General features: G+C 37.3%; 101 protein-coding genes and 2 tRNA genes (2 of these 103 only partly in view). 35 read left to right on the top strand and 68 right to left on the bottom strand.

Features of this window, described 5'->3' with window-relative positions:
• The 3 genes in view from OQ268_RS10075 to OQ268_RS10065 are tightly spaced (at most 26 nt apart) and all read left to right on the top strand, a layout consistent with a single transcriptional unit that may run on beyond the window.
• Nucleotides 1-533: the 3' end of an MOP flippase family protein gene (locus OQ268_RS10075; RefSeq protein WP_265855995.1), read on the top strand. 907 nt of this gene lie to the left of the window's left edge; only the last 533 of its 1440 coding nucleotides appear in the window; its start codon lies beyond the left edge, outside the window; its stop codon occupies nt 531-533.
• A gap of 26 nt (nt 534-559) precedes the next feature.
• Complete coding sequence (locus OQ268_RS10070; protein ID WP_265855994.1) at nt 560-1420, top strand: glycosyltransferase family 2 protein; 861 nt, start codon at nt 560-562, stop codon at nt 1418-1420.
• A gap of 22 nt (nt 1421-1442) precedes the next feature.
• On the top strand, nt 1443-2222 hold the full coding sequence (locus OQ268_RS10065; protein WP_265855993.1) for a glycosyltransferase: 780 nt from the start codon (nt 1443-1445) through the stop codon (nt 2220-2222).
• A gap of 59 nt (nt 2223-2281) precedes the next feature.
• Here the strand turns inward: OQ268_RS10065 and OQ268_RS10060 are convergent, their stop codons facing one another.
• The 11 genes from OQ268_RS10060 to OQ268_RS10010 form a co-directional block, all read right to left on the bottom strand.
• The gene (locus tag OQ268_RS10060) at nt 2282-3172 is read right to left on the bottom strand and encodes a beta-1,6-N-acetylglucosaminyltransferase (protein WP_265855992.1); all 891 of its coding nucleotides are present in this window, start codon (nt 3170-3172) and stop codon (nt 2282-2284) included.
• Entirely contained in the window at nt 3169-4356 is a 1188-nt protein-coding gene (locus OQ268_RS10055; RefSeq protein ID WP_265855991.1) for a glycosyltransferase, read from the bottom strand. Before OQ268_RS10055 ends, OQ268_RS10060 begins: the two co-directional genes overlap by 4 nt.
• Nucleotides 4353-5546, bottom strand: a complete 1194-nt coding sequence (locus OQ268_RS10050) for a glycosyltransferase (RefSeq protein ID WP_265855990.1) — start codon at nt 5544-5546, stop codon at nt 4353-4355. Before OQ268_RS10050 ends, OQ268_RS10055 begins: the two co-directional genes overlap by 4 nt.
• Before the next feature lie 100 nt (nt 5547-5646).
• Nucleotides 5647-6903 carry an O-antigen ligase family protein gene (locus OQ268_RS10045; protein WP_265855989.1) on the bottom strand — a complete coding sequence of 419 codons (1257 nt, stop codon included), beginning with the start codon at nt 6901-6903 and terminating at the stop codon, nt 5647-5649.
• Nucleotides 6904-6929: 26 nt separating this feature from the next.
• Nucleotides 6930-9068 (bottom strand): exopolysaccharide transport family protein, encoded by a 2139-nt coding sequence (locus OQ268_RS10040; protein WP_265855988.1) that lies wholly within the window; start codon nt 9066-9068, stop codon nt 6930-6932.
• 10 nt (nt 9069-9078) lie between these two features.
• Nucleotides 9079-9759 carry a TolC family protein gene (locus tag OQ268_RS10035; protein WP_265855987.1) on the bottom strand — a complete coding sequence of 227 codons (681 nt, stop codon included), beginning with the start codon at nt 9757-9759 and terminating at the stop codon, nt 9079-9081.
• Between the two features lie 27 nt (nt 9760-9786).
• Nucleotides 9787-10860 carry a sugar transferase gene (locus OQ268_RS10030; protein WP_265855986.1) on the bottom strand — a complete coding sequence of 358 codons (1074 nt, stop codon included), beginning with the start codon at nt 10858-10860 and terminating at the stop codon, nt 9787-9789.
• Nucleotides 10860-11264: a response regulator gene (locus OQ268_RS10025; RefSeq protein ID WP_265855985.1), complete on the bottom strand. Its 405-nt coding sequence runs from the start codon at nt 11262-11264 to the stop codon at nt 10860-10862. Before OQ268_RS10025 ends, OQ268_RS10030 begins: the two co-directional genes overlap by 1 nt.
• A gap of 245 nt (nt 11265-11509) precedes the next feature.
• Complete coding sequence (locus OQ268_RS10020) at nt 11510-12052, bottom strand: serine O-acetyltransferase (RefSeq protein WP_265855984.1); 543 nt, start codon at nt 12050-12052, stop codon at nt 11510-11512.
• A 208-nt stretch (nt 12053-12260) separates the two neighbouring features.
• Nucleotides 12261-13853, bottom strand: a complete 1593-nt coding sequence (locus tag OQ268_RS10015) for a hypothetical protein (RefSeq protein ID WP_265855983.1) — start codon at nt 13851-13853, stop codon at nt 12261-12263.
• A gap of 531 nt (nt 13854-14384) precedes the next feature.
• Nucleotides 14385-15020, bottom strand: a complete 636-nt coding sequence (locus tag OQ268_RS10010; RefSeq protein ID WP_265855982.1) for a response regulator transcription factor — start codon at nt 15018-15020, stop codon at nt 14385-14387.
• A gap of 423 nt (nt 15021-15443) precedes the next feature.
• Between OQ268_RS10010 and OQ268_RS10005 the strand changes: the two genes are divergently transcribed.
• Nucleotides 15444-16136, top strand: coding sequence for a sensor histidine kinase (locus OQ268_RS10005; RefSeq protein ID WP_265855981.1), 693 nt, complete (start codon nt 15444-15446; stop codon nt 16134-16136).
• A 257-nt stretch (nt 16137-16393) separates the two neighbouring features.
• On the opposite strand, the gene OQ268_RS10000 is transcribed toward OQ268_RS10005, so the two are convergent.
• Both OQ268_RS10000 and OQ268_RS09995 read right to left on the bottom strand, forming a co-directional pair.
• The gene (locus tag OQ268_RS10000) at nt 16394-16630 is read right to left on the bottom strand and encodes a hypothetical protein (RefSeq protein WP_265855980.1); all 237 of its coding nucleotides are present in this window, start codon (nt 16628-16630) and stop codon (nt 16394-16396) included.
• Nucleotides 16631-16791: 161 nt separating this feature from the next.
• On the bottom strand, nt 16792-18999 hold the full coding sequence (locus OQ268_RS09995) for a TonB-dependent receptor (RefSeq protein ID WP_265855979.1): 2208 nt from the start codon (nt 18997-18999) through the stop codon (nt 16792-16794).
• 235 nt (nt 19000-19234) lie between these two features.
• On the opposite strand from OQ268_RS09995, the gene OQ268_RS09990 reads away from it, so the two are divergent.
• Nucleotides 19235-20380 carry an acyltransferase family protein gene (locus OQ268_RS09990; protein ID WP_265855978.1) on the top strand — a complete coding sequence of 382 codons (1146 nt, stop codon included), beginning with the start codon at nt 19235-19237 and terminating at the stop codon, nt 20378-20380.
• Nucleotides 20381-20592: 212 nt separating this feature from the next.
• A complete protein-coding gene (locus OQ268_RS09985; protein ID WP_265855977.1) occupies nt 20593-20847 on the top strand; it encodes a DUF3072 domain-containing protein in 255 nt (84 codons plus the stop codon).
• 282 nt (nt 20848-21129) lie between these two features.
• Here OQ268_RS09985 and OQ268_RS09980 read toward each other — a convergent pair whose 3' ends face one another.
• The 3 genes from OQ268_RS09980 to OQ268_RS09970 form a co-directional block, all read right to left on the bottom strand.
• A complete protein-coding gene (locus tag OQ268_RS09980) occupies nt 21130-21666 on the bottom strand; it encodes a DoxX family membrane protein (RefSeq protein ID WP_265855976.1) in 537 nt (178 codons plus the stop codon).
• Nucleotides 21667-22290: 624 nt separating this feature from the next.
• Nucleotides 22291-22848 carry a superinfection exclusion B family protein gene (locus OQ268_RS09975; protein ID WP_265855975.1) on the bottom strand — a complete coding sequence of 186 codons (558 nt, stop codon included), beginning with the start codon at nt 22846-22848 and terminating at the stop codon, nt 22291-22293.
• 76 nt (nt 22849-22924) lie between these two features.
• Entirely contained in the window at nt 22925-23707 is a 783-nt protein-coding gene (locus OQ268_RS09970; protein ID WP_265855974.1) for a hypothetical protein, read from the bottom strand.
• 181 nt (nt 23708-23888) lie between these two features.
• Here OQ268_RS09970 and OQ268_RS09965 point away from each other — a divergent pair, with 181 nt between their 5' ends.
• Complete coding sequence (locus OQ268_RS09965) at nt 23889-24164, top strand: hypothetical protein (protein ID WP_265855973.1); 276 nt, start codon at nt 23889-23891, stop codon at nt 24162-24164.
• A gap of 316 nt (nt 24165-24480) precedes the next feature.
• Here OQ268_RS09965 and OQ268_RS09960 read toward each other — a convergent pair.
• The 5 genes from OQ268_RS09960 to OQ268_RS09940 form a co-directional block, all read right to left on the bottom strand.
• Nucleotides 24481-24564: transfer RNA gene (locus tag OQ268_RS09960), tRNA-Leu, on the bottom strand.
• 43 nt (nt 24565-24607) lie between these two features.
• A complete protein-coding gene (locus tag OQ268_RS09955; protein WP_265855972.1) occupies nt 24608-25372 on the bottom strand; it encodes an MBL fold metallo-hydrolase in 765 nt (254 codons plus the stop codon).
• A gap of 49 nt (nt 25373-25421) precedes the next feature.
• Nucleotides 25422-25694: a hypothetical protein gene (locus OQ268_RS09950; RefSeq protein WP_265855971.1), complete on the bottom strand. Its 273-nt coding sequence runs from the start codon at nt 25692-25694 to the stop codon at nt 25422-25424.
• Between the two features lie 159 nt (nt 25695-25853).
• Nucleotides 25854-26504, bottom strand: a complete 651-nt coding sequence (locus tag OQ268_RS09945) for a LolA family protein (RefSeq protein ID WP_265855970.1) — start codon at nt 26502-26504, stop codon at nt 25854-25856.
• A 64-nt stretch (nt 26505-26568) separates the two neighbouring features.
• Nucleotides 26569-29160 carry an FtsK/SpoIIIE family DNA translocase gene (locus OQ268_RS09940; protein ID WP_265855969.1) on the bottom strand — a complete coding sequence of 864 codons (2592 nt, stop codon included), beginning with the start codon at nt 29158-29160 and terminating at the stop codon, nt 26569-26571.
• A 435-nt stretch (nt 29161-29595) separates the two neighbouring features.
• Here OQ268_RS09940 and OQ268_RS09935 point away from each other — a divergent pair, with 435 nt between their 5' ends.
• Nucleotides 29596-30252, top strand: a complete 657-nt coding sequence (locus OQ268_RS09935; protein WP_265855968.1) for an ankyrin repeat domain-containing protein — start codon at nt 29596-29598, stop codon at nt 30250-30252.
• Between the two features lie 30 nt (nt 30253-30282).
• Here the strand turns inward: OQ268_RS09935 and OQ268_RS09930 are convergent, their stop codons facing one another.
• From OQ268_RS09930 to pyrF, 5 genes are all read right to left on the bottom strand, one after another.
• Nucleotides 30283-30501 carry a PspC domain-containing protein gene (locus tag OQ268_RS09930; protein WP_265855967.1) on the bottom strand — a complete coding sequence of 73 codons (219 nt, stop codon included), beginning with the start codon at nt 30499-30501 and terminating at the stop codon, nt 30283-30285.
• A gap of 120 nt (nt 30502-30621) precedes the next feature.
• Nucleotides 30622-30837, bottom strand: a complete 216-nt coding sequence (locus tag OQ268_RS09925; protein WP_265855966.1) for a hypothetical protein — start codon at nt 30835-30837, stop codon at nt 30622-30624.
• 43 nt (nt 30838-30880) lie between these two features.
• A complete protein-coding gene (locus OQ268_RS09920) occupies nt 30881-32164 on the bottom strand; it encodes a DUF2851 family protein (protein ID WP_265855965.1) in 1284 nt (427 codons plus the stop codon).
• A gap of 64 nt (nt 32165-32228) precedes the next feature.
• Nucleotides 32229-33137, bottom strand: coding sequence for a DMT family transporter (locus OQ268_RS09915; protein ID WP_265855964.1), 909 nt, complete (start codon nt 33135-33137; stop codon nt 32229-32231).
• Between the two features lie 63 nt (nt 33138-33200).
• Entirely contained in the window at nt 33201-34031 is an 831-nt protein-coding gene (gene pyrF, locus OQ268_RS09910; protein ID WP_265855963.1) for an orotidine-5'-phosphate decarboxylase, read from the bottom strand.
• 419 nt (nt 34032-34450) lie between these two features.
• On the opposite strand from pyrF, the gene rho reads away from it, so the two are divergent.
• Entirely contained in the window at nt 34451-36169 is a 1719-nt protein-coding gene (rho, locus tag OQ268_RS09905; RefSeq protein WP_265855962.1) for a transcription termination factor Rho, read from the top strand.
• Nucleotides 36170-36264: 95 nt separating this feature from the next.
• Nucleotides 36265-36957: a CDP-diacylglycerol--serine O-phosphatidyltransferase gene (pssA, locus tag OQ268_RS09900; RefSeq protein WP_265855961.1), complete on the top strand. Its 693-nt coding sequence runs from the start codon at nt 36265-36267 to the stop codon at nt 36955-36957.
• Nucleotides 36958-37111: 154 nt separating this feature from the next.
• On the opposite strand, the gene OQ268_RS09895 is transcribed toward pssA, so the two are convergent.
• Complete coding sequence (locus tag OQ268_RS09895) at nt 37112-37486, bottom strand: Hpt domain-containing protein (RefSeq protein ID WP_265855960.1); 375 nt, start codon at nt 37484-37486, stop codon at nt 37112-37114.
• A gap of 17 nt (nt 37487-37503) precedes the next feature.
• Nucleotides 37504-38007 carry a 2-amino-4-hydroxy-6-hydroxymethyldihydropteridine diphosphokinase gene (gene folK, locus OQ268_RS09890; protein ID WP_265855959.1) on the bottom strand — a complete coding sequence of 168 codons (504 nt, stop codon included), beginning with the start codon at nt 38005-38007 and terminating at the stop codon, nt 37504-37506.
• 42 nt (nt 38008-38049) lie between these two features.
• On the opposite strand from folK, the gene sppA reads away from it, so the two are divergent.
• Nucleotides 38050-39816, top strand: coding sequence for a signal peptide peptidase SppA (gene sppA / locus OQ268_RS09885; protein WP_265855958.1), 1767 nt, complete (start codon nt 38050-38052; stop codon nt 39814-39816).
• Between the two features lie 71 nt (nt 39817-39887).
• On the opposite strand, the gene OQ268_RS09880 is transcribed toward sppA, so the two are convergent.
• Nucleotides 39888-40514: a hypothetical protein gene (locus OQ268_RS09880; RefSeq protein ID WP_265855957.1), complete on the bottom strand. Its 627-nt coding sequence runs from the start codon at nt 40512-40514 to the stop codon at nt 39888-39890.
• 87 nt (nt 40515-40601) lie between these two features.
• On the opposite strand from OQ268_RS09880, the gene OQ268_RS09875 reads away from it, so the two are divergent.
• The 7 genes from OQ268_RS09875 (at nt 40602) to murA (ending at nt 47072) form a co-directional block, all read left to right on the top strand.
• Nucleotides 40602-42287, top strand: a complete 1686-nt coding sequence (locus OQ268_RS09875) for a DNA polymerase/3'-5' exonuclease PolX (RefSeq protein ID WP_265855956.1) — start codon at nt 40602-40604, stop codon at nt 42285-42287.
• Between the two features lie 147 nt (nt 42288-42434).
• Nucleotides 42435-43037: a DUF4254 domain-containing protein gene (locus tag OQ268_RS09870; protein ID WP_265855955.1), complete on the top strand. Its 603-nt coding sequence runs from the start codon at nt 42435-42437 to the stop codon at nt 43035-43037.
• A gap of 31 nt (nt 43038-43068) precedes the next feature.
• On the top strand, nt 43069-44097 hold the full coding sequence (locus tag OQ268_RS09865) for a glycosyltransferase family 9 protein (RefSeq protein ID WP_265855954.1): 1029 nt from the start codon (nt 43069-43071) through the stop codon (nt 44095-44097).
• Nucleotides 44090-44587 (top strand): SixA phosphatase family protein, encoded by a 498-nt coding sequence (locus tag OQ268_RS09860; RefSeq protein ID WP_265855953.1) that lies wholly within the window; start codon nt 44090-44092, stop codon nt 44585-44587. Before OQ268_RS09865 ends, OQ268_RS09860 begins: the two co-directional genes overlap by 8 nt.
• 79 nt (nt 44588-44666) lie before the next feature.
• The gene (locus OQ268_RS09855; RefSeq protein WP_265855952.1) at nt 44667-44912 is read left to right on the top strand and encodes a hypothetical protein; all 246 of its coding nucleotides are present in this window, start codon (nt 44667-44669) and stop codon (nt 44910-44912) included.
• 66 nt (nt 44913-44978) lie between these two features.
• Nucleotides 44979-45662 carry a DUF4290 domain-containing protein gene (locus OQ268_RS09850; RefSeq protein WP_265855951.1) on the top strand — a complete coding sequence of 228 codons (684 nt, stop codon included), beginning with the start codon at nt 44979-44981 and terminating at the stop codon, nt 45660-45662.
• 84 nt (nt 45663-45746) lie between these two features.
• A complete protein-coding gene (gene murA / locus OQ268_RS09845; RefSeq protein ID WP_265855950.1) occupies nt 45747-47072 on the top strand; it encodes a UDP-N-acetylglucosamine 1-carboxyvinyltransferase in 1326 nt (441 codons plus the stop codon).
• A gap of 256 nt (nt 47073-47328) precedes the next feature.
• Here murA and OQ268_RS09840 read toward each other — a convergent pair whose 3' ends face one another.
• From OQ268_RS09840 to OQ268_RS09810, 7 genes are all read right to left on the bottom strand, one after another.
• Complete coding sequence (locus tag OQ268_RS09840; protein ID WP_265855949.1) at nt 47329-48690, bottom strand: pyridoxal-phosphate dependent enzyme; 1362 nt, start codon at nt 48688-48690, stop codon at nt 47329-47331.
• Nucleotides 48691-48903: 213 nt separating this feature from the next.
• Nucleotides 48904-49998: a DNA-processing protein DprA gene (dprA, locus tag OQ268_RS09835; protein WP_265855948.1), complete on the bottom strand. Its 1095-nt coding sequence runs from the start codon at nt 49996-49998 to the stop codon at nt 48904-48906.
• Nucleotides 49999-50056: 58 nt separating this feature from the next.
• The gene (locus tag OQ268_RS09830; RefSeq protein ID WP_265855947.1) at nt 50057-50323 is read right to left on the bottom strand and encodes a hypothetical protein; all 267 of its coding nucleotides are present in this window, start codon (nt 50321-50323) and stop codon (nt 50057-50059) included.
• Nucleotides 50324-50458: 135 nt separating this feature from the next.
• Complete coding sequence (locus OQ268_RS09825; RefSeq protein ID WP_265855946.1) at nt 50459-51970, bottom strand: S41 family peptidase; 1512 nt, start codon at nt 51968-51970, stop codon at nt 50459-50461.
• Between the two features lie 3 nt (nt 51971-51973).
• The gene (locus tag OQ268_RS09820) at nt 51974-52582 is read right to left on the bottom strand and encodes an HAD family hydrolase (protein ID WP_265855945.1); all 609 of its coding nucleotides are present in this window, start codon (nt 52580-52582) and stop codon (nt 51974-51976) included.
• 1 nt (nt 52583) lies between these two features.
• Nucleotides 52584-53063 carry an ATP-grasp domain-containing protein gene (locus OQ268_RS09815; RefSeq protein ID WP_265855944.1) on the bottom strand — a complete coding sequence of 160 codons (480 nt, stop codon included), beginning with the start codon at nt 53061-53063 and terminating at the stop codon, nt 52584-52586.
• A 67-nt stretch (nt 53064-53130) separates the two neighbouring features.
• Entirely contained in the window at nt 53131-53784 is a 654-nt protein-coding gene (locus OQ268_RS09810; RefSeq protein WP_265855943.1) for an ABC transporter ATP-binding protein, read from the bottom strand.
• A 176-nt stretch (nt 53785-53960) separates the two neighbouring features.
• Between OQ268_RS09810 and OQ268_RS09805 the strand changes: the two genes are divergently transcribed.
• The 7 genes from OQ268_RS09805 (at nt 53961) to sucC (ending at nt 61721) form a co-directional block, all read left to right on the top strand.
• Nucleotides 53961-54596 carry a hypothetical protein gene (locus OQ268_RS09805; protein ID WP_265855942.1) on the top strand — a complete coding sequence of 212 codons (636 nt, stop codon included), beginning with the start codon at nt 53961-53963 and terminating at the stop codon, nt 54594-54596.
• A 2-nt stretch (nt 54597-54598) separates the two neighbouring features.
• A complete protein-coding gene (locus tag OQ268_RS09800; protein WP_265855941.1) occupies nt 54599-54895 on the top strand; it encodes a winged helix-turn-helix domain-containing protein in 297 nt (98 codons plus the stop codon).
• A gap of 52 nt (nt 54896-54947) precedes the next feature.
• Nucleotides 54948-56516, top strand: a complete 1569-nt coding sequence (locus OQ268_RS09795) for a DUF4153 domain-containing protein (RefSeq protein ID WP_265855940.1) — start codon at nt 54948-54950, stop codon at nt 56514-56516.
• Between the two features lie 4 nt (nt 56517-56520).
• Complete coding sequence (xrtK, locus tag OQ268_RS17955) at nt 56521-57030, top strand: exosortase K (RefSeq protein ID WP_407673997.1); 510 nt, start codon at nt 56521-56523, stop codon at nt 57028-57030.
• 1 nt (nt 57031) lies between these two features.
• Complete coding sequence (locus OQ268_RS09790; RefSeq protein WP_265855939.1) at nt 57032-59860, top strand: MSEP-CTERM sorting domain-containing protein; 2829 nt, start codon at nt 57032-57034, stop codon at nt 59858-59860.
• A gap of 83 nt (nt 59861-59943) precedes the next feature.
• A complete protein-coding gene (locus tag OQ268_RS09785) occupies nt 59944-60249 on the top strand; it encodes a hypothetical protein (RefSeq protein WP_265855938.1) in 306 nt (101 codons plus the stop codon).
• A gap of 272 nt (nt 60250-60521) precedes the next feature.
• Nucleotides 60522-61721, top strand: a complete 1200-nt coding sequence (gene sucC / locus OQ268_RS09780; protein WP_265855937.1) for an ADP-forming succinate--CoA ligase subunit beta — start codon at nt 60522-60524, stop codon at nt 61719-61721.
• A gap of 453 nt (nt 61722-62174) precedes the next feature.
• On the opposite strand, the gene OQ268_RS09775 is transcribed toward sucC, so the two are convergent.
• From OQ268_RS09775 to OQ268_RS09760, 4 genes are all read right to left on the bottom strand, one after another.
• Nucleotides 62175-62384, bottom strand: a complete 210-nt coding sequence (locus tag OQ268_RS09775; RefSeq protein WP_265855936.1) for a helix-turn-helix domain-containing protein — start codon at nt 62382-62384, stop codon at nt 62175-62177.
• A 6-nt stretch (nt 62385-62390) separates the two neighbouring features.
• Nucleotides 62391-62882, bottom strand: coding sequence for a DUF2975 domain-containing protein (locus tag OQ268_RS09770; protein WP_265855935.1), 492 nt, complete (start codon nt 62880-62882; stop codon nt 62391-62393).
• Between the two features lie 4 nt (nt 62883-62886).
• Nucleotides 62887-63474 carry a hypothetical protein gene (locus OQ268_RS09765; RefSeq protein WP_265855934.1) on the bottom strand — a complete coding sequence of 196 codons (588 nt, stop codon included), beginning with the start codon at nt 63472-63474 and terminating at the stop codon, nt 62887-62889.
• A gap of 163 nt (nt 63475-63637) precedes the next feature.
• Nucleotides 63638-64270 carry a DUF2975 domain-containing protein gene (locus OQ268_RS09760; protein ID WP_265855933.1) on the bottom strand — a complete coding sequence of 211 codons (633 nt, stop codon included), beginning with the start codon at nt 64268-64270 and terminating at the stop codon, nt 63638-63640.
• Between the two features lie 377 nt (nt 64271-64647).
• Between OQ268_RS09760 and OQ268_RS09755 the strand changes: the two genes are divergently transcribed.
• A complete protein-coding gene (locus tag OQ268_RS09755; protein ID WP_010601359.1) occupies nt 64648-65508 on the top strand; it encodes a sigma-70 family RNA polymerase sigma factor in 861 nt (286 codons plus the stop codon).
• Nucleotides 65509-65675: 167 nt separating this feature from the next.
• Here OQ268_RS09755 and OQ268_RS09750 read toward each other — a convergent pair whose 3' ends face one another.
• From OQ268_RS09750 to OQ268_RS09675, 16 genes are all read right to left on the bottom strand, one after another.
• Complete coding sequence (locus OQ268_RS09750) at nt 65676-66539, bottom strand: AMP nucleosidase (protein WP_265855931.1); 864 nt, start codon at nt 66537-66539, stop codon at nt 65676-65678.
• Nucleotides 66540-66627: 88 nt separating this feature from the next.
• Nucleotides 66628-67866 carry an ATP-dependent Clp protease ATP-binding subunit ClpX gene (gene clpX / locus OQ268_RS09745; RefSeq protein ID WP_265855930.1) on the bottom strand — a complete coding sequence of 413 codons (1239 nt, stop codon included), beginning with the start codon at nt 67864-67866 and terminating at the stop codon, nt 66628-66630.
• The gene (clpP, locus tag OQ268_RS09740; RefSeq protein ID WP_265855929.1) at nt 67850-68557 is read right to left on the bottom strand and encodes an ATP-dependent Clp endopeptidase proteolytic subunit ClpP; all 708 of its coding nucleotides are present in this window, start codon (nt 68555-68557) and stop codon (nt 67850-67852) included. Before clpP ends, clpX begins: the two co-directional genes overlap by 17 nt.
• Nucleotides 68558-68945: 388 nt before the next feature.
• A complete protein-coding gene (gene tig, locus OQ268_RS09735; protein WP_265855928.1) occupies nt 68946-70295 on the bottom strand; it encodes a trigger factor in 1350 nt (449 codons plus the stop codon).
• Between the two features lie 134 nt (nt 70296-70429).
• A tRNA-Leu gene (locus tag OQ268_RS09730) sits at nt 70430-70511 on the bottom strand.
• A gap of 219 nt (nt 70512-70730) precedes the next feature.
• Nucleotides 70731-71036, bottom strand: coding sequence for a hypothetical protein (locus tag OQ268_RS09725; RefSeq protein ID WP_265855927.1), 306 nt, complete (start codon nt 71034-71036; stop codon nt 70731-70733).
• A gap of 47 nt (nt 71037-71083) precedes the next feature.
• Nucleotides 71084-71881, bottom strand: coding sequence for an ABC transporter substrate-binding protein (locus tag OQ268_RS09720; RefSeq protein WP_265855926.1), 798 nt, complete (start codon nt 71879-71881; stop codon nt 71084-71086).
• Between the two features lie 174 nt (nt 71882-72055).
• Nucleotides 72056-74467 (bottom strand): ABC transporter permease, encoded by a 2412-nt coding sequence (locus OQ268_RS09715; RefSeq protein ID WP_265855925.1) that lies wholly within the window; start codon nt 74465-74467, stop codon nt 72056-72058.
• A 59-nt stretch (nt 74468-74526) separates the two neighbouring features.
• Nucleotides 74527-75210 (bottom strand): ABC transporter ATP-binding protein, encoded by a 684-nt coding sequence (locus tag OQ268_RS09710; RefSeq protein WP_265855924.1) that lies wholly within the window; start codon nt 75208-75210, stop codon nt 74527-74529.
• A gap of 79 nt (nt 75211-75289) precedes the next feature.
• The gene (locus OQ268_RS09705) at nt 75290-77680 is read right to left on the bottom strand and encodes an ABC transporter permease (protein WP_265855923.1); all 2391 of its coding nucleotides are present in this window, start codon (nt 77678-77680) and stop codon (nt 75290-75292) included.
• A gap of 414 nt (nt 77681-78094) precedes the next feature.
• Nucleotides 78095-80467: an ABC transporter permease gene (locus OQ268_RS09700; RefSeq protein ID WP_265855922.1), complete on the bottom strand. Its 2373-nt coding sequence runs from the start codon at nt 80465-80467 to the stop codon at nt 78095-78097.
• Between the two features lie 90 nt (nt 80468-80557).
• Complete coding sequence (locus OQ268_RS09695) at nt 80558-82951, bottom strand: ABC transporter permease (RefSeq protein ID WP_265855921.1); 2394 nt, start codon at nt 82949-82951, stop codon at nt 80558-80560.
• A gap of 89 nt (nt 82952-83040) precedes the next feature.
• Nucleotides 83041-85407, bottom strand: coding sequence for an ABC transporter permease (locus OQ268_RS09690; RefSeq protein WP_265855920.1), 2367 nt, complete (start codon nt 85405-85407; stop codon nt 83041-83043).
• Between the two features lie 89 nt (nt 85408-85496).
• Nucleotides 85497-87875 carry an ABC transporter permease gene (locus tag OQ268_RS09685; RefSeq protein WP_265855919.1) on the bottom strand — a complete coding sequence of 793 codons (2379 nt, stop codon included), beginning with the start codon at nt 87873-87875 and terminating at the stop codon, nt 85497-85499.
• Between the two features lie 176 nt (nt 87876-88051).
• Nucleotides 88052-88750: an ABC transporter ATP-binding protein gene (locus OQ268_RS09680; protein ID WP_265855918.1), complete on the bottom strand. Its 699-nt coding sequence runs from the start codon at nt 88748-88750 to the stop codon at nt 88052-88054.
• Between the two features lie 228 nt (nt 88751-88978).
• Nucleotides 88979-90223 (bottom strand): efflux RND transporter periplasmic adaptor subunit, encoded by a 1245-nt coding sequence (locus OQ268_RS09675; RefSeq protein ID WP_265855917.1) that lies wholly within the window; start codon nt 90221-90223, stop codon nt 88979-88981.
• Between the two features lie 349 nt (nt 90224-90572).
• On the opposite strand from OQ268_RS09675, the gene OQ268_RS09670 reads away from it, so the two are divergent.
• The 6 genes from OQ268_RS09670 (at nt 90573) to OQ268_RS09645 (ending at nt 97409) form a co-directional block, all read left to right on the top strand.
• Nucleotides 90573-90965: an endonuclease domain-containing protein gene (locus tag OQ268_RS09670; protein ID WP_265855916.1), complete on the top strand. Its 393-nt coding sequence runs from the start codon at nt 90573-90575 to the stop codon at nt 90963-90965.
• 168 nt (nt 90966-91133) lie between these two features.
• Entirely contained in the window at nt 91134-91526 is a 393-nt protein-coding gene (locus OQ268_RS09665) for an endonuclease domain-containing protein (protein ID WP_265855915.1), read from the top strand.
• A 168-nt stretch (nt 91527-91694) separates the two neighbouring features.
• Nucleotides 91695-92087, top strand: coding sequence for an endonuclease domain-containing protein (locus tag OQ268_RS09660; protein WP_265855914.1), 393 nt, complete (start codon nt 91695-91697; stop codon nt 92085-92087).
• Nucleotides 92088-92324: 237 nt separating this feature from the next.
• Complete coding sequence (locus tag OQ268_RS09655; RefSeq protein ID WP_265855913.1) at nt 92325-93695, top strand: sigma-54-dependent transcriptional regulator; 1371 nt, start codon at nt 92325-92327, stop codon at nt 93693-93695.
• A gap of 11 nt (nt 93696-93706) precedes the next feature.
• Nucleotides 93707-95065 (top strand): sensor histidine kinase, encoded by a 1359-nt coding sequence (locus tag OQ268_RS09650; RefSeq protein WP_265855912.1) that lies wholly within the window; start codon nt 93707-93709, stop codon nt 95063-95065.
• A 154-nt stretch (nt 95066-95219) separates the two neighbouring features.
• Entirely contained in the window at nt 95220-97409 is a 2190-nt protein-coding gene (locus tag OQ268_RS09645; RefSeq protein WP_265855911.1) for a bifunctional alpha,alpha-trehalose-phosphate synthase (UDP-forming)/trehalose-phosphatase, read from the top strand.
• A gap of 217 nt (nt 97410-97626) precedes the next feature.
• On the opposite strand, the gene OQ268_RS09640 is transcribed toward OQ268_RS09645, so the two are convergent.
• The 3 genes from OQ268_RS09640 to OQ268_RS09630 all read right to left on the bottom strand — a co-directional run bounded on the left by OQ268_RS09640 (nt 97627) and on the right by OQ268_RS09630 (nt 102316).
• Nucleotides 97627-99411, bottom strand: coding sequence for a glycoside hydrolase family 15 protein (locus OQ268_RS09640; protein ID WP_265855910.1), 1785 nt, complete (start codon nt 99409-99411; stop codon nt 97627-97629).
• Nucleotides 99412-99626: 215 nt separating this feature from the next.
• On the bottom strand, nt 99627-100895 hold the full coding sequence (locus OQ268_RS09635) for a glucose-1-phosphate adenylyltransferase (RefSeq protein WP_265855909.1): 1269 nt from the start codon (nt 100893-100895) through the stop codon (nt 99627-99629).
• An 8-nt stretch (nt 100896-100903) separates the two neighbouring features.
• Nucleotides 100904-102316: a glycogen synthase gene (locus tag OQ268_RS09630; protein WP_265855908.1), complete on the bottom strand. Its 1413-nt coding sequence runs from the start codon at nt 102314-102316 to the stop codon at nt 100904-100906.
• A gap of 421 nt (nt 102317-102737) precedes the next feature.
• On the opposite strand from OQ268_RS09630, the gene OQ268_RS09625 reads away from it, so the two are divergent.
• Together OQ268_RS09625 and OQ268_RS09620 are read left to right on the top strand one after the other, a co-directional pair.
• Entirely contained in the window at nt 102738-103562 is an 825-nt protein-coding gene (locus OQ268_RS09625; RefSeq protein ID WP_265855907.1) for an alpha/beta fold hydrolase, read from the top strand.
• Nucleotides 103559-104209 (top strand): 1-acyl-sn-glycerol-3-phosphate acyltransferase, encoded by a 651-nt coding sequence (locus tag OQ268_RS09620; RefSeq protein WP_265855906.1) that lies wholly within the window; start codon nt 103559-103561, stop codon nt 104207-104209. The genes OQ268_RS09625 and OQ268_RS09620 overlap by 4 nt, the downstream gene beginning before the upstream one ends.
• A gap of 79 nt (nt 104210-104288) precedes the next feature.
• Here OQ268_RS09620 and cobA (OQ268_RS09615) read toward each other — a convergent pair whose 3' ends face one another.
• The 9 genes from cobA (OQ268_RS09615) to OQ268_RS09575 form a co-directional block, all read right to left on the bottom strand.
• On the bottom strand, nt 104289-105080 hold the full coding sequence (gene cobA, locus OQ268_RS09615) for a uroporphyrinogen-III C-methyltransferase (RefSeq protein WP_265855905.1): 792 nt from the start codon (nt 105078-105080) through the stop codon (nt 104289-104291).
• Nucleotides 105081-105243: 163 nt separating this feature from the next.
• On the bottom strand, nt 105244-105708 hold the full coding sequence (locus OQ268_RS09610) for a hypothetical protein (protein ID WP_265855904.1): 465 nt from the start codon (nt 105706-105708) through the stop codon (nt 105244-105246).
• Nucleotides 105709-106013: 305 nt separating this feature from the next.
• On the bottom strand, nt 106014-107264 hold the full coding sequence (locus OQ268_RS09605; protein ID WP_265855903.1) for a sulfate adenylyltransferase subunit 1: 1251 nt from the start codon (nt 107262-107264) through the stop codon (nt 106014-106016).
• Between the two features lie 129 nt (nt 107265-107393).
• On the bottom strand, nt 107394-108299 hold the full coding sequence (cysD, locus tag OQ268_RS09600; protein ID WP_265855902.1) for a sulfate adenylyltransferase subunit CysD: 906 nt from the start codon (nt 108297-108299) through the stop codon (nt 107394-107396).
• Nucleotides 108300-108497: 198 nt separating this feature from the next.
• Nucleotides 108498-109220, bottom strand: a complete 723-nt coding sequence (locus OQ268_RS09595; RefSeq protein ID WP_265855901.1) for a phosphoadenylyl-sulfate reductase — start codon at nt 109218-109220, stop codon at nt 108498-108500.
• A 2-nt stretch (nt 109221-109222) separates the two neighbouring features.
• Entirely contained in the window at nt 109223-110731 is a 1509-nt protein-coding gene (locus tag OQ268_RS09590) for a TSUP family transporter (protein ID WP_265855900.1), read from the bottom strand.
• Complete coding sequence (gene cobA, locus OQ268_RS09585; RefSeq protein ID WP_265855899.1) at nt 110715-111485, bottom strand: uroporphyrinogen-III C-methyltransferase; 771 nt, start codon at nt 111483-111485, stop codon at nt 110715-110717. Before cobA (OQ268_RS09585) ends, OQ268_RS09590 begins: the two co-directional genes overlap by 17 nt.
• A gap of 87 nt (nt 111486-111572) precedes the next feature.
• On the bottom strand, nt 111573-113657 hold the full coding sequence (locus tag OQ268_RS09580) for a nitrite reductase (RefSeq protein WP_265855898.1): 2085 nt from the start codon (nt 113655-113657) through the stop codon (nt 111573-111575).
• 343 nt (nt 113658-114000) lie between these two features.
• On the bottom strand, nt 114001-114450 hold the full coding sequence (locus OQ268_RS09575) for an RrF2 family transcriptional regulator (RefSeq protein WP_265855897.1): 450 nt from the start codon (nt 114448-114450) through the stop codon (nt 114001-114003).
• A gap of 112 nt (nt 114451-114562) precedes the next feature.
• Between OQ268_RS09575 and OQ268_RS09570 the strand changes: the two genes are divergently transcribed.
• On the top strand, nt 114563-115343 hold the 5' portion of the coding sequence (locus OQ268_RS09570; protein ID WP_265855896.1) for an ATP-binding protein. It continues 1001 nt past the right edge of the window; 781 of the gene's 1782 nt are visible here — the first part of the coding sequence; its start codon is at nt 114563-114565; its stop codon lies beyond the right edge, outside the window.

Genomic DNA, 115343 nt, shown 5'->3' with positions numbered 1-115343 from the left:
GTTTATTCATGTTGGCAGGAAATGTAATTCCCTATATTTATGGAAGTGGATGGGAACCCACAGTTCCACTAGTACATATTTTTGTATTCATGGGCCTTTTTACCAGCATGGTATATCCGCTTTCTACCTTGGTATATTCTACCGGGCAACCAAAACTATTGTTTTACCTGAATTTGTTTACATTGTTAATTAAGTTTCCATTGGTATACTTTCTCGGTAGATTTTACGGTGTCACCGGCATCGCTTATGGCATCTTGGCAACCAGTTTCTTTGCCATGTTGGGCAACTTTTACATCATTAAAATTATTGCCGGTAATTTCATGGAGACACTTTTTTACAATACCGCAAAGCCTATATTCTTTAGTGTGGTAATGGCCGCTGGTATTTTAGCCTACAAGTTGCTGGTTGGCAATACCGGGGTAGTGCACATGATATTGCAGATTTTACTGGGTGGATTAATTTACTTAGCCTTTACCCTACAATACAAATTTTCACTTAAGGATTTAAAGAATCTGAGAACAGCTATTAGCTAATACTGATCAGCTTAAAATTTAATAATATGTACATAACAAATACGCCAAACTGGATAGCCAATTACAAATTTGACTACGAACGCATCCAAGATGTGCCGCAACAGGTTTTTGATGACATTAATTCTAAACTTAGTAAGCTAACTAAAGGCGAACCTGAAGTAAGTATTGTAATTGGTGCTTGGAATGAAGAAATAAACATCCTTAAAAATGTAGCCAGTCTAGCCGATCTGCAATCTAAATATTCCATCGAAATCATTGTAATTAATAACAACTCTACAGATGGCACGCAAACTACACTTGATAAGTTAAATATCGTTAACCATTTTCAGCCTATCCAGGGTTGGGGCCCTGCCAGGCAGATGGGGCTGGAACGGGCAAAAGGCAAATATATTTTTCTTGCTGATGCAGATTGCATCTACCCGAGCTGCTGGATAGACGAAATGATGAAGGAATTGGCAAAGCCTGATGTTTCATGTGTTTATGGCAGATATTCATTTATACCGGAGAAAGGATATCCCAGATGGAAATTGTTTCTTTTAGAACGTCTTAAAGATATCATCTCGGAAATCAGACACATCAAACGCCCTTACCTAAATGCCTATGGCATTAGCATGGGGTACGTGAGAGAGTACGGCTTAAAAATCGGTCATATCATGACTATGTTTAGGGGTGATGATGGAAAAATGTGTTTCGACTTGATGAAATACGGAAAAGTGAAGCAGGTTAAGGCAGATAAAGCAAGAGCCTGGACAGGTCCACGTACACTGCAAAGAGACGGAAGTTTTTCTAAGGCATTATGGTCTAGAATTGTAATTGAATCACGCAAAATGACCTCGTTCTTTTCGGCCCACAAACCTCACGATACCAAAAATGTAGCTGGAGAATAAGCCACTACAAAAATATTTAAACATGTATACATTCCCTACAGTTAGCCTGCTGATTACCCATTACAACAGAAGTGAATCGCTGGCAAATTTGCTGCTTTCTTTTAGAAATTTGAATTGCCAATTCGGCGAAATTGTGGTATCAGATGACGGGAGCAAAACCGAACATCTCGAAAAAATAAAAGTCCTCCAAAAAGAATACGACTTCAATTTGGTTACTACACCGGCAAACCGTGGTTTGGGGCACAATATTAATAAGGGACAGGATGCGGTAACAAAGAATTATACGCTTTACATCCAGGAAGATTTCGAGCCTGCAACTGTGTTTGCAGAGAAATTTACGGAAGCATTGCGGCTGATGGATGAAAAGCAGGATTTAGATATTGTAAAGTTCTATGCTTACTATGCTTATCCCTATCTAAAGCCTTTCAATGCTGATTATGATGAAATGTATCTCCCTCCATTCGGCACGGATTATACCAAAATCTATTTCTACACTGATCACCCTCATCTCCGGAGAACCACTTTCTTTCAAAAATTTGGCCGGTATCCTGAAGGCTTAAAAGGCGATTTAACAGAATACAAAATGTGCATCTCTTTTCTCCAGCAAAAAGGAAAGGGCTTGTTCTACAAAGATTTTGCAAATTTATTTTTACAGAAAAATTCTGAAGATGAGCCAAGTACAATGACTAGGCAAAGCTGGAAGGCCAAGAATTCAAGCGTAATTAAGGTAGTCCGCTATGTATATCGCCAAGTTAAATACAATTACGACATCTTATATCAAAAGTCACTCAAGCGGGTTTAGCCAAAACTAAACCCAATCTCACATTCTACTTTCAAGAAAAATAATGAGCAATTTTTCCGCTAGCTCATCATCATCAAAGCCAGCGTTGTTTTAACCAATGTAGTCAAATTGTTAATATCATCCAAGATGATACTGTCGACATTTACATCGAACTTCCTGGCGAAAAACTTTTCGGAGTTACTAATGAGCTCAAGGTCCTTTTGGGTAAAAATTATCGGATTAGATGCACCCTCTTCCCAATTGATGAGCCTTAAGTTATCATTTACAATATTGTGCCTGTGCGGCGAATTCATCAAGATTGTGGCGTAAAAGAATTCATCGGCACCCCAGGTAAAGCGCATAAAACGGCCGAGTTTCTTTTCACTCTGAGCAAACTGAACCAGGTAACGTGCACATGGAGCATGCAATGTCCACCAGCTAGAGATGGAACTTCCATAGAGTTGAATAGGTAGTGGAAATTTGCGTTTAGGCATAACTGCATTCACAATACGCTGCAACAAGTACCGTCCTTTAAACCTGAAATCGGTAAAATGAAATTTTTCATACCTCGATACCGCATGGCTCCACCAGTCGGTTTTATCGGGTGTATCAAAAGAAACATAACTCTTGCCTTCATTTTTCTTCAAGAATGCCAAAATCTGATTAACAGGCTTAATGGGATAGTCTTGTCCACTCATCAGATTATAGTAGTCGAAAACCTGGTGGCCATCTAAAACTTCACTAAGTGAATTTATAACAGCCTTTACAAATGAGAAGCCTCCCCAGTTGCACACGGAGCGATTTCTGATGAAACTAACGTTTTTAATGGTCTGGAGATATCGGAAAGGCGCTATTGAAATCTTTTTGTCTAAATGGATAAAGAAATGAAAATCTGGGTGGTCCATAGCCCTAATCATTCGCTCAATTTGTTGTGGCGATTTGTATGCCATTATGATGTGTGCAACCTTCATTTCTTAACTGTATTTTCGAGTGCGTTATAAATTTCGTTTACCGATGTTGCCCAACTGTGGGTTCGGGCATATGCTTTGCGTTGCTGCTGCATCGTTTCGTTATCAGTGTCTATCAGTTCTTTTATCCCCTGAACATACGCAGATGCATTGCTGGCAAGTAAAACGTATGGCTTAAACAACTGCATAGTTGGTGTATCTGTTGCAATAGTTGGCTTGCCTAAAACCAGGTATTCATCAATTTTACGTGGATAATTGCCAATCGTAAGCTCGTTTACAACCTGAGGGTTAAAGCAAACATCGAAACCATCAATATATTTCGGAAGATCTTCGGTGTCTTGAGGCCCAAGGAACTTAACATTATCAAGGCCATGTAGCTCACTCTTTCTGAAATCATCATCTTCTGGCCCAACCAATTCAATTATCCATCCCGGCATCTGCCTGGCGATATCGGCTATTAATGCTATATCTAATCTAGCCGATGTAAGCACGCCAACATATCCAATCACCGGACGTTGGTTCTTTCGTCTAGGAGATTTTTTTGCAAGATATGCGTCGAAAAGCGCAAAATCACACCCCTGCCCTACATAATGGGAGTTACTATTATATTTTCCGCAATAATCGCTAAGATAAGATGAATTGGCCACACACAGATCGTTTTTTGCAATTAGTAAAGGTTCAAAGACAGTGCCATGCTTTTTATAATATTCGGTAGCGAGCATATTATCTCTCGAATAATAAATTGAGGCAATTGGTTGCAGCAGCTCGATAAGGTAAAAACTTCTAAAAATATCGCTATCGTTAAACAGAACGGCATCGGTAAATCCTAAATCTGATATCGTAGCCTTTATGGCATTAAAAAATCTTTTGTTGTTGATCTTGTTCACCGCATTAAACAGGAAACTGCCGGGCAACCAATTGATCGACTCGATAAGACAATCAGGATATAAAGTAAATAGATTGGGTGTAATTTCTTCGAGCCCGGAATTTTTACCCGATATGATGTCCAGTCGCTTTAATACTTTAGGATCGTTTCGCCCACGCATTTTAGAAATACGATCTAAAGGTGGATTGATGTAAAGAACCCTATTTTGCTTGGAAAATTCAAGCGCAATGTTTTTACAGTTGCTACCGATTTCAGTATCCCAGGCTTGCTGGCCAACAATAATGATATTACGATTTTTCAAGATATTTTGTTTTTAAAATGATTTCCGCGATCAACATTGCTTACCACGTGCCTGGTAGCAACAGACCTTTTATTTGCATTGCGAATTTTCATTAATGAACATACCTGCAGATACATGAAAGATGGAATGTTTTTTAAAGCACTATAAATTCTTTCATCGGCTTTTCCATGTTTCAAAGCCAAAAAGAAACTAACAACAAAAGCCAGTAAAGCCAATAGCCAGATAGCAGCGGCTAAGCCACTAACAAATACATTTACGAGAAGGCAAAACAATGATAAAAGGATAAACAGAAAAAGCGGTGGACGAAGTAATATGACTCCAAATAGCAATTGGTTCTTGCTCATATTCTTTACACCACTGGCTAAAATAGAGAAGCCAAAACCCACATATTTAAACCAGGTATTAATCCAACGCGAACGCTGATGAACGAGCTGGGTAGAGTTGGCAGTTTTTTCATCAAAAACAACAGCGTGTTTTGCAAAGGCAATCCGTTTATCCCGCATTAAAATCTTCGCCTGTAATACTTTATCGAAACCTGCCCCATCCATATCATGAGTTCTGAAACATTCATTATATAAGGCAGTTGTAAAAGCCATACCAGAACCCGCTAAAGTGGCAGATGAACCCAATTCGAATAACACTTCGCCATCAAAAAAGTGGTAATATAGATCTCTCGCAGCATCCATTGAGGCAATGTTAGTGGCATAGGCTTTAGCCTTGCGTACACCTTGCACCGCTTCGAAACCATTGTCGAAATATATATTCAGCACGTTTAGGTACTCAGGATCCACTAAATTATCGCTATCGATAATGGTGAGAAGTTCGTGTGGACGTGTAAAATTATCTATGGCATACAAGTGAGATCTGGTGTTGCTTGCTAGAGTTTCAGGCGGTCTCAAAAGCACTACGCGGTCATCATCAAAATTTAACGAAGAGATATCACATTTATCAGCTACGATATAAATCAGATAATTGGTGTAGTTCAATTTCAATAACGAATTTACCACGGCTGGTAATAATTCCGTCTGCTCGTAAGCGGTTACAATAATGCCATAATCTCGTTCCTCAACCGAGTTATCGAAGTATTTCTTCGGGCTGGATATTTTATGTAGACCATAAAGTATCAGCGGCAAAACCAGGTTATAGCCAACCAGGATTTGAAAAATAATCCATAATATTTGAACAATCATTCTTGTTCCTCCCGCATCCGATTAGTCATATATGCCTTATAAAAAGCATAACCAAAACATAAAACACCTGGAAGGATAAAAATTTCAAACGGCATATTTCCTAGTTTAAGAGTGAGTTGGCAGTTGTAAAGTGACGGCTTTTATATATGAATACCCACGAGAGGTAAACTACTATCGATGTTGGCATTAAATTAATTACTTCATTACCATAGCTGCAGAAAAGAATGCCCGCGGCTCCAGCAGTTAGCGCAATCATTTTAGTTTTTACCACCTTATCTTGGATGTTCCAAACCATGCCACAACAACTGCCGATAATGTACATCATAATGCAGAACCAGATGGTTAGGCCTACCACGCCATACATCATCCAAATCTTAACGAAATAGCTATCTGGCGGAACAGTTGAGAGATATTTGTCGGCATTATAAACACCACCGTAGTAACCTGTAACCCCAGGGCCGCCCCCAAAAGGTAAATCGGCCATGTAAATTTTTAGATTCTGTTGGTTGATGAAGCGGGCATTTAAAGAAGCATCTGCAGGGTTTAATGCCGATCTCAATCGATAAATCTGGTAGTTGCTATCGCCGATATGTGTAAACTTTAAAACACTTAAAATCATTATAGCCATTAAGCCGCCTACAAAAAGTGCTTTGAAGTTTTTACTTAAAATAATCGCAACTAAACCGCCAATCACAATGGCGAACAAGGCACCTCTGGTACCAGAAATGAGCATGCCATAAATATTAATTGCGCCGCAGAGGCCAAGTAAGATACGCTTCCATTTTTTGATGGGTGCAAGCGCCATAATTAAAGCCATTAACCCAATATGCGCTTGCGAGGCGCCAAACTGACCTGCATCACTATAAAAAGAGAAAACCCTTAGCCTGCCCCATAGCAAATGGGTATTTGCGTTATCTCTTAGAAAAGCCTGTTCTCCGGGGGTTAAGCCGATGTAAAGTTGTTTAAAACCATTAATCGACGCAAGCGTAGAAAGCCCTACCACGATGATGATAAAAAGATCTAAATCGCGGTTTTGCTTAAAAACTAAAAGGCCTAGCATTACTGCGAAAAAGGGATAAATAGCGGTACTGCGTATTTCGTTTATCCATCCCTCTGTGCTCGACCCAGGATTAAATCCCTCTAGCAAGCTTACCACAAGCCAAATCAGAAGTAGGTAAAAAATATCAACATTTAGCGATCTCCAGTCTGCCTTGGTTGATGTAAACAATGCCGCAACCAGTAGGATTAAGAAAAGGCTATCTATAAATAATCCAACAGGCAAGCCCCCAATCTCTCTCGCAATTAGAAAAAATAGGAAGCAGTAAGCAATTAAAAAATAATATAAAAATCGCGACATTAATGAGATATAAGTAAGCTGTATCGCTAATTTTTGTAGGTTACCTTATTCAAAATCCAACCCATAAAGCCTGGTTGCGTTTTGATATATCTAATTAAACTATGCTCATTCTCTTTGATGGAGTGCCCATATTCGAAAACAGCGATATTTTTCTCAGTAAATAGTAACCACTCTTTAGATATGTTTACATCAGCTAAACTGTTTACATCAATAATAATGTAATCAAATTCTTTACGCAATACATCAAATCCATTCCTTAAACTCGTTACATTCTGAATTTCGAGCAAAGAATTTCTTTCGCTGCTCTTATTCATAACGGTGATTAAATCTTCGGTATGAAACTCTTTTTTCATTAAAAATGATTGGAAACTCTGGCTGGTGGTTAAAGTTTTTTCCTCACTGGCCTGATAAGGCAAATCATCTGCAATAAGCAAAACTTTTTTCCCTGTAAGCGCAAATGCATAAGCCAGGCTGTAGCAAATAAACGTTTTGCCGGCACCTAAGCCTAAACTGGTTATTCCGAGAATCTTATATTTATCGGCATCCATCTGATTAAAAATTTCGAACCTGATAGACCGGATTTGCTCTTTATAAACTGCGTACTTTTTGTTGTCGCTTTTATCATGCCAAATGTTGCGGATGTTTCTTTCTTTGCCGCCCAAAAGATTTAGGCTACCAATTGCAAAAGATTTGGTGGCATGCTCGAGTTCTTTAACATCTTTAATCGAATAGTCAACAATTACCATCAGGAAAATAAAGCCTAAACAAAGGGCCATACTTCCTAGCCCCGAACCGGCAAGATAAAGCACCTTTTTGGATGGTTTTGGATTTCCAGGCAAACCAAGTTGTTCTATTTCCAGGTTGAGGCCAAACTTTTGGTTGGTTTTGCTCTGGTTAAAACGATCTAAGGCTGCCATATAATCTTTAGTAGCCAATTCGGCATCACGTTCATAATTGGCAATATCTGCATCGTAAGGAACCATTCCACCGTATCTTGCTCTTAATACCTGCAATTGCGAATCGATGGAACGAATGCTGCTACGTGCTTGCTGCAAGGCAATCTCTAATCCAAGTTTCTGCTGTACCAATTCTTGTTTCGAAGCTCTTGGATCGATAATGTTCTCATCAATATTTGTTGCACTTTTAGATGCTAAAAGACGATTTAGTGAATCAATTTTTCTTTGATCGGAGGCTTTAAATCCACCATCTATAAAAGCATTATTAGCCAACTGCAATTGCCTTTTTAAATCAATAAGTGCCCTGTTATCAACCTGGCTACTTCCGTTGATAAATTTATCGCTCCCCCGAAGTTTACTTACGATGGTTGCAATTGCCCCGGTATTAGATTGGATTACCCGTAATGCTTCAGCACGCTGTGCCTCGTACACCGAAATTTGGTTATAAACTGTAGCCGATTGTTCATTTAAATTAAGTACACCTTTGGTTTTTTTAAATGTAGAAAGCTGGGCATTTTTAAGGTCCATAACATTGCGTTTACCAAGCAGCAGTGAATCTAAAATTTTGGCAGATGAATTTTGGTTCAAAGAGACATCATTACTATAGTTACTTATAAATTCGGTAGAAAGTGTATTAACAACATAAGCCGAAAGGTCTGGATTTTCTGAAACATAGCTTACCGTAATTAAATCACTTGTACCTGCGTGGTTTACTTCGAGATTCTTGGTAAGTGTTTCTTCATCATAGCCCATTTTATTTGCAATGGTATAAAGTTTATATTTCCCTTCATCATCATCCAAAGTGAGAAGCGACTTATTTAACAATTTCTTCCTGAATGCATCTGCTATTGCTTTCTTGTCTGTGCTGCTCCAAGATTCTGAAACCTCTGGCAAGCGTTTAAAAGCATTCTGAGGATTATCCAGGTCGTGAAGAACCAGATTGTATGATAGAATGTTCACCATTTTTTTCATGGTGAGTTTCTCAACAAGGTTAGCAAACTGCTGGTTTACGGCGAAAAAATCTACCGTTTCATTACTAATTACCTTTTTCGAGGGATCTAGCAAACCTGTTGAAATTCTAGCTTCGGAGATATACTGCTTCGGAAGTCTCCTTACCAAAAGAAAGGTTACAATCAAAGCGATTATGGGAAGCAAAATAAGCAGCCACTTGTATTTAAGCACCTGGCCTAAAAATAATTTAAAATTCATTACTTTGTTTTTATTTCCCTTGAGGGAGTTTCTGCCCGATTATTTCCTGTAACAAATCACGCACCTTCAGGTAATTTGTTTCTGCATTAATTTTGAGCGTTAATGCATTGGCTTGGGTAATTCGCGATTGGTTGTAAACATCGAGTGTAACTGCCCCTTTTTCGAATTTGCTTCGCAAACTTTCTGCTACGCCTTTGCTATCAACCGCACTTTGGGTTAAAATTTTTAACTGTGCTTTCTGTTCGATGTAATCGTAATATCTTTTCTTAACTTCAACAACAAGTTGATTATCAAAATCCAAAGCCTCTAATTGCGCCACTTTGTAATCGGCTTTAGCTTTTTTTACCTGATATGGTTTTTGAAATAGAGCGCCAATATTCACATTAACCCCTAATTGAAAACCATTTACGTTATATGGATTAACTGGATCTACAACAGTTTTGCCCTCAGGCCTGTAAATGTAAGATGCATTGAATATATCGAGATATGATGCCTTTGAAATGGCTACACCAGTTTTTACACTTTCTGTCATGGCCAGCTGCACTTTGCGTTTGGCATAATTTTGTTTCGCTAATGCGATATAAGACTCAATATCGGCAGCATTCACATCGCCAAGTATCGATTCTTGTGAGAATGCATTGCTGCAGGCTATCATTACCAGGATCAAAACTACATTAAGGGACTTTTTCATATACTATTTAACTATTTTATACTTGTGTTATACCTCTTCTTTTTGGATAAGTGCAGGTATGGTTTTTAAAATTATTTTGAAATCGAGGAATATGGAATAATGGTTGGCGTAGTAGTTATCAAGCTCCTTGCGTTCGCTTTCAGACATATCCTTCTTGCCACGCCTGCTAATTTGCCATAGGCCAGTTAAACCTGCCGGACCATTGAAACGCGACGACCATTTATTGGTAGTAAGCTGTTCTGCTTCATATAAAGGAAGCGGCCTGTTGCCTACCAGAGACATATCGCCGATAAAAACATTTATCAATTGTGGTAGCTCATCTACGCTTGTTTTACGCAAAATTTTGCCCAGGCGGGTAATTCTCGGATCGTTGGCGAATTTCACAAATGCCGACTTGCCATTCTTATTACCTTCGTTTGCATACTGATTGAGTGATGAAAGTTCACCAATCATTTTGTCGGCATCGCTTCGCATTGAACGAAACTTATAAAAATCGAATATCTGGTATCCAGCGCCAACACGTTTACTTTTATAAACGATTGGGCCTTTAGATTCTAATTTGATCAGGATCCCGATCAGGATAAAAATTGGAGAAAGAAAAAACAATGCTGTCCCTGAAGCGATAATATCGAAGAGACGCTTACTCAAGGGCATTTTGTACCGCTCTTCCAACTCCATAGATAAATCCATGATGTTTGGATGGATGGCTTTGAATTTAATCAGAAAACCAATCCGCGAAATAAAATCTGTTTTCGGAAAAGGATGAACGTAGTAATCGTTTACACGCAGTTGCAAGGCTCTCTCCCGCCATTTTGCATTCTCGGTAGTGCCAATTAACACAATTACCAAATGTTTAAGAATTGGATGGTGTCTGATAAACGCTACCTGTTCTGCCCAATCTGGATTTTCATCCACGGCTATCAATACTAAATCAGGCAGACTAAGAAAGGTTTGCTGTTGTATGTAAGAATGAAAGTCGTCGATAAAAATAACTTCTTTGGTAGTAGTTGCCAGACTTTCGTGTATAAAGTCTCTTAAAATTCTACCAATATAAACAGATCGAATATTAGCGATTGTATTTTCAATGCTCGAGCCGTTCATTATGCAATCAACATGTTAATTTTAACCTTTAAAGCAATTGGATTGAAAGGTTTTTCCATGTAGCTATCAATCTTAAACGCCATTTGTTGCACCTTTTCAGCTAAATTTTCTTCCCCAGAAAGAATCATCACGGGTGTGTTGCGGTAAAACCCACTACAACGCAAATTTTGAATAAACGTTCCGCCATCAAAATAAGGCATTCTCAAACTAGAGATGATCAAATCAGGGTCGTTTCCTTCCTCTAACCAACTTAACGCATTTATACCATTTGTCTTAATTGTTAATTTATAATCTGGAGATAGGATAAAGTGTAGCAGCTTGCCGATATTTAAGCCACCGTCTACCAATAGGATGTGCTTTTTCTTGACCTTGCTCATGCTGTTTCTTAGGATAGGACTTTTCATGTTGGGGATAATTTTATTTTAGCTTAAGTTGTATGACCTTCTCTCGGGATAGATCAGGTTTCTTAAATCGTTGTAAAGGTCTATTAATTGGTGAATTTCGGCAATAGCCCGATAGGGCTAAATCCATTTTGTACCAAGATAAAACTGCGTTTAAAACACAGGAAATCAATTATTAATCAAAATATTAAATGAAACAGAAACGATTTCGGGAATGCTTGTGCGGGTAGTAAAAACAAAGGAGGAAGCTATGCACCTTCTACGGCAATTATGTACTTTTTCTTAAGTAACACGGCTGCACCTCCAACCATTACGCAGTTGTCTTCTACGTCTTTGGTTATAACAGATCCGGCACCAATTGTTACATTGTTTCCAATGCGTACGGCACCGAGTATAACTACATTTATACCAATATCTACATTGTTGCCAATAACCGGTGCTTCGGTGCAACTACCATTTTCTTTAATTTTTGAACTAATACTGGTGAGTTGCCGGATGCAGCAATTGTCGCCGATGATGGTGTTGTGGCCGATTACGGTACCAAATCCATATTGAATTTTAAGACCTTTACCAATGCTGGCGCTGCTGTTGATACCAACATTCATTAACCAGCCAATGGCGAATTTGTAGATTAACAGGTACCAAAAAAATAGATATCTCAAAACCTTATACCGGTAAACAACGGAGGAGATTCTGTAGAAGACCATAATGAGCCTGGCCTTGAAGTTTCCTCTGTTGTTGTTCCAATCTTGAAAGATAGAGAGCGAGGGCTTCTGCTGATCAGCGAACATTATTATGTGTTTTTATTTTCATTGTATAAAGGATACTTGCGTTAGAAGCCTACAGGTAAAGCTTGGCCTCGAGAATTTTGCATTCACAAAGCTATTGCTTACTTGTGCTATGCTCAATAGCCCTTAAGTATCAATACATAAAAACATGAAATGTTTTGAGCCAAAATCCCCCTCCAGGTAGTTTCTAGTGGGTGTGTTGTTAGGCCTGCTACTTCGGACGAACAAAAATTGGCGTTTCTGTAACGGCTATTTCTAATAAGCCATTTTTTGTAGTCAACGTTTTGCTTTCCATCTCATTTTTGCCAAAAGCAGGACTAAAAATCTCAGCTTCTTTATGCGTTCCAAGATTAAGCGTGTGCAGTTTCGATCGGCCGACCTGATCGGGTATAGTTAGCACATAAATTTTCTCTCCGTTTAAATCATAAACATCTACTAGCGGATCAGAATTTATGGTAGACTGAAAGTGATAAGCACCCAATAGGTTATTTACCTGACTAACATAATCGGCCGATGGTCTTTTTGAAAAATCTGGGTTAATAAACCCCGAAGAGGTATATTGTGTCCAGCTGTTTACATCAACATTGTCTAGCATATAAAAAATACATTTCGAAAGTCCCGATCGGGAATAGAGCAAGGCAGTTCTTAAATTCCAGTCGGCCTGAGTTTGCTGCGCACTCTTATTGCCGATGCTTATGGCTCTTTGCGAGGTATGTTCGCCTACATCAAATCCGGTTTCCGTAATCCATACGGGTAAGCCACCATTAACCGTTTTTGCATATTTAACAAAAGCGGCAGCAACTTCTGCAAGATTAGATTGTTCAGGAGCCACACCAACGGTTGCATTTCCATTGTTGCGGTATGCGTCATTTGAGTAATGGTGATAGTTAATGATGTCGAAACAAAGGTCTATTTGCCCGTTTGCTTTCATTCCCCTATTCTTGGCACACCACTCTACCATTTTACGTACAAAGTCGGGCTTTGCCTCTGCTATTCCGCCCATCACTACGAGCATATTCGGATCAGCAGTTTTTACCCCAATACCTTTACCAAGCTTGCCTTTGTGTCCATCGTAAAATGCTGAAAGGTTCGCTGCATATTCTTCTGGAGATTGCTGCGCTAACGGACCCTTCCACCACTTATCACGCTCGTTGTCGCACTCAATATAAGTAATCAAATTTAAGCCTGTCTTCGCAATGTTTTGAGGATCATCTCTCCATCGCGTGCTTCCATCAATAAGTAAAAGCGCCTTATCTATGTCTTTATTGCTGCCATAACGTGCCGCAAGCTGAAAACCTGCCCGGGCTTGCTTTATATAGCTTGCCGGATCGCTCCTATCTAAACCATAAGGAGCAGGAACGTTTTCAGCATCCCTTTTATCAGCAGGATAACTCGCCAGTAGCCAGTTAGGACAACCTTTTAAATCAAGAAGCACAAATTTGCCAGCAGCTTTCATTTGCTGATAAATCTTATCGTAATCCCAATCGCCATGGTGTGATGGGCTAAAAGTGAAAGCACCATCTGAATGCTCTACACGCTCCCAATCCAGGTAATGACGAACGCCTGAGAACGACTTAATAACCTGAAATTTTCGCTCATCTATTACGCCGCGATAAGGATCGCTGGTAAAATCCCATTCAAATACGTTTACACCTAAGAAATCTCTAAATGGTATTTCGTTAGCGACCAAAGTTGCAGAAACCTTTTCTTCATGAGCTACAGCTGCCTTGTTACAGGAGTTAAAAGGGATAGCTAAGAAAACAAAAAAGATGGGTATTAATTTTTTGTAATAGCGCTTCATCATCAATAGGGAATTTGATTGCAAAATAGCAATTAATATTCCGCGAACGAATACTATACAATAAAAAAAATATTTTTAATAAGAAAACTCCATGAAGCAGCTAAAAACCTAAGATCTAAGCAGATGCGCTTATAATAAAAACGGTTTGGCGGCTATCCAAAACGAAGATAAACTCTGTAAAATCAGTTTTTAATTTCTTTGTGATTTTGACTACTCTTCCTTTCGAATCGTATTCATCAACAATGTTGTCTCCGATTTTAATTTTGTGGAGTTTTGAGAGAGGGGTACTATACGCTAATTTAATCATACTGAATGAGGCTATACATGTAACAAATTGATTCTAATAAAAAACAATTAACACTAATAAAATTGATGTTTGTTTTTAGACGAAACACATCAACTGATATAAAGTTTTACTTTTCTTAATTTAGTTTTAAACATTCAAAAATTTAACTGAGAGCGAAAATTGAACATTAAAATTGGCATTATTAAACTTGTTTAGATTGCCAAAATTTAGGTTTGGGAAATCTATAACTAGTTGTAACTATAATCTTTAAACTTATTTAGTGCTTCAATTTTATTCTGCACATGCAATCGTTTGTAAATATTTTTGCAATGATTCTTCACCGTATTTGGACTAATAAAAAGCATTTCAGAAATCTCTTTGTATAATAAGCCCTTACTCAAGAGCGATAAAACTTCAAGTTCACGCTCACTTAATCCCAAATCTACTTTTTCTTTAACCGGCGTACGTCCCTGGATTAAACTTATTACCTTTCTAGCAATGTAAGGACTCATTGGCGAACCACCATTGTAGAGTTCTAATAAGGCTTCATGTATTTCTGTGGATGTAGATCCTTTAATAATGTAACCGGATGCACCCGCTTGTAGGGCGCTAAAAATCTTTTCGTCGTTTTGATAGCCCGTACACATAAGAAAAAGTGTTTTATCCATTTTCGTCTTGCTTTCTACAATAAGATCTATTCCAGATTTATTAGCCAACTGAATATCAACGATTGCAATATCAGGACATTCCTTAGGCAAATTCTGTAAAGCTTCCTCAGCAGATGCATGTACGCCTTTAATTTCAAACGATTTACTTTCCAGGATTGACCCTACCAAACTGTTTCGGTAGTGAAAATGGTCTTCTACAATAGATATTGAGATCATAATTATGGCTTTTTTATGTATTATTGCTAAATATTTTGTCCCAATCCATAAAGATCTGCCTTATTTTACAAGGTATTAAATGCGAAGTTAAGCGAGTATAGACTTAAGAAGCATTATCTGTTCAGAAAGGGCATTATGTACAAGCTAAAATTGACATTACAAACCTAAGCAAACATAAAGTTTTAATCATGCCCTTTAATATCTTATAGTTAACAATAGAAATCCGACTTTTTTTCTTAAATCGATACTACACTAAATCGCCAAATCAGTAATACGAACACAGACTAGAAATAATACTTTAGGTATTATTAAAACTACGAAATATGAGATAAATGTGCTTTTCTGATCCAAAATCTGCCCCCTAATATGACACTCCTAAATTTAAACCTGCCCAACTTATCATCAAATTTTTTATTGATTTTGATGTTATTTATTTTTATTTTTCTCACAATAAGATTTTATCGCCTGGCAAATCGGTATAAGAAAAGGTTCATAAATCAAAATAAATTAATAAAAGCTGAACGTGATCGAATTAGCAGTGAAATACACGATGAAATTGGCTCTGGTTTGACTGGATTAAAGCTTTATTCGGAAATTTCTGCCAGATTACGACCAGAAATAGGAGAATTGAAAACAATTGATACCATGATCAGGGAAATTTCTTTAAAAATTAAAGAAATTATTTGGAGTTCCAACGCAAATAGTGACTATTTGGAAAGCTTGATTTATTTCATTGAAGAACAGGTGAGGAAATTATTTGAACATACACCTATAAAATTCAGGGCTGAACTTCCCGAAATTATTCCACACCTGGAGTTAGAAAGTCAAAGTAGAAGAGACTGCTACCTTATTGCTAAGGAAATTGCGCACAATGTAGTGAAGCATGCGCAGGCCACGGAAGTCTTATTACTTATCGAAATTGAAAAAGAACAATTAATTCTTTCTATAAAAGATAATGGAATAGGCTTCGATCCGGCGAACGTTAAATCATCTGGAATGGGAATTAATAACATCAAAACGCGTACAGAGCGATTAAAAGCAGGTTTAATTATCGAAAATTATAAGGGAACAAGGATGAGAATTAATATCCCAATGAAACACAATTTACCTTATTAATAACAAGATACGGTTAGCTCAAAAATAGAAACATCATTCTCCATCCAAAGAATGATGTTCTAAAAATTGTCCCATGATTGATCATGACTACAAAAGTAACTGAAAGCTTTTCAGCATCATATAGCCTTTTTGAGCCATTTTCTAATCAAAAAAAATTTATAAATGTCTTTGCGGAATGTGCTATTCAGCATGCAAAATTACTGATTAGAGAGAAAAAAGATGTTAATGATTTCTATTTAATCCTTGAAAACAGGAAATTAGATGGTAGAAATTCCCTGTGAAGGAATAACACTCCGGTTTACCACTCGCACAAGGTCCCAAGACCATTTTCCTTTGCCATCGCGAACGCCCATAACACGAACTTCGTAAGATTTTCCCAAATAGCTGGTGGATATTTCGACAAAATCGACCGTAATATCCATGATTTTTAAAATTGGTTTAAGCCGCTTAAGTGTAATTTTTTTAAAATTATCAAATTCGGTATTATTAAACATTAGAGACATCTGTTAGTTTTATAGAAGGTTGCATACTTAACAGCACTTTAACAAAATTTGTTTGGTGTTAGTGATTACCCATCGCTAAGCATTTAATGATGGACTGTTTTTAGCGTTAAACTTATACATACAATACGAACGAATATTTTGTTTATTACACTCTAAAATTTAATTGACAAAACTGCCCTAATGTTAAAAGGCGTACCTGGTGTAAAATGGATTTCATCAACAGGATTGGCCTCATTAAGTAGCCTGGATTCGGTTGCAAATTGGGTCTCATTCCATTCCCTATCGAAAATATTCTCTGTAATTAAACCTATCGAAAACCTTTTCCAACTGTAGTTAACGTTTGCATCAGTAATAAAATAACCTTTTGCTACAATCGAATTATCTTCATTCGCTGGTCTCGATGCCAGGTAACGAGACTTTAGGCTTCCAGAAAAACCTTTAAAGTCTTTAACATTTAAACCGCCTGTAAATGTAAATGGTGGCGCTAAAGGGATGTAGTTCTCAGCTATTGGTTCATCTAAAGCCCTGCCGTGATTATATGTAATGTCGCCATTTAAAAACAGCCAGTTATTCAGTTGATACCTAAGGCCAAAATCAATTCCCTTTCTGGCAGTCCTTCCGCTCGGCTCAACAACTCCTTCATCTCCCACATACACAAATTCTTGCTGCAGGTAAAGGTACCATGCAGCAGCATTTAATATTAAACGAGGTGCCGGTTTCCAACTTAGACCAAGATCTGCACCATAGGCCGCCGGTAGAATTGTGTTTGTGCGTTGTGCTAGAACTACTCTCGAATCGTTACTATGAAAACCCTTTCCCAACTTTAAAAAAAACTGCAGATTTGGATTCTCATTGTACAGAAAATTTAGTTTTGGGCTTACCGCAGCTTTCCTGGTTGATGAAAATAGATTGTTATTAAGATGATCAGTATAACCAAAACGAAAATAATCTACCCTAAGGGCGGGATTAATCAATAGTTTGCCAAAATCGATATCAGCATTTATAAAGGCGTAACCGTTCCACTCATTTACATCGCCAAACTGGATTTGCTCCAGCACTGTGGTTCTATCCAGCGTGTGCGAAAGCTCAATATCATTTATGAGGTCTCCACGAACGCCGGCACCAGCCTTAATGCTGAAATCTATGTCTTTAGCAAAGTATCTTTTCTCAAGTACAGATTCCAGACCTACGATATTCCTCCCTTCTTTTTGCCTGATCTGGTCGCCGTTAACCGGATCGTTTAAAAAGAATGTGAAGTTGCTGTACAGTTCAAAGTTGTATCTGCTATAAAAAGCACTTGTTTTTAGGCTGGTTGCTTCGTTTATAAATGCATCGTATTTAAGGTTAACATTTGTACGACTTGTTTTGCCACCTTCATTTGGATCAATGGCACCGAAGCGGCTAATTAATCCATTATCTACAGCTCGCTGAGGAATTTGCCCCGAAGCCAGCCAAGAGCTACTAAAATGCATAGCGCTAATTGATAAGCGGTCAGCATCGTTAAAATTGCGGGTGTATTTCCCCATCAGATTAAGTCTCTTAAAATCCTGACTAGCTTCGAATGGACCATCTGTTTCAATATAACTTCCGGCAATGTAAGCAGATTGCCTATCGTTATTGAGCAGGCTAAATTGACCAAGACCTTTGAAGGTGTTGAACTTCCCGCCCTCAAACGTTAAAGAATTATGTTCTAGGCGTTCTTTCGTTTCGAAAGCAACATACCCGGCAGTAGCCAAATTACCTTTATCTGCATGGTATGGACCTTTATCGAAGTCTATACTTGAAACCAATTCTGGAATAAGAAAATGGAGGTCGGCATAACCCTGTCCGTGTGCATGGCTAACCATGTTTACTGGCATACCATCTACACTGATATTAATGTCTGTACCATGATCGAGATCGAAGCCACGAAGAAAAAGCTGTTCTGCTTTACCCCCGCCTGCATGTTGGCCAATAAACAAGCCTGGCACTTTCCGTAATAGTTCCTGCGCAGAATTTACGGGGTTTGTAGCAATATCAACAGCAGCAACAGATGAAAGGTGATTTACCCCTTCAGATACCACCACCTCATCTAGCTGGAAGTTAGATTGTGAAAGTTGGATATCTTGTTCGTTTGAGGAGACGGTTATTAATTTAGGCTGATAGCCGACCAAAGTAACTCTTATCGAATCGCCTATTTTAACATCCCTTAATTTGAAAAGACCTAGCCTATCGGTGTGTGCATGGCGTTTATTGCTTAAGTTTTGTAAATAAACATCTTCCAACGGTAAGCGGTCTGATGAAGTGACCTTTCCTTGAAATTGCTGAGCGAAAACGGAAGATAAAGAAAGACTTAGTGCGATAGTATACAGTAGTTTCATTGACCGCGAAAATACGCAAATCGTCATGTTCAGATTTAGTAGAACAAACTTTTTACACATTTAATCAAGCGATCAGAACTTGCCCGAAATCAGTTAGCATACATCTTTAAAGTGGATGGTAATCAAAAGCGTATCGATCAATGCTTTCTTAAAACCTTACTTATAATATCAATTGCCATAAAACATGGTATTATTTGGTTGTTCGGATTAGACCTTTTTCTTATTTTGCACAGATATGTATGCTAATCCCGATGCGCAAGCTTTATCTAAACCTCATTATCCAATTCTAGATGGCCTTCGGGGAATTGCTGCAATCATTGTTGTCACATTTCATTTAGCCGAACCATTCTCTACAAGTAACATAGATAAATTTGTAAATCATGGCTATTTAGCGGTAGACTTTTTCTTTTTACTCTCTGGTTTCGTAATTGGCTATGCTTATGATGATCGTTGGAAACAGATAAATGTAGGTACATTTTTTAAACGCCGCATTGCAAGACTTCAACCAATGGTTATTTTAGGAATGACACTTGGAGCGATAGGTTTTTATTTCACAGACTCTACAATATGGCCACTAATCCATACCATACCCTTATGGAAAATGCTTCTGGTGATGTTGATTGGTTACACCATTCTTCCGGTTCCATTATCACTTGATATCAGGGGTTGGCAAGAGATGCATCCACTTAACAGTGTGGGATGGTCTCTTTTTTTTGAATATATTGCCAACATTCTTTATGCGGTTTGGATTAGAAAATTTTCGAAAATTGCACTTGGGGTATTGGTGGCAATAGCTGCTGTAGCCCTTGCCCACCTGGCCATTAGCAATGGCGATGTTAGCGGAGGGTGGACTTTAAATGTAGAACAGGTACGCATAGGTTTTACTAGAACCGTGTATCCTTTTTTTGCAGGTCTTCTCCTCTCTAGGATTGCCAAACCTACAAAAATTAAAAATGCTTTTTTGTGGTGTAGTGTTGCCATTGCCGTTATTCTTTACATGCCTCGTATTGGTGGGGATGCAGATAAATGGATGAATGGAATTTACGATTCGCTTAGTATCATTATCATTTTCCCACTAATTGTTTATGTTGGTGCAAGCGGAACAATCAAGAGTGAAACAGAAAAGAAAATCTGTAAATTTCTGGGGGATATATCTTACCCATTGTACATGGTTCACTATCCCATCGTTTATTTTTATGTGGCCTGGATTAGCAACCACAAAGAAATTACCCCGTTAATGGCCTTGCCTTATGCACTGGGAATCTTATTCGGCGCAATCATTCTGGCGTACATGGCTTTAAAATATTATGATGAGCCACTAAGGAAATGGTTACGACACAGAGCAGTTAAAGATGATGCCCATGTACTTGAAGCTAAATAACGGATGGATCATCAAGATTAAATTTTCCTGATTTTTCAGATAACATCTTTTCTTGATCTTTCTATTCCTTATAATTTCCACAAGGGTGATGAATAACTTCACGGTTTATGGCTATTCGTAGCTCAATTCTAACCTTTTTTCCTTCATCTGTTTATTGCTAAAACTTTTAGTAATTTTTGATGTTTATATGATTAAATAATAATCTTCTAATCATGAATAAACAACAAGAAAACAATAATCCTTTATCAGGTAACGATAATGCATTAAAGGGTGATAATACCGTCAAAAATCCCGATGATTGGACAACCGGCAATGAACCCATGACTGGAGCACAACATTCTTACCTTAAAACATTATCTGATGAAGCTGGCGAGGAAATGGATGAGACATTGTCCAAATCCGAAGCATCGAAGAAAATAGATGATCTTCAGCAGAAAACCGGACGTGGATTAGATTCTAATCCGTAGCCTGTAAGATTTACTTGCCTAACGCTGCAACATTCTGAACCTCGAAAACAGGATAATGATAACCGTCTGGTAGCGTTTAAAAGCATTTTTTGTAGGTAAGCACTTACAGGGAATGCTTTTTTTAATTTAAGCAAATTAGCCTAATTAGAAATCGTGATATCGCCGCAAGAGTACTTTTGTTTTTTTAATCTGTCGGTTAATGGCAGCGAGATAAGGCTGCAATAATTGGTAAAGGAATTAAGCTGATGGTTGTTAGCTAGCGCTCAAAATATTCAATCATTACTAACCAAAACGCAATAGTCTTTTAACTCGTCCAAAACGCTTCTCCAGTCTGGCAGCTCTATCTTCACTAGTTGGAGCAACGGTTAATTTTCCACCTCTGATAGTGGCACCGATAACAATCCCTCCGGAGATTAGGACAAAATTCTTGATGATATACTGTCCTAGCAGTGTTGGAACCAACAATGAATGGTTAAATGTCTCATGTGGAAAAAAGATTAACGGCAGGAATGTGCCTGCCATCTGCAGATATAATAGAATAAGGGTTAACCTAAGCCAGGCTTTAGAGATTAAACCAATTCCGATGATGCATTCCCAAACTGCAAGCATTGGCATTGAGAAGGCAGGCTTTACCCAACCGAATGTTAACTTTAGTATTGTTCTGCCGGCAATTTCCTCAGCAGAACTCAAACCAGGAAAGAACTTTAACATGCCAAACCATATAAAGATAATTCCTAAGCATACCCTAAGGATGTTCATGCCGTTCCTGGCCTTCCAAGCCACGATTCTCGTTTCTGTCAAACTTTTGATTCCAAGCATAACTATTGGGTTTAAACTACTAGATATACGAGACAAAATACATGACAGTTTAGTCCTCAAAGGGGTAATGCGTTAATTCTCTGATTTGTGTAGTAAATACACCTAAGTGTACGGACTGCAAAGTAGCACCTCCATAAAAATAAGGTTTCCGTCCATTAAGGTTCTGGGTTATTTTATTTTGACAATGGTTCGCAGGATTTTATTTTTTGGATAAACATTTTGTATTTTAAATGCAGAGGATGCAAAGAATGATGATGCGTTCGGCATATTGGTGCATATACTAACTTACAGCAAAACTTATGAATTTGATTTACGAAGGCAAGTTACTATAACGGAAGATTATAGGCTTTATAATGGGGTAGAATGGAGAAATATACCTAAATCTAATGAACGAGGAGCAACTACCAACTGGATTACTAAGGAGGAACTAGACTTAAAAAGAGAGTATTTTTACACCGTAGTTAAATCTCCAGCACTTGTAGATCTATTATTCACTAAGATTATGACTATTCAGCAAACAAGTGAAGACTTCTGGTATACTCGTCTTAGGCGTATAAAACAGTAGCCTGCTATTTGCTTAAAAAGCTATTTTTAAATTTAACATACGGTTTAACGTGCTATTAACTACCACCTAAACCTATTATTTTCTATAAGCTTTATATTTGCCTCGGTTTGTTCTTTTGGTAGCATTATGTTTTCATTCGTAAGATATTTTTTTGCTATCTCACTTACCGCATAACTCATGCATGCTTCATAATTCACCATAGTTCCAACGGTACCAATTTGCACTAAAATTCTTTTTGAAATGAGGCCTAAAACCGTTGGGTTGTATATTGGTAGTGGTAATGTATCTCGTCCATTAATATAAAACTCTCTCAACAGTGCTTTTTCATCGTTGGCAAGGCTATTAACAAAGTCATTAACATACTTATCTATCTTTTTATTTCTTGTTGAGCTTGAAATGCCTTTTGAAACGCTTAAAACGATATCTGTTAGTATAAGAACAACCGAAAGAAGAAATGCGATGCCAAAATATTTGGAATAATCTTCAGAAACTTTGTCAATCGAAAGTTTTGCTTTCCAATCATCCGGCAAAAAAAGAAAACAAGCAGAAACTACTGCAATTGGAAAAAGAAATCTTAACGATACTTTTCCATTTTCAACAAAAGAAGCCCATGTCATAATGAGATATTAATTTAGTACCCAAGATAGTACCGATATACAACAATGTCAAATAATTGATTTATAAATTTAATAACTATTTAGACCTTAGCATAGGCACTAAATTTGGATCGTTTACATGCAATTTGATTGCATATCTATATTTAAACTTGGATGGATCAGCTTTCTCCTTTCGTTTAAGAAGCGTGATTATACCTTTGCTATTTATATGTGCATTTACTCCGAAGAAATATGAACTCACATCTTCGATTAAATCAAGTGTTGAATAATAATAATTAATTATCTGCTCGAATATATTTTCTTCATAGTATATCGGTTCTATGATCTTAATCTCCTTTAAATCATTTACATAAATTTTAAAATCAGGAATATTCTTCCCATAATCATGCTCTATTCTATTTCTCCTAAACATAAAATTTGCCAAAAACTTTTTTTGAGCCTCAAATGCAATATTTGCAATTTTGGTGTAACCAGATTTATATTTGAATTTTGATGATTGTTTTCTGATATATTTTTCAATGACTTCTGGTTTAGAAAGCAAAAAATCTTTTGCTTCAAATTCACCGTCAGAGATTAAATTTGACAAACAAAAATTATTTAAGAGCTGTTTACCTGAAATAAAAAAATCTACAATCTTTCTCCTTATTACTATTTCAGGACTGATATCAGAAGTAATTTCGTTTTCTCCAGAAACGCTAAAGTATTTTCCCGTTAAGATGCCATCAATATACTCGTTCCGCAAATTAATAACTTCATTAAAAACGTCATAGAAGTTTGTGAAGTGATCCTGTGTTTGGTCTACAAAACTTTCAACCAAATTTTTTCTTTCTTTATTGAATGGAAATGCAAATTCCGACATTTCCATGAAATGCAATTGAAATCTAGGTATTATACCTTGAGCAGTTCCATGAGTGGAAACATATTTAACCCATTAAAAAGCTTCATTAATTTAAGAGTGTTAGGTGTACCACCAATATACAACTTATTTGTATTCTCTCGTAACCTCGCCAACTTCCCCACCCCACCACTTACAGGTATTTTTGAGCATCAATAAAAAAACAAGAAGAAAGCATTTTATGCCATTTCAAAAAGGAGTAGCAGGATGCCCGACGGGAAGACCAAAGGGCAAAAAGAAAAAGCCTGTAAAACCACTTTTAGAAAGGCTACTCGAGAGAGCTTTGCTATCAATTGAAGCGAAACTTAATTCAGGTAGCCCGGAAATAAAAAGGGAGTTCTTTACGGATATTATAAAATTAATACCAGCAACAAATATTAATAGAAGCAGAAAAATGGAAGTTATTGAACCAGGTATTTGAATCGCCTGAAAAGCACGAAAAGGCTTTAAAAGTATTTAAGGAAACTTATGAGGGCTTACAACATTTGAACCAATTAAACAACTATTTCCTAATAGTTGGAATGCATAGAAAAGTTATGGCTAAGCACTTCTTGTGCAAAGAATAAAGGTGAAGCAGTTGGAATGTATCAAAAATCTATTGTGTTAAATCCACAAAATTAAGGAGGCAAAAAAAATTGCGAAGTTGATAATAAACCAACTGGCAAAATAAAAGCCACTTATGTCTAAGTGGCTTTTATTTTATTCGTCAATCACCAAAGAGATGTTCAACAATATTGTACTCAAGAGGAGATTCGAACTCCCACACCCGTACGGGCGCCAGCCCCTCAAGCTGGTGCGTCTACCAATTTCGCCACCTGAGTATGTGTTGCAAATATAATTTAATTTTAGATTTTGCGGCAACAATTATAATTCAATTTTTAAGTTGTCGTAGGCCAGCTTAATATTTGGTGGCAATAAGGATTCAACTTCGGCATGTAAACCCAAATTATGGCTAATGTGTGTTAAATAGGTGGTACCAGCACCAACCAACTGCGCAAATGCAATGGCTTCATCTAACGTAAAATGAGAAATGTGCGGCTCTCTTTGTAGTGCATTAATAACCAGTATTTTAGAGCCAGAGATCTTTCTAATACTCTCATCAGAAATGGTTTTTGCATCAGTAATGTAAGTAAAGTCGCCAATTCGGTAACCCAGTATTGGCAGTTTATAATGCATTACTTCGATAGGCGAAATGGTACTGTTGCCAATCGTGAAATCATCGCCACCTACCAATGTATGGAGTTTTATTTGAGGTAAGCCGTGGTATCTGGTATCTGCAAAGATATAATGAAACTCCCTTTTAAGGGCTTCCTGAACGCGAGAGGTGGCATAAACATCGATTACTTTATGCAGCAGGTAATTAAATGGACGGATATCATCCAAGCCAGCGATATGATCTTTATGCTCATGTGTAAATAATACTGCATCAAGATCTTTAACATGTGCCCTAAGGAGCTGAGAACGAAAATCAGGACCACTGTCTATCACAATAGTTTTATCCTCAGTTTCAATTAAAATTGAAGTTCTCAAGCGATTATCACGGTGATCTTCCGATAAGCAAACTTCGCAATTACAAGCAATTACCGGCACTCCCTGCGATGTACCAGTACCTAAAAAAGTAATTTTCATTCTAAACAACTTTCCTTTCTATTCAGGTAATTAAAGATCTGTATCGGCATTAAAATAATTCAGTTTGTTGTAATGAGTGAAAAAAGTGGCGTTGTTTTTCATCTAACATGTTTTCATCAGGATTGCTTTCCTTAACGAGCTTTACCAATCCTACAATCTTTCCCTCTAAATTAGAAAATTTATTTACCACAATGATCTTGTTATGCGCCAGTAAGCAAGAACCAGTTTTAAAGTTTCCCTTTTCATATCGAACTTTGAAACCCATTGCAAGAAGTAACTGTTCTAATTTCTCTAAAGTATGATTTGTAAATGGTAACGACATTAAAACAAACTTAGAGAAATCTAATCAGCATTCCATAAATACAGCGAGGAAAAAAGTTACCCAATCCATTTTTGCCTATTGGTAAAAATGCTAATCAACAAAAAAGGTCCAGTTGTTTCCAACTGAACCGCTCAATAAATCTTTAAAAAGTGATGGTTGTTAACGCAAGTCTACAACTTCAACACCTGGATATTTTTTTGCGTCAAACGCAAAAGTTGTTTCCGGAACATTAACATTTGGTGAAAAGGTTTTCACGTTGTAAGTGTATTTGTTTCCGTTTTTATCAAACAACACCACATTTGCAATTTGTTTAGCCGCTTTATCAATACTTAAACGAACTTTAAAAATCGATTTTTTTGCATCAACCGGCGTTAAGTCAATCATTTGGTAAGTTTTACCTCCAACTTTCTGTTCGCCTGTATACATGTATTTAAACCCTTTTTCGTAAACCGTGAAAATTTTAGCAGGATTAATCGCATCGCTACTGTTATCAACGTTACTCACCTGCACTTCTTTGTCTTTCTTAAGGTAAGTCCATTGGCTTTTCCCATCGCTAAACAATTCCTGGTTAGTCATAGCCACTTTATATTTATTAGAGTTGGCTTTAACGTAAAGCGTTCCTTGCTGCGTTTCTTTAACCTTTGCTTTAGGATTATCTAAAGTAAAACTGAAATCTGTTTTAACAATATTGTACGATTTGTATTTTTTACTCACCTCAGCTAAAATTGCTTTAGCTTTTGCATCTGTTTGTGCATAAGTAGCAGTTGTAAAAGCAACTACAACCATTACTACCGAAAATAATCTCTTCATCTTGTGTTTTAAATTTTATAGTCTAAACGAACTTTAGAGCCGTAATAACCAAAAAGGTTTAAAATTAGCCCTTGTCATCCATGTTATTCAAGAATTGTTCCAAAGAGTACTCATCCGGATACAAAACTTCTCTTGCTTTGCTACCTTCGAATGGGCCAACAATCCCTGCAGCCTCTAACTGGTCGATGATTCTTCCTGCACGGTTATATCCCAATTTTAATTTACGCTGGATAAGCGATGTAGAACCCTGTTGATGCATTACAATAAGCCTGGCTGCATCTTCGAAAAACTTGTCGCGTTCATTCGGATCAAAATCTGCTTTACTTCCTTCCCCTGCTTCATCAATATATTCTGGTAACTGATAGGCATCCGCATAGCCGCGTTGGTTGCCAATAAATTCTGAAATGCGATCGACTTCAGGTGTATCAACAAAAGCACACTGTAGCCTGATTAAGTCGCTACCTGTTGATAACAACATGTCTCCCCTACCAATTAATTGGTCTGCCCCGCCACTATCCAGAATCGTTCTCGAATCAATTTTAGACAACACCCTAAATGCTAGCCTGGCTGGAAAATTTGCTTTGATTGTACCGGTAATAATATTTACTGATGGACGCTGCGTAGCCAACACCAGGTGAATACCAATGGCACGTGCCAATTGAGCTAAACGGGCAATTGGTGCTTCCACTTCCTTTCCTGCTGTCATCATCAAATCGGCAAACTCATCTACCACTAATACAATAAAGGGCAGGAACCGATGTCCGTTATTTGGATTTAGCTTGCGCTTTATAAATTTATCGTTGTATTCTTTTAAATTCCTTACCTGAGCATCTTTTAATAAATCATAGCGTTGATCCATTTCAATACATAAAGAATTTAAAGTGTTCACCACTTTTTTGGTATCGGTTATAATGGCATCGGCCTCTCCAGGCAATTTCGCCAGGAAGTGGCGTTCTATTCGATTGAATAGGGTTAATTCTACTTTTTTTGGATCTACCAACACAAATTTTAATTGTGCGGGATGTTTTTTGAAAAGTAGCGATACTAATATCGCATTGATACCCACCGATTTTCCTTGCCCTGTAGCCCCAGCTACCAGTAAGTGAGGCATTTTGGCTAAATCGGCAATGAAAACCTCGTTGCTTATGGTTTTCCCCAAGGCAATAGGCAAATCCATTGCATTTTGGGTCCATTTTTCCGTGTTTAAAATGCTCCGCATGGGCACCATTTCCGGATGTTGGTTAGGTACTTCGATACCAATAGTTCCTTTTCCAGGCATAGGTGCAATAATCCGGATTCCCAGGGCCGCTAGTGAAAGTGCGATGTCATCTTCGAGGTTTTTAATTTTTGAAATGCGCACGCCTGGTGCCGGGATAATTTCGTAAAGTGTAACCGTGGGACCAATAGTCGCTTTAATTTTATCAATCTCGATATTGTAGTGATTGAGGGTTTCAACAATTTTATTTTTGTTGGCCTCCAATTCCTCTGCATTAACCGAGATTTTATTGGTACCGTAATTCTCAAGTAGATCAACCGTTGGGTATCGGTAGCCAGACAAATCTAACTTCTCATCATAATTACCAAATTGCTCAACTAAATCTTCAGATTTCTTTTCTTCTTCTGTTTTTTCTATAGTGAATGTTGGTTCTTTTTCTTCTGGCACCGCTGGTTCAACAGTTAATGGCAAAGCCGTTGCAGCAGCAGTGGCTAATGGCAAGTTCGTTGCCAAAGGCGAAAGTATAACCGAGGCCGTATCTTCTTCCTGCTCCTTGGTGGCTTCAAATCGATTTGGCTGAAGTACTACGTTTTGCTGTTTGCGTTCGGTTACTGGTTTTTCGCGTACCGGAAATTCGATCGCTTCTGACGGCTCATCCACTTCATCTTTATGAGCAAACTGTGCACGCACTTCATTTACATAATCAGTTGTTTCATTGTCAAGATAAACTTCTTTAGCCTTGCGTTCGGGCAATTTGAAGTCGATATTATACGCAATAATTAGGATGGTTAGGCCAGCAAAGGCAATTAAACCGGCAACACCTGCAGCCCCAATCTGTGCCGCTAAAAGCTTGTTGCTCCAATAGCCAAATTCCCCCTCTACGTAATGGGGAGATTCCGCCCAAAAACTATGAGCGAAACCCAATGTGAGCGAAATAAATAGTAAAAAGAAGAAGCTGTAACCGAGTGTCTTTGAAATGGATAAAATTTTAACCTTAAATAAAAGGCGGTAACCAATAATAAAAAATGCTAAAACGAATAAAAAAGATGCTATACCAAACCACTCATAAATGAATTGATGAGATAATAATGCCCCAAATTTACCTAACCAGTTTTGTACCACCGGGATAGTTACACCCGAATCTTTGAGTTCATCGGCAGTTTTAAATAAATTAGACCACCCACCATTTGCATCTATCACATAGCTCTGATCATCTTGCCAAGTAAATAAATAAGATGTAAATGCAATTAAGAAGTAAAGGGAAAGGATTACAAAAAATAAACCTACAATTTTTATAGCACGACCATCCTGCAAGTCGAATTGTGGCAAATACTCTTTTTTTTCTTTAGGCTGGCGACTAGATGACGCCCTTCCCGATGTATTCTCGGTACCCTTATCTCTAAATGTATTGGTTTTAAACTGGTTTCCCCTTACCGCCATTTCTATTCTTATAAATATTTAACAACAAACTTAGATAAAATTGTTGCTTTTGCGAACAATTTTATCGTTCTCTTCTCGCTAACTCACAAATTAGGTATACCACCACGGTAACGTCCTGTTTATGCGCATCGTAATTTGAAAGCTCCATTTCTGCCGATAAAATAATCGCTTCTGATTAAACCTTTAGAAAAAATTCTTGTCTATTATTTTACAACACACACGTTGAGCGTTTTATCAAATGAAACGGATTTTGTTTTAGGTTTTTCCCGTCTAGCCTGGAGAGGTTAGACGGGATTTTTTTATGAAGATATGAATTTTCTTCAGGCAAAAATGAGCTTACCATCCTTTTCAACCACTCAAATTTTAGTTATTATTTCTCACTATATTTATTTTTTGTTAATTTAAAACGATTATTAAATAGACTAACAAACGAATATGAGTATAACGCAACTCGAAGAACACATCGAGGCAAATGATGCTGATGCAGTAAAAAGCCTTTTGGTTAAACAACCTAATTTGGCAAACACCAATACATCGCACCGCATTTCGCCATTATTGCTTGCTTGCTACTATAAGAAACCAGAAATAGCAGAAATTATTGCTGAGTTTACTGATGACCTAACCATTTTCGAAGCTTGTGCAGTTGGTAAATTTGATAGCGCTACCTTAATCATTTTTCAGCAGCCAGAAATCGTTAACGAATTTTCTGACGATGGCTTTACGCCGCTCGGTCTAGCATGTTATTTTGGGCATGAAGACCTGGCTCGCTTCCTGGTACTGAAAGGTGCTGATGTAAATCTCGCTTCCAAAAATGGTTTCAACGTTTTCCCCATTCATTCTGCGGTTGCAGCGAACAACTTAAATATTACGAAAATGCTTTTAGAAGCCGGGGCATATCCAAATGTTTGTCAGAAGGCAGGCTTGGCGCCGCTACATACGGCAGCACAACTCGGAAATATTGAATTAATTATTTTATTGTTAGAACACGGAGCAGAGGTTTCTTTACGCATGGAGGGCGGAAAGCGTCCGGCAGACTTGGCAGCAGAAAAAGGCTTTAATGAGATTGCAGAAATCTTAAGGGATGATGATTAGCTAAATTGAAGATACTAAGAATGGGTGTACCTATTCCCAAATCCGCAACCGCATTTTTTTCATGTATGTTCTAATATCTAACACAAAAGCAGCCAAAAAATAAAACAGTATTGGGAAACCCACAGCCAGAAAAGATGAATAGATGAAAAACAGACGCACCTTGGCGGTACTCATATTTAAGCGGTTGGCTAAGTAAGTCGACACTCCAAAACTTTGTTGTTCGAAATAGGTGATGATTCTTTGAAACATGTTAAGCTTATTTTAAATTTTTGCCCAGATAAAAATAAAGAAGCGTAATAACCAATCGTTCCTCACCCTAATTTACAGATAAATTTCGAGTAACAACAATAGAAATGAAAATTACATGAATTAAGACAAGGTCAGCTTCTCAAAATCCTGCATGTGCTCATGTTTAATAAATAATGTTTGTTGCTCTTCTAATCCAACGTATTTGGCCTTTAAATCAGCGATAAAGTTTCCAATATCTACGCCTGATTTTAGTATAACGGTTAAAGCATCGGCATTACCCCTAACTTCAACAATTTTATCAGCGTACAATTCTTTTAATTCATGAGGAAATTCCATAATAGCTATTAACCAATAATATAAGTAAAAGTTTTACAGCATTTTAAGCCTGTTTTAGAATTTTGATGCCAATACTACAGGATAGGCACTTTCTCTTATCGCAATACTGTGTTTTCAACTGTAGTACACCTTGCGATTTAAACGCATTATCAAATTTCAACCCTGCGTGTACAAATTTCGTGGTGATGGCATTTTCTTCTGCAGGTAATCCTTCTAATAACTTCAGTGCCCTGTTTATGTAGAATGGGCTTGCTGAGTGTTTACCATAGGCAAATAGAAAAAGTGCTACCGTATTTAGCAAAAGATTATCGATAGATTTTTTGCCTATTTGTGTTGCTACTGAAGTGGTGTTATTCTTAAAATGATAATGATTTTTCCAGTAGTCGTTTACAGGCAATTCCTCAAATAAACTTCGCAAATGGGTTACATCTCTAATATCCATTACTTTAGAAAATAGGTGGTTAGCCTTTATAATTAATGCTGCAAATTGAGCTAAACGGATGGTTGGGAAATTTTGCGGCCGCATTCTCATAAATTTCCAAAGCTGGGGCTGTATAGGTTTAATGCCATATTTTTTCTGTAAAAACTCGAACTCTGCTTTGAGTTTTTTCGGATATGGAGATGTAACAGAACCGCTCAGTAATCCAGATGCTCCAAAAACTAATGCTTCTATTTGAAAGGCGTTATCTTTATGTTTAGCAAATATTTGCTGTGGGATCGCTTCTGCCAGCATTTCAAAAGGAAGCGCATTAACCTTAAAGCCAAAGTTCTTTGCTATAAAACGATAGAAGGTTTCATCCCAATTGCCGTTTAAAGCATTTAACGTTTCTAAAACAGTATTGGTTTTTTGCTCAAAACGCTCAACCAAAACCCTTGAGATAAATGTATCGACAACAAATTGATCTACGGTTTTAATTTGCTCCATACAAGGAAAATCTGTAAGCGTAAGAAACAAATTGGCATATTTATCAATGAGTTCGGATGCTATTCTTTGCTTTAGTACCAAAGTGGGCATCGAAGATCCATCTATCCGTGTAATTTTGGCATCGTCTTCAAAAACCACATGCAAAATAACATTTTCGTAATTCAGATCATTCTGGTGCTGATGCTTTAACCAATCAGATGATCTGATGTGGATTTCTACATTCCCAGCCCATAAAGTTTCGCCAATTTGCATCTTTGCATTGGCAAAATCTGGCCCTGCGTTCTTATTTAGCATCCCTTGATGAATAATTCTCAGGTCCTCTCCATCTGATGTTTTCAGATTTGTATGGGAGAAAGAACGGAACTGCCAAACATAATGAAGAAAATCTTCCGGAAAATTCATTCTTGAAGATAGGAAATTATTCCTTTAGGTTTTAATGTTCACCAACCTATTTTATGTTCTGGCTTCAAATGGCTTTTACAGGCGTTTTCTTTTTGTAATTGGTGATGAAGACACCTGCAATAATTAAACAGGTTGCTATGATGAGATCAGAATTTACGGTTTCGTTTAAAATCAGCCAGCCTAAAAATATAGCTATTATAGTGTTGAAGTATGTTAAAATAGAAACCTCAGAGGCCGACACTTTTTTTAGTGCATAATGATAGCAGAAATAGCCCAGAACGGATCCGAAAACTGCCAGATAGACGGCAGCAAACAAACTTTCTGTTTCCCAAGCGCTTACATCTGCCCGGCCAGAGAAAATTAGTGCCAAACCCAACTGTACTACAGCAGAAAATATAAATTGATAAAACAGATTTAGGAAAATGTATTGCGGCTTGCCGCTATGTTTTTTAGAATATATGGTACCAATCGTCCATCCAGATACGGCGATAACTAATGATAATATTCCATTCCGGTAATCGGGATCAAGTAAATCACCGATCCCATCCCTAAAAATAAAAACAATCCCTAAAAACCCAATAAATACCCCAATAAAGCCTTTTAAACTTGCCTTTTGAATACCAAGAAAAACGCAACCTATAAACACCAATAGTGGAGAGGTAGCATTTATTAGCGAAGTAAGCCCGCTTGGGATGGTTTTCTCCGCCACAGTGGTCATGCCATTAGCGATTACCACCATCAAAATAGAAAGCAAGAGCTGTCTTCTTAAGTTCAACCAGCCAATCCATTTTAATTCATTTTGTTTGATGAGGATGAGCAAGATGATAAGAGATGCGATGCTTTGGCGTATTGCCGTTACATACCAAGCCGGAATGCTTTTCACCGCAACCCGAATACCCAAATACGTTGTACCCCAAATTAACGCTACGCCAATTAATGCGAATATAAGTTTTAAATCGATTTTGGATTTCATTGCGCTGCCGGGCATTAGCTTTAATTACAAAAAATGGAAATAACCTTAATAATTTGCTTCATACTATAAAAGCGATGCATTTTTTAAAATTTGCTCCATCTGCTGTTGCAGTTTTAATGCTTCTTCCCTAGCCTTTTCTGCAAAATCTTCCCCATTACTCGCATATATTATTCCTCTCGAAGAGTTAATTAACAAGCCACATTGAGCGTTCAAGCCATATTTACAAACCTCTTGTAAATCGCCACCCTGTGCACCCACTCCTGGCACTAACAGAAAATGGTTTGGCGCCAGCTTTCTTACATCGGCAAATGCTGCCCCCCTGGTTGCACCAACCACATACATCATCTGCTCTGCGGTTGCCCATTGTTGACTAATGCGCAAAACTTTTTCAAAGAGTTGCTCATCTCCCGCCGGTTGTAATTGAAAATCGGCATGGCCAAGGTTTGAGGTTAAAGCCAGCAGAATAACCCATTTATTTTTATAATTTAAAAATGGTGTTACCGAATCGCTGCCCATATAAGGCGCTACCGTTACAGCGTCGAAACTCATGCCTGAAGATTCTGTATTGAAAAAAGTTTCTGCGTACATGGTAGAGGTATTGCCAATATCACCACGCTTGGCATCTGCAATGGAGAAAATATCCGAGGGGATGTAGTTGCAGGTTTCAACCAGGGTTTCCCAACCTTTTGCGCCATAACATTCATAAAAAGCAGTATTCGGCTTATATGCCACACAAAGATCCTTCGTGGCATCAATGATCTGTTTATTGAATTCCAGAATCGGATTTTTGTATTTTAGTAGATGTGGCGGGATTTTATCTAGCGAGGAATCCAATCCTACGCACAAAAATGAACGTTTTCTTTGGATATGCTCGAAAAGTTGCTGCTTAGTCATAAATAGCCTTATTTGCTGCAAATATGAAGATTTTAAATGTTTTAGCACGATTAAAATATCCCCATTAAAAATATTTTTATAAACATTTTAAACTTTTTCTTGCGGATTACGTTTCAAATACATACAATTGCAACATAATTTCTCAACCGTTTATCTGAATATCCCAGAAAAATTAATCAAGACTTGTTTTTTTTACTTTTTTTGAAAGCGATTTATCGTTCTTGTTCGGCATGTAAACAATTATGAAATATTTTGAGCGTATCTAGTTATTAACTCATTTGGTTTTATAGCCCAAAGAATTTATACACAAAAAATAAAGCAAGGCTTGTGCTTACACAAATAAATAGGCCGATGCAGATTTATAACAGGAAACTTCCGTTATAAACAATGAAAAATTTCTTGAAACATATATATTTAGAATGTTTAGCAAAACAGAATTAAATGATAAGCTTACTCCAGAATTACGTGAGCTTGCAAAATCCTATGGCATTGAAGGTGCCGAATCCCTGAGAAAAATAGACCTTGTTGAAGTATTACTGCACCAGCAAGAAATTATAAGTGCTGCTAAAAGCGTAGCAGACCCATATGCTGAAGCTGAACCTGTTGCAACAGCTCCGGCAGCAAAGAGTAAAGCATCAAAAGCCGAAAAAGCACCAAAAGCAACCGCAGCTGCAACAGCTACAAGTGTTGCCGAAAAGCCGGTAAAGAAACGAGCCCGATTAAGCAAAGATGATTCGAAAGCACCGATAGAGCGAAAAAAAGATTCTGTTACCCTTTTCGATGAACCGCAGCATCAACAGCAGTCTGAAAAACAACCCGATCGAATTTTCGACGGCGAAGAGAGCGTAAAACCTATTTCAGCGTTGATCGAAGAATCTGCAGAGGTTTTGCCCCCGGCACCAAAACAACGCCCGGAGCCTAAAGAAAAACAAGAGAAAACGCAACGCGATGAAAATCGCCAGCAGAAACAACCAGGCGGTGGCAACCACCACAAAAACGAAAACAGTTATTCCAATTTAGATTTCGATAATGTAATCACTAATGAAGGTGTGTTAGAAATTATGCCTGATGGCTATGGTTTCTTGCGCTCTGCAGATTATAATTACCTTACCTCACCCGATGATATTTACGTATCGCAATCGCAGATTAAGCTTTTTGGCTTAAAAACCGGCGATACAGTAAAAGGAAGTATCCGCCCGCCGAAAGAAGGCGAGAAGTATTTTCCTCTTGTTAGGGTAGAAACCATTAACGGCAGAATTCCTGCCGAAGTTCGTGACCGCGTTCCTTTTGATTATTTGACACCGCTTTTTCCGACTGAAAGACTAAATTTATTTACCGATACGAATAACTATTCTACTCGGATAATGGATTTGTTTACACCAATTGGTAAAGGACAACGTGGTTTAATTGTTGCACAACCAAAAACCGGTAAAACCAATCTTCTAAAAGAAGTAGCAAATGCTATTGCTAAAAATCATCCGGAGGTATACCTAATTATCCTGTTAATTGATGAACGTCCGGAGGAGGTTACTGATATGGCTAGAAGTGTACGAGCAGAGGTTATTGCTTCTACTTTCGATGAACCTGCCGAACGCCATGTAAAAATTGCCAATATTGTTCTAGAAAAATCTAAACGATTGGTAGAAAGTGGACATGATGTAGTTATTCTTTTAGATTCTATCACCCGTTTAGCAAGAGCCTACAATACTACCGCACCTGCTTCTGGTAAAATTTTATCTGGTGGTGTTGATGCCAACGCCCTACACAAACCAAAACGTTTCTTTGGTGCTGCCCGTAACATTGAAAACGGGGGGTCACTTACCATTTTGGCCACGGCATTAACAGATACAGGCTCTAAAATGGATGAGGTAATTTTTGAAGAATTTAAAGGAACAGGTAACATGGAGTTACAACTGGATCGTAAATTATCAAACAAACGCATTTTCCCTGCCATTGATATTACCGCATCAAGCACTCGTAGGGATGATTTGTTACATGACAGAGATACGTTGCAACGTGTATGGATTTTACGTAACCACCTTGCCGATATGAACAGTCAGGAAGCAATGGAATTTGTACAAGCACAAATTAAAGGCACAAAAAGTAACGAGGAATTTTTAATTTCTATGAATAGCTAAATAGCGTTTCAAAGTTTAAGGTTTAAAGTTTAGTGCTTTTTTAGAAGAAGATCACAGCTTTAAACCTTAATTTTTATCCTTTCAACTTAATACCGATGAAAAGGCATATTCCTAACGCAATTACTTGTGCGAACCTATTTTCTGGTTGCATTGGCATTGTCTTCGCGTTTAAAGGCGAATTACAAATTGCAGCGTACTTCGTAATTCTATCCGGAATCTTCGATTTTTTTGATGGCATGGCCGCACGCATTCTACATGTTAAATCTGCCATTGGTAAAGATTTGGATTCTTTGGCAGACATGGTAAGTTTTGGTTTTATGCCAGGGGTTATCATGTTCCAATTGTTGAAAAGCAGCGATTACGCTTCGGCTTATTTGCCATACATCGGCTTTTTTATTACAATTTTCTCGGCTTTGCGATTAGCTAAATTTAATAACGATGAGCGCCAAACTGAAGATTTTATTGGATTGAATACGCCAATGAATACCATTTTCATTTGCTCGCTGCCTTTCATTGCTGAAGATTATCCGAAGTTGATTGGCTCTACCATTTTATTAATTGCCATAACTGCAATAACCAGCTACTTGTTGGTTAGCGAAATAAAAATTTTTTCGATGAAGTTGAACAACTTAAGTTGGGCACAAAATAAAATAAAATTTATATTCTTAATTTTATCGGCGGTGCTGATTGGGGTGCTGAAATTCGCTGCAATTCCTTTTGTGTTGGTTCTCTATATTGCACTTTCTGTACTCCATTTTAGAGGACAGGGCGCAGGAAGTAAACCCTAATAGCAACACAACATTTGCAATATAAACCTGATTGCAATGAAAATACTTTTTGTGTTACTGCACGTTCGGCTTAGATCTCCCTTCTGCAAAAAGATTGTAATGAAAAGCAGGCCTGCTGCAGCCCACAAGTCGCCCTGCCCTGCTTTACTAAAAATTAATCTTTTGCTATTAACTCTTTTTTTGCTGCCTCTATCTGCCTGTATATTGCCACGACAGTAATTTTTAGCCGCTCGATATCAGCTGGAAGTTGATCTATGTCGGCTAAATTTCTAGCATTATGCTCTATTTTCTGAACAAAATCTTTAATATCTGCACGACCAACATAGCTAAAGGTTGGTTTAATTTTATGTGCACAGTTACCAACTTTTTCCCAGCTTTTATGCAGCATCGCATCTTCCAACTCGGCCATATAAAAGGGAGTCTGCGCTAAAAAAGTGTCAAAAACTTCGATCATAAATTCTGGATTATGACCAACCATTTGTATGAGATATGATAAATCTAAGGGATGATTATCATTTTTATTCTCCATATCGCAAAGCTAGCTATTTACAACCTCTTAACCTCTAAAATATCGTTTATATTTTCTGCTATCGATAAAATTGTTTTTTGCAGTATAGGGTGGATGACATCGGGAGCGATTTCTGCCAGCGGGATCATTACGAATTTTCGATGCTGCATTTCTGGATGTGGGATTGTGAGTCTATTTTCTATGTTGATGATTTCATTTTCGTAGAGTAAAATATCGATATCGATAAGCCGTTCGCCCCATTTTTCTTTGCGGATGCGCCCTAACACTTTTTCGGCGTTTAAAGCCTGATCTAATACTTCTAGCGGAGACAATGTGGTTCGTACCGCAATTGCCTGATTGAGGAAGGCGGGTTGATCCATTTTGCCCCAGGCGGCAGTTTCGTAGCAGGCGGAGATCTTCTCGATTTCACCGATGCTTTGCCGGATAAGTGAAATGGCTTTCGCCAAATTATCGGCCCGGTTGCCTAAATTTCCACCCAGTAACAAATAAACTGTTCGGTACTCTAAAGCGATATTATGCATTCGTGTATTTTCATATCTTTACACCACAAAATTAGCATTTAAATGAAAGATTTTTTCAAGTATCTATTTGCCTCAATGTTGGGATTTTTCCTTTCAATGGTAATTATTTTCATCATCATCGGCGTTATTATTGTAGGCGCAATTGCGTCTGTAGATAGTGATAAGAGTGTAACTGTTGCCAATAATTCTGTATTGTTTTTAAATTTAGATCAGGCTGTGACCGAACGTACCCCAAAAAATCCGTTTGGAAATTTACCCATTGTTGGTGGAGACGAAAAAGATGGTATTGGATTAAACGACCTTTTAAAATCTTTGAAGCGAGCGAAAACTGACGACAATATTAAATGCTTGTATTTGAGCGTAAGTAGTCCGAATGCGGGTTTTGCAACAATGCGTGAGGTAAGAAATGCGTTGATAGATTTTAAAAAGTCGCACAAGAAAATTATCGCCTACAGCGAGGTATACACTCAGGGCGCCTACTACCTGGCATCAGTTGCCGATAAAATTTACCTCAACCCAGAAGGCGCATTGGAATTTAAAGGTTTTAGTTCGGAGCTTACTTTTTTTAAGGGCACACTTGAAAAAGTTGGCGTGGAGATGCAAGTGATACGTGTAGGTAACTACAAAAGTGCGGTAGAGCCTTTCATTTTAGATAAAATGAGCGATTACAACCGCAAACAAGTTACTGCTTACGTTGGTGGTTTATACAATACTTTTTTAGCAGACATTGCACAAAGTAGAGCGATCCAGAAAGATAGCCTTTATAAAATTGCTGATGATTTTAAAATTCAGCAACCTAAAGATGCATTAAACTACAAAATGGTTGATGGACTAAAATATAAGGATCAGATTTTGGAGGAATTGAAAGGATTATCTGGCAGAACCAGAGGCGAAAATGTACGCACCGTATCGATAAATGATTACGCGATAAACAACACCGAAAGCGGTAGTGGCAGCGATAAAGTGGCCGTAATTTATGCCAATGGCGAAATTAATGGTGGTGAAGGAAACGATAACCAGATTGGATCTGAACGGATTTCGAGAGCCATAAGGAAGGCCCGCTTAGACGATAACATCAAAGCCATCGTAATTCGGGTTAACTCTCCAGGTGGAAGTGCCCTTGCATCTGACGTGATTTGGAGAGAAGTTGTGCTGGCTAAAAAAGAGAAGCCAGTGATAGCTTCTTTTGGAGATGTTGCGGCGTCTGGTGGTTATTACATTGGTTGTGCAGCTGATAGCATTTTCGTACAGCCGAATACCATTACCGGCTCCATCGGTGTTTTCGGAATCATTCCAAACTTTCAAAATTTAATGACCAACAAACTCGGTATTACTTTCGATGGTGTAAAAACAGGAAAGTATGCAGATATTATGGCTACCAATAGACCAATGACACCGGGAGAAAGGTTCATTATCCAGAATGAGCTGAATAGAATTTATGATGGATTTATTACCCGAGTTGCAGATGGAAGAAAGAAAAGCAAAGCATACATTGATAGTGTTGGGGGCGGACATGTATGGATCGGAACTGATGCCGTACAAATTGGTTTGGCAGATAGAATTGGCAGTTTTAATGATGCAATAAGAGCAGCAGCAAAAAAGGCTAAACTGAAAGACTATAAAGTTGTAGAATATCCAGATGTTGTTAATCCATTGAAATCTTTTATGGCTGAAAGCACTGATAAAATTAAAACGTATTATACCAAGCAAGAGTTAGGTGATCAATATTTTCTTTATCAGCAGATGAAAAAAGTTATCTCTAGCTCAGGCATTCAGGCAAGGATGCCGTTCGAGGCAGTAATTAAATAGTGTGAACATTTGACCCCGTTAGGTTGGGAACTACCAGACTAACGAGGTCATTTTTCCTGTACATCGATTTATTATTCAAGAATTTTCCAATCTGGGTGCAAAGTTAAGTAAGTATTATTCACCGATTGGTTGGGCGGATGTATAGTTAAAGCCACGCCTTTTCCACGTAAGAATTCGAATGCTATTCCCTCTTGTTTGGCATCGTAAATTTGTACTGTATCTTTGGTGGCAGTTAAGTAACTGCTGGCAAGCGCCATTCCAGGAAACTTGTTTTTAGTTTCTGAAGTTGTCCGTCCGACAGTAAACCCATCTTGTGTTTTATATTTAGGAGAAGTAATTCTTATCTGCTTAACATCTTTTACATGCATAGTGGTATCCTTGTAAGAGGAGTAGATGGCAATTTCATCTGTATCACCATTTTCCATTTTGCTACCATACCAAATTCCCCATGCTTTTCCCATGGCAGCATCGCCACCATCTGCCTTTCCTAATACCTTGGCAACCTTTTCAATGCTGTCTCCCAGGGAAATTTCACCGATAGACCTTCCAGGAACTATTAAAAATGTTGGATCTACGATTTTACCAGGCCCAGATTCTATGCTTGCAATAGAATCGGCTTTGTGTTGACCGTTTTTTGAGGATTGACAGGCGAACACCATGGTTGTGGCTGCGAATAAAAAAATACTCGATAATTTCATTATGATAGAACACCATATTGCTAAATTCTGTTTGAAATAAATCGTGGCAATGATGATTTAAGCCAATATTTCATAATTTTACACCTTATGGAAAATAAAACCATTGCCCGCACTTTCCGGTTATTATCGCAGCTCATGGAACTACATGAGGTAAACCCTTTCAAAATTAAATCGGTAGCAAATGCATATTTTAAAGTTGATAAACTTCCGTTTGCATTGAAAGACAAGCCTTTTGATGAGTTAGAACAGATTGATGGCATTGGCAAAAGCTTAGCGGCTAAGATAGTTGAGCTCTTGCAAACGGGACAACTTAGCGAGCTGAATGATCTGATTGCTGTAACGCCAGAAGGTGTAGTGGAAATGCTAGGCATTAAAGGAATTGGCCCCAAAAAGATATTTATCATTTGGCGCACGTTAGGTATCGAAAATATTGGCGAATTATATTATGCCTGCAACGAAAACAGGTTGGTAGAAGCCAAAGGATTTGGCCTAAAAACACAGGAAGAAATTAAAAAAGCCATTGAATTTAAACTTGCGGCCAACGGTAGATTTTTATTCGCACAGGTAGAAGAATTCGCCAACACCTTAAGAACGCAACTTGCTGAATGGCTAATTGGCGTAGATAATGATTCAGCCCTAAGCTTCGCAGGAGAATACCGCCGTTGTTGCGAAATTATTGATGAGTTAACACTTGTAATTGGTGCTACCCATGCCGAGAAAGTAATAGACAGTCTGGCGCTTTTTGAACCATTGCCCTTAATTCTAGGCGAAGATGCCTTTATAACTACTACTGAAGCAGGTTTGCGGATCAAGATATATGTTGCAGAGCGAAACGATTTCCACTTAACTTGTTTCAAGCTTACCGGAACGGATGAACATGTGAATAAGGTTTTAGCTTTAGCAGGAGATGGACCATTTAAGACTGAGGAAGAAATATATACCAGCGCTGGGCTTGAATTTGTTGTTCCAGAACTACGGGAAAACTTTGATGAAATTGAATTGGCCAGTGCCCGCAAACTCCCTGTACTGGTTACATATGAAGACTTGAAAGGCAGTTTACATAATCACTCTACCTGGAGCGATGGAGTAAATTCTCTTGAAGAAATGGCATTATATTGTAAAGACACTCTAAACCTACAGTACCTGGGCATTTGTGATCATTCTAAATCTGCAGTTTATGCAAAAGGATTAAATGAACAGCGAATTTTTGGGCAGCACCAGGAAATTGATGTTCTAAACCGAAAATTAGCGCCATTTAAGATTTTTAAAGGAATTGAAAGCGACATTTTAGGCGATGGATCTTTAGATTATGGAGATGATATTCTAAAGACATTCGATTTTGTAGTCGCCTCGGTACATAGTAACTTGAGAATGGAAGAAGAAAAGGCGACTAATCGTCTTATAAAAGCCATCGAGAACCCATACACTACCATTTTGGGTCACCCTACCGGACGTTTGCTTTTGAGCAGAGCAGGCTATCCGATAGATTACAAAAAAGTTATTGATGCCTGCGCTGCAAATCAGGTAGTGATAGAAATTAATTCAAACCCATTACGTTTAGATCTAGACTGGCGATGGCACCGTTACGCCCTAGAAAGAGGCGTATTATTATCAATCAATCCTGATGCTCACCGTACAGAAGGATTTCATGATATGCGTTATGGTGTTTTGGTAGCTAGGAAAGGTGGTTTAAGCGCCCCAAAATGTTTAAACGCTTTTTCTTTGGAGGAAATAACCGATTATTTCGGCAAGAGAGCTTCGGCGTCTAAGTAACTATTTTTAATGGTAAATTTTGGTTTATGGTTAAATCTTCGGAATCTATAGGCCAGTTGAGATTGATGATTGGCTATCACAAATCGATGAGCGAGAAATCTAAAAGCCTAACTCATAAATCTAAAACCAATGTAATATCTTTGCGTCATGATCAGTGAAATTGCCAACCGCATATTTAACCAAGTAATTGTAGATTATCATCAATTCGATGAAATTGACCATCCGGTGAAAAACCCCTATGATGTAGACACATTATCGCATCTATTATACATAAAAAACTGGATTGATACTGCACAGTGGCATATGGAAGATGTTGTACGTAACCCCCAGATCGATCCTGTGGAGGGCTTGAGCTGGAAACGCAGAATAGATGCGCAAAACCAAGTACGTACTGACATGGTTGAGTTTATCGATGGCTATTTTTTAAAGCTTTACAGTAACGTTTCTGCATTGCCTGATGCGAAAATTAATACCGAAAGCCCGGCCTGGGCAATAGATAGGCTATCTATTCTGGCCTTAAAAATTTATCATATGCAAGAAGAGGCCGCCCGGGAAAGTGCCACTGCCGAACACCGCGAGCAATGCCAAACTAAATTGAATGTATTGTTATCGCAACGCGATGACTTATCTACCAGTATTGATGAACTGATAACAGATATTGAGGCGGGTAAAAAATACATGAAAGTATACAAGCAAATGAAGATGTATAACGATCCGAGCTTAAACCCGGTTTTGTACAATAAAGTGTAGATCGAAGTAAATTGAGTCGAAGCCTAAAACCATGTCGTTAGAAAAAATTATTGCTTTGCGTTTTTCTGCAATGGGCGATGTAGCTATGGTGGCATCGGTATTAAAGGAATTTTCTGCACAAAACCCTTCCGTGGAAATTGTAATGGTGAGTCGCAAGGCATTTAAACCATTTTTTGATGGAATAAAAAATGTAACCTTCCACGCTATTGAACCGAAGGGCAAACACAAAGGGCTTGTTGGTTTGTACCGACTTTATCGAGAGCTTCGGCAACATCAACCTATTGCTGTTGCAGATTTGCACGATAATTTACGCAGCAGAATGGTTGCTACATTCTTTAGGTTAAGTGGAATGCGGATAGCCCGAATAGACAAGGGAAGAGCGGAAAAAAAAGCGCTGACAAGATCCAAAAACAAAGTTTTTAAGCCTTTAAAACCAACAGTAGAGCGCTACGCTGAAGTATTTAAGAAACTAGGATTCGATTTAAAGCTTGTGTATCAGCTGATAAAAGACCGCCTGACATTACCTCTTGAATTTGAAAGACTACATGCTAAAACTGATGTAAAGAAAATAGGCATCTCCCCTTTTGCGCAACACATTTATAAAGTTTACCCGCTCGATAAAATGGAAAAGGTAATTGCTTCACTAAGTCATTTAGGCTATGAGATGTATATCTTTGGCGGAGGAGCAAATGAACAAGCTGTTGCCGAAGGTTGGGCGCAAGCCTATAAAAACACCTTTAGCTTAATCGGGAAATTTAACCTTTCAGAAGAACTTGCAATCATATCAAACCTTGAAGTTATGCTTAGTATGGATTCTGCCGGTATGCACATGGCTTCTCTAATGGGGGTTCCGGTAGTTTCAGTGTGGGGGCCAACACATCCCTATGCCGGCTTTCTGGGTTATGGCCAGTTGGAAAGTGATTGTATTCAGGTTGACCATCCCATACGGCCAAATTCTATTTATGGAAACAAACCTTGCTTATGCGGTGTTGAAAGTTGTATGGATTTGATTGATCCAAAAACAATTGTAAATAAAATTAAGGAAAAACTAAATGGCTAAGCAGTTACTATTGGTGCGACATGGAAAATCTGATTGGGGAAATGTTAATTTAAAGGATTTCGACAGGCCATTGAACAAACGTGGGAAAGAAAATGCCCCCGAAATGGCAGAGCGGTTGTTAAATAAAGGCTTTAAGTTTGATTTAATAGTTAGCAGTCCTGCAAAACGAGCAAAATCTACTGCAAAGTATTTCGCCGAGACTTATAAAACTGAGGAAATAAACTACGAAGAATTAATTTATGAAGCCGGCAGCAATACGCTTTTGAAAGTTGTGAATGATTTTGATGATGCCGCCGATACTGTTATCATGTTTGGCCACAACCCCGGATTCACCGATCTTGCTAACCTGCTTGGCGATGGAGATATCTACAATATTCCTACAGCCGGAATGGTATTGCTCTCGTTCCCTTTCGAATCATGGAAAATGGTAAGTGCCGGAACTGGTGAGCAGGTTTTTTTCGATTACCCGAAAAACAGCGATGAGATTTAGGTTGGTATTACCTTTTTAGATCGCATGGAATGTGGTAATTGTATGCAGGGAGTTATCGACAATTCTGACGCGGGCATTTTTGCAGAATTGGGATAATGCCAAAAGCGCTGCACTCTTTACATTAAACCTGATAGAACGTAAAGCCCACAGTGCGAGGAACGAGCCACGAGGACTTGAAGTGATAGCAGGGCTGGAGACAGCCAAGAAAAACTACCGTTGTTTTCCAAAAAAAAAATTAAACGGTAATGCCGAAACAGTAAATTTCATTATCTTTGGTCACATCATAAACGAAAGTCCGGCAATAGACATTTCGGTGAATTCATAACCTTTTCTCTTTTGGTTATTTCATAATTCGTATCGCCGGAAGATTTATCCATTAAATTATCTGTACATGAATTTTGATTATAACACTACACGCAGCCATTTGATATTATCAGAATATGGCCGTAATGTGCAAAATATGGTAAAGTATATTTGCGAATTGCCAACCATAGAAGAGCGCAATAAATATGCCCAGGCGGTGATAGACCTGATGGGTTTTTTACAACCTCACCTGCGGGATGTTGCTGATTTTAAGCACAAACTTTGGGATCATTTACACATTATCTCGAATTACCAGATCGATGTTGAAAGCCCGTATCCGAAGCCTTTGCCAGAAAATGCATTTAAAAAGCCAGACCCACTGCCCTATCCGCAACAGCGAATTACCTACAAGCATTATGGCAAAACGGTTGAGAATTTGATTGAAAAAGCGATGCTTGAAGAAAATCCAGAGCATAAGAAGGCAATGGTGCAGGGAATTGCAAATTTTATGAAAATGTCTTACGTTACATGGAATAAAGACAATGTTAGCGACGATACTATTATTAAAGATCTGAAATATCTGTCTGGAGGATTATTGTCTCTGGATGAGGGCGTAAATTTGGCCAAAGTAGAATTTAGGGCACCCAATCCCCGGCAAAATAACAACAACAATAATAACCGCGGAAGAAATAACAACAACAATGGCAAAAACCGCCAGAATAACAACAATAATAATCGCGGAAGAAATAATAATAATAAACCAAAATACTAAAGGAACAGTAAAACTCGGGGGTTTATGCGGCAACAAACGATTAATTGAATCGGCTGCTTAATACTGGATACTAAATAAGAAGATATGAACGCATTTGAAATAACAGGCGGAATTAAATTAAAAGGCGACATTACACCACAGGGCGCTAAAAACGAAGCTTTACAAATTTTATCGGCGGTATTGCTTACTGAAGAAAAAATTACAATTAGTAATATTCCAGATATAAAAGATGTGAATAAGCTGATTGAGTTATTAGGTGATTTAGGTGTTACGGTGGAGCGGATTAATAAAGATACCTACACTTTTGAAGCAAGAAACATTGATTTAAACTTTTTTGAATCTGATACTTTTAAGGCAAAAGGTGGTGGTTTACGCGGCTCTATCATGATTGTTGGGCCGTTGTTGGCTCGTTTTGGAAAAGCGGCAATTCCTAAACCAGGTGGCGATAAAATTGGACGCAGAAGGTTAGATACACACTTTATTGGTTTCGAAAAATTAGGTGCAAAGTTTGTTTACGACAGTAAGAAGGCATTTTTTAATGTTGATGCTACTAATTTACAAGGCTCTTATATCTTGTTGGATGAAGCATCGGTAACGGGAACTGCAAACATTGTAATGGCAGCGGTTTTAGCAAAAGGAACTACTACAATTTATAATGCCGCCTGCGAACCGTATTTGCAGCAGCTTTGTAAAATGCTTAACCGCATGGGGGCGAAAATTTCTGGCATTGGATCTAACTTACTAACCATTGAAGGTGTTAGGGTATTAGGAGGAACTGAACACCGCATGTTGCCAGATATGATTGAGATTGGTTCGTTTATTGGGATGGCAGCAATGACCGAGTCTGAAATAACCATTAAAAATGTATGTTACGATGAGCTTGGAGTAATTCCTGAAGTTTTTAAAAAATTAGGAATTAAGCTAGAACGGAGGGGCGATGATATTTTTGTGCCATCACAAAAACATTATGAAATTGATACTTTTATTGATGGTTCGATCTTAACCATTGCCGATTCGCCATGGCCAGGCTTTACGCCAGATTTATTGAGCATTGTATTGGTTGTAGCTACACAGGCCAAAGGGAATGTTTTGATACACCAAAAAATGTTTGAAAGTAGGTTGTTTTTCGTTGATAAATTGATTGACATGGGCGCCCAGATCATCCTTTGCGATCCGCACCGTGCTACGGTAAATGGAATTGATAAGAAATATAAACTTCGTGGTATTAGCATGACTTCGCCAGACATTAGAGCCGGCGTGTCACTGCTTATTGCCGCCCTTTCCGCTGAAGGAAAATCTACGATATACAACATTGAGCAGATTGAACGTGGCTACCAGGATATTGATACGCGTTTACGTGCTTTAGGTGCACAAATTAAACGGGTTAATGCCGATGCGCCAAGTCATTAAAGCGGGAGTTTCCACAAAAAAATTCCTGTTTAGTGCTGCAGCTCTAAGATGATAATATCATACAAAAACGCCCGAGTAAAATTTACTCGGGCGTTTTTTTTCTTCTTCGTCATTACGAGGTGCAAAGCAATATCTGTAAGCGTAAGCGCTCAGTTTTTGATTTTTTTGCTGATAAGCCTGAACGCAGTGCTGGCCAAAGCGCCAAATCTTCATCCTATATTAAATTGATATAAGTATGTAGTGAACCCCGGCTTGGCTAGCCAGAAATTGCGTTTATAATATCATATTGGGTAATGATTTCAATTTTTCCAGATTCATCTTCAACCAGAACTGCAGAATTTTCCCTGTTAATTAATGATGAAATTTTATCGATAGAAGTGTTTAAATCTACAAATGGAAACGTGGCAGTCATGATATCCGAGATTGCTGCAGACTTCAAACCGGGGTTTTCCAGCAGTGCAGATAAGATATCACTTTCAGCAACTTTACCAACAATCATACCTTGCTGCGTTACCGGAATCTGTGAAATATTCATCGATTTGATTGTATTAATTGCTTCCAATACAGTTTTCTGAGCATCGAGTGTAACTATTTCAGTGGCTTCTTTTTTAGCAAGGATAGATTTCGCAGTTAATTTTTCATCTTGTAAAAATCCGCGTTCGCGTAACCAATCTTCATTGTACATTTTGCCCATATAACGGCTACCATGGTCGTGAAAAATAACCACAACAACGTCTTCTGGTTTGAGTTTATCTTTTAATTGAATTAGCCCACCTATAGCCGCACCAGCCGAGTTCCCTACAAATATTCCTTCCTTACGGGCAATATCCCGGGTCATTAAAGCTGCATCTTTATCCGTAACTTTTTCGAAAAGATCAATCACATCAAAATTCACGTTGGCAGGAAGAAAGTCTTCGCCAATACCTTCTGTAATGTACGGATAGATCTCATCTTTATCGAAAATTCCGGTTTCCTTGTATTTTTTAAATACTGATCCGTAAGTATCTATCCCCCAGATTTGAATGTTGGGGTTTTTCTCTTTGAGGTATTTGCCTGTTCCAGAAATAGTTCCACCAGTACCTACACCCACTACGAGATGTGTAATTTTCCCTTCAGTCTGCTCCCAAATTTCCGGACCGGTTTGCTCATAGTGAGCCTGAGAATTGGCTAGATTATCGTATTGATTCGGCTTCCAAGAGTTGGGCACTTCACGCTCTAGCCTCGAAGAAACAGAATAGTAAGACCTTGGATCTTCGGGATCGACATTTGTTGGGCACACAATAACCTCTGCACCAAATGCACGTAAGGCATCTACCTTTTCTTTAGATTGCTTATCTGTTGTTGTGAAGATACATTTGTAACCTTTAATAATGGCAGCCATGGCCAATCCCATGCCTGTATTACCAGAAGTTCCTTCAATTATAGTGCCGCCTGGTTTTAATTTTCCGCTCTTCTCAGCATCTTCGATCATTTTTACCGCCATACGGTCTTTAATAGAGTTACCAGGGTTAGTTGTCTCTATTTTTGCCAGAATGGTTCCGGGAACGCTTTTAGTAATTGTATTCAATTTTACCAGGGGCGTATTGCCAATGGTTTCTAAGATATTATTATACCACATGGCACAAAATTAAGCAAAGGCATTTACTATTTTACAATCAATATTTTATTTGAAACATAATTTTGATTATCAGGCATTTATAAAATTTAATTCTATAAACTACAATAATGATAGGCATTATAGATTGATTATTGTGCGAAATGCACTTACCCGTGCTTATGGGAAATTATCCTTTAGGCTCTGGCGATGAGGCTATCTGTTACTACCAAATGACTAAGCAAGTTTATAAACTTTACCAGGCAAAGAAATCAAAATCCCCTGCATCTCTAATGTAAGAATTACGATGGCAAGCTTACTTTGTGGCAGGTTAAGTGAAATACATAGTTCATCGATAGCCATTGAACCATCTTTTAAAGCTGCTACAACTTTTTGCTCATTTGGTGTAAGATTTAACTGTAATGTTGTTTGCGCAGATCTTCTTTGCTCCTTTACCTCATCGTCCCAACCCAGGTAGTAAATTAAATCGTTCGCATTATTAATTAAGCCTGCTCTATTTGTTTTAATAAGGAAGTTACATCCCTCAGAAAAAACATCATTTGTTCGCCCTGGAAACGCATACACATCTTTGTTATAAGAATTTGCAATTTCTGCGGTAATCAGCGCTCCACCTTTAATCGAAGCCTCTACCACAATGGTGGCATCAGCAATGCCTGCAATAATGCGGTTTCTTTTAGGGAAATTTTGCCTATCCGGATTAGTCTGTGTAGGATATTCTGAAAGTAAGCCACCATTTAGAGCCATTTTCTGCGATACAGTTTTGTGCATTGACGGATATAAACGATCTAAGCCATGACCTAATACACCGACAGTGGCAATATTATTGGCAATGCACTCCTTGTGGGCAGATACATCTATTCCATAGGCTAAGCCACTTACAATTAAAACATTATAGGGTGCTAAAAGTTCGCAGAGTTGCTTACATAGCTGCCTGCCATAATCTGTAGCATTCCTGGTACCTACAATACTGATGATTCTAGAATGGTTTAAATCGGCAATTCCTTTAAAATACAATAGAATTGGAGCGTCTACGCAATTTTTCAAGCGTTTAGGGTAGTTTTCATCAGAGAAGAAAAGCACATCTATACCATGTTTTTGTACAAATGCCAGTTCATCGGCCGCACGATCTAAGGCATCTGTTTTAAGAATAGACTCAACTGTTTTTTCGCCAATCCCCGGGATTTGTAGAAGCTGCGATTTTGAGGCCGAAAAAATTTTTTCTGCACTGCCGCAATAGGCCAGTAAATTCTTTGCATTTACCGGGCCAATTGATTTGATGAATGTTAAGGCGATGTTGTGGAGCGTACTCATTGATTTTAGTTGCAAGGTTAAATAAATGCGGGATGATTTATTTCCTTTTAGAATGCACCTAAAAATCGATATCGATTAAACTCTTAAGTGGAATGTGGATATTATTTTTTAATTGTATATATCTTTCGGTAACAGCCCAGACAGTGGTATCTACTCTCTTAGGACCTATGGTAGTGTTGAAGGTGATAACCGCTTTAGACTTGAATTCGTTTCCCAAACGTTGGGCTTCTTCCAACTTTTTTTGAAGATCAGATGTATGATCTTCTTTTGCACTGATGATGTTTAAATATTCAATATGTTCTTTTTCTACAGTTTCAATTGGCATGGCGTCTTTTAACGATTAATGTTAAACAAGCTTATTAAATTTTAACAAGAAAAACAAGCTGGGAGCTGCTTTTGCTTTAAATAAAGCAAAAAAAAATCGGCAATTTGAATTGCCGATTTTAATGCCTTTTATCTATTATTTGAGTTTTAACTTTCGGGTTTCTATCATCCCTTTAAATTCATGATCTAATTGTTCATTGGCCTGATCTATCAATGCCCTAGCGGCACCACTTGTACCGCTGATGGAATTGTCTTTAAGATATGAAGTAAAACTTCCGGAAACAGAATAATTCAATGCCTGTGCAAGTAAGCTTTCTGAAGTATCTCCAAAGTCCTTAGTCAAATCATCAGCTACGTCTTTATCAACAGCCATGCCATCAAAATAGTCACCAAATTCTGCAGAGTTTTTAGTTTGGAACTGTGGAATGTATAAGTCGTTTTTATCAATTCTGATCGCAAAAAAGCCAACGGGTTTACCGTAAGTTCGTTTCCCGATCAATTTAACATCCATTACTGGCTTTAAGTTATTAATTAAAAGTTCACTGGCAGAAGCCGTACCACCTGTAACTAAAAAGTATACCCTTGTAAGCCCATTAAGTGTTCCTCTTTTCTTGAATACCTCTTGATTGCCCGCTGCAGCGATTGGTTTAAACGAATAATCAAACATGCTAATTAATTCCCTGGTTCCATTTGAAAATGTGTACCAAAATTTCTGGTTTTGCAAAATTGTAGCCTGATTATCCTGCATGGTTTTAGTCCAATAGGTGGTGTACATGATTTTACCATTCTGCGATGGAGGAGCAATTAAATTGGTAAAGGCTTCTGAGGTAGCAACTGATCCACCCCCGTTATATCTTAAATCTACCACTAATTCGGTAACCCCATCAGTCGCAAATTGCGCAAATGCGTTTTCTAACAATGGAACAGAATTCGTTGTGAAGCTATTGAAAACAATATAGCCAACTTTCTTAGCCCCAAGCGTATAGGTTTTTGTAAACAAAATTGGATTAATGTTATACGACGCTCTGTTGATAACAAAATCCTGAGCGGCACTGCCTGTTCTATTTATCGATAAAGAAATGCTGGGATTATTTCCAAAAATACCATCGTTTAGGTTATCTATATCTGCCTGACTTGTTCGGTTAGTAGTCCTGCCATTTACCTTGAAAATCTGATCGCCTCGCTTCAAACCGGCCAATGCAGCAGGAGAAGTTGGATAAACATATTTAACACGCAATAGGTTATTCCCATCGTAATTTGCAGAAAAACCATAGTCGCCACTAACACCACTAAGCTGCGTAGCTACAGAACCATCATCAATAAACGAGTACTTATCTCTACCCCCCGTACTTGGCAAGGCTTTTATAGCACTTAACACCTGTTCGTTTGTGCTATACTTACGTGGGTTAAAATTATCGTAAGATGGCATGCCCACATTCCAGAAGTAGGTTTGTTTTGCATACAAGAATATCGAATCTCTTGTTAAAAAAGCCCTGTTACTCGTTGGCGTTTGCAGCGCATTACTTTCTACCTGGTTTGGTGCTGCAGCATCTTCAACAGGATTTTTTTTCTTACAAGATGTGATTAACCCTACCGACACCATTAATAACGACACAAAAGCCGCTTTTGAATTAAACTTTCTAATCATAAATTATCTGTAAATTTCTAGTGACACAATATACGGCAAATTAATTAATGTAGATTGCGCTTTATCAAAATTATTTACACCAACTACCAGCGCTTCTTGCGGTGCTAAATTATTGTCGCTTAGTATCTTCAGGAAGATCTCAGATTTCTGCAGATTAAGTTCATCGGCAAAATAAACAGTTAAATATTCGCCCAATCCATTCCACTCTATTTGCCTAATTTTGTTGAGTTGTTGTTCGGGGTCTCCAGCAGTAACCAGGTAGATTTTGATGCGATCTACAACCAAACTTTGCAAAAATTCCAACATACCCTGGAAAAGCAATAACTTTAAAGGTAAACGAGCGGTTTGATGCAATAAATCGAAGTTATGCTTATACTTTACATCTATACTAAACTTCTCCGCTGTCTTTTCAAACAACTGTGATGTAGCGCCACTTTCAAATTCTACACGCATAAAGTCTAGGATCTCTTGGGCATTTATCTGTTCGGTGTATTCTATAAACTGGGCGAAAAGGTAATATACCTGTAACAGGTAATCTTTTTCTGGATACAATACGTTATCAAGCTCAAATATAACCAGCTTTTTATCTTGAAGTAGTTGAGGTAGATTCATATCAAATTGTAAAAAGTCTTAAATCATCATCTGGATCATTATAACCAAAAACACCGTTTACATCATCAGCTTGTTTGACAAAAATTTCTCCTCCACTACAAAATATGCATTCGCCACCAACAAAAACTGCAAAATGCTTCGTTGAAAATACATCTGAAGTTAAGTATTTGCTCACTGATGCGCCATTGGGTGCCAGCACCTGGATACCATATTCTTCGAATAACACAACAGATTTCGCAAGGGCTTCTGCTTCGTAAGGGTATAATGGAATAATAGAATCGATTGATTCAGTGATGCAAAAATTAAGCAAAATATGGGCGATGCTATCTTTATTGAGTACGCCTAGAGAAGCGAATGCGTATTGCTGTGTTGCAAAACCAGGCACATCTCCATAGTCTGCCAGTAAAACAAAATGGTTTGGAAACGCTTTCATCAACTTCAGCGCCTTGGCATTGTTTCCTCCAGTAATTAATATTTTCAAAGTAATGTTATTTTGATAAATGATATGACCAATTAGCGAAGTTTAAAACGGAAGATAAAACCGATAGTTAAACCACAATCAATCCGTCTTTCATCGTAACAACGCGATCGCTCGTTTTAGCAAGATGTTCGTTGTGCGTTACGATCACAAATGTTTGATTAAAATTATCTCTAAGGCTTACAAAGAGTTGGTGCAATGCCGATGCATTTTCGGAATCGAGATTACCAGAAGGCTCATCAGCAAGAATGATTGATGGATTGTTGATTAATGCCCGGGCAATGGCTACGCGTTGCTGTTCACCACCAGATAGTTGATTGGGTTTGTGCTGAGCCCTATCTTTTAATCCAAATAAATCTAGTAGCTCTAAAGCCCGGACTTCGGCCTGCTTCTTTGGCGTCTTTGCAATAAATGCTGGGATGCAAATGTTTTCGATCGCACTAAATTCAGGTAATAAATGGTGAAACTGGAATACGAAGCCTATGTTTTGATTGCGGAAGGTACTTAGCAATTCTCCACTAAGTTTATTGATGATGGTGCCTTTTAGCTCAACTTCGCCAGCATCTGGTTTGTCTAAGGTACCTAAAATATGTAAAAGCGTACTTTTTCCAGCACCAGATGGCCCAATAATACTCACAATCTCCCCTTTTTGTACCTCAAAATTTACTCCTTTTAAAATTTGTAAATTTCCGTACGCTTTTCTTATTCCAGTGGCTTTTAGCATGCTTCAAATTTAGCAAAAAAGCGGGAAGCACAAAGGGTAAACCTGAAGGCAGGTATGCAAACATTTAAATTTGTCGGTTCCAAATAAAGCCAGAAAGACAGAATAAAAAAAATTAAATAAAAAAATTGGAAATGTCATTAACATAAGTAACTTTGAAAAACAAAGCACTTTCAAAAATGAATACTTCTGAAGAACAACTAAATGCATTGAAAGACATTAGGCAGATGATGGATAGATCATCGCGGTTTATTTCATTAAGTGGCTTATCTGGCGTATTTGCCGGCGGGATAGCATTGATAGGTGCTTTTTTTGCAAACCAGGAAATTGAAAAGTTTTTTGCAAAAAGAGGCTATAGTTATGGAGTTGAGGGAGAAATGGACTTGGAATTTAACTTAATAAAGCTTGGCTTGATTATTTTGGTTGTAGCGCTTGCTGGGGGTGTACTCTTTACCTACCGTAAAAGCCAAAGAAACAACTTGCCCATTTGGGATAAAACTTCTAAATCGTTGCTGATTAATTTAATGACGCCCCTATTCGCCGGGGGATTATTCATTATCGCTTTATTGCTAAATCATCCAAATACCGTAAGCATTATTGCGCCAAGTTGTTTAATTTTTTATGGTTTGGCCCTCATTAATGCCAGCAAATATACCTTTAGCGATATTAAATACTTAGGCTACCTGGAAGTAATACTCGGCTTAGCGTGTATGTTTTTTATCGGCTATGGCCTTATGTTTTGGGCTTTCGGTTTTGGCGTGCTACACATTATATACGGATTACTCATGTATTTTAAATACGAAAGAGGCCAATAGAAATGAAAAACCCGATAGCAGATTTAAATAAGATTTTCGATAGTCGCATTAGGCTTGGGGTAATGTCTGTGCTTGTTGTAAATAATGAGATAGGCTTTAACGACTTAAAACAAATGCTAGAGCTAACAGATGGAAACCTGGCATCGCACTTAAATACTTTAGAACAAGCTTCATTTATTAAGGTTCATAAAGGGTTCATCGGACGCAAAACCAATACCACCTATGCCATCACAGAAATCGGCAAGCAAGCTTTTAAAGCTCATTTAGATGCGCTTGAAAAAATGATCAAGAAATTATAATTTTTTTTTAACCAAACACTTTGAAATACAAAGTACTTTTTAAAAAATAAAAATGAAAACAAAATCTAATTTTTTATTGCTCTCAACCATTGTTGGAGGCATCCTTTTTAACCTTTTATTCTGGTCTGAAAAGTTAGGACTTAACTTATTTATTTACAGTGTATTCGTGCTTATAATTACCTCGGTAAATCGTGACATTGCGAAACATAGAAAATTTATAGTTTATGCAACATTGCACCTGCTGGCTGCACTGCTGGTTATCATTAACAATTCCAATCTATCGCTAGCTGGCTATTACATAAGTTTTGGCCTTTTTATTGGTTTTTCTCATTACCAGCAAATTAGAACAGTGTGGATGGCATTTTTAGCTACGCTATTGCAGATTGTTGGTGTGCCAGTGAGTTTAGTAATCTGCTTATCTGCATTTCGTATTGGCAACTTTAGTCTGCGACCGATATTCAGAATTATTAGATATATTGCTATACCTATAATTATTTTGTTTGTTTTCACAGCAATTTACAGCGGTGCAAATGCCATTTTTGGTAGTTACCTAGATGCAATACTGTCCGGTATGCAGACTGCATTAACAAGTCTCTTTAATTTTATCTTTCAGGATTTAAGCTTTGAACGCTTTATACACATCTGTTTTGGCACTGCGCTATCAGGTGGCTTAATTATTACTTTTTACAACCACATTGTAGAAAAAATTGAATTGACACAGCAAGACGAACTGGAAAGGAAAAAAGCTAAAAGTAAAATTATGGCGCTTTGGGGCGAATTGGTAAGGATTTTTGCCGGCCAGATTACGAGCAAAAAATTAGCACTAAAAACGGAATATATTATTGGATTGATTTCGTTTTCAAGCCTGAACCTATTGATTTTCGTTTTGAATGGAATAGACATTTTGTCGCTTTGGTTTGGCGACGACATTTATACAACAGCTAACTACGCTGCAGAACTCCATGATGGAACAAATGCTTTGATATTTAGCATCGTTTTAGCCATGGCTATCATCATTTATTTCTTCCGTGGTAATTTAAACTTTTATACCAAAAGCCAGCCGATGAAAATATTGGCAATCGTGTGGATGATCCAAAATTTAATTTTGATTATTTCGGTATTGATTAGAGATGCTCACTATGTAACCGTTTATGGGTTGACTTATAAACGCATTGGTGTGGGCATATTCGCATTGCTTTGCATAGTTGGTTTGGTTACCGTTTATGTTAAAGTTGCTCAACGTAAAACAGTCTTTTATTTATTAAGAATTAACGGGAACATCTGGTTTGGGTTATTGATTTTCTTCAGCATATTTAATTGGGACATTTTTATAACCAGATATAACCTAAACCACAGCGAAACGACGCCTGTAGATATGGATTATTTGCTTTCCTTATCTGATAAAACCTTACCCATATTAGATGAAAACAAAAATAGGCTTTGGCCTATCGACTCGAATGAAGCAGTCGAAATACAAGCAAAAAAGAGTTCTGCTAACCCTTATCAAGCACGATTAGATAAACGCATCCAATTTTTCAAGGAAAGATATGCAACAGTAAGCTGGTTGTCTTGGAATTTGCCTGACGCTCGTACCGCTAACTATTTTGGAATTAAAAGATAGTGAGATGAGCGCTAGTTTAAAATTAAGTTATGCAATTGGAATCATTATTTTTCTTGCTGCAAAGTTGGGATATACCTTTCTAACTACAAAAATGTTACTTTTTATACTTGCACCTAGTGATTGTTTGATATCAATTTTTCTCAATTCAGATGGAACATATATTGATAACGTAGGCTATTATCACCAAGACCTAAACATTACTATAGAAAAAGCTTGCTCTGGGTTTAACTTTCTGCTGTTGTGTTTCTTGTGTATATACTTTCTAGGTATCACTCATTTTCAAAGAAAAAAATCATGGCCAATTATATTTTCAACGGCAATTCTTAGCAGTTGGTTCATAACTATTAGTGTGAATACATCTAGAATTATATCTGCTATCTCTTTAAAGAAATTATTTGTGGGGAGTCCAATTCCTCAATCTTTAATACATCAAATAGAAGGAACTTTTTTTTACTTATTCGCCCTGATCGTGATATATACGACTTTAAACCATCTTTTAAACAAGTCCGCGTAATATGAAAACCTTGCTAAACCCGAAATGGATATTATTTATAAATATCTTACCATCGGTCATACTCATTGTTCTTTTTTTTAATCAATATTTATTGATAAAGAACTTATTGCCTTCCGAAAATACTACTTATTGGATACATTTTTTTTGTTATTTGCTGTCTTTGATTTGTTTACAAACAATCTACGTAATACACAATTTATATAGGTATAAGAAGATAGGTGCTATCCATGCCGGATGCACTCTACTTATTTATGCTGCATTTTTATATTACTATGGCTATTTTGCCGAGGCATTAATTCCGCCTTCAATACCCGCATGGATGATCACCGTTGATACCTTCATGTATCCAGGAACTTTCTTGATGCCTACCCTATTTCATTCGTTAATGATTTTAGTAATCTACTCTGTAGAAAAAAGCAAATCAAAAAGAGCATGGCTTAGCTTTTTTTATGCGATGGCTGTTCCTTTATTAAGCTATGTCTTTGTGCTGATAATTTTACCGCTTTGGAAAAAAACGGACAGCAATTTCAGTTTTCATACTATCATTATTGCAGCTATCATTTTATCAATTTTATTTATTTTCTTTTTGTGTAGATGGATCTATATGTTAAGTTGGAGCAATTCCAATCGTATAACTAAATATTCAATTTATTTTAGAATCCTATTATGCATTATTCTCCCAATTATCGCGTTAGGGCTAAACAATGGTTATTTCGGGTTCAGCAATAAAATAGGCTCGGCAGTATTCGGCGATTTTAGTAGTATTTGGTTCTATATTATTGTCATTTTAAATGGTGTGACCATTTGTACCCCAGAATTTAAAAATGCACAATTAAGGTTAACTAAATATCTTATACTTTGGGCAGGCTTACCTTATAGCTTATATTTCTTTTTAGTTTTTGCTCCATTTATTCCTATTTCCGTCGTTGCCATTATCGCCTTTGGTTTTGGATTTCTTTTGCTAGCTCCACTTGGTGTATTTATTATACATATAAACCTCTTGTACAAATTATTTAATCATTTAAAAGAGACCTATCATATCGGAAAGTTGATTGCCACAAGTATCTTATGTTTCGCAATCATTCCCACATCCATCACACTTACCTATTTTAGGGATAAAATCACGCTTAACAACGCACTAGAATATGTGTATAGTCCTGACTATAGTAAAGTTTATGATTTTAATAATGAGGCACTTTCGAATACGCTAAAGATGATAGAAAAGGCTAAACAACGAGGCGACGGTTCCAACAGTTACAACCAGCCCTTTTTAACGCCCTATTATAATTGGTTGGTTCTAGATAATATGGTATTATCGACGAACAAGATCGAAAAGCTATCTTCAATTTTCTTTGGAAATAGGATAACCCAGGCCCATCAAAGTGCAGTTTCACGTAAAGTTAAAATATCTCGGATTATTACCTCAAGCACTTACTCACACCAACATGGACACTGGAAAACATTAGTTAATCTAGAACTACAAAATCGAAGCAACAACGCTTTAGAAGCCTATGAAGCCAAATTCACCCTTCCAACGGGTTGTTGGATAAGCAACTATTACTTAAATATCGGTAATAGAAGAGAATATGGAATTCTTTCAGAAAAAAAAGCTGCAATGTGGGTATTTAATAACATTAAAAACCAAAACAAGGATCCTGGGATACTATATTACTTGAGTGGAAACACCGTAGCCCTAAAGGTTTTCCCATTTGCTGCAAATGAAAACAGGAAAACTGGCCTAGAGGTTATTCACAAAGGGGCTATTATTTTAAACATTGATGGATATAAATTCCAGGTGGGCGCAAAAAGTACTGGAAATCGGCCTGAAAAGAAACTACTAAATGGGATTTACTATATACCGGTTCAAGATAAAAAGAAATTAAAGCTCGTTAAGAGACTGCCCCAATACCACTTTATTATTGACTTGTCGAACCGCCAAACCACATATAAAGAAAATTATTATACCCGGGTACAAACCTTTATAAAAAACAGACAAATAAAACCAGAAGATGTTAAATTACATTTTGTGAATAGCATTTCAGAAGAAATGGATTACCACCCAAACTGGAAGAATGCTTTGCAAACGAAAAAATGTCAGGGGGGATTTTACTTGGAAGGAGCAATTAAAAAAATACTGATAAAACATTATCGTAGACATGAGCGTACATTTCCAGTAATAATCACGGTGACTAATGATTTTGAAAGCAGCATTTTACCAGATGATTATGCAGCGTATAAACTATCTTATCCAGATTGTAGTAATTTCTACGAATTGGATTCAACATTTAAAATATGGAAACACTCGCTCATGGCACAGCCACAAAACAAGCTAGAAGTTGTAAGCAGTTTTCAAAACAATGGCGTACGCCTTTATGAGCCAAAACCAGGTAAAGTTTTCTACTTAAAAAATGACAATGAACCATCTATATGTTTGGACAAGGCAATGTATAATCTGAACAGTACAATGAAGCATGTTTCTGAATGGGACAAGGCTCTTTTAATAGAGGGCATGTGGATAGACCACTCGCTAAATCGATCCCCCACTCAAAAGGACCATCTCCAGATGGTAAAACAAAGTATTGCCAGTATTGTGCTAAGCCCAAACACAGCCTACCTAGTTGTAGAAAATGAGGCTCAGAAGATAGCTTTGAAAAGAAAGCAGCAAGAAATATTGTCGGGAAACAAAGACCTAGATCCTGACGAGGATACCCAAAGAATGGATGAACCGAATTTCTATCTACTACTAGTGTTGGTAGTATCACTTTTCTGTATCTACATATACAAAAAAAGAAATAAGATAACCGATGCTAAAGCTGATTTTCAATCATAATAAGGCTATTTCATAGTCCCTCGGCGAGATTACCAGGACGCCCTATAGCCTTTTTACTAAATGAATATTTAACCTTAAAAACGATGAAAAATCAAACCAAAAATCTCCCAAGGAATAGCATAAAAATTATGCTTGCCATCATCACACTTATTTTATTAGTTCCGTTAGTTGCCATGCAGTTTACCGCAGAGGTAAAATGGACTTTAAGCGATTTTTTTATTGCGGCCTTGTTGCTACTTTCTAGTGGCTTTGCAATTGTGTTTGTGCTAAATAAAGTTAAAACCGGTAAAATGAGAACGATTCTATTAATGATAATTCTATTGGCGCTGTTTTTAATTTGGGCAGAGCTAGCCGTTGGCGTATTTGATTCTCCCCTGGCAGGTAACTAAACCTTAAGTACCCAGACGGTATTTGCTATAAACCACCGACTGCAGTACTTAAACCCGATATAAGCGAAAATACTTTTAAGCCCAAATTCATTGTTGGTAATGGCTGTGCGTAAAACAATAAACAGCTTGCTAACTTTTTGGCTTAAAAGATTGTAGCGTTAGCGGGACTGCTTTTACCGATAAACATTAAACGTTCATTTTCTAGAAAAAATCGGCAATTACTATTTGTTTAAAGCCTTTAGAATTGTAGCTTTGGGCAAATTTTGTAGCAAATGAATATTCACGAATACCAGGGTAAACAAATATTAAAAAGTTTTGGTGTTGCAGTTCAAGAAGGAATTGTTGCCGAAACGCCAGAGCAAGCTGTTGAGGCTGCAAAGAAAATGAAAACCGATTACAACTCTGATTGGGTGGTAATTAAAGCGCAAATCCACGCGGGTGGCCGCGGTAAAGGTGGTGGTGTAAAATTGGCCAAAAACCTTGATGAAGTTAAACAACGTGCTACCGATATTATTGGTATGCAATTGGTTACACCTCAAACCGGACCAGAAGGTAAATTAGTGAGCAAGGTTTTAGTTGCACAGGATGTTTATTACCCTGGCGCATCAGAAACTAAAGAATTTTATATTTCAGTTTTGCTAGATCGTGCTAAAGGCCGCAACATTATTATGTACAGTACCGAAGGTGGTATGGATATCGAAGAAGTTGCAGAACACACACCACACTTAATTTTCAAAGAAGAAATTGATCCAAAGGTAGGTTTACAGGGTTTTCAGGCTCGTAAAATCGCTTTTAACTTAGGTGTTAGTGGTAATGCTTTTAAAGAGATGGTTAAATTTGTGAGCGCATTATACAAAGCTTATGATGCTACAGACTCTTCGATGTTTGAAATTAACCCAGTGCTAAAAACTTCTGATGATAAAGTAATTGCTGTTGATGCTAAGGTGAATTTAGATGAAAACGGCTTATTCCGCCATGCAGAATACGCAGCCATGCGTGATGTTACGGAAGAAGACCCAATGGAAGTTGAAGCAAGCGCAAGCAACCTAAACTTTGTTAACCTTGACGGTAACGTAGGCTGTATGGTAAACGGCGCTGGTTTGGCGATGGCCACTATGGACATCATCAAGTTAGCTGGTGGCGAGCCTGCAAACTTCTTAGATGTGGGTGGAACTGCTAATGCACAAACTGTAAAAGCGGCTTTCAACATCATTTTAAAAGACCCAAATGTTAAAGCTATTTTAATTAATATTTTTGGTGGTATTGTGCGTTGCGACCGCGTTGCGCAAGGTGTTATCGATGCATACCAGGAAATCGGAAACATTCCTGTGCCAATTATATGTCGTTTACAAGGCACAAACGCCGTTGAAGCTAAAAAATTAATTGATGAGTCTGGACTTAAAGTATACTCGGCGATAGCGCTTAAAGAAGCTGCTGATTTAGTAACTAAAGTTTTGGCTGAACAAGCGTAATTGGCATAAAGCAGAAAGTTTAAAGCGGAAAGCCCAGAACTTAAAGCTTAATCTCATAAAAAAGAAAAACCTTTCAGTGCGTACTGGAAGGTTTTTGTTTTTTCGACTATTGGTATAGCGAAGCGCTGCCTATTCATACTTTAGGGAAAGTAATCTTACTCATGATATTGCAAGCGATTTAGGATTGCTTCACCTCGGAACGACGGTTGTTACTATTACTAAACTGATGCACTAGTTTAAGATGTCTAAGGTGATGAAATGTTTGAAAATCAAAGTTCGGTAATTCTTAGGTTGTGAAAGTCCCGCTATCTGTTTCAATCTTTTTGATGAAGCAGTTCTGCTACAATTTTCGCAGCTGATTGGGAAAAAGCTGCGCTGCTATTATTCTAAGCAGCATCCAAAAAGGATTTCCACTGCTATCGGGTTTAATGATTCAGGTTAGTTGCGCTTCTGTTAAATTTCTTGCCGGAACTCTAAGATATCGCCAGGCTGACAATCCAGAACCCTACAGATGGATTCTAAGGTTTCTAATCTAACGGCTTTTGCTTTCCCCGTTTTTAAGATAGACAAGTTTGACATGGTAATGCCTACACGTTCGCTTAGTTCGGTGAGCGACATTTTGCGCCGGGCAAGCATTACATCTAAATTTATAATGATGGGCATAATTTATTATATCGTTAAATCTTGCTCTGCCTTCAATGCTATTCCCATTTTAAAAACACAAGCTATTGTAAATAGTGTTAAACCAAATATTAAGAGCCAAATCTGGAAATCAACATTTTCGATTATGCTAAGTAATAACCCACTTTCTCCCTTAAAATTTTGCATATAAACTGTTGTGTTAAAAGAGAACAGCAAGAACGGTATAACCGTACAATATAACCCCATTCTTTTAAGGAGCTTCAAATTAGCCTCGCTAAATACTTCATCTTTTTCAACCGAATCTATAAAACGATATAATTTAGAAACCACACCCATTCCTAAAATAGTAATCAATAGTACCAAAGATCCTTGTAAAAAGCCCAAAGAACTCTGATTGCTATTGCTACTCCAACCATCGTTAAACCCACGGATAGCATCCTTGAGCGACAACAAACATACGCCTGATAACGTAATAATGTAGCCTGATTTAATCAATTTGATTTGGTTTTTAACTTTCATAATATTATATCGTTAAATCATTTTCCTGTTTGAGTTTCTTAGCGTATTCGATTATACCATAAACAACATTAAAAATGATAATTGCAAGGTAAAAACCGTCATCGAAAAAGGTAGCGTTATCATAATAATCAAACTTATTATGCGTGAGTTGAGCTACATATTGGTCAAGAAGAAAATTAAATAAAAGTTTGGGTAGAATAAACAAAGCCAACCCAATATAAAAGAGTTTCGCTACCTTTTTCTTTGTAATACCTTCCAATTTAATCTCCTTTCCTTTCATCGACCAAATGATGGCTAAACTAGAAAGTAAATAAAACACCATTGTTGCACCGCCATCTTTATTTATATGACCGCTGAGTATAAATGATTGTAGAAATGTAGGTTTCAACTGAATCTCTCCACTTCCGATTGTTTTAAAATGCATTCCATCAATAACTTCTTCAGTTGGCCCACTCGTTTTCTTAACTGTGACATTTATTGAACCCTTATTATAATCAATAACTGAGAAAATTAGTCGCAGGGATAATGAGATTACAATAACAATAATTAATGAGTAAGCTGAATTCCTTATCATTTGAGATACTGTATTCATTTTGGATCGGTAAATTTTATTGTTTCTGATTAATGTCTTTGGATCTTTTCCAGATCATACATGGGGTTTGCTGCCGTTCAATAATGTGATATAAGAAACAATTGCTCTTAAGCCATAAAACAAAATGCTCGGGCAATTCCTTCCAATTTTTTATTGTTCAGCATCAAAAAGTCAAATCATGTTCTTGTTTTAATACTAGACCGTAGGCAAATACTCCAGCAAAAATTAAATATTCCAGTCCATGAATTAGTGTATATAAAAATTCCTGAGTATTAAATACGAAGCTAATGTTTTGGGCAAAAGTATGGCTCATAATAGCCGGCATGATGAAGTGATAAGCCACAGCAATTGGCAAACTGAACAATTCCATCACTCCTATCCTCTTCAACCGATTGATATTTTGCCGGGTAAAAATCTCCCCGTTAATCACATCGCCAATCAGATTTCTAAGCTGCTTCAGTTCGTAGAAAGAAAATATCAAGCTTAATGCAATGAATAAAAAGTAAGTAATCACAAAGGGGCTTAATGCCAGATTCAAATCAAAGTTAGACAATGTTATACTAGCAAAGGCCTTATCATCGTATTGAAATTCAAATGCCTTCTGAACCGAATTAAAGGTTAGATGTGTGGCATCTACTTTAACATTCAAAGGCAATAAGCCTGTTCCTGAAAGTCTTCCAGCCGATATGGCAAGGAATACACTATGAACGGCCCATATAAGGCAAACTAATATCCCAAGGTACCAAGCCGAGTCTACCATAAATTTATTAAATGTTAGAGAACGTATGCTTTTCATATATTTTTAGTTTAATTTTTTCCTAATGTGAGCAGAATATGATGATCTATCCCCTATTTTCTCTATCAATCATCAGCAATGTTAAAAACCTAATCGTCATATTTATTTAAATATTTATCATACAAACATAAATTTATATTTATTAAAAAACAAAATAAATATATTGTTTTACAATAAATATTTTATGATAAACACCTATAACAGGGAAATCTGTAGTTATAGTGCCAAAAACTTTATTGGAATGATTTTTGTTGTAAGTAAAACTGTAAAAAACTTGTGCAAACACCAACATTTTCAGCATTTTATCCTTTCGGATTGCTTTACATTTTCGTAACTTTGCACACTTCAAATAATTAAAGAGCACACAAAACGTATAAATGAGACAACTCAAGATAACGCAATCCATTACTAACCGTGAAAGTCAGTCGTTAGACAAATACCTACACGAAATTGGTAAAGTAGATTTAATAACAGCAGAAGAAGAAGTAATTTTAGCAAGAAAGATTCGGGAAGGCGACCAAGCTGCGTTAGAGCGATTAACTAAAACTAACTTGCGTTTCGTTGTGTCTGTTGCAAAACAATATCAAAATCAAGGTTTAACATTAGGCGACTTAATTAATGAAGGCAACCTGGGCCTGATTAAAGCTGCAAAGCGTTTTGATGAAACGAAAGGCTTTAAGTTTATTTCTTATGCGGTTTGGTGGATTCGTCAATCGATTTTGCAGGCAATTGCAGAACAGAGTCGTATTGTACGTTTACCTTTAAACCAGGTTGGTTCATTAAGTAAAATCAGCAAAGCCTTCTCTAAACTAGAGCAGGAATATGAGCGTGAACCGTCTCCGGAAGAACTGGCAGACATTTTAGAAACTACCGTTGATAAAATTTCTGACACATTAAGCAACTCTGGTCGTCACGTCTCAATGGATGCGCCGTTTGTACAAGGTGAAGAAAATACATTATTAGATGTATTGGAAAACCATGAGCCAAACACGGATAGTTCTTTGATCAATGAGTCTTTATCAGAAGAAATTAAACGTTCTTTATCTACCTTAACCGAAAGAGAAAGAGAAATTATTGTTTTATTTTTTGGCTTAGGCTCTAACCACCCACTTTCATTGGAAGAAATCGGCGAGAAGTTTAACTTAACACGTGAGCGTGTTCGTCAGATTAAAGATAAAGCTTTACAACGTTTACGTCACACTTCGAGAAGTAAGATTTTAAAATCGTATTTAGGCTAGCATAATATTCACACAAATAAAAAAAGACTGGCATTAGCCGGTCTTTTTTGTTTCAAGATTACCTTCTTGTAATCATCGAGCCGAATTGATTTCGGCATCTTCAGAAATCCAGTTTAGATGTTGAACGATTTAAGATGGCACCCTATTATAATTGCGCTGATATAGGCCTAAAACAACAGGTGTTTAACGGTTAATCCATTATTGATCAGTTGCTTTAATGAATCGATACCGATGCGCAAATGCGTTTCTACATATTTTTCAGTAACACTACTATCACTTTCAGCTGTTTTAACGCCTTCTGGAATCATAGGTTGATCTGAAACCAATAGTAATGCCCCAGCAGGAATTTTGTTAGCAAAAGCAGTAGTGAAAATCGTTGCTGTTTCCATATCAACCGCCATCGCTCGCAATGTTTTCAAATACTTTTTGAATTCTTTATCGTGTTCCCAAACCCTTCTGTTGGTCGTATAGCAGGTTCCGGTCCAATAATCTCTGCCATGATCGCGAATGGTAGTAGAAATAGCCTTTTGCAAGGCAAATGCTGGCAACGCCGGAACTTCCGCAGGCAAGTAGTCGTTCGATGTTCCCTCGCCTCTAATGGCAGCAATAGGCAGGATAAGATCGCCCAATTGATTCTTCTTTTTTAAACCGCCGCATTTCCCAAGAAACAATACTGCTTTTGGTTTAATCGCTGTAAGCAAGTCCATCATTGTGGCTGCTAACGGACTTCCCATTCCAAAGTTAATAATGGTGATCCCGTTTGCGGTGACGCTCTGCATCGGCTTATCTAAACCCATAATTGGGGCATTATCATTCCACTCCGAAAACATGCTTACATATTTGCTAAAGTTGGTAAGTAGAATATAATCTCCAAATTGATCTAACGGCCGGCCGGTATAACGCGGAAGCCAGTTTTTCACAATTTCATCTTTAGACTTTAATCCAGATTTAACCGGACTTTCAACTTCTTTAACTTTCTTAGCATTAATTAGATTAGTTTCATCTTTTTTTACATCTTTTTCTTCATTCATAGTCTTTAGTTTATTGTGGATTAATTCCACTGTTAACAAATGCGGTATTAAAAAAAATCCCTCCCGATACTCGGGAGGGATTTGAATTTTATGCAGCTTGCAACTTTTTAAAGTCGGCTTTTTCAAATTTCTCAATCGCGTAATCGAGTGTGATGTGCAACTCCTTTACATCTGTCTGTGTGGGCGTATCAAACATGGCATCGAGCATGATGGCCTCACAAATGGATCGCAAACCACGGGCTCCAAGCTTGTATTCCATCGCCTTATCAACAACAAAATCCAAAACTTCATCTTCGAAAACCAAATTCACATCTTCATAAGCAAAGAGCTTAACATATTGCTTTATCAACGAATTCTTTGGCGCTGTTAAAATGTTTCTTAACGATTCTTTATCTAAAGGATTTAAGTGCGAAAGAACCGGTATACGGCCAATTAATTCTGGAATTAAACCAAATGATTTCAAATCTTGTGGGGTGATGTACTTGTAAAGATTTTTTAGATCTAAAATAGTTTCGTCTTTCTTTACCTTATACCCTACCGCTTGTGTACGTAACCTGTTGGCAATTTTTCGTTCAATACCATCAAAAGCACCACCACAAATAAATAAAATATTATTGGTATTTACCGGAATCATTTTTTGATCTGGATGTTTACGCCCTCCCTGAGGTGGAACATTAACTACGGTACCTTCTAAAATTTTCAAAAGCGCCTGTTGTACCCCTTCACCAGATACATCACGGGTGATAGACGGGTTATCACTTTTGCGGGCAACCTTATCCACCTCATCGATATATACTATACCACGTTCGGCAGCGGCAACATCATAGTCTGCAGCCTGCAACAATCTTGTAAGGATACTTTCTACGTCTTCGCCTACATAACCGGCCTCGGTAAGTACTGTGGCATCGCAAATACAAAAAGGTACATGCAAAATTTTTGCAATGGTTTTAGCCAAAAGCGTTTTCCCTGTACCAGTTTCTCCAACCAACATGATGTTTGATTTTTCAATCTCGATCTCGTCTTTATCAATTTTCTGATTAAGACGTTTGTAGTGATTGTAAACAGCCACCGAAAGCACTTTCTTTGCATCATCTTGTCCAATAACATATTGATCTAAATGCTGCTTAATTTCCAGTGGCTTAAGCAATGAAATTGCAGCCTGGATATTCTTGGTGTTCTTAGTACCTAATTCCTGGGCAAGCAACTGATTGGCCTGGGTTACACACTTATCGCAGATAAATGCATCCATGCCCTCAATTAGCATTAAAGTTTCATGCTTGCCAGAATGGCAGAATGAACAACGGGATTCTTTATTTTGTTTCGCCATCTTTTTTCGCGTTTCTCGACAAAACTTCATCAACCATACCAAATCCTTTTGCCTCGTCGGCAGTCATCCAGTAATCGCGATCTGAAGCTTTCTCTACCCAATCGTATGCCTGGCCAGAGTGCTCTGAAATTATATCGTATAATTCTTTTTTCAATTTCAACATTTCTCTCAAGTTGATCTCCATATCTGAAGCTACACCTTGTGCGCCACCAGATGGTTGGTGAATCATTACCCTTGAGTGTGGTAACGCAGCACGCTTACCTTTAGCGCCTGCAACTAATAATACTGCGCCCATAGAAGCAGCCATACCTGTACATATAGTTGCTACATCTGGCTGTATATATTGCATGGTATCGTAAATGCCTAAACCAGCATATACCGAACCGCCTGGCGAATTGATGTAAATTTGAATATCACGATCGGCATCAGTAGATTGTAAAAACAGCAACTGTGCCTGGATGATATTTGCATTCTGATCGTAAATGGCATCTCCTAAAAAGATAATACGATCCATCATTAACCTAGAGAAAACATCCATTTGAGCAACATTTAACTGGCGTTCCTCAATAATATATGGTGTCATGCTCTGCGGGCTTAAATTAGCTTGAGCAATAAATTTATCTACATGTAAACCACCAATACCTTGATGTTTAACGGCGAATTTTCTAAATTCTTGTGAATCTATATTCATAATCTTTTTTTGCGTTTGAAGTTTGACTTTATTTGCTGGAAGAAGAACAGCCAAACCGGATTATAATTTTAATAAATATTTCTGAAGTAGGTTAATTTCCGTGCCAATTTATCTAATTCTTTTTGATAAAGAAGCACTGCTGTGTCAGAAATATATTTTCCCGTTTTCAATACTACCAAAATATTTGCATTTTTTAAAACGAATTTGAATGCAATATCAAGATAATGAGCATATTGACGAGGTGAATGCGCAAAAGTTTCAATAAAAGTATAGAATATGCTAAGAGCAGCCCATTGAGCTGCTCTGCATAAATTCTGTTCATGATAGACTGACAATCGGTCAGCCAATGTTCGATTTAGCCACTAACGAAACGTTAACTGCCAATACACTATTTTTGTGCTAAAGCGGTAAACTTATCGTAAGCAATGTCTTTTTGATCTAACGTTACGATGGACTTAATTTGCTCGAACGTTTTTAATGCTTTTACTTCTTCGAAAACCCTGTTAGCATTCTCTTTATCTTGAAGAAACTGCACGGCATATTGTGCCAACTGATCTTCTGGAAGCGGACTTGGGCTATACATTCTAAATTGTGCATCTAACTTTGCTTTCGCCGCTTGAACCACATCTTCGTATTTGATTTCGATTTGATTGTCTTTAATGATTTTATTCTCGATTAAAGTCCATTTTAAGTTCTTGGCGAAATCATCATAACCTTCAGCCAATTCTTCATCAGTCAATTTTTCGTTTGTTGCTTTTAACCAGCGACGTAAAAATTCATCAGGTAATTCGAAGGTGTGTTTCTTTAAAAGATCTTCGTAAATATCATTAGATAACTGACGCTCAGCATCTTGTTTAAACATGCCTTCAACCTCTTCAGTTATTTTTGCCCTGAAGCCGGCCTCATCTGTAACTGTTCCTTCACCAAATAACTTATCAAAAAACTCTTGGTTAAGGTCAGACTCCTCTAACCGGTTAACGTTTTTAACTGTTAATTGAAAATCAGATTTTAATTCGGCGGCATCTTCTTCAGAAATATTAAGCGCTTTCGCAACAGCTGCAACATCATCAAAGGCTTTAACGATATCGACAGTTACCACGTCGTCCTTTTTCAAGCCAACTAAAGATTTCAGAATTTTTTTATCCTTTACCAGATCTAAACGCAGCGTTGCGCTATTGGTAATGCCTCCTTCGAATACCGTACCATCTGCAGCAAGTTGTACCAAATCTGCATAAAGTACGTCGCCTTCTTCAGCAACTTCAGGATTGGTCATTTTACCGTAGCTACGACGAATATTTTTGATACGCGTTTCTAGCGTTTCTTCATCAGCCTTAACCACATATTCTGTGTATTTGTCTTTGGAAGAAATATTTACATCAAAGGCTGGCGCTAATCCCAATTCATAATCAAACTCAAACTCGTCGGTGTAATCCCATTTGAATTCGCGTTCGTTATCCATTTGAGGCAATGGTTGACCTAAAATTTCTAATTTCTGCTCTGCAATGTAGTTAGACAAGGTATCGTTTAACAAGTTATTTACTTCCTCAACTAAAATACTTTTGCCGTACATTTTTTTAATGTGTGCAGCAGGAACCATTCCTTTACGGAAACCAGGTAATTGTGCTTTCTTAGCTTGGTCTTTGATAGCCTTTTCTACTTTTGCACTATAATCTGCAGGTGCGATCTTGATTTTTACAACAGCATTTAAGTTGCCGGTTTTTTCCTGTGTAATATTCATTTTTTTGAGATATGAGTATCAAGATGTGTGATTGGAGACAGGTTTTGCGTCTGGATCAACACAGCTCTTTTTATTAATCACTGTTTTTAAAAACAAAACCGTCCCGATTTGCATCAGGACGGCCTTATCTTTTGTGCGGAAGAAGGGACTCGAACCCCCACGCCGTGAAGCGCCAGATCCTAAGTCTGGTGCGGCTACCAATTACGCCACTTCCGCAGTTAGGATGTATTAAGGACTGCAAAGATAGAAACTAGATTGAATAATCAAAAGGTATCTGCTAGTTTTTATCTATTATTTTTCACCTTAAAAGCTAAGTATCTAATTTTGAACGAGAAATATTTTCACTTTATTTCAACTTGTAAATATCTCCTTTCTTCTTATCAGCAAAACAGCGCTTCATTTATACTCCTGAATAACAAACTTAAGGTAGAGTACTTATTTCATAATTACTTCTGTTACCTCAATTAAATCGGGTCCTCCTGATAAAGGATAGCCAGGAACCTTGATGCCCGTTATTGTTACCTGTTTATCAATATAAGTATCTAACAAAACTGCGGCGCTTTTTAGTGCAAATGGTTTTCCATTGGCATTAATCACATGCGTACCATATTGATAGGTGGTAATGCCTAGTTTATTAATTTTACCTGTTAAGCTTATGGTCTCTCCGGTTGAAGAATTGCGCATTATGCCGCATCCAAATGTAACAATCGTAAACATTAGTAATGGTAGTATTTTTTTCATTGTATATAACTTATTAAAGTGGTTGTAAACTGCTTAACATTAAAACCTTAAGAAAGTTCTTTCTGGAATTCGAAAAAATACTGAACAGCTTTCACCAACCGACTGCCGTACCAGCTGAACATCTCACCATCTACCAACATTATTTTGGCATTTGGCAAAGCTGCTTGCATTTCGTCGATATGCTTTTGTTTGAAAGGATAAGGTTCTGAAGATAGAAAAATGAGATTAGGGTTTAGATTTTGTAGTTCAGTGAGCTCGATTTCGGGGTATCTGCTTTGCTGAATAATATTGTTTAAGCCAATTTTCCTTAAAATATCATTAATAAAATTTTGTTTGCCAGCAACCATGTAAGGGTCTTTCCAAATTAAATAAGCAACAGTTTGATTGATATTTTTTTCTACTGCTAAATTTTGTAAATCTTTAAAGCCAGCACTAATCAAATGATTTAAATAGGCTGCTTCTGGAGATCTATCAACCAACTCCCCTATTTGCGTTATGGTTAAAATCGCTTCTTCTAAATTGCTGATATCGCTCATCCACACCGGAAATTCTTGCATCAACAACTCTACTTCGCTTTGCGTATTTTCTTCTTTGTTGCCAATAATTAAATCGGGTTTTAAATCTCTAATTTTTTCGATGAGCAGTTTTTTAGTGCCACCAATTTTGGTTTTTGAGGCAAACTTTTCAATCGGATGGATGCAAAATTTAGTAATGCCAACTACCTCATCGTTTAGACCCAAATCAAACAGCAATTCAGTTTGAGAAGGTACAATAGAGACTATCTTTTTAGGTGGATAATTAATTGTAATTTCATTACCAAGCTGATCTATAAAGGTTTTTTGCATGCACAAAGATAAGGTTTAAGGTTGATGGTGGAAAGGTTGAAGGATGAAGGTCTGGACGATTAAACCTTTCACCTTATTACTCTTTGCATAACCCTCCTATTAAAACATAGAAGGTCGAAACGTGAAGGATTGGCCGCTTGAACCTTCCACCCTATTAGCTTTTGCCTTCCACCCTTATTCGTACTTTAAAGCATCTACAGGATTATTTACCGCAGCTTTTCTCGCTTGTAAACTCACTGTGAAAATAGCAATTGCTACAGATGAAATTGTTGCAATGGCAAATGGCCAAAATGGCATATCAATTCTGTAAGCAAAACCTTCGAGCCACTTTTTGGTAAGGATAAATGCAATTGGCCAACTGATTAAATTTGCAGCGATAACCAATACTAAAAACGATCGGTTTAACATGTTAATAATTTGAAAATCTGATGCTCCTAAAATTTTGCGAATAGCAATTTCTTTAGTCCTTCGCTTTGCCATAAAAGTTGATAAGGCGAATAAGCCCAATAAAGAGAGTACAACCGAAATAATGCTGAATAACACAATAATCTGCATCTGTTTACGAGTAGCTTCCATCGTTTTTTGGAATGCATCCTCAACAGAAGCGTAGATCATTGGAAAATTTGCATAAGTCTTTTTCCATTCGGCTTCAATAGCATTTAATGCCGCCTGATAGTTATCGCTATCAAACTTGATTAATAAATTATTGGTACTAGACATACCACCCAAATGTGTAACTCGATAGACCGTGGGCAAAACGGATTTATCAAAACCTTCATTATTATAATCCTTTATCACTCCAATAACCTGAAATGTATTGTCACGCTCTTTAATCCGTTTGCCAACCATATTCTTTCCGAATAAATTGGCAGCAGACTGATTTAGAACCACAGTATTCACGGTATCTTGCTTGTATGCTGAAGAAAAAATTCTTCCACTTAAGACCTGTACGCCCAGAGCAGATAAAGCATCGATTGTTACCGTAACCGTATTTACATTATGCTTTTCATTTTTGAAAATAAATTCACTTCCCACATTAAAGGTATTACCCATTATCTGTGTTGTGGTAGCAACATATTTTACACCGGTAATTTTTCGTAGTCGGTCGGCAAAGGGATCACCAGTGTTTAGATTGGTAGAAATATTGATCAGTTTATCCCTGGTAAAACCTAAATCTTTATTGGCTATAAAATTGGTTTGTTGATACATTACCCCTATCCCAATGATAAATGTTACAGCAATTATAAACTGTGCAACTACCAAACCATTTCGTAAAGCAATGCCTTTAAAACCACTCTCGTAATTGCCTTTAAGAACCTTTACAGGATTGTATTTAGATAAAATCCAGGCAGGGTAAAAGCCTGCGAGAAGCGTAATGAGTATAAATAAACTTAACAATTGCAAAATAATGCCAAGCAATTGATCACTCCGCCAGAAACTCAGTTTAACATTAAAATGAGTGCTAAATGCGGGCAATAGCACTTCTACCAAAACTACTGCGATAAAGAGTGCCAGCAGGGCTTGTAAGGCGGCTTCTAATAAGAACTGAATAATCAACTGCTTTTTGTAAGCTCCCAAAACTTTTTTAACACCTACCTCTTTTGCTCTCTGTACTGATTGTGCTGTTGCCAGATTAACGAAGTTGATGATAGACACCAATAAGAGAAAAATGGAAAGTGCCACAATGGGTTTTATTTTATCTATCCAGTTTTGATCAATTGAAGGTGTTGCATAAACATCTTGCAAGGGTATAATTTTTAATCCAGGTGTTTTGCCATTTTTATAATAATCTGCATAAGTAATTTTTCTTTTGATGAATGATGCTTTTTTATAATCGACATAAACCTTTTTTAAGGTTTTATTTATTTGGGCAGTATCTAACTGTGCATTTGCCAAAGCATATATTTCGCAATGGTTTGTACTGCTAATTTGCACAGGATCTTTTTCTCGCTCACCAGTATGCATGATGGCATTAAAATGTACGCTTTGAGGTGTTTTTGGATCTGCAACTACACCAGTTACTGTCATTAAAGTTCCGGGATCATCTCGCCACATTAAAATTTTTAAGGATTTACCTAATGCCTTTTCTGTACCAAAAATCTTGGTTGCCAAACTTTGCTTTAAAACAATGGTGTTGGGTTTATTAATGGCTGTTAATCGATCTCCTTGCAGAAATTGGTAAGGAAAAACTTTAAAGAACAGCGAATCTGCATTTCTAACATCATCTACAATTATCGGGTTTCCATTGGCCGGTTTAACGGAAAATCCATCTCCCCAATTTTCATCGATTTTAGTAACATATTTAAATTGCGGTATTTTCTCAGTCACCAATGCCCCAATTCTGGATTCATTAATCTGCATCCAATGTTGCTGATTGTCTGAAGTATAAAAATCATGATATTCTCTTAGTTGATAAACACTTTTTAAATCTGGGCTCCACTTATCGTAATTGGTTTCATGGTTTACAAATAAAAGTAATAATACAAATGCAGTTAAGCCAAGTGCCAATCCGCCAATATTAATTGCAGCGTAAACTTTGTTTTTAAATAAGTTACGCAGAGCGATTTTTAAGTTGAGTTTGAACATTTTGTGAGATGTAAGAAGTGAGATATGAGATGTGAGACCTGGTTGCAGACTGAAAATTATTAACGGCCAACTGCCAAGTCTTCTTTAATCACTCCGTCTTCAATGGTTAGAATTCGATTTCCATATTGCGCATTTTTTTCGGAGTGAGTTACTTGTACAATCGTAATCCCTTCTTCTTCATTGAGCTTTTTAAACAACTCCATAATCTGCTCTGCTTGTGCAGATTGTAAGTTTCCTGTCGGTTCGTCGGCCAAAATAATTGAGGGTTGAGCCACTAAAGCCCTGGCAATGCCCACTAATTGTTGCTGACCTCCAGAAAGCTGATTGGGAAACAAATCTTTTTTAGCTACCATATTAAAGCGATCCAACACATCCGCTATGCGACTTTTACGCTCTGAGCCTGGTATTTTTTTATACAGCAAAGGCGCTTCTATATTTTCGGCAACTGTCATTTCATCAATTAAATGATATGCTTGAAAGACAAAACCGATGTGATTTCGGTACAACTCTATTCTTTGGCGTTCTTTCATGGCGGTTACATCTTCATCCATAAAATGATACTCGCCATAAGTTGGTTCTTCTAGCATGCCCAAAATATTTAACAAAGTTGATTTACCGGCACCGGATGGGCCCATAATAGAGACAAATTCGCCTTGTTTAATTGTTGTGCTTACGTGACGAAGAATGTAACTTTTTACGCCTTTATTAGCGTAGTATTTTTCTATATTTTTTAGTTCGATCATTTTGAGATATGTGTAGTGAGATATGAGATTTAAGACCTTGCTAATGCTTTAGTCTTTGGTCTTTAAACTTTGAGCTTAATTATTCGTATTTCAAGGCATCAACTGTGTTCGCCTTGGCAGCCCTATAGCTTCTGATGGTAACGGTAAAAATGGTGATGGCCAATGATATTATTGCAGCCAATACAAAGGGCCAAATACTCAATTCTATTCGGTACTGAAAACCTGCCAACCATTGTTGAACGAAAATGTAGGCAATTGGCCAAGCTATTAAGTTTGCAATCAATATCATCCACAAAAATGAGCTGTTCAACATTTTGATAAGCTCGATATTTGTAGCACCCAAAACCTTGCGTATGGCAATCTCTTTTGTTCTTTGCGTTGCAACAAAAGAAATTAATCCGAATAGACCAATAAATGAAATAAACACAACCACTCCCGCAAATACTTTAAACAAAGTACCCATTACCCGTTCTGTTTCGTAATAGTTATCTAAACTATCATCGAAAAAATTGTTTCGAAAAACATAATTTGGATACGTAGAATTAAAGGCTTGCGTTATTTTTTTTAGCGCCTCGAACATCTCTTTCTTCTCGAGCTTAACTGCAACTGTTTCATACTGTGTTTTCCGAGAGAAAATAGCAATTGGAGAAATGGCTTCGTGTAAGGAATAGTTATTAAAATCTTTCACAACGCCTACTATTGGGCCTGAAGATCCCCAAAGTTTAATTGTTTTGCCTAGCGCTTCATCGGGCTGTTTTACGTTTAATTTTTTTAATAATGTTTCGTTGACTACAAACTCTTTAATGGTATCGCTTTTACTTAAGCCTCGTCCTGCTACCAGAGATAGTCCGAATGTAGTGAAATATTCGCCATCAGCAGGCTTTACATTTACCTGGAAGTCAGCATCTTTGGAACTATTGTAAGAGAAGTTCGTCTCGTTATTATTGCTAGAAGATGGTGCACTTGTATTAAAACTCACATTCACTACCCCCGGTATTGCAAGTAGCTTTTCTTTGAAGGTGTTTTGTTTGATTAAGCTTACACTATCAATGGGCATGTTAATCAGTGCAATTGCATTCGTATCAAAACCCAAAGATTTACTACGTATGTACTGCATTTGCTTGATGACCACAAGCGTACTTACAATTAAAATTGCTGTAATGGCAAATTGCACCACCACTAGTGTTTTACGCAGACCAACTCCTCCTCCATTCGGCGAGACTTTGTTTTTTATGGCTAAAGCCGGACTAAAACCCGACATGATTAAAGCTGGATAAAGCCCAGCCAGAAAGCTCACCAGAATCAATAAAATAAGTAAGAATAAGAAAATTAACGGATCTCCAAACAGGGTGTAAACTACTTCTCCACCAAATAAACTCTCTACATTTGGCAACGTTAATTCTGCAAATACGCATGCCAGCAGAATTGAAATGGCGGTGATAAGTGCCGTTTCACATAAGAATTGCCAGATTAACTGGTTTCGCCTGCTACCCATTACTTTACGTACACCGACTTCTTTACCTCGACTAAGCGCCTGGGCGGTAGCCAGATTTACAAAATTAATACAAGCGGTTATTAGTAAGAATAAACCAATTACCGCCAAACCAATAATTTGTTTGTATGGTGTAATGTGATTAGAAAAATTGCCATAGTCTTCATTGTGATGGATGTCGCTAAGTGATTGAAAATGATGATTCTCTTTCCCAGGCCCCTTTTCTACGTAATATTTGGCAATAAACTGTTGCAGTGGATTTTGAAGCACAGCTGTACTGATACCTGGTTTAAGCAATACAAAACATTGAGAACTGGAAGACACCGACCCCCATTGCTTCAGGTTTCTATTCGTAAAGCTTGCATAACTAAAGATGATACCTAAGGGAAAGCTGCTATTTTGTGGATTATCCTTAATAACACCTGAAACTTTAAAATCTTTATCAGCATTAAAGTTAAGGGTGTTGCCAATGGCCTTATTCCAATTTCCAAAATATTTATTTGCAAGTTTCTCTGTCAAGACAACGGTATTGGGACTGGTAAGTGCACTTTTTAGATCGCCTGCAAGCCATGAGTAATTAAAAATTTTGAAGAACGATGGTTCAGCATAGTAAACGGTTTCGGAATCCTTGATTTCTGATTTTCCTGATGTGGCATTAACCTTTATAATACCTTCGCTTTGCTGAATGGCTGCAACTTGTTCCAATTCAGAAAAATCATTACGCATTGCAGGAGCCAAGGGTAAAGGCACACCTGAAGATTTGAATTCGTTTCCATCTGCATATTTCCAAGAGGAAACCACTCGGTAAATTCGATCCTCATTGGCATAATCCTGATCGAAACTTAGCTGGTATTTTATAAAAATAAAGATGAGGATACAACTTGCCAAACCGATGGACAGTCCGAAAACATTTATAGCAGTATAGCCTTTGTATTTCCACAGGTTACGCAGGGCGATTTTGAGATTGAGTTTAAACATCTTGTGAGATTTGAGATGTGAGGTTTGAGATATGAGACATAGTTTTTTAGCTTTAGGGTTGAAAGGTAAAAGGCAGGAAGGTTTGGGTGCATAGACCTTCTACCTCACTACATTTTGCCTTCCCGCCATTTGTGATTAATGCCAAATTTGTACCACTCACCAAAAAAATAATAAATCATTAATAAACAGACACTTATCATTAGGTTTAATTAAAAACATGTTCGATAACGGACAAACAAATGTTCGCAATCGAACTATAGTTTAAGGTGGAGGGAAGAAAGGTAGAAGCTGGAAAGTGTATAAACCTTCTACTTTCATACCCTCGGACTTGCTCCTTAATTCATTTATATTTTAAGGTGAAGGGATTGAGCAAATAGAAATTCTGACTTCATAACCCCAAATCTCCACCTTAATTTATTCGTATTTCAACGCATCAACCGGATTTGCTTTCACAGCATTTCTGGCTTGTACAGTAACGGTTATAATGGTTAATAAAATGGTGATCATCGCACTTAATAAGAATGGTAAAACCGGAATATCTATTCTATAAGCAAAGGTTTCTAACCATCTTCTAGTTAAAATATAAGCCAATGGCCAAGAAACTAAATTGGCGATTACTACCATCACTAAGAATGATGTATTAAGCAATTTAAAAATTTGCAGATCATTTGCACCTAATATTTTTCTGACTGCAATTTCTTTTATTCTACTATTGGTGATGTATTTTGCAAAAGCGAATAAGCCTAAAACAGCAATGAAGATGGTAAGAGATGCGGCAGCAAAAAATACAGATTGTAATTGTTCTTGTTTTCTAAAGAGTCTACCATAGAGTTCATCTAAGAACTCATATCTAAAATCCTCACCATCCTTGGGATTGATTTCAGGCCATTTAGATTTCAGTGTTGCCAACACCTCAGCCATTCTGCTTTCTTCAATTTTAACCATAATTTGCGTTTTATAATCTCCACTAGGATCATAAATGGTATAAATGGTTGGTTGAATAGCACTTTCAAAACCTTGCGATTTAAAGTCTTTAATTACACCGACTATTTTATATTCAACCCCGCTTCCCGTAATTGTTTTTCCGATAGGTTCTTTGATCCCGTATTTTGCTACTGTACTTTCATTTATGACAGCAGAATTTATCGTGTCTGTCTTAAATTTTTGAGAGAAAAAACGACCTTCCTTTAGTTTGATATCAAGTGTTTCAAAATAATCAAACTCAACGTTTACAAAATCGATATTAGCCGTAATACCATTTACCGAATAACTGTTAATCCCATTGGTACCACCTGGTATGTAGGTTGCCACCGTTGCCGATTTGATGCCTGGAATGTTTAGCATTTTTTTCCTTAGTGGTTCGAAACTACCTGATCCAAACTTCGAAGGATTATTAAATAGCGTTACGTTTTTTATATAAACTACCTGATTTGGTTTAAAACCTAAATCCTGGTTTCGCATATATTTTAGTTGCGAATTGATAGTTAGCAAGCTAATAATGAAAACAATAGCGATACAAAACTGGAAAACCAAAAGGCTATTCCGCAGCAAATAACTTTGCTTTCTATTAGCATAATTACCTTTTAAAACCAATGCTGGTTTAAAACCCGAGAGCACCATGGCTGGATAAATGCCAGCCACAAACGTAATTACAGATAAAATTAAAGGTAACTGCCAAAATAAGCCATTTTCAAAATGCCAAATAGATAATTGCACTTGAAATAAGTTATTAAAACTAGGCAAAATCAGCTCTGCCAATATTAAAGCTAGTATTACAGCAACCAGACATTGCATAAAAATTTCGACCAGAAACTGAGTTGTAAGCTGATAGCGAAAAGCGCCCATTACTTTTTTAACTCCTACCTCCTTTCCTCTTTTGGCCGCTTGGGCAATGCTTAAATTGGTGAAATTAATACAGGCAATTATCAATATCAAAACACCCAAAGTAGAAAGTGCAATTAATACTTTATAAGGGGCATCGTTACCTGCTTTAGGTCTTAAATGTAAATTAGCTAAAGGATCTAAGAATATGGAAGTACTTTCTACATTGGAAACCTTTTTACTTTTTAGCAATTCTGCCCGGTATAGATTGCTAATTTTTTGTTCTAGAAGTTCAACATTAGTTTCGGGTTTTAACTGTAAATAAATGGCATAATCATTCATTTCATAATTATCATTCTTCCCTAAATGGGCGGCAATAGATACACCGTCATAATTGAAATTAGAATGAATATTATTATTTATAGAACCAGCTATTGTCCCTGTAATACCAGAGTTGCTCGCTCCGAAGCCGACTATTTCAGGCTTATTGTCCTTTTTTTGAGGAAATAGTACTTTCATGCTTTCGGCACTCAAGTAGGTCAATCTTTCATCGCCTTGTGGTTTTACTAAACCGCCAATTGGTTCAATATGGAGTATTTTTGCAGCATCATAGTCAACACCAAGAATTCTTTTAGTAAAAAGAGTATTGTTTCCCTTTTTAATTGTCAGCTCGAAGGAACTTTCTTTTACCAAACCAGCCAATTCAACCTCCGGAAAGCTTTCTTTAATCTGTACGGCAAGCGGAGCAGCAACATAGTTAGTTTTAAACTCCGGATAATTTACTCCAACAACGTAAACATTGCGGTAATTTGGGTTCTTTTTATCATAGCTTGTTTCGTAGTTTGCATACATCACTACCAAAATAAAGGCAGCCAATGCTATAGTCAGGCCACCAACATTGATAAATGTATAGCCCTTGTTTTTCCAAAGGTTACGCAGGGCTATTTTTAGGTTGAGTTTGAACATGGTTTAAGGTTGAAGGATGGAAGGTAAAAGGCATGAAGGTTTGGGTGCCTAGACCTTCTGCCTTCATACCTTCAACCTTCCCCCCTTAATTTATTCGTATTTAAGTGCTTCTACAGGGTTTGAACTTGCTGCTTTTAGCGATTGTAAACTCACAATAAAAATAGTAAGAATAAGCGTTATTGCGCCTGATAGGACATAAGGCATAATTGGCATATCAATCCGGAAAGCAAATTCCTTAAGCCATTGATCTAAAATTAAATACGCAATTGGCCAGGCAATTAAATTCGCAATTAAAACTAAAACAGCAAACCCTTTGTTCAGCAATTTCAAGATATCAAATATTGATGCCCCAAGCACTTTTCTGATGTTAATTTCTTTATTTCTTCTTTGGGTTGTAAAAGCGGCGATTGCAAATAAACCAGTTAAAGCCAATGAAATTGTAACCACAGACAGCATGCCAATTAATTTTCTTAATTGTGACTGATTGGTTAACATGTTTTTAAATGATTTATCTAATAAGGTGTATTTAATTGGGAATTCTGGTTCTAACTTAGTCCACTCTTGCTCTATCTTGTTCAATGCTGTTTCAGCTTGTTTAGGATCTAATTTAACGATTAGATAACGCAATGGATTTCCTTTAATATACTGAAAAACAATAGATTGATAACTTTTTTCTGGACTATAATGATTAAAGTCTTTAACCAATCCTACAATATTTACATCTGTTCCACGAAATCTTAAAGTTTTACCTACCGGATTATCAATTCCAAACGTTTTTGCTGCAGTTTCAGTAAGAATGATCGATTTTGTAGTATCTAATGGATTTGCGGCATTATAATCTCTTCCATCAAGTATTTTCATTCCCATAGCTTCAAAATAACCGACATCTACAGATATAAAATTGCTCGGAAAAGATTTCCCATTAGCTCCGTAACTATTTCCTCCCATATCTTCACCCGGAATATGATCGGCTCTAGAAATAGAATGAACACCAGAAATATCTTTTAAAGCATTTTTAATTTTATGAAAATGCTGCTCGCCCATGTTTTGCATCATATTAATAGCCACAACCTGCTGTGGTTGGTAGCCTAAATCTTTTTGCTGCATGTAATTTAGCTGACTATTGATAATCCAAATGCCCGAAATGAATACCACGGCTATGGTAAACTGCATAACAATTAATGCATTTCTTACCCAATAACCTCTATTGCTGGTGTTAAAGTTTCCTTTAAGCACAACTGCAGGCACAATATTGCTAATCAATAAAGCCGGGTATGCGCCCACTATTAGCGTAATTGAAACCAAAGCAATTGAAATTTGAACAAGAATTTGCCCATAATCACTAAATCTTTCTAATACTATTGAGGTTCCAAGTAAAGTGTTAAATGAGGGTAGTGATAGCTCCACTAAAATTAAGGCCAGAACGAAACTAAACAAACATTGAAGCGCAGTTTCGAGTATAAATTGGATGGCCAATTGCAATTTATGGGCACCAAGCACTTTTCTAACACTGGTTTCTTTCGCTCTTTTTGTTACCATTGTGACCGAAAGATTAGTGAAATTTATGGCAGCAATTATTAGCACAAGAAAAGCAACCACAAGCGTTATGTACATATACTTTCCCACTCCATTATTTGCAAACTCATATTCTACATTGGTGGTAGTTAAATGTATGTCTTTTACTGGTTGGATATAAAGCTGATTATTACTAATAAACTCTCGAAAGCCATTTTGTTCTTCAGCAGTTTGTTTACTTAACTCTACCATGAGCGTTTCTTTTCTTACTGCATTTAAGTTTTTAGCCGCTTGAGCCAAATCGGTGTTTTTTATAAATTTAACATAGGTGTAATAATTATTGCTATAATATTCTGTTGATGCACTTTTGTTAAATCTCCTAATTACGTTAAATTTAAAATGAGATGGATATCGAGCTACATCTACTACAGCTTCTATTAAAAAACCATCTCTATTATCCATCGAAATAATTTCGCCAACGGGATTTATGTTTTCCCCGAACAAAAGCTCGCTATATTCCTTACTAAGAATAATAGATTGAGGTTTATTTAATGATTGCTTAACATCTCCATAAACCGCAGGGTATTGAAAAACCTTAAAAAAATTGCTGTCGACGAATAAAACATCCTTTACATATAAATTTTTGGATTTGGTTTTCACCAGCATATCTCCATTCCAGTAGTCGATAATGCGAGTAGCCGCTTCTACTGTTGGTATGTTTTGCTTACTTATTGTAGCTAAATTACCTGGACTTAATGCCACATCCTCTGCGTCATTTGAAGTATAGTTTACCCTATAAATTTGCTCATAATCCTTATTCCACGCATCATAACTACGCTGGTAATTAGCGTAAAGCATTGCTAAAATAAATATTGTTAAAGCCAAGGCCAAGCCAGCAATGCTGATAAAGGCATAGCTCTTATTTTTCCAAAGGTTACGCAGGGCGATTTTTAAGTTAAGTTTAAACATATTCTTAAAGTTGAGGTTTTAAAGACGGAAGGTTTTGGGTTTAGGCGATTAAACCTTCTACTTTACTACCTTCTACTTTCCACCTTTATTTATTCGTATTTAAGTGCATCTATAGGGTTAGCTTTGGCTACTTTTAACGATTGTGCGCTTACAGTTAGAATTGCAATGATTAAGGAAATCGCGATAGCTAATGCAAATGGTAAAAAGGATATCGCAACGCGGTACTCAAATGCTGAAAGCCATTTATTGATAATGATGTACGCTAATGGAAAGGCAATAATATTGGCAATAGCCACCAATTTTATAAAATCTTTGTTCAATAAGGTGAGAATATCAGCCATGCTCGCCCCCAAAACTTTCCGTATACTGATTTCTTTTTTGCGTTGCTCTGCCATAAATAAGGCTAAGCCTAACAAGCCCAAACAAGAGATGAAGATAGCGAAACCTCCAAACCAGTTAGAAAGTGTACCTAACAGTTTTTCATCATGAAATTTTACTTCGAACGATTCACTTACAAATTTGCGGTTAACAGGATAATTTGGTTCCATCTCTTTAACCAATTCATCAATTTTTGCTAGCGATGAAGTTATATTTTGATCAGGGTTTAAACGAGCAATTATTACACTTACACTTTCATTATTAAGATAAAAAAACATTGGGGCTACTTTCTGATAAGCACTTTCTATTACGAAATCTTTAACAACCCCAACATTAGTAATTTTGGTGTCTCCCCAATAAATTTCTGCACCAATAGGATTTTTTAATCCCATCATTTTTACAGCAGATTCATTTAGCATTATATTGTTGCTATCGCTCAAATTCTTCGATGAAAGTTCTCTTCCACTTACTATTTCTGTACCAATGGTTCTAATAAAATCATCTCCTATTGGTCTTTGATTAAATAAAATTGATTCACCCCGTGTTTTGCCTTGCCATGAAATATTAGTAGTATTATTTCCGTTTTCGGTAATGTCTTTACCAAAAAGAGTAACATTGGTAGTTGCACCAGATTTTAAAAGTTTAGTTCTCAGCAATTCAAGTTTGCTTCCGTCTCTCATTTCGCCATTAATTGCAATCTGAATTAAGTTATCCTTATTATAACCGATAGGCTTGTTTTTAACATAGCTAAGCTGTTGATAAATAACTGATGTACAAATAATTAAACATGCTGCGAAAACAAATTGTCCAACTACTAAAAATTTTCTCACAGAAACTGATGAATCTGATTTTAGTTTAAGACCTTTCAGAACTTTAATAGGCTCAAAAGAAGATAGATACAACGCTGGATAACTACCTGCAATTAAACCTGTAAAAATCATTAAAACAAAAAGAACTAACCAAAATGTACCATTTTTGTAGTCGATCGTTAACTCAATATCTAACAAATTATTAAAATAGGGCAAACTAACTTCAACCAATATAAAGGCTAAAACAGTTGCTATGAAGGTAATCAGCATCGATTCTAAAAAAAACTGATTGATTAAAGATTTACGCGATGAACCAATCGCTTTGCGAACGCCAACCTCTTTTGCTCTATGCTCAGATCTTGCAGTAGATAAGTTCATAAAGTTTACACAAGCAATCAATAAAATACAAAGGGCAAGTAGTAGAAATATTCTTAATTGGTCTATTTTACCTCCAACAGATTTACCATTTTCAAAATCAGCATATAAATGCCATTTAGTCAAAGGATGCAATAAAGCTTCTGCTGTATTATCTTTCTGGTTGCGCTTATAAATGCCTTTCATTTCGGCATTTGCCTGATCAAAAAATTTATTGTCATTCAACTGAACAACCGTTAAGCACATATTATTTCCCCAACTCGGTTCCTTTGCCCAATTTTCTCTTTTCTCAAACAAAGCCCAAGGTATCAAGCACTCAAAAACAATACTGTTATTTGCAGGTACATCTTCAATTACAGCTTCTACTTTTAAAATATCTTGATTTTCTAATTTTACAGTTTTATTGATGGGATCTTCGTCACCAAAAAGTTTTTTAGCAAAAGATTGGGTAAGAATAATTGTATTTACACCTTTTAAAACTTCATTTGGATTACCCTTAATAAATTTATAATCAAATATTTTAACAAATGATGGATCTACAAAATTCGCCTTTGTATTAATTTTGTTTTCACCCACCGAAATTAATTTCAAAGATGGATAGGTAGAATGTGATGCATACTTAACACCAGAAACTTTTGTTTCAACTTCCTTAGCCATTACATTTGGTGTCCATGCCCAGCTAAAAATTTTACCATTTGCTGGAGCATTTTGATAAATTATATAAGTTTTATCGTTATTGGTAAATTGCTTATCATAGCTCCACTCATAAGCCACATAAATTAACAAAACCATACAACTAGCCAATCCAATTGCTAAGCCTCCAATATTTATTAAAGAGAAACCCTTATTTTTCCATAGGTTACGCAGGGCGATTTTTAAGTTGAGTTTAAACATATTCTTAAAGTTGAGGGTTTAAAGATGGAAGGTTTTGGGTTTAGGCGTTTAAACCTTCTACTTTATTACCTTCTACCTTCCATCTTTATTTATTCGTATTTAAGTGCATTTACTGGATTAGCTTTTGCTGATTTATAGGCTTGAATACTAATGGTAAGCAAAGCGATCAACAATGTGCCAGCTCCGGCAACTGGTATAATCCACCATGAAATATCGGTGCGAAATTCGAATTTATTAAGCCAAGTGTTCATTAAATAGTAGCTTAAAGGAATAGCGATAATTAACGATACAATAATCATTTTTACAAAGGAGAGCGACAACAATTGCATTAAATTGAAAAGTGTTGCACCCAAAACTTTGCGCACACCAAACTCTTTGGTTCTTTGCTCTGCACTGTAGGCAACTAACCCAAATAAACCTAAGCACGAAACAAAAATTGCCAATCCGCCAAAAAGGTTAGAGAGCATACCTAGTGTTTTTTCAGCATTATATTTTTCCTGATAGATTGAATTTAAGAAACTAATTTCTGTTGGGTAAGTTGGATTTACCTGTTTTATAAGTTGAGTAATTGTGGCAATATTTTGGGCTATAGGATTGGCCTCATTCAATCGCATGGTAACTGTTCCAGTCCTATTCTTATCAAAAAACACCACCATAGGATTGTTTGATTTATAAGGAGAATCCCAAACATAATCATCAAAAACACCTACAATAGTATATTTATCATCAAAAATAGTAACTGATTTTCCTATCGGATTTTTATAACCAAATGCTTTAATTGCTGATACACTTACCATTAATGCAGAAGTATCTGAAGCGAAATTTTCAGAGAAATCTCTTCCTTCAACTAATTTAACTCCATTGGTTTTGATAAAATCATAAGTTGTACTTACTTGGTTAAACAACTGAACGTTCGTTTCCTTTGTCATTCCTTCCCATTTTATATCGGCAAAATTTTGTCCGCGATGAGACATGCCTACCGAAGATTGCGCCACTGAAGTTACTGCACCAGATTTTAATAATTGAGATTTGATTACTTCAAATTTTTCTTTCAACACTCCATCTTGCGGAATTTCAATAAGTGCATTTACATCAAACCCTAGCGGCTTATTTTTTATGAACTGTATTTGGCGATAAATCACCATGGTAGAAATAATTAATATAATAGCAAAGCAGAACTGACCAACAACCAAAACTTGTCTTAAATTGATGGTGAAAAAACGGCTAGATTTTACTTTCTTTTTTAAGGTTTGAATGAGATTAAATGCAGATAGATAAAACGCTGGATAACTTCCTGAAATCAACCCCGTTAAAAAAACTATTGTTAAAATCCCAATCCAGCTTGATGTGCTGAAATAGCCGATGCCTAACTTTATATTAAGTAGGTTATTGAATGTTGGCAAAAAGACTTCTATTAAAGCAATCGCAACAACTACAGCAATCAAAGTTAATACCATTGATTCTGTTAAAAATTGCATAATTAATGAATATCTATTTGCACCAATGGTTTTTTTAATACCAACTTCTTTGGCACGTTTTTCTGACTTAGCCGTAGCCATATTCATAAAATTGATGCAAGCAATTAATAAGATACCAAATGCTAGGCCTACAAAAAGGTAAATTTGCTCAATATCCCCACCAATACTTTTACCGTTTAAAAACTTACCATACAGATGAAGTTTAGTGAAGGGATAAATCATGTAAGGTTGATTGGCTTGCGCTAAATGTGTTTTTACAATTTTATCTATTTTTGCATTTAAGCTCGCTACATCTGCTTTTGGATCTAGAGAAAGCATGGTTACAAAACTGAAATTCCCCCAGTTCAAATCTTTTGCGCTAGCATCAACAATTTCATAAAAAGCCCAGGGCATCAAGAAATCAAACTCCAATAATGCAGAAGTATTTTCTGGCATATCTTTAATAACCGCAGAAACGGTTAAGTCTTCCTTATCCTGATATTTAACTGTTCGGTTTAGAACCTGAGTAGAGCCGAACAATATTTTTGCTGTGCTTTCTGTTAAAATAACTGATCTTGGGTTTCGCATTGCGGTTGCAGCGTTCCCAATTATAAATTGATAATCAAATAAATTCAGTATTTCTGGTTCAGCAAATTTTCCTAATTTTTTAAAGCCATTTTCACCTACCGAAATTAAAGCTTTCTTAAGGTAATTCATTCTAGCTAAATGCTTTATTTCTGGCAGTTCTGCTTTTAAAAGCGGACCAAGAGCAGTTGTAGATCCTTCAAAAGTATTGGCAATACCTCCATCATCACCAGGAATATTGGTCATTACCGTATAAATGTTTTCCGAGTTTTTCGAATGTTTATCGAAGTTTAACTCGTAGGTAACATACAAAAGCAGCATTAAACATGCAGCAAGCCCAATTGATAAACCTATCACATTTATAAAAGAAGAAGTTTTATTCTTCCAAAGATTTCGCAAAGCGATTTTTAGATTTAATTTGAACATTTTTTCCAAGGTTGAGGGATGGAAAATAGAAAGCTTGAAGGTTTAGGTGCTAAACCCTCATCTTTAAAAAACATCTACCTTCCCTCCTTAAATTTAAGTTGAGATTAGAACGACTGATAGAATACTTGGGAGCTAATCGTTTAAAACTTCCACCTTAATACCCCCGGCCTTTCTGCCTATATTAATTCTTCCGTTCTTCCTTTATTAATTTTTTCAGAAATTACATGACCATCTTTTAGGTTGATGATGCGATTACTGAAACTTGCATCATGGCTCGAGTGTGTTACCATTACGATGGTGGTTCCGGTTTCATTTAATTCACAAAGCAACTCCATAACCTCATTACCATGGGTACTATCTAAGTTACCAGTTGGCTCATCAGCTAAAACTAATTTTGGCTTGGTTACTAAAGCTCTTGCAACTGCAACACGCTGCTGCTGTCCGCCAGACAATTGTTGCGGAAAGTGACCAGATCGATTTACAATGTTCATTCTGCCGATGATTTCATTTACCAATTTTTTGCGTTCTGCAGCTGGCACTTTATTGTAAATTAGCGGCAGTTCGATGTTTTCGAATACAGTTAACTCATCAATAAGGTTGAAATTTTGAAAAACAAACCCCATATTTCGCTTTCTGAAGTTTGAACGTTCCCTATCGTTTAAAGTCAATAACTCGGTATCTATGAATTTATAACTCCCACTTTCTGGCTTATCCAAAAGTCCCATCACGTTTAACAATGTTGATTTACCACAACCTGATGGGCCCATTATCGACACAAATTCACCTGCTTTAACGTGTAAGTTTATTCCGTTTAAAGCTGTAGTCTCAATCTCTTCAGTTTTGTAAATTTTTTCCAGGTTTTCTATTTTAATCATAATTTTAGGTATCAATTATTTAATATCAAGCCTGTCTGCCGACAGGTAGGCATCAAGACTTGAAATATTTCGTTTTTAACTCCTCCCTTTCAGGGAAAGTTGTGTTGTGTTATCTTAAAGTTGGTTGCTCCAGTCAACGCACCTGACATGGAGCTTTACCAACCTATTCTTAGTAATTTTCTATCGTCAGCCGCTATGAAATCAAGTCTCAAATCTCAATACTCATATCTACTTGTTAATTTCTATGATATCATATTGGTTAAATTGGTCATAAGATGAGGTTATTACTTGTTCATCTTTTTCCAAACCTTCTAAAACTTCATAATACAAATAGTTTTTACGGCCAATTTTCACATTTCTTTTTGTTGCTTTTCCGTTAGCAACTACAAATACCCAACTTCCGCCAGTGCTTTGAAAAAACTGACCTTGAGGAAGTAGCAATGATTTACTATTGTCAGAGAGGGTTAATTTCGTTTGCAGCGATACCCCTCTTCTCAACCCATCCGGAGCTTTGCCAACAAAAACCATTTCCACTTGAAACTGACCTGCACTTACTTCCGGTATAACCTTGCTTACTGTAAGCTGATAGTTGTTGCCATTGAATTCGCAAGATGCTGTTTGTCCTTCTTTTACCCGATTGATATAATATTCATCAACCCCTGCTTGTAACTTGTAACCTTGCAAAACGTCGATTTTACCAATCATTTCATTGGCATTGTAAGATTTTCCAATTACCGGATCGTAACTCGAAAGTTTCCCAGAAACTGGAGCGGTAATGGTCATGTTTTCGATGTTTTTTCTAATCATATCCAAGCTTTCGTTCATTTGTTCCATCGATTGATCAATCTGAGCCAGTTGCATTTTACGACTTTGGTTTTCTTGCTTCACAGCCTGACGCACAATCTTGAGTTTGCCTTGGTAATATTCATAATCCTGGCTTGATTTGTTAAACTCTTGCAGGGTAATTACTTTTTTGGCAAACAATCCGCTATCTAAACGATATTGGCGGGCAGCAGTACGCAATCCGTTCTCAACCTCCAGAACATCTTGATTTAAAATTCGTTGATTTTGCTCTAAATCCAATCTTGATTTCCTCAGCTGGTTAATTTGCTCGGTAGCGGCCGTTTGTTGAGAGGTATATCCCATCATGGCGTTCGCATTTGCAATTCTCAATAATGGCTTCCCCTTAACTACCGATGAACCGTTCTCGGTGAAAATCTCCGCCACTGTACCCCCTTCGGCAGAACTTACAATAACTGAAGTTAAGGGCACCACGCTTGCATTTAGCAAAACTACGTCTTCAAAATCTGCATATATTACTTTGCTTAATGTTATTTTATCAGCATCGGCTTTATAGACTTTGTTTAACGATAAATTGTAACCATAGCCAAGCAAAGCAACAAATACAAACGCCGCAACTATAATGATAATTGTTTTTTTATTAAATCTCTTTTTCTCTACTATCCTATCCATTTGTTTTTATGGTATTATCGTTATGGCCTTTTGCCAAGTTTGTGCCAATAGGATTCTAAATTTTAAATAATTGATTATCAGACATATAAATTTATTATCAAAAAATATATGTTCAATATCGAACAGTAGCTGTACAGTGTTGAACAGTTTGGTATAATTTTACCTCACCCCTTAATCCCCTCTCCTTGAAGAGAGGGGGCGTGGAGCAAAAGATAATGGGTACAAAAATTATACACAATGCAAATTGACTTAAACCACCATTACTTAAATCCCTCTCTTCAAGGAGAGGGACAGCACTAAAAAAACATAAACTAATGCCTTTAATAGGGTGAGGTAAAAAATAAGTACGATGGAAAATTACGGTGATGAATTATTTAAAGGTGCGAATGCAAAGCTTTTTGAATTTTCCAAAGTCTTGAGAAAAACGCAAACTGATGCGGAAAATCTGATTTGGCAAAGTTTAAGAAACAGAAAAGTTTTGGGTTTTAAATTTAGAAGGCAACATCCCTTAGACAAATATATTGCAGATTTCTATTGTTATGAAGCTAAGCTTGTAATAGAAATTGATGGAGGAATACATGACCAAAATGAGAATGCCGAGCATGATAAAAATAGAACTTACGAACTTGAAGAGCTAGGAATTACAATAATCAGGTTCACAAATGAAATGGTAAATAGTAATTTGGATAAAGTTTTGAGTACGATTAAAAGTTATTTGCAAAGTAAAAACCTCACCCCTTAATCCCCTCTCCTTGAAGAGAGGGGGCGTAAAGCAGAGAATATGGAGTAAAAAAAATAATTTGCAATTTGGCTTAAACTACTAGCCTTTAATCCCTCTCTTCAAGGAGAGGGACAGCACAAAAAAACATAGACCAATGCCTTTAATAGGGTGAGGTAAAAAATAAGTACGATGGAAAATTACGGTGATGAATTATTTAAAGGTGCGAATGCAAAGCTTTTTGAATTTTCCAAAGTCTTGAGAAAAACGCAAACTGATGCAGAAAATCTGATTTGGCAAAGTTTAAGAAACAGAAAAGTTTTGGGTTTTAAATTTAGAAGGCAACATCCCTTAGACAAATATATTGCAGATTTCTATTGTTATGAAGCTAAGCTTGTAATAGAAATTGATGGAGGAATACATGACCAACATGAGAATGCCGAGCATGATAAAAATAGAACTTACGAACTTGAAGAGCTAGGAATTACAATAATCAGGTTCACAAATGAAATGGTAAATAGTAATTTGGAGATAGTTTTGAGTAAGATTAAAAGTTATTTGCTAAGTAAAAACCTCACCCCTTAATCCCCTCTCCTTGAAGAGAGGGGGTGTTGAGCAGAAGATATGGAGTAAAAAACAATCTGCAATTTAGGTTTAAACCGCTAGGCTTTTAATCCCTCTCTTTAAGGAGAGGGGCAGCACTAAAAAACATAAACCAATGCCTTTAACAGGGTGCGGTAAAAAATAAGTACGATGGAAAATTACGGTGATGAATTATTTAAAGGTGCGAATGCAAAGCTTTTTGAATTTTCCAAAGTCCTGAGAAAAACACAAACTGATGCTGAAAATCTGATTTGGCAAAGTTTAAGAAACAGAAAAGTTTTGGGTTTTAAATTTAGAAGGCAACATCCCTTAAACAAATACATTGCAGATTTCTATTGTTATGACGCTAAGCTTGTAATAGAAATTGATGGAGGAATACATGACCAACATGAGAATGCCGAGCATGATAAAAATAGAACTTACGAACTTGAAGAGCTAGGAATTACAATAATCAGGTTCACAAATGAAATGGTAAATAGTAATTTGGAGATAGTTTTGAGTACAATTAAAAGTTATTTGCAAAGTAAAAACCTCACCCCTTAATCCCCTCTCCTTGAAGAGAGGGGGCGTGGAGCAGAAAATATGGAGTAAAAAAAAAATCTGCAATTTAGGTTTAAACCGCTAGGCTTTTAATCCCTCTCTTCAAGGAGAGGGACAGCACAAAAAAATATAGACCAATACCTTTAATAGGGTGAGGTAAAAAGATAAAAATTTAAAATAGTGCCCCTACTATTCAAACTCCCTCTCCTTGTGGAGACGGATTTAGGGTGAGGCTAAAAAATGACAGAAGCAAATATATTAGTAATAGATGATGATGATGATATCTTATTAAGTGCTCGTTTATTTTTAAAACAACATTTTAATCAAGTAATCACTTGTAAATCGCCTAAAGAAATTAATGTTTTATTAAGTAAATATGATGTAGATATTATTTTGCTCGATATGAACTATCAAAAGGGCGCCAGTGATGGACGGGAAGGGCTCTATTGGTTAGAACATATTTTATCTATAGAAAAAGATTATGTTATCATTTTGATGACTGCATTTGGCAGTGTCGAACTTGCGGTTAAAGCCATTAAAAATGGTGCAACAGACTTTATCTTAAAACCCTGGGAAAATGAGAAACTCTTTGCCACACTTTCTGCGGCCGCAAAGCTGAGGGCATCAACAAAAAAGGTAAAGAAATTAGAAAAAATTCATAATTCTTTACAAAAAGATATGACCCGAGGTTTTGAGCATATCGTTGGTGACTCGGCAATAATTCAACAACTACAATCTACGCTATTAAAGGTAGCGCCAACCGATGCGAATGTGTTGATATTAGGTGAAAATGGTACAGGAAAACAGGTTTTTGCCTACGAACTTCATGCGAAATCCATGCGCAGAAACCAGGTATTTATGCATGTCGACTTAGGCTCTTTAAATGAGAATTTGTTCGAAAGCGAGCTTTTTGGCTATGCCAAGGGTGCATTCACTGATGCCAAAGAGGATAAACCTGGCCGATTTGAGCTGGCGGATGGTGGCACAATTTTTCTTGATGAAATTGGCAACTTAACATTACCACTACAAGCAAAGCTTTTAAGTGTTTTGCAGAACCGCACCGTTATAAGGTTGGGCGAAAGTAAGGAGCGAAAAGTAAATGTGAGACTTATTACCGCAACCAACATGCCTTTAGATGAGATGGTAACAAAAAATACCTTTAGGCAAGATTTACTGTACAGAATTAATACCGTTGAACTAATTTTACCTCCACTTAGAAAGCGAGGCGAAGACATTCTGCGGCTGGCAAATTATTTCATGAGAGGCTTTAACGCGAAGTACCACAAAAATATTCGATCTTTAACTGCAAAGGCAAATGATATTTTATTAAGCTACAGATGGCCAGGAAACGTTCGTGAATTGCAACACGTAATTGAACGGGCCGTAATTATGGGCGATGCCGATGAAATAACCGAACAGGATTTACAACTTAGCCCCCAACGTTTTAGTCAGCAAAACACCATTCCCGATGAAATGCCTCTTGAAGATATGGAGAAAATGATGGTGCAAAAGGCAATAGATAAACATAAAGGAAACATCTCTAAAGCTGCCAACGATTTAGGGCTTACAAGGGCTGCACTTTACAGGCGGATAGAAAAGTTCGGAATCTAAGTTCAAAAAACATGTTTTATAAACGCTTTACTTTCCGTCTTTTAACTAAGCTGATTTTTATTAATTTGCTAGGTTACTTACTTTACTACCTTATTAGCAGCACACAACTTTGGTTTTCGATCTTCGGGGCAAGTTTGCTCTTCTTGGCATCTATTATTTCACTCTATTACTATATCAACGAGATCCGATCAGATATTAACCGATTTATCCTGGCGGTTAAGACACGGGATCATACTTTGAATTTCAAGAACAAAGTCACTAAAGGCAGCTTTCCCGAATTATACCAATCATTTGGAGACATACTGCAAGTACATAAACAAATTAAGTTGGAACAGGAGGCGATGTTCGAGTTAATTAAAACCATTTTAGAGCAGGTTCCAGTTGGCGTTATTGTAATTAACAAAAAAGTGCTTGATCAGCAGAATGAGGAAATTGCATTTTTTAATCAAGCCGCTTCTAACCTGTTGGGTGTGCCAGCATTTAAGTACTGGCATAGGCTACAACAGCACTTACCCGACTTTGCCAAAGAGATAGATCTTATTGCCTCAGGTGGAAAGCGCTTTCTTGAGTTCAAGATCCATGATAAACCAATACAACTTTCTATAGAGGTAATTCCATTAAACCTTTTTGAAAAAAATTACAGCATCATCAGTTTCCAGAATATAAAAGATGAGATCGAGCAAAAGGAAACTGAAGCTTGGAACCGCCTTATTGGAGTAATTTCGCATGAAATTTTAAATTCTATTACACCTATCAGCTCCTTATCTGATACCATTAACAGTATGGTAAATGAGAAAACAAATTTAGCAGGCGATGAAATGGACGATCTTAAAACCGCCATGCAAACTATTAAGAGACGTTCGGCTGGCTTATTAGATTTTGTTAAAGATTACCGATTAATTGCAGAATTACCAACACCAAACCTTCAATCCCATACCATTGGCGAAATTTTGAAGCATATTAAGGTGTTAATGCAACCATTTGCTAAAGTAAACCAGGTTGTGTTGGATGTAGAACAAACATCATCCAAAATATCCGTTCAGCTAGATTTAAAATTAATTGAGCAAACCCTTATCAACTTAATCACCAATAGCATCCATGCAGTTTCAAACGTAGAAATGCCGCACATAAGTGTTCAATATCGTTTGGAGAATACTAAAATTTACATCGACGTAATTGACAATGGAAGCGGAATTGCAACAGCAGATCTTGAAAAAATTTTCGTCCCATTTTATACTACCCGAAAAAATGGATCAGGAATAGGTTTAACCATCAGCAGAAATATTATGAAAATGCATAAGGGAAGCATAGAAGTTTCTTCCATGCCGAACGAGCTGACCATATTTTCACTCGTTTTTAACTATAGCTAAGCCCTCTTAAACCATTATTTCTCACTTGATTTCTCTGTAGAAAAAGACTTTTTACGGCACCTTTTTGCTATCATCTTAATGTTGTTTTAGAGAAAAAAATCAAACAAAAAGGGAATAACATGCTTTTATTAATGTGGATACAACAAATACAAGCATGAAAACTGTTATAATATCGAATAGATTACCTGTTAAAATTATCGAAAAAGATAACGAGTATACTTTTATTCCGAGTGAGGGTGGCCTCGCAACTGGACTAGGAGATGTGTACAAAAGCGGCAATTCTATCTGGATTGGATGGCCAGGGATTGACGTCCCCGAAAATCGTCAGGAAGAGGTAATTCAAAAACTTGGCGAACTCAACCTCTACCCCGTGTTTCTTACCCAAGAGGAAATAAACCTATATTATGAAGGTTTTTCGAATGAAATTTTATGGCCAGTGTTTCATTATTTGGTAACCTATGCGCATTATGAGCAAAATTACTGGGATTTTTACCAATCGGTAAATCAGAAATTTGCAAAATGCGCTATGCAGGTGCTTGGTAGAACCGATAAGATTTGGATCCAGGACTACCAACTTTTACTCCTGCCGGGGATCTTACGCGAAAAAATGCCGTCAGCAACAATCGGATTTTTCCAGCATATTCCTTTCCCATCTTACGAAATATTTAGGCTTATTCCTTGGCGGGAAGAACTTTTAAATGGTTTGATTGGGGCAGATTTAATTGGCTTCCATACCTACGATGATGTACGGCACTTCATCAGTACCGCAACAAGGCTACTACCTGTAAATTCGTCATCTAACGTACTTCATAGTCACGAAAGACAGATAGTAATTGAGGCTTTTCCAATGGGAATTGACTACGAGAAGTTCTCATCTCTGGTGTCAACCGAAGAGGTTAAAAGAGAGATTGGATATTTTAAAGAAGGCAAGGAAAATGTGAAAATTATTCTTTCAATCGATCGCTTAGATTATAGCAAAGGCATTTTAGAACGATTAAAAGCACTGGAATTATTATTACAGATGCATCCCGAATTTATCGGAAAAATCGAGCTTTTTATGATTGTGGTTCCTTCCAGAGATACTGTTCCGCAATACAGCGACCTTCGAGAGCAGATAGACCAGTTTGTTGGCAATTTAAACGCCAGGTATCGTTCGATGGATTGGATTCCCGTTAACTATTTTTATCGTTCTTTTCCTATCGAAGTTTTATCTGCACTTTACTCTTCTGCAGATATTTGCCTGGTAACACCCATGCGTGACGGAATGAATCTGGTAAGCAAAGAATACATCGCCAGCAGGAATAACGATGACGGGGTACTGATATTAAGCGAAATGGCAGGCGCATCAAAAGAATTAACAGATGCTCTCGTCGTCAATCCAAACAACTTGGGAGATATTATGGAAGCTATTGTAAGTGCCCTGAAAATGCCCTTGGAAGAACAGCAATTGCGCATGAAAGCCATGCGTGCTGTTGTAGAAAAATACAATGTAAAACATTGGGTAAATAATTTTATTTTAAGATTAAACGAAGTGAAAGATTCTCAAAAATCATTATTGACAAAGCATGCAGTTAACAACATTAATGAAGTTATTGCAGCAAAATATGCAAACACAAAAAGTCGGGTGCTATTTCTAGACTACGATGGAACGTTAGTCGATTTTACAGGTAATATAGATGATGCATCTCCTGATGATGAATTATACGACCTGATTGAAAACCTTGTTTTGGATAAAGCAAATACTGTGGTAATTATAAGTGGCCGACAACATGAAACCCTCGAAAGGTGGTTTGGCCATCTGCAAGTAGATCTGATAGCCGAGCATGGGGCGTGGCAAAAATCGCATGGCGATAAATGGCACTCTTTGCCCCTACTCACCGATCAGTGGAAAAGTGAGATTAAGGCGCTTTTAGATACTTATACAGATCGGACACCGGGATCTTTCATCGAGGAAAAAAGCTATTCGCTGGTTTGGCATTACCGCAAAGCAGAAGAAGGATTAGGCGATTTAAGAGCTAACGAGATTGTAAGTCACATGAAAATTTTAGCCGCAGATAAAGGCTTACAGTTGATGCCCGGAAATAAGATTATCGAATTCAAAAATATGGAAGTAAATAAAGGTAAAGCCGCCCTTAATTGGCTGTACGGTAAACATCCTGATTTTATTATCGCCCTAGGTGATGACCATACCGACGAGGATATTTTTAGAGCGCTCCCCAGTGATGCTTTTACCGTAAAGGTGGGTAACAATTTATCTGAAGCGAAATATTATTTAAATGATTTTAAAGAGGTTAGAAAGCTGCTCTGGAGTTTAGTTAAGGAAGAATTTATAGATAGAAGTTAAGAACTGTGCAAAGGTTTTGCGGTTAATTTAAAGCCGAGTACGTGGTAAGTTAAACCAAACTTAACCGGCATACTCGGTTTTTTGCGTTCCAAGCTTTTCATATCTCAACGGATATTATTTAGAAATCGGTGTATAAAAAACCCTTCGCTGTTGATTTTTGAAACTATAGTGAAGGGTCTTTGCTATTTATATGCAACTGGCAAGCTTATAGCTATAGTTACAGAAAAATAGGCCTATCTAGTTTAATAGCAATTTTATATGCAGCATTCATAAGCCCTACATGGCTATATGCCTGTGGAAAATTACCCCACTGACTACCTGTTTTTGCATCAACATCTTCACTAAAGAGCAATAGGTGATTGCAATATTTGATAATGTGTTCAAACTCCGTAATCGCTTCATCTACCCTGCCTACACAAGCCAATGCTTCTACATACCAGAATGCGCAAATCAAGAAAGTGGTCTTCGGCTTTCCGAAATCATCGGCATGCAAATACCTGTAAAATAAACCATCTTCCGTTTTTAATTCGTTCTCTAGTGCAATAAGATGATCTTTAGCCCGGTCTGATGCAGGGTCGAGATAATTCATCATTATAAGCTGCAAGGTACTTGCATCGAGATGATCGCTACCCACAGCATTGGTATAAACTTTACGTTTTGGATCGTAGCATGCCTCGATGTGTGCCGCAGCCTTATCAATTAAAATTTGCGCACGCGTTTCAAAATCCTCATTACCAATGGTTTTTGCCATCTTTAATGCTGCCTGTGCACCAGCCCACTGAAATAAATTACTGTAGCAATGTACGTTAGCGATGTTTCTGAACTCCCATATTCCAGCATCTTTTTCATCAATAGTTCTTTCCATTTTAGACAGTACGCTTTCTATCCATTTCACAGAATCGCCACGCTCAGAGAATACAAAACGATGATCAGTATATAATGGTAGCATCGAAATTAAAACCTGTCCGTAAATATCATTCTGAATATGTTCGTACGCCTGATTTCCGATCCGAATGGGTTGCTCTCCGAGATAGCCATCTAAATGTTCGAGAGTTCGTTCAGTAATTTCTCGTTCGCCAGCTATGCCGTATAGGGGTTGGTACCGGGTATCCTCAGCGTAAGAAATATCAGAAAGGTAATTAAAATACTTTTCCATCTCCTCAAAGTGGCCAATATGGTTGAGCGATGTAAGTACATAATGCGAATCCCTTAACCAACAATAACGGTAATCCCAATTTCGGGTGCTGCCGGGAGATTCTGGTAAGCTTGTTGTGCTTGCTGCGATTATTGCGCCAGTGTCTTCGTATTGATGAATTTTCAATACCAGAGCAGACCTTATTACAAACGGCTGGTAAAACCCCGCAATAGTTGAATGTTTAATCCATAAGCGCCAGTAAGACATAGTTTCGCGAAGGAAATTTTCAGCAGTACTAATAATGGGCGCTTCTAGGTTTTCCCCATATGTCATAATTAAATATTTCTCATCATTCAGCACGAATGCTTTCTCATCAACAATGTATGTTAAAGAAATATTGGTACTTAAGCGAAGATTCTCATCACAGCCAATGTAATCGATATGGTTACTGCCTCTAACGGCACGCATCTTGTTCTTGCCATAATCACAAACAGGTTCACATTTTATCGTTATCCGCGGATTGCCCTCTAAAGGCTCAATTTTGCGAATTAACATTAGCGGTTTAAAATATCGCTCATACAAGCGAAAACGTGGTGCAAAATCGGTGATCCTGTATTTTCCGTCCTCAGCGGTTATTTCCGTCCTTAAAACGTTTGTATTTTCGACATAGTACTGTTCCGATTCATATTCACCCTGTGGAAGAATAGAAAACTCGCCACCCTTCTTTTTATCTAGCATACTTCCAAAAACGAAAGGGCTATCGAAACGTGGCCAGCACAACCATGATATATCTGTATTCTTATTTACATGTGCCAAAAAAGCACAATTTCCAATTATTCCCGTTTGGTAAAGATGTTGTTCAGCCATAAGCTTTTTTAAGTTTATTTACTAACAAGCTGTCGACGAAAATGTTGCAAAAAAAGACATTTTAAGCAAATATAAAATTGACTAATTGCGTTTAGCTAACCACTGTTAAAATCTAACGAACCCTTTAAATGAGTTTGCAGAAAATTATTTATTAGAAACAAAAAAACCAATGCCGACTTGCAGCACTGGTTTTAATATGGTTAATATTTTATGGATTATATTACTGTTCCACTTGGTAAAACTGCACCTTTCTTAATCACTACAATACCATCCTTTACCGCGTAAAGTTCAAAGTCGCCATCTTCCAAATGCGCACCACCGTTAATTTTCACATCATTACCAATGCGGCAGTTTTTATCGATAATGGCATTATTAATATAGCATCGGTCTCCAATACCAATCAATGAGTTTCCTTTATTGGTTTCAACTTGAATTTCTTCGAGGGTTTGGTACCTATCGCTCCCCATTACGTAGGTATTGGTAACTACTGTATCCTTGCCAATTCTTGCACGAATCCCCAGCACAGCATGTTCTATTCTGCTTGCCTGAATAATACAGCCCTCTGCAATAACTGTTTTTTCTAGTGTTGTTCCAGAAATTTTCGATGGAGGAAGCATTCGAGCCCTTGTAAAGATCGTGTGGTCACTATCAAACATATTAAACTTCGGAATCTCATCTGTGAGCCCTAAATTAGCTTCGAAGAAAGATGATATATTTCCGATGTCAGTCCAGTAACCCTCATATTGGTAACTTAGCACTCTACTTTGTGTAATCGCCCTTGGCAATATTTCCTTACCGAAGTCTTTTTCGTCTTCGTTTTCATTTAATATGTTGATAAGGTATTCACGATTGAACACGTAAATCCCCATCGAAGCAAGAAAATCACGTCCCTCGCCTTGCATCTCTGAACCCGTATCAGAAACCCAAGCTTCCAGACCAGTTTTAGGTTTTTCGATAAAAGATGTAATCATGTTCGCCTCATCAGCCTTCAAAATTCCAAAATCTGTGGCATCTTTAGCGGTTACCGGAATGGTAGCAATGGTAATTTCGGCATTAGCCTCAATGTGTTTTTCAATCATATCTTTAAAATCCATCTGGTAGAGTTGATCTCCAGAAAGAATTAAAATATAATCGAACTCATGCGAAACGATGTGGTGCATGCACTGTCTAACGGCATCTGCAGTGCCCTGAAACCAGCCTGCATTTTGCACAGTTTGCTCTGCCGCAAGAATATCAACAAAAGCCTTACTAAAATGGCTAAAGTGATAAGTATTCTTAATATGTTTATTTAGGGATGCTGAATTAAACTGTGTTAACACAAACATGCGGTGTATGCCAGAATTTAGGCAATTAGAGATTGGGATGTCTACCAGCCGATACTTACCCGCAATTGGTACTGCAGGTTTAGAACGTGTTTGTGTTAATGGCGATAATCTAGAGCCTTGGCCACCGCCAAGGATAACGCCTAAAACTTTGTCAGTCATGTTTAAGCTTATTTTAATATTTGGTACAATTCAATATAATTCTTTGCAGCACGATCCCAAGAGTGGTCAATCTTCATCATTGTTTTGCGCACTGCTTTAAAGGCTTTTTTATCAGCATAAAGGTTAATGGCACGTGCTATAGCTTGCGTAACATCCCATATGCTGGTTTGATCATGGCAGATGCCAAATCCTCCATCTCCAATGTCTACTACAGTATCTTTTAACCCTCCAATTCTCCTAACAATAGGAACCGTTCCATACCTTAAAGCATACAACTGGTTGAGTCCGCATGGTTCCACTCTTGATGGCATAAGCAGAAAATCTGCGCCAGCATACATTTCGTGAGACACTTGCTCGTTATAACCTATATAAACATTGTACTTCCCGAAGAAGTTATCTTTCAATTGGTTTAGCCTACCCTCAACCCACGTATCTCCAGAACCTAAAATAAGTACATTGATCTCATCTCCATGTTGTTGCAAAGCAGTATAAATGATATCGGGTAATAAATCTGCTCCTTTTTCATCAACCAGCCTACCTATAAAAGTGAATAATGGTTTTGATGAATCTAGTTGAAAAACATCGCAAAGCGCCTTTTTGTTTGCAGCCTTTCCTGATTCGACAGTTTTTAGATTGTAACTTTTACCTAACATCGGATCAGTTGCGGGATCCCAAACTTCGTTATCTATGCCGTTCAAAATTCCAACCGATTTCCAGCGCTCTTGCCTTAACAGACTTTCTAAACCTCGGGCGTTATTCATCATCTCCTCTAAATAACTTGGAGAAACGGTAGTTACCCTCCAGGCGCATTTAATCGCCGCTGCCAATGGATTTATGGCATCTTCCCAGCCCAGCAAACCACCCTTCCATAAATCAAAGGCAGGTAGATAATAAAGCTTATCCCAGCCAAACTGCCCTTGGTATTGGGCATTGTGAATAGTTAAAATAGTAGGTACTTTACTTATGTTTTGGTATTTTAAACAGTTTGAAACCATAAACGGAATTAAACCCGTATGGTGATCGTGACAGTGGATAACATCCGGGCGATGCTCCCATTGTGTAATCCAATCTAATGTGGCAATCTGAAATGCAATAAATCGCTCTGTATCATCATCGTAACCATAAACATTAGGTCGGTCTGTTAGTCCTTGTATATGAACAATATACAAATCAAAACCCAATTTATTTGTTTTTTCCTTTAAAACACGGTAAGAGAAATGATGATTACCGTAGTTGCTCCAGGCATCATAGGCTATATCATACTCATTCTCTCTAACAAATTTAGTTTCGTAAGCAGGTACTACCACTTTGGCAATGTGGCCAATTTTATTCTGATATTTGGGCAAAGCGCCTACTACATCGGCCAAACCGCCAACTTTTGCAACAGGATAACACTCGGCGCTAATATGTATAATTTCCATTAAATATTTGGTGTAGATAACTTTGTTAAGATAGTAATTGTTTTCTAATTTGAAAATAATTCGAAATTAATTTTCGATGACTTTGACCCTACCATCCCTTAAATAAGGATCAATTTTATTCGCGTTTGATACACCCCATAAATCACAAAAAGCTAAACCAGAAGTTAAATTTTTCCAAGCCCTAGTTTTTTCATATTTTCGGCAGTTAAAAGGTATTGATAAAATCGATGGAAAAGCAAAGGTTATTAACCTCCAAAGTAAATGGTAGCGAAGGTTTATCAAATAAGTGGGTAATAATTACAACTGGAAAGATTTTCTGCCAAATGCAATCTCTTTCTCTTAGAATCGAAAACCTAGTAATTTACCGTACAAATATGCCGAATAAGGCTCTTTATCCTTCGCTTAACTGAACTTGCCGTTAATGAATAGTACGAAATTTTTCGACCATGAGTTGGCTAAACTAAGTTATTGCGTTTTTGGAAAAGGACCAGAAATTATGCTCTGCTTCCACGGTTATGGCATGCATTGCAGGCAGTTCGAAATTTTGGAAGAAAAGTTTAAAGACAAATATACTTTCTATGGCTTTGATTTATTTTTCCATAGAGAAACCGAACTGAAAGACAATAGCCTTAAAAATATCAAAAAAGGAATAACCAAAACAGAATTGGTAAAACTGTTTATTGATTTTTGTGCTGCGCAAAATATTCATAATTTTAGTGTGATTGGCTATTCTATGGGCACTCACTATGCTACGGCTATCGTAGAGATGATTCCTGAACGCATCACAAATTGTATACTGATAGCCCCATCTGTACTAAAACCGGGGGTGGTAACAGAATTTATTTCGAAAAATCGGATTGGTAATAAATTGTTAGAAAAGTTTACCCGCTCAGAAAAAGCTTTGATCAATCTTTTAAAAGGGATTAAGCGATTAAATTTACTTGATGATGCAAGTTATAACATTCTCTTGAATGAAATAAACACGGCTGAATTGAGGTTTAGTTTCTATGCTTGCTTTACTTATCTCCGTCGTTTAGAAATTGATAGACCTAAATTTAAGCATATCTTACAAGCTTATCCAATCAAATCAATCTTTATATTTGGGAAGAGAGACAAGATGTATCCACCAAGTATTTTAAAAGATTTATGTTTTGCTATCGAAGATTCACATACCATAATTTTAGACGATAACCATGAAATGATTAAGCAGCCATTCGTTAATGAGCTTGCGAAACTAATGATATGATTAAAGATAAGCTGTTACCCTCACCTATTCTACGTCTGCTAGCTAAAGTGTTATCGTGGTTTGTAAAGCGAAAATTCAACAAGATTATTTTTAATCAGATAGAAATTAAGCCTAACCATTCTTTTGTCTTTATGTGTAACCACTTTAGCTTCTGGGATGGTATTTTAGCGATATTCCTTGTGATTAATGCAGTTGATAAAGTACATAGGTTAAAAACTATACGTATCATGACGCTTAGACAGCAAATGGAGAAAAATAAATGGCTGAAATACATAGGTTCGTTCTCTGTGTCTCCTGGAAACCTTAGATCAAGAGAAAGTATTGAATACGCAATAGAGGTTTTAAATGAGCCTGGCAATTTGCTGATTATCTTTCCGCAGGGCAATTTAGAAACCATGTTCATCAGGTATATAAAATTTAAAGAAGGAATCGGATCAATCGTACCAAAAGTTAAATCGAATTGCCAGTTAATGTGGAGTTCGAATTTTATAGAGTATTTCGAGAGCTTAAAACCCAATTTATATATGAATTTATTAGACTGCGGCACCAATAAAGATTTCAACTTTCATCGCTTGGAAGCAGAGGTAAATGAGCATCACCTGGCGTCAATGAAGAAAAACATCCGTTTTACTAAAGAACCAGAATAGTGTTTAACGTAAAAAACCGCCCACTTGCGTAAACGGTTTAAAACAACAAAACAAAATATTTAAAGTAACCAACAGCTTTCTAGGCCTCAGCTATAATTTCATAGAAATCTTTAATGGATTGAAATTGGGGATGCAATGAAACAACCTCTCCAAATACCAATAAGGCAGGTGCAGTTATTTTTTTATCTTCTACCAATTCGGCAATGGTATCTACAATTCCAACCACTACTTTTTCTTGTTTGGATGAACCATTTTCAATTACCGCCACAGGCAAGAGATTTTTATTTTCAGCCTGAAAAATAGCGGCAATTTCGCTAATTTTTTCTATTCCATTTAATACCACAATGGTTGCTTTGGTTTTAGCGGCAATATATAGGTCTTCGGAAACTTCTCCTTTACCATTTGTACCTGTGACTGCCCAAAAACTCTGACTTAAATCCTTATGTATCATCGGAATTTTCTGCAAACTAGGCGCCCCAGTTGCACTTGATATACCAGGGATAATTTCAGTATGGATACTATAAGACTCAGCAGCATCTACCTCCTCATATCCTCTAGCAAAGAAAAACGGGTCGCCGCTCTTCAACCGAACTACATGACCATAATTTAAAGCATAATCTATCATAAGTTTATTTACAGCATCTTGCGAGAAATCTTCATCGTCTGAGCGCTTGCCTACGTATACCTTCGGAATGTCATTGGGTGCATGACACAATAAAGCCTCATTCACATTTGCATCATATAAAACCACGTCTGCCGTTTTTAGCGCCTTAACACCTTTTAAACTGAACAAATCAGGATCGCCAGGACCTGCGCCTATTAGCGTAATCTTTGGTTCAATGTTCGTTTTATCAACTTTACTTAAAATCATAACAAGAAATATAGCTTTGTTCTACTGATATTTATTGTTCAAATATACAAAGTCTATAGAAATTGTAGTAATTTATTTTATTTTTTTTACCTTCATTCATTGATGTCTTGAAAAAGAAACTTGGATTTTGTTCCTACACCAATTTACAGTTACTACGTCATGCTTATTTGCAAGGAACCTCAGCAAAGGTAAATTTGCCCACTTCGTAATTAATCGGTTTGCCTTTAACGAAATAAGATCGGCCAAGTGTTGTTTCAATTTGGCCCACACCCATAATTAGTTTTCCATCTTTTTTCAAAAAAGCAAGTGGATTTGTAAAAACCCTGCTTGTATCACCGCCGGTATTAAACCGATAGTCAACCATAAGGGTATCACCCTTAAATTTTCCTTCAATCTTTCCGTTATTTTCGGGCTTATCAGCATACTTCACTAACAGCGATCCTAAAATTTTCCCAGATGCCATCGTTTTGATAATCATGGCAGCACTGTCCTTTTCGAAAGCGGATGCGTAGCAGGTTTGATTAATAAGAGAATCTACTGGAACTACTTCAGCTTTTTTATCAGCAGAATTACAAGCATATGTAAACGGAAGCACGCCAAAAAGCAAGTGAATAATCTTTGTTTTCATCTAGTTTTATTTTTAAGCTTAATATATTTTAAATATACCAATACGATGAAAGGTTTTAAAAATTTCCATAAGAACCATTTAAACGATCCATTTTCAAATAGAGTTGATCAATTATAGTTTAATAATACGCCTTAAAATTCCGGCAGTCTTTCCACTAACTTTGTAGCAGCCTAATAGGTAATAACCTACTAAACAGAAAACGGAGCGATCGCGAACGATGCTCCGTTGAAACTGCTTTCATCCTAAACTTAGGATTTTCATTATGATATTTGGTTGTGGTTCTCTTTAATACAGGTTAATGCGATTTATTGGACTACGGTTCTAAACATCAATGCGCCAACCGTTAGGTTGGTACGGCTATCGATTAAGATTGCAGAACCATTAGCTCTGTTGTCATCGTATAAATCAAAGGCCAGGGCATCTGCCGTTTTTAGAATTACACGGCCGATATCATTTAACTTAAACTCGTCGGCGCTATGCTTCTCCAAGGTGTTGATATCCACTTTGTGCAAAATTTCGCTCACCTTACATTTGGTAACCTTGCTGTTATGTTGTATTAGGTACATAATGGAAGGATCTAAAGCACGACCATCCATCCAACATAAATCTGCTTCAATTAATTTCGATTCTTGAGGCAAAGCTGACGCATTTACAATGGTATCTCCCCTACTAATATCCACATCATCTTTTAAGTGAATGGTGACCGACTGACCTGCATGTGCACTTTCTTGTGACGTTTCGAAAAATTCGATTTTCTCGATTGTTGAGCTCGCTCCCGATGGCAAAATCGCAACCTTATCGTTCACGTTGAATGTTCCACTTAGCACCCGACCGGCATAGCCACGATAGTCATGCAATGCATCGGTTTGAGGACGAATCACCCACTGAACCGGCATCCTGGCCAGCTGCGATCGATCTAGATGGTCAGTATCAACTTTTTCTAAAAAGTGCAGTAGACTCTCTCCAGCATACCAATCCATACGTTCAGAATTTTGAACAATATTGTCGCCCTTTAATGCGCTAACCGGAATATAGGTAACATCATTAAGCTTCAGCTGCTGCGCCAGAGTTTTATATTTTTCGATGATAGAATTGTATACCGTCTCGCTGTAATCTACCATATCCATCTTGTTGATGCAAACCACCACGTGCTTTATGCCAAGTAGTGAAACCAGGTAAGAATGGCGAATGGTCTGTTCTACTACGCCGTTGCGGGCATCAATTAAGATAATGGCTAAATTCGCAGTAGACGCACCAGTTACCATGTTTCTGGTATACTGTATATGGCCAGGGGTATCGGCAATGATAAATTTGCGCTTTGCGGTTTGAAAGTATTTATAAGCTACGTCGATGGTGATCCCTTGCTCCCGTTCGGCTCTTAAACCATCAGTTAAAATCGCCAGATCAATGGTACCATCGTCATTCTTTCGGTTTGATGTTTGCAAGGCCTCTAATTGATCCGCCAGGATAGAATCTGTATCATAAAGCAAGCGGCCAATCAAGGTACTTTTACCATCATCTACACTGCCTGCGGTAAAGAATTTTAGTATGTTCATTTTATTTAGAATGTGAAGTTAGACTTGAGACATGAGATTGCATCATTCGATAACTTCAATAATAATTACTTTATTTGATTTGGATGATGCAAGGTTCTAAAATCTCACATCTAAATACTCAAATCTTTTTTAAAAATATCCCCCTTTTTTCCTATCTTCCATAGCCGCTTCAGAAACCTTATCGTCCATACGTGCACCACGTTCAGAAATTTTTGATGAACTGATCTCTGAAATGATGTCATCGATCAGCGTTGCTTCAGATTCTACCGCAGCCGTGCAAGACATATCGCCGACAGTGCGGAAACGAACTTGTTTGCGAAACACTACATCTTCATCATCCATATTTAAAAAAGGAGATGCAGCCATCAATTGCCCATTTCTGGTAATCACATCCCTTTCATGAGAAAAATAAATACTTGGTAGTTCGATATTTTCCCTACGAATATAATTCCACACATCAAGCTCTGTCCAATTGCTAATAGGGAAAATCCTTACATTTTCACCCTTATGGATTTTGCCATTATAGATATTCCAAAGTTCTGGGCGCTGGCGTTTTGGATCCCACTGTCCAAACTCATCCCGAACGGAAAAAATACGCTCCTTTGCACGTGCTTTTTCTTCATCTCTTCTAGCACCACCAATACAGGCATCAAACTCATACTGGGCAATGGTATCTAGAAGCGTAACGGTTTGTAATGCATTTCTACTAGCATTTTTACCGGTCTGCTCTACTACCTTGCCTAGGTCAATAGATTCTTGAACAGAGCCAATTATAAGCCTTTCGCCAATTCTTTCTACCATTTTATCACGGTAATCAATCGTTTCCTGAAAATTGTGGCCTGTATCTATATGCACTAGTGGAAATGGGAATTTACCCGGACGAAACGCCTTTTCGGCCAAGCGAACTAGAGTAATGGAATCTTTTCCACCAGAAAAAAGCAGGGCGGGCTTTTCAAATTGTCCTGCAACCTCACGTAAAATGTGAATAGCCTCGGCCTCTAGTTCATCTAAATAATCAAAATTGTATTCACTCATTTGTAAATGTTGTAATGTTTTAAAATGGAAATGTGTTAAGGTTAAAAGCCACGCTTCCTATTCTTATTTGAAAAGCACTGACATCAGCTTTTCCGTTACTTCTGTCCCGCTATCCGTTACAAGTTTTGGTCTTCGACAAGCTCAGCCTTCAAAACTTTCCACTGCTATCGGGTTTATTTTACTTATTGTAGTGGTAAACTATTCCTTGCTTGCCACAATCTTTTCTTCTGTATGATGCAAGCCACATTCCTTTTTGCTTTGGTCTTCCCACCACCATCTTCCAGCTCTAAAATCTTCGCCAGGTTGAACGGCTCGGGTACACGGTGCGCAACCTATACTCGGGAAACCTTTATCGTGTAAAGTATTATAAACAATATTATTGTCTCTAATAAAATCTTTCACCTGATCCAATGACCAATCAAAAATAGGATGAAATTTAATGAGCTGGTTACCTTCATCCCATTCTAAGTCATGCATGTCTTCTCTATTTGCACTTTGCTCGGCCCTAATTCCAGTTATCCAAATTTGATTACCCTGAAGCGCCCGTTTTAATGGCTCAATCTTGCGGATATAACAACATTCCTTTCTATTCTCAACAGATTCGTAAAAGCTGTTTGGACCTTTTTTATCTACCATTTCCTCTAAAAGCTCATGTTTGGGATAGTAAGCAGCAATTGGCTTATCATATACCTCCAACGTCCGATTCCAAACATAGTATGTTTCAGGAAATAATCGACCAGTTTCGAGGGTAAATACTTTTATTGGAATATTATTAGAAAAAATAAGATGCGTTATTGCCTGATCTTCCCAACCAAAACTGGTAGAGAAGATAGTCTTTCCAGCATAAGCAGCTGCCAAATACTTTAGTTTTGCAATTGTATCTAAGCCCCGCAACCGGTTGTTCAACTCCGTTAAATCCATTGTTAAAATTTTAAAATAAACATTACTACACTCCGCAAACTTACAGCCATTACAATAACGCCTACTGCAACCATAATCGTTTTTGCAGAAATTTTGTTTGACACTTTAGCGGCAATAGGTGCAGCAATAGCACTGCCAATAATTAAACCCAAAACGGCTTCCCAGTGTTTACCACCTAACATGGTAAAAAAAGTTAAAGAACTGAGCGTTGCAATAAAAAACCTGCTGATTTTTACAGTGCCTAACGAAAATAATGGATGCCTGCCTCCAGCAATTAAGCTAGAAAGCACTATTGAACCCCAACCGCCACCAAATGCAGCATCGATAAAACCACCAACAAATCCTAATGCGCCAATTCTCTTAATTTTTTCGCTGGCCTTTTTTCGTTTCACATTAAAGGCTTTAGTTAAAATTACACCACCTAAAAATAAAGTATATAAGGCAACTATTGGTTTTACATATGCACTGTAGTGCTCCAACGAAGATAGAATATAAGCACCTAAAACAGCGCCGATAATGGCCGGAATAATTAATATTTTAAACAACTTCCAATTTACATTACCCATTCTATAATGCATCCACCCAGCAATTCCGTTACTCATCACTTCAGAAATGTGGATAGCCATACTGGCTGATGCAGGCGGTAAACCCATAGCCAGTGAAAATGAGGCAGTTGTAACACCATAAGACATCCCAATTGCACCATCAATTAATGCGAAGGCAAAACCAGCACCCAAAAACCAGTAAAAAAATGGATCTATGTTTATTAAAAAAGCCTTAAATTCTGGCTCTCTGTTCCACAAAGAAAATCCAATTGCACCAATAAGTAGTACCGCAGCAAGCCAAATTAACCACTTAATGTGCCGTTCGGCGAAACTTTTCTTTGGGTTAATTAAGCTTTGCGTTACTTTGTTTAGCTTTTTAACTTTCGAAGAAAAATCGCCATTCAAAGTGAGCCTTAGCGCACTCATGTTCTGCAACGTTTCGTCTAACTCTTTCGGGATCCCTTCATTTAAAATCTCTTTTAAACGCTTGGCTATTGTTGGCGATTTACCATTGGTAGAAATCGCAATTTTTAAATCACCCTTTTTAACAATGGAGCCCAGGTAAAAATCACATAAATCAGGTTTATCTGCCACGTTAATGAGCAAACCTTTTTCATGAGTAACCTTTCTAATTTCTTCGTTTAAAATGTTATTGTTTGTAGCTGCAAAAACAATGTCTACCCCTTCCAGATCCGCAATATCGAAGCTCTTCTGAACGATTTTGATACGCGGATACCCTGCAACCAGATCAATAATTGCTGGCGAAACAGTTTCTGCTACAATTTTAATTTCAGCCTCGTGGCTATTATTAATGATAGCAGTAAGTTTCTCCAAACCAATATTTCCCGCACCGATTAATAGTGTACGCAGCTCATTCAGCTTTATAAAAACTGGAAAAAGCTGATTCCCATTCTCGCTTTCTACGAGAGGCTGAACACCATCAATTTGATTAGGCAATGGTTGCATATTGTTTAACAAGGTTTTTAAAGGATGGATGCAAAGAAACCACCTCGCCGAAAATGAGTAGTGCAGGAGCTTTAATTTGTTCTTGCGCTACTAACCTTTCAATAGTAGCAACTTTACCAACGACTAATTTTTCATCTGCCGAAGAACCATTCTGGATCACTGCTGCCGGCAACTGATGTCTTCCGGCTGCTTTAAAAATTTCGACTATTTTATCTAGCTTCTTCAAACCCATTAAAATTAAAACTGTGGCATTCGAAGTGGCAGCCTGATAAATATCTTCAGAAACAGCACCTGAAGTTGTTGTTCCGGTAATTACCCAAAAACTCTCGCTTAAGCCGCGATGAGTAACAGGAATTTGCTGCAAACCCGGTACACCGATAGCACTAGATATCCCTGGAATAACCTCTACAGGGATGCTATAATTGGCAGCGTAATCCAATTCTTCATATCCTCGGCCAAAGACAAAAGGATCTCCACCTTTTAAACGAACAACATGCCCATAGTTTAAGGCGTAATCAATCATAAGTTTGTTAATGGTTTCCTGCGGATAAGAATGTTCGCCCGATCGCTTGCCTACGTACACTTTAATGGCATCTGCAGGCGCATGCGAAAGCAAAGCTTCGTTTGTAAGTGCGTCATAGAGAACTACATCGGCAACCTGCAAAGCCTTAACACCTTTCAAGGTTAATAAATCCGGATCGCCAGGACCAGCACCAAGGAGTGTTATTCTAGATTCTTTATGTTGATTAATCATTGTCTTCTTTATATTGATTTCGGATGAGGAAATACAACACAACTAATTGTGTGCATTCAGTATCTCAACCCCTCGTTATCTCTCAATTTAATTCCGTTCCCTTTTCAATTTAACCTGCTTTAAAAAAGCCTCCGCCTCGCTAAAATAAGCGTTCGCAAATGCTGCAGTAGGCTCATTTTTATTGATTTGCAAAACCAGATCAGAAAAATTTGTAGATAAATTAAATTCACCGGTTTCTACGTAGTGGTTGTCAAACTCCCTGATCACGCCAACTTGTGTACTGCTATTCACCCCCTTATCAAGCAACAATGATTTCGCTGCACTCACAAAGGTGCTATAGGTATGGTAAATTGCATCAGCAAAAGCACCTTTCTCTAAATTTTGCTTTGCCCAACCAAATTTCTCATCCGCCTCTAGTAGTAATGTAGCAACCAAGTCAATTACCACACCAGCACATTCGCCTACACCAATTGCGGTAGCAAACTGCTCTACATGGCCCCAGTCTACAAATTCTTCATCCTTTAGATTTGTTAAATCAGCAAGAGGCTTTAAGAGTTGATAAAAGTGATCTTTACCTTTCCTGTCGTAATATTGATGGAAGGTCTCGTTTTCGGCGCTATCTCCTTGAAAGTCGTTTAAGATAACATGCAAAACACCGGTGGCTCGTTTAGATGGAACTTTAATTACACGCTCTGCAACCCTTCCAACACCATTTCCAACGGTACCACCCCCAAGCATCACTTGCACTGCAGGTACCACCTTACCATCTGCTTTTACCGAACTGCCGTGAAAACCAATCTCTGCTAAACCATGCTGTCCGCAGGAATTCATGCATCCACTAATTTTGATATTGATGTTCTTCTCGTATATAAACTCCGGAAAATCATTGTAAATCACATCTTCAAGCACTTCGGCTAGGGTCATTGAATTTGATATTCCCAAATTGCATGTATCTGTACCTGGGCAGGTAGTAATATCTGCCAAGCTATCAAAACCAGCAGTAGTAAAGCCAATTTTATTGAGGCTATTGTAAAGCGACGGTAAGGCTTCCTGCCTTACAAATTTCAACAGCAATCCCTGATTTTGGGTAACCCTGATTTCGTCTGCTACGTAAGGTCTTATCGCATCAACAAACGCTCTTGCCTTATCCGTCTTAATATCTCCAACCTGTACCTTCACATATACGGCAAAAAATCCTTCCTGTTTTTGAGCGACTACATTCGTGGCCATCCAATGCTTATAGTGTGTTTCATTCAACACTTCTACAGGGCCATATTCTTTTTGCTCAGGAGCAACAGGCTGCGAAACTGCTGTTCTGTCGATGTTAAAAGTTTTTACCTTATTTGCAATCCGCTCCTCGGCAACCAAGCGTAAAACTTCTTCTAGGCCTAGTTTTTGAACGAGATATTTTAACCTTGCCTTATTCCTGTTGTTTCTCTCTCCATAACGATCAAAAACGCGTAAAACCGATTCGGTAAATGGAATGAGTTGATCTTCTGGCAAAAACTCCTGTATAGCATTGGCTAGGAAAGGCTGCGCACCCAATCCCCCAGCAAACATAACCTTGAAACCTCGGTCGCCATTTTCATTTATCTTGGGAATAAAACCTAAATCGTGAATATAGCTAAACGCGGTATCCTGATCACTCGAAGAAAAAGAAATTTTAATTTTTCTTCCCATCTCCTGGCAGATAGGGTTTCGTAGAAAATATTTGAAAACCGCATGTGCATATGGAGATACATCAAAGGGTTCATCTTTATCTATACCCGAATTTGGCGAAGCGGTGACATTACGTACTGTATTTCCACAAGCTTCGCGAAGTGTGATATCATCTTGCTCCAATTTGGCCCAGAGTTCTGGAGTTTTATCCAAACTCACGTAATGAAGCTGAATATCCTGACGTGTAGTTAAATGAAGGTTACCACTTCCATATTCATCTGCAATATCAGCAATCCGAAGAAGCTGCTTAAAGGTTACTTTTCCAAAAGGCAATTTAATCCTAATCATCTGCACACCGGGCTGCCTTTGGCCGTAAACGCCACGGGCCAAACGCAAGCTCCTAAACTTTTCATCATGGATAGTTCCATCGCGAAAAGCTTTAATCTTATTCTCCAGGTCGATTATATCTTGTTCTACTATTGGATTTTCTAGTTCTGTTCTAAAACTTTGCATATGCTTTTAGCTTATTTTACAAATGAGCTCTAAGGAGGAACATCTGCTTAACAAAAATTAATACCCTCATTTACATATACTTAAAAATAATGAAGCAATATGAGGATGGTCTGATTAGTTTTAAAAAAACTAATAAATCGCCCAAATATATAAAGTATATAGGAATAGTAGTAATTTTTAACAAAAAATTTTGTCTTGAGTGACAGTTGATATCAAATAAAATGAAGAAAGGAAAAACCTCGAAAAGATATCAACAAATATGCACCAGCGATGCGCGAAACAGTTTAGCTAAAGCGCTTTAGTACGAATAAGAATTTTGAGCCGGATGAATTGCTGTAAGAAACTATAAAAGCTTGTCAATGCCCACTTTAAGGGTGTCTTCTCTGGCGATGACATCTGCAATGCTTGTTTCGCTCAAGACTTTGAGCGTCGCATCCCTTACATCAATAAAAGCGCTTCTGATCCCACAGGTTTTTTCATCGACACATTCATCACACTTATGATAGAAATTTAGACTGGCACAAGGCACCATTGCAATTGGCCCATCAGTTACACGCATTACCTGAACGAGTAAAATTTCTTCTGGTTTTTTATTAAGACTATAACCTCCACCCGCACCTTTTTTACTGTATAAAAAGCCTGCATTTCTTAAATCTAAAAGAATCTGCTCTAAGAATTTCTTGGGTATATGCTCTTCCTCTGCAATCTTAGAGATTTGGATTGGCGGTTTCTCTACGTTTTTACCAAGCGCAACCAGTGCTTTGATGGCATATTTAGTTTTCTTAGATAGCATATTTCTACAAAGCTACTAAAAGAATGTAATATAAAAAATACGGTAAAAACCCATACCCTACCCGCAAAACATCTGTTTATATTTGCTAATTTTATCGTTAAAGCTCTGTCAAATGGTAAAAAAAATTCCTTTTTTAAGAATCAGTACAAGGAAGATAAGTGTGGAATCTAAGCTCTTTGCTGTTTTATGCATGTGCTTAATTATCATCTCACTCATCAGTATTATCTGTAATATATTTATCGGTCTTACCTGGGTAAACAATTTATCAATAATTTTTTTTATGGCGGTGCATGCCACATTTTATTGTCTAGCATTGCAAGATAAAGTTAGAGAAAGCGGAAGATTCGGCTATTTCGTATTTAATTGTGTAACGATGATTCCGGCGTGGTTTTTAAATGGCGGCTCGGAAGGTTCAACGCCAATTTTTCTAATCTTTTATATCAGTGTTGCCATTCTTTCGCTCTCCAAACGCTATAGGATTGTTTTTATCGTGCTTTTTCTAACCACGGTAACGGGCTGCATTACCGTAGAAAATTTTTTTCCAAATGCTGTCGTAGATTATCCATCACAATCTGCCCGCCACTTCGATCTCATACTGGCGTTTTTAAATGTTGCATTCATGATGATTTTGCTATTAATTGTTTCAAGAAGGATTTCTGACTATGAGCAATTTTTACTTTTAAAAAGTAAGGAGAGGCTAGAAACATCTCAACAAGGATTAATCATCGCAAAAGAAGCAGCTGAAGCAGCAACCATTGCAAAATCTACCTTTTTAACTAATGTAAGTCATGAAATCAGAACGCCATTGAACGGAATTACGGGAGCTTCTGAATTACTTAAGCTGACCCGTTTAGATACCGAGCAAACCGAGCTATTGAATACCCTACAAGCAA

It is taken from the genome of Pedobacter sandarakinus (assembly GCF_026240095.1).
In the GTDB taxonomy this organism is placed as follows: Bacteria; Bacteroidota; Bacteroidia; order Sphingobacteriales; family Sphingobacteriaceae; genus Pedobacter; species Pedobacter sandarakinus.
This window is presented reverse-complemented; position numbering and strand designations above follow the sequence as displayed.

Coding starts and splice junctions, on each gene's coding strand:
- OQ268_RS10070 (WP_265855994.1), top strand. CDS start 560: ATGTACATAACAAATACGCCAAACTGGATAGCCAATTACAAATTTGAC.
- OQ268_RS10065 (WP_265855993.1), top strand. CDS start 1,443: ATGTATACATTCCCTACAGTTAGCCTGCTGATTACCCATTACAACAGA.
- OQ268_RS10060 (WP_265855992.1), bottom strand. CDS start 3,172: ATGAAGGTTGCACACATCATAATGGCATACAAATCGCCACAACAAATT.
- OQ268_RS10050 (WP_265855990.1), bottom strand. CDS start 5,546: ATGATTGTTCAAATATTATGGATTATTTTTCAAATCCTGGTTGGCTAT.
- OQ268_RS10045 (WP_265855989.1), bottom strand. CDS start 6,903: ATGTCGCGATTTTTATATTATTTTTTAATTGCTTACTGCTTCCTATTT.
- OQ268_RS10040 (WP_265855988.1), bottom strand. CDS start 9,068: ATGAATTTTAAATTATTTTTAGGCCAGGTGCTTAAATACAAGTGGCTG.
- OQ268_RS10035 (WP_265855987.1), bottom strand. CDS start 9,759: ATGAAAAAGTCCCTTAATGTAGTTTTGATCCTGGTAATGATAGCCTGC.
- OQ268_RS10030 (WP_265855986.1), bottom strand. CDS start 10,860: ATGAACGGCTCGAGCATTGAAAATACAATCGCTAATATTCGATCTGTT.
- OQ268_RS10025 (WP_265855985.1), bottom strand. CDS start 11,264: ATGAAAAGTCCTATCCTAAGAAACAGCATGAGCAAGGTCAAGAAAAAG.
- OQ268_RS10020 (WP_265855984.1), bottom strand. CDS start 12,052: ATGTTCGCTGATCAGCAGAAGCCCTCGCTCTCTATCTTTCAAGATTGG.
- OQ268_RS10015 (WP_265855983.1), bottom strand. CDS start 13,853: ATGATGAAGCGCTATTACAAAAAATTAATACCCATCTTTTTTGTTTTC.
- OQ268_RS10010 (WP_265855982.1), bottom strand. CDS start 15,020: ATGATCTCAATATCTATTGTAGAAGACCATTTTCACTACCGAAACAGT.
- OQ268_RS10005 (WP_265855981.1), top strand. CDS start 15,444: ATGTTATTTATTTTTATTTTTCTCACAATAAGATTTTATCGCCTGGCA.
- OQ268_RS10000 (WP_265855980.1), bottom strand. CDS start 16,630: ATGTTTAATAATACCGAATTTGATAATTTTAAAAAAATTACACTTAAG.
- OQ268_RS09995 (WP_265855979.1), bottom strand. CDS start 18,999: ATGAAACTACTGTATACTATCGCACTAAGTCTTTCTTTATCTTCCGTT.
- OQ268_RS09990 (WP_265855978.1), top strand. CDS start 19,235: ATGTATGCTAATCCCGATGCGCAAGCTTTATCTAAACCTCATTATCCA.
- OQ268_RS09985 (WP_265855977.1), top strand. CDS start 20,593: ATGAATAAACAACAAGAAAACAATAATCCTTTATCAGGTAACGATAAT.
- OQ268_RS09980 (WP_265855976.1), bottom strand. CDS start 21,666: ATGCTTGGAATCAAAAGTTTGACAGAAACGAGAATCGTGGCTTGGAAG.
- OQ268_RS09975 (WP_265855975.1), bottom strand. CDS start 22,848: ATGACATGGGCTTCTTTTGTTGAAAATGGAAAAGTATCGTTAAGATTT.
- OQ268_RS09970 (WP_265855974.1), bottom strand. CDS start 23,707: ATGTCGGAATTTGCATTTCCATTCAATAAAGAAAGAAAAAATTTGGTT.
- OQ268_RS09955 (WP_265855972.1), bottom strand. CDS start 25,372: ATGAAAATTACTTTTTTAGGTACTGGTACATCGCAGGGAGTGCCGGTA.
- OQ268_RS09950 (WP_265855971.1), bottom strand. CDS start 25,694: ATGTCGTTACCATTTACAAATCATACTTTAGAGAAATTAGAACAGTTA.
- OQ268_RS09945 (WP_265855970.1), bottom strand. CDS start 26,504: ATGAAGAGATTATTTTCGGTAGTAATGGTTGTAGTTGCTTTTACAACT.
- OQ268_RS09940 (WP_265855969.1), bottom strand. CDS start 29,160: ATGGCGGTAAGGGGAAACCAGTTTAAAACCAATACATTTAGAGATAAG.
- OQ268_RS09935 (WP_265855968.1), top strand. CDS start 29,596: ATGAGTATAACGCAACTCGAAGAACACATCGAGGCAAATGATGCTGAT.
- OQ268_RS09930 (WP_265855967.1), bottom strand. CDS start 30,501: ATGTTTCAAAGAATCATCACCTATTTCGAACAACAAAGTTTTGGAGTG.
- OQ268_RS09925 (WP_265855966.1), bottom strand. CDS start 30,837: ATGGAATTTCCTCATGAATTAAAAGAATTGTACGCTGATAAAATTGTT.
- OQ268_RS09920 (WP_265855965.1), bottom strand. CDS start 32,164: ATGAATTTTCCGGAAGATTTTCTTCATTATGTTTGGCAGTTCCGTTCT.
- OQ268_RS09915 (WP_265855964.1), bottom strand. CDS start 33,137: ATGAAATCCAAAATCGATTTAAAACTTATATTCGCATTAATTGGCGTA.
- pyrF (WP_265855963.1), bottom strand. CDS start 34,031: ATGACTAAGCAGCAACTTTTCGAGCATATCCAAAGAAAACGTTCATTT.
- rho (WP_265855962.1), top strand. CDS start 34,451: ATGTTTAGCAAAACAGAATTAAATGATAAGCTTACTCCAGAATTACGT.
- pssA (WP_265855961.1), top strand. CDS start 36,265: ATGAAAAGGCATATTCCTAACGCAATTACTTGTGCGAACCTATTTTCT.
- OQ268_RS09895 (WP_265855960.1), bottom strand. CDS start 37,486: ATGGAGAATAAAAATGATAATCATCCCTTAGATTTATCATATCTCATA.
- folK (WP_265855959.1), bottom strand. CDS start 38,007: ATGCATAATATCGCTTTAGAGTACCGAACAGTTTATTTGTTACTGGGT.
- sppA (WP_265855958.1), top strand. CDS start 38,050: ATGAAAGATTTTTTCAAGTATCTATTTGCCTCAATGTTGGGATTTTTC.
- OQ268_RS09880 (WP_265855957.1), bottom strand. CDS start 40,514: ATGAAATTATCGAGTATTTTTTTATTCGCAGCCACAACCATGGTGTTC.
- OQ268_RS09875 (WP_265855956.1), top strand. CDS start 40,602: ATGGAAAATAAAACCATTGCCCGCACTTTCCGGTTATTATCGCAGCTC.
- OQ268_RS09870 (WP_265855955.1), top strand. CDS start 42,435: ATGATCAGTGAAATTGCCAACCGCATATTTAACCAAGTAATTGTAGAT.
- OQ268_RS09865 (WP_265855954.1), top strand. CDS start 43,069: ATGTCGTTAGAAAAAATTATTGCTTTGCGTTTTTCTGCAATGGGCGAT.
- OQ268_RS09860 (WP_265855953.1), top strand. CDS start 44,090: ATGGCTAAGCAGTTACTATTGGTGCGACATGGAAAATCTGATTGGGGA.
- OQ268_RS09850 (WP_265855951.1), top strand. CDS start 44,979: ATGAATTTTGATTATAACACTACACGCAGCCATTTGATATTATCAGAA.
- murA (WP_265855950.1), top strand. CDS start 45,747: ATGAACGCATTTGAAATAACAGGCGGAATTAAATTAAAAGGCGACATT.
- OQ268_RS09840 (WP_265855949.1), bottom strand. CDS start 48,690: ATGTGGTATAATAATATCTTAGAAACCATTGGCAATACGCCCCTGGTA.
- dprA (WP_265855948.1), bottom strand. CDS start 49,998: ATGAGTACGCTCCACAACATCGCCTTAACATTCATCAAATCAATTGGC.
- OQ268_RS09830 (WP_265855947.1), bottom strand. CDS start 50,323: ATGCCAATTGAAACTGTAGAAAAAGAACATATTGAATATTTAAACATC.
- OQ268_RS09825 (WP_265855946.1), bottom strand. CDS start 51,970: ATGATTAGAAAGTTTAATTCAAAAGCGGCTTTTGTGTCGTTATTAATG.
- OQ268_RS09820 (WP_265855945.1), bottom strand. CDS start 52,582: ATGAATCTACCTCAACTACTTCAAGATAAAAAGCTGGTTATATTTGAG.
- OQ268_RS09810 (WP_265855943.1), bottom strand. CDS start 53,784: ATGCTAAAAGCCACTGGAATAAGAAAAGCGTACGGAAATTTACAAATT.
- OQ268_RS09805 (WP_265855942.1), top strand. CDS start 53,961: ATGAATACTTCTGAAGAACAACTAAATGCATTGAAAGACATTAGGCAG.
- OQ268_RS09800 (WP_265855941.1), top strand. CDS start 54,599: ATGAAAAACCCGATAGCAGATTTAAATAAGATTTTCGATAGTCGCATT.
- OQ268_RS09795 (WP_265855940.1), top strand. CDS start 54,948: ATGAAAACAAAATCTAATTTTTTATTGCTCTCAACCATTGTTGGAGGC.
- xrtK (WP_407673997.1), top strand. CDS start 56,521: ATGAGCGCTAGTTTAAAATTAAGTTATGCAATTGGAATCATTATTTTT.
- OQ268_RS09790 (WP_265855939.1), top strand. CDS start 57,032: ATGAAAACCTTGCTAAACCCGAAATGGATATTATTTATAAATATCTTA.
- OQ268_RS09785 (WP_265855938.1), top strand. CDS start 59,944: ATGAAAAATCAAACCAAAAATCTCCCAAGGAATAGCATAAAAATTATG.
- sucC (WP_265855937.1), top strand. CDS start 60,522: ATGAATATTCACGAATACCAGGGTAAACAAATATTAAAAAGTTTTGGT.
- OQ268_RS09775 (WP_265855936.1), bottom strand. CDS start 62,384: ATGCCCATCATTATAAATTTAGATGTAATGCTTGCCCGGCGCAAAATG.
- OQ268_RS09770 (WP_265855935.1), bottom strand. CDS start 62,882: ATGAAAGTTAAAAACCAAATCAAATTGATTAAATCAGGCTACATTATT.
- OQ268_RS09765 (WP_265855934.1), bottom strand. CDS start 63,474: ATGAATACAGTATCTCAAATGATAAGGAATTCAGCTTACTCATTAATT.
- OQ268_RS09760 (WP_265855933.1), bottom strand. CDS start 64,270: ATGAAAAGCATACGTTCTCTAACATTTAATAAATTTATGGTAGACTCG.
- OQ268_RS09755 (WP_010601359.1), top strand. CDS start 64,648: ATGAGACAACTCAAGATAACGCAATCCATTACTAACCGTGAAAGTCAG.
- OQ268_RS09750 (WP_265855931.1), bottom strand. CDS start 66,539: ATGAATGAAGAAAAAGATGTAAAAAAAGATGAAACTAATCTAATTAAT.
- clpX (WP_265855930.1), bottom strand. CDS start 67,866: ATGGCGAAACAAAATAAAGAATCCCGTTGTTCATTCTGCCATTCTGGC.
- clpP (WP_265855929.1), bottom strand. CDS start 68,557: ATGAATATAGATTCACAAGAATTTAGAAAATTCGCCGTTAAACATCAA.
- tig (WP_265855928.1), bottom strand. CDS start 70,295: ATGAATATTACACAGGAAAAAACCGGCAACTTAAATGCTGTTGTAAAA.
- OQ268_RS09725 (WP_265855927.1), bottom strand. CDS start 71,036: ATGAAAAAAATACTACCATTACTAATGTTTACGATTGTTACATTTGGA.
- OQ268_RS09720 (WP_265855926.1), bottom strand. CDS start 71,881: ATGCAAAAAACCTTTATAGATCAGCTTGGTAATGAAATTACAATTAAT.
- OQ268_RS09715 (WP_265855925.1), bottom strand. CDS start 74,467: ATGTTCAAACTCAACTTAAAAATCGCTCTGCGTAACTTATTTAAAAAC.
- OQ268_RS09710 (WP_265855924.1), bottom strand. CDS start 75,210: ATGATCGAACTAAAAAATATAGAAAAATACTACGCTAATAAAGGCGTA.
- OQ268_RS09705 (WP_265855923.1), bottom strand. CDS start 77,680: ATGTTTAAACTCAATCTCAAAATCGCCCTGCGTAACCTGTGGAAATAC.
- OQ268_RS09700 (WP_265855922.1), bottom strand. CDS start 80,467: ATGTTCAAACTCAACCTAAAAATAGCCCTGCGTAACCTTTGGAAAAAC.
- OQ268_RS09695 (WP_265855921.1), bottom strand. CDS start 82,951: ATGTTTAAACTTAACTTAAAAATCGCCCTGCGTAACCTTTGGAAAAAT.
- OQ268_RS09690 (WP_265855920.1), bottom strand. CDS start 85,407: ATGTTTAAACTCAACTTAAAAATCGCCCTGCGTAACCTATGGAAAAAT.
- OQ268_RS09685 (WP_265855919.1), bottom strand. CDS start 87,875: ATGTTCAAATTAAATCTAAAAATCGCTTTGCGAAATCTTTGGAAGAAT.
- OQ268_RS09680 (WP_265855918.1), bottom strand. CDS start 88,750: ATGATTAAAATAGAAAACCTGGAAAAAATTTACAAAACTGAAGAGATT.
- OQ268_RS09675 (WP_265855917.1), bottom strand. CDS start 90,223: ATGGATAGGATAGTAGAGAAAAAGAGATTTAATAAAAAAACAATTATC.
- OQ268_RS09670 (WP_265855916.1), top strand. CDS start 90,573: ATGGAAAATTACGGTGATGAATTATTTAAAGGTGCGAATGCAAAGCTT.
- OQ268_RS09665 (WP_265855915.1), top strand. CDS start 91,134: ATGGAAAATTACGGTGATGAATTATTTAAAGGTGCGAATGCAAAGCTT.
- OQ268_RS09660 (WP_265855914.1), top strand. CDS start 91,695: ATGGAAAATTACGGTGATGAATTATTTAAAGGTGCGAATGCAAAGCTT.
- OQ268_RS09655 (WP_265855913.1), top strand. CDS start 92,325: ATGACAGAAGCAAATATATTAGTAATAGATGATGATGATGATATCTTA.
- OQ268_RS09650 (WP_265855912.1), top strand. CDS start 93,707: ATGTTTTATAAACGCTTTACTTTCCGTCTTTTAACTAAGCTGATTTTT.
- OQ268_RS09645 (WP_265855911.1), top strand. CDS start 95,220: ATGAAAACTGTTATAATATCGAATAGATTACCTGTTAAAATTATCGAA.
- OQ268_RS09640 (WP_265855910.1), bottom strand. CDS start 99,411: ATGGCTGAACAACATCTTTACCAAACGGGAATAATTGGAAATTGTGCT.
- OQ268_RS09635 (WP_265855909.1), bottom strand. CDS start 100,895: ATGACTGACAAAGTTTTAGGCGTTATCCTTGGCGGTGGCCAAGGCTCT.
- OQ268_RS09630 (WP_265855908.1), bottom strand. CDS start 102,316: ATGGAAATTATACATATTAGCGCCGAGTGTTATCCTGTTGCAAAAGTT.
- OQ268_RS09625 (WP_265855907.1), top strand. CDS start 102,738: ATGAATAGTACGAAATTTTTCGACCATGAGTTGGCTAAACTAAGTTAT.
- OQ268_RS09620 (WP_265855906.1), top strand. CDS start 103,559: ATGATTAAAGATAAGCTGTTACCCTCACCTATTCTACGTCTGCTAGCT.
- cobA (WP_265855905.1), bottom strand. CDS start 105,080: ATGATTTTAAGTAAAGTTGATAAAACGAACATTGAACCAAAGATTACG.
- OQ268_RS09610 (WP_265855904.1), bottom strand. CDS start 105,708: ATGAAAACAAAGATTATTCACTTGCTTTTTGGCGTGCTTCCGTTTACA.
- OQ268_RS09605 (WP_265855903.1), bottom strand. CDS start 107,264: ATGAACATACTAAAATTCTTTACCGCAGGCAGTGTAGATGATGGTAAA.
- cysD (WP_265855902.1), bottom strand. CDS start 108,299: ATGAGTGAATACAATTTTGATTATTTAGATGAACTAGAGGCCGAGGCT.
- OQ268_RS09595 (WP_265855901.1), bottom strand. CDS start 109,220: ATGGATTTAACGGAGTTGAACAACCGGTTGCGGGGCTTAGATACAATT.
- OQ268_RS09590 (WP_265855900.1), bottom strand. CDS start 110,731: ATGCAACCATTGCCTAATCAAATTGATGGTGTTCAGCCTCTCGTAGAA.
- cobA (WP_265855899.1), bottom strand. CDS start 111,485: ATGATTAATCAACATAAAGAATCTAGAATAACACTCCTTGGTGCTGGT.
- OQ268_RS09580 (WP_265855898.1), bottom strand. CDS start 113,657: ATGCAAAGTTTTAGAACAGAACTAGAAAATCCAATAGTAGAACAAGAT.
- OQ268_RS09575 (WP_265855897.1), bottom strand. CDS start 114,450: ATGCTATCTAAGAAAACTAAATATGCCATCAAAGCACTGGTTGCGCTT.